The organism is Bacillus sp. T17B1 (assembly GCF_026796395.1).
GTDB classification, from domain to species: domain Bacteria; phylum Bacillota; class Bacilli; order Bacillales; family Bacillaceae; genus Bacillus; species Bacillus spizizenii_A.
In genome coordinates this window covers 170,890-261,066 of record NZ_JALAYA010000019.1, presented here as the reverse complement: position 1 = coordinate 261,066, position 90,177 = coordinate 170,890, and the positions used below count along the sequence as shown (strand labels likewise).

Annotated in this window: 93 protein-coding genes and 10 pseudogenes (1 of these 103 only partly in view); 76 read left to right on the top strand and 27 right to left on the bottom strand. The window is 41.9% G+C overall.

Features of this window, described 5'->3' with window-relative positions; genetic code table 11:
* Positions 1-107 precede the first annotated feature (107 nt).
* From MOF34_RS11115 to MOF34_RS11055, 13 genes are all read left to right on the top strand, one after another.
* A complete protein-coding gene (locus tag MOF34_RS11115; protein ID WP_268400175.1) occupies positions 108-1,169 on the top strand; it encodes an AI-2E family transporter in 1,062 nt (353 codons plus the stop codon).
* Positions 1,170-1,501: 332 nt separating this feature from the next.
* Positions 1,502-4,138: an alanine--tRNA ligase gene (gene alaS / locus MOF34_RS11110; protein WP_268400174.1), complete on the top strand. Its 2,637-nt coding sequence runs from the start codon at positions 1,502-1,504 to the stop codon at positions 4,136-4,138.
* 84 nt (positions 4,139-4,222) lie between these two features.
* A complete protein-coding gene (locus MOF34_RS11105; protein ID WP_003225903.1) occupies positions 4,223-4,489 on the top strand; it encodes an IreB family regulatory phosphoprotein in 267 nt (88 codons plus the stop codon).
* Positions 4,490-4,496: 7 nt separating this feature from the next.
* Positions 4,497-4,913: a Holliday junction resolvase RuvX gene (ruvX, locus tag MOF34_RS11100; protein WP_003225905.1), complete on the top strand. Its 417-nt coding sequence runs from the start codon at positions 4,497-4,499 to the stop codon at positions 4,911-4,913.
* A 17-nt stretch (positions 4,914-4,930) separates the two neighbouring features.
* The gene (locus tag MOF34_RS11095; RefSeq protein ID WP_019715208.1) at positions 4,931-5,212 is read left to right on the top strand and encodes a DUF1292 domain-containing protein; all 282 of its coding nucleotides are present in this window, start codon (positions 4,931-4,933) and stop codon (positions 5,210-5,212) included.
* A gap of 134 nt (positions 5,213-5,346) precedes the next feature.
* Complete coding sequence (gene mltG / locus MOF34_RS11090; RefSeq protein ID WP_268400173.1) at positions 5,347-6,426, top strand: endolytic transglycosylase MltG; 1,080 nt, start codon at positions 5,347-5,349, stop codon at positions 6,424-6,426.
* Positions 6,427-6,578: 152 nt separating this feature from the next.
* The gene (locus tag MOF34_RS11085; RefSeq protein ID WP_003225911.1) at positions 6,579-7,232 is read left to right on the top strand and encodes an O-methyltransferase; all 654 of its coding nucleotides are present in this window, start codon (positions 6,579-6,581) and stop codon (positions 7,230-7,232) included.
* A gap of 5 nt (positions 7,233-7,237) precedes the next feature.
* Positions 7,238-8,167 carry a peptidase U32 family protein gene (locus MOF34_RS11080; RefSeq protein WP_268400172.1) on the top strand — a complete coding sequence of 310 codons (930 nt, stop codon included), beginning with the start codon at positions 7,238-7,240 and terminating at the stop codon, positions 8,165-8,167.
* An 18-nt stretch (positions 8,168-8,185) separates the two neighbouring features.
* Complete coding sequence (locus MOF34_RS11075) at positions 8,186-9,454, top strand: peptidase U32 family protein (RefSeq protein ID WP_268400171.1); 1,269 nt, start codon at positions 8,186-8,188, stop codon at positions 9,452-9,454.
* Positions 9,455-9,459: 5 nt separating this feature from the next.
* Positions 9,460-10,095: a uridine kinase gene (udk, locus tag MOF34_RS11070; protein ID WP_003225916.1), complete on the top strand. Its 636-nt coding sequence runs from the start codon at positions 9,460-9,462 to the stop codon at positions 10,093-10,095.
* A 250-nt stretch (positions 10,096-10,345) separates the two neighbouring features.
* Complete coding sequence (gene greA / locus MOF34_RS11065; RefSeq protein ID WP_019715204.1) at positions 10,346-10,819, top strand: transcription elongation factor GreA; 474 nt, start codon at positions 10,346-10,348, stop codon at positions 10,817-10,819.
* A gap of 54 nt (positions 10,820-10,873) precedes the next feature.
* Entirely contained in the window at positions 10,874-12,628 is a 1,755-nt protein-coding gene (locus MOF34_RS11060; RefSeq protein ID WP_268400170.1) for a peptidoglycan D,D-transpeptidase FtsI family protein, read from the top strand.
* Positions 12,629-12,692: 64 nt separating this feature from the next.
* Positions 12,693-13,376 carry a YrrS family protein gene (locus MOF34_RS11055; protein WP_268400169.1) on the top strand — a complete coding sequence of 228 codons (684 nt, stop codon included), beginning with the start codon at positions 12,693-12,695 and terminating at the stop codon, positions 13,374-13,376.
* Between the two features lie 36 nt (positions 13,377-13,412).
* Here MOF34_RS11055 and MOF34_RS11050 read toward each other — a convergent pair whose 3' ends face one another.
* On the bottom strand, positions 13,413-13,616 hold the full coding sequence (locus tag MOF34_RS11050; protein WP_003225924.1) for a YrzA family protein: 204 nt from the start codon (positions 13,614-13,616) through the stop codon (positions 13,413-13,415).
* Between the two features lie 191 nt (positions 13,617-13,807).
* Here MOF34_RS11050 and MOF34_RS11045 point away from each other — a divergent pair, with 191 nt between their 5' ends.
* The 5 genes from MOF34_RS11045 (at position 13,808) to MOF34_RS11025 (ending at position 17,606) form a co-directional block, all read left to right on the top strand.
* Positions 13,808-14,449 carry a class I SAM-dependent methyltransferase gene (locus MOF34_RS11045; protein ID WP_268400168.1) on the top strand — a complete coding sequence of 214 codons (642 nt, stop codon included), beginning with the start codon at positions 13,808-13,810 and terminating at the stop codon, positions 14,447-14,449.
* Positions 14,450-14,469: 20 nt separating this feature from the next.
* Positions 14,470-15,165 carry a 5'-methylthioadenosine/S-adenosylhomocysteine nucleosidase gene (mtnN, locus tag MOF34_RS11040; protein WP_268400167.1) on the top strand — a complete coding sequence of 232 codons (696 nt, stop codon included), beginning with the start codon at positions 14,470-14,472 and terminating at the stop codon, positions 15,163-15,165.
* A 63-nt stretch (positions 15,166-15,228) separates the two neighbouring features.
* Positions 15,229-16,152 (top strand): O-acetylserine dependent cystathionine beta-synthase, encoded by a 924-nt coding sequence (locus MOF34_RS11035; RefSeq protein WP_268400166.1) that lies wholly within the window; start codon positions 15,229-15,231, stop codon positions 16,150-16,152.
* Between the two features lies 1 nt (position 16,153).
* Positions 16,154-17,293: a bifunctional cystathionine gamma-lyase/homocysteine desulfhydrase gene (locus MOF34_RS11030; protein WP_268400165.1), complete on the top strand. Its 1,140-nt coding sequence runs from the start codon at positions 16,154-16,156 to the stop codon at positions 17,291-17,293.
* Positions 17,294-17,375: 82 nt separating this feature from the next.
* Positions 17,376-17,606, top strand: a complete 231-nt coding sequence (locus MOF34_RS11025; protein ID WP_268400164.1) for a YrhC family protein — start codon at positions 17,376-17,378, stop codon at positions 17,604-17,606.
* A gap of 36 nt (positions 17,607-17,642) precedes the next feature.
* Here the strand turns inward: MOF34_RS11025 and MOF34_RS11020 are convergent, their stop codons facing one another.
* Positions 17,643-18,125 (bottom strand): DUF1641 domain-containing protein, encoded by a 483-nt coding sequence (locus MOF34_RS11020; RefSeq protein ID WP_268400163.1) that lies wholly within the window; start codon positions 18,123-18,125, stop codon positions 17,643-17,645.
* 18 nt (positions 18,126-18,143) lie between these two features.
* Positions 18,144-21,086, bottom strand: coding sequence for a formate dehydrogenase subunit alpha (gene fdhF, locus MOF34_RS11015; protein WP_268400183.1), 2,943 nt, complete (start codon positions 21,084-21,086; stop codon positions 18,144-18,146).
* 314 nt (positions 21,087-21,400) lie between these two features.
* On the opposite strand from fdhF, the gene MOF34_RS11010 reads away from it, so the two are divergent.
* The 7 genes from MOF34_RS11010 to cypB all read left to right on the top strand — a co-directional run bounded on the left by MOF34_RS11010 (position 21,401) and on the right by cypB (position 28,392).
* Positions 21,401-21,769: a DUF2294 domain-containing protein gene (locus MOF34_RS11010; protein ID WP_268400162.1), complete on the top strand. Its 369-nt coding sequence runs from the start codon at positions 21,401-21,403 to the stop codon at positions 21,767-21,769.
* A 262-nt stretch (positions 21,770-22,031) separates the two neighbouring features.
* On the top strand, positions 22,032-22,832 hold the full coding sequence (locus tag MOF34_RS11005) for a formate/nitrite transporter family protein (protein WP_268400161.1): 801 nt from the start codon (positions 22,032-22,034) through the stop codon (positions 22,830-22,832).
* A 389-nt stretch (positions 22,833-23,221) separates the two neighbouring features.
* Positions 23,222-23,371, top strand: a complete 150-nt coding sequence (locus MOF34_RS11000; RefSeq protein ID WP_003237348.1) for a YrzI family small protein — start codon at positions 23,222-23,224, stop codon at positions 23,369-23,371.
* A gap of 156 nt (positions 23,372-23,527) precedes the next feature.
* Positions 23,528-23,686, top strand: coding sequence for a hypothetical protein (locus MOF34_RS10995; protein ID WP_138921988.1), 159 nt, complete (start codon positions 23,528-23,530; stop codon positions 23,684-23,686).
* Between the two features lie 186 nt (positions 23,687-23,872).
* Complete coding sequence (locus MOF34_RS10990) at positions 23,873-24,412, top strand: class I SAM-dependent methyltransferase (protein ID WP_268400160.1); 540 nt, start codon at positions 23,873-23,875, stop codon at positions 24,410-24,412.
* Positions 24,413-24,626: 214 nt separating this feature from the next.
* Positions 24,627-25,208, top strand: a complete 582-nt coding sequence (gene fatR / locus MOF34_RS10985) for a transcriptional regulator FatR (RefSeq protein WP_268400159.1) — start codon at positions 24,627-24,629, stop codon at positions 25,206-25,208.
* A gap of 19 nt (positions 25,209-25,227) precedes the next feature.
* Positions 25,228-28,392 carry a bifunctional cytochrome P450/NADPH--P450 reductase CypB gene (cypB, locus tag MOF34_RS10980; RefSeq protein ID WP_268400158.1) on the top strand — a complete coding sequence of 1,055 codons (3,165 nt, stop codon included), beginning with the start codon at positions 25,228-25,230 and terminating at the stop codon, positions 28,390-28,392.
* A 238-nt stretch (positions 28,393-28,630) separates the two neighbouring features.
* On the opposite strand, the gene MOF34_RS10975 is transcribed toward cypB, so the two are convergent.
* The 5 genes and pseudogenes from MOF34_RS10975 to MOF34_RS10955 all read right to left on the bottom strand — a co-directional run bounded on the left by MOF34_RS10975 (position 28,631) and on the right by MOF34_RS10955 (position 32,448).
* On the bottom strand, positions 28,631-28,927 hold the full coding sequence (locus MOF34_RS10975) for a YrhK family protein (RefSeq protein ID WP_019715191.1): 297 nt from the start codon (positions 28,925-28,927) through the stop codon (positions 28,631-28,633).
* 122 nt (positions 28,928-29,049) lie between these two features.
* Positions 29,050-30,195, bottom strand: a pseudogene (locus MOF34_RS10970) (acyltransferase family protein); the annotation flags it as partial.
* Positions 30,184-30,951: pseudogene (gene rsiV, locus MOF34_RS10965) on the bottom strand (anti-sigma-V factor RsiV); the annotation flags it as partial. The pseudogenes rsiV and MOF34_RS10970, both read right to left, overlap by 12 nt.
* On the bottom strand, positions 30,951-31,475 hold the full coding sequence (locus tag MOF34_RS10960) for an RNA polymerase sigma factor (protein WP_268400182.1): 525 nt from the start codon (positions 31,473-31,475) through the stop codon (positions 30,951-30,953). The pseudogene rsiV and the gene MOF34_RS10960, both read right to left, overlap by 1 nt.
* A gap of 145 nt (positions 31,476-31,620) precedes the next feature.
* The gene (locus MOF34_RS10955) at positions 31,621-32,448 is read right to left on the bottom strand and encodes a TrmB family transcriptional regulator (RefSeq protein WP_019715187.1); all 828 of its coding nucleotides are present in this window, start codon (positions 32,446-32,448) and stop codon (positions 31,621-31,623) included.
* A 149-nt stretch (positions 32,449-32,597) separates the two neighbouring features.
* On the opposite strand from MOF34_RS10955, the gene MOF34_RS10950 reads away from it, so the two are divergent.
* Positions 32,598-33,230: a LysE family transporter gene (locus tag MOF34_RS10950; protein ID WP_268400157.1), complete on the top strand. Its 633-nt coding sequence runs from the start codon at positions 32,598-32,600 to the stop codon at positions 33,228-33,230.
* A 155-nt stretch (positions 33,231-33,385) separates the two neighbouring features.
* Here the strand turns inward: MOF34_RS10950 and MOF34_RS10945 are convergent, their stop codons facing one another.
* Complete coding sequence (locus MOF34_RS10945; RefSeq protein ID WP_268400156.1) at positions 33,386-34,774, bottom strand: amino acid permease; 1,389 nt, start codon at positions 34,772-34,774, stop codon at positions 33,386-33,388.
* 577 nt (positions 34,775-35,351) lie between these two features.
* On the opposite strand from MOF34_RS10945, the gene MOF34_RS10940 reads away from it, so the two are divergent.
* Positions 35,352-37,385: a GH32 C-terminal domain-containing protein gene (locus tag MOF34_RS10940; protein WP_268400155.1), complete on the top strand. Its 2,034-nt coding sequence runs from the start codon at positions 35,352-35,354 to the stop codon at positions 37,383-37,385.
* A 41-nt stretch (positions 37,386-37,426) separates the two neighbouring features.
* Here the strand turns inward: MOF34_RS10940 and yraA are convergent, their stop codons facing one another.
* Entirely contained in the window at positions 37,427-37,936 is a 510-nt protein-coding gene (yraA, locus tag MOF34_RS10935; RefSeq protein WP_268400154.1) for a cysteine protease YraA, read from the bottom strand.
* Positions 37,937-38,179: 243 nt separating this feature from the next.
* Here yraA and MOF34_RS10930 point away from each other — a divergent pair, with 243 nt between their 5' ends.
* Positions 38,180-38,452: an HPr family phosphocarrier protein gene (locus MOF34_RS10930; RefSeq protein WP_268400153.1), complete on the top strand. Its 273-nt coding sequence runs from the start codon at positions 38,180-38,182 to the stop codon at positions 38,450-38,452.
* A 48-nt stretch (positions 38,453-38,500) separates the two neighbouring features.
* Here the strand turns inward: MOF34_RS10930 and MOF34_RS10925 are convergent, their stop codons facing one another.
* Genes MOF34_RS10925 through MOF34_RS10905 form a run of 5 tightly spaced genes read right to left on the bottom strand, consistent with a single transcriptional unit; the run spans position 38,501 to position 40,817 of the window.
* Positions 38,501-38,800 carry a spore coat protein gene (locus MOF34_RS10925; protein ID WP_019715180.1) on the bottom strand — a complete coding sequence of 100 codons (300 nt, stop codon included), beginning with the start codon at positions 38,798-38,800 and terminating at the stop codon, positions 38,501-38,503.
* Between the two features lie 15 nt (positions 38,801-38,815).
* Complete coding sequence (locus MOF34_RS10920) at positions 38,816-39,013, bottom strand: hypothetical protein (RefSeq protein WP_268400152.1); 198 nt, start codon at positions 39,011-39,013, stop codon at positions 38,816-38,818.
* A gap of 18 nt (positions 39,014-39,031) precedes the next feature.
* Positions 39,032-40,168, bottom strand: a complete 1,137-nt coding sequence (locus MOF34_RS10915) for a zinc-dependent alcohol dehydrogenase (protein WP_268400151.1) — start codon at positions 40,166-40,168, stop codon at positions 39,032-39,034.
* 17 nt (positions 40,169-40,185) lie between these two features.
* Positions 40,186-40,554 (bottom strand): spore coat protein, encoded by a 369-nt coding sequence (locus MOF34_RS10910; RefSeq protein WP_019715177.1) that lies wholly within the window; start codon positions 40,552-40,554, stop codon positions 40,186-40,188.
* A gap of 17 nt (positions 40,555-40,571) precedes the next feature.
* Positions 40,572-40,817: a hypothetical protein gene (locus MOF34_RS10905; protein ID WP_019715176.1), complete on the bottom strand. Its 246-nt coding sequence runs from the start codon at positions 40,815-40,817 to the stop codon at positions 40,572-40,574.
* A 274-nt stretch (positions 40,818-41,091) separates the two neighbouring features.
* Between MOF34_RS10905 and MOF34_RS10900 the strand changes: the two genes are divergently transcribed.
* From MOF34_RS10900 to MOF34_RS10855, 10 genes and pseudogenes are all read left to right on the top strand, one after another.
* Complete coding sequence (locus MOF34_RS10900) at positions 41,092-41,478, top strand: VOC family protein (protein WP_268400181.1); 387 nt, start codon at positions 41,092-41,094, stop codon at positions 41,476-41,478.
* Positions 41,479-41,847: 369 nt separating this feature from the next.
* Positions 41,848-42,207, top strand: coding sequence for an SH3 domain-containing protein (locus MOF34_RS10895; RefSeq protein WP_268400150.1), 360 nt, complete (start codon positions 41,848-41,850; stop codon positions 42,205-42,207).
* 51 nt (positions 42,208-42,258) lie between these two features.
* Entirely contained in the window at positions 42,259-42,615 is a 357-nt protein-coding gene (locus MOF34_RS10890) for an SH3 domain-containing protein (protein WP_268400149.1), read from the top strand.
* A gap of 307 nt (positions 42,616-42,922) precedes the next feature.
* A complete protein-coding gene (locus tag MOF34_RS10885) occupies positions 42,923-43,669 on the top strand; it encodes a metal-binding protein ZinT (protein WP_268400148.1) in 747 nt (248 codons plus the stop codon).
* A gap of 336 nt (positions 43,670-44,005) precedes the next feature.
* Complete coding sequence (locus MOF34_RS10880; protein WP_268400147.1) at positions 44,006-45,787, top strand: acid phosphatase; 1,782 nt, start codon at positions 44,006-44,008, stop codon at positions 45,785-45,787.
* A gap of 384 nt (positions 45,788-46,171) precedes the next feature.
* Positions 46,172-46,504, top strand: a complete 333-nt coding sequence (locus tag MOF34_RS10875; protein WP_268400146.1) for an MmcQ/YjbR family DNA-binding protein — start codon at positions 46,172-46,174, stop codon at positions 46,502-46,504.
* Positions 46,505-46,911: 407 nt separating this feature from the next.
* On the top strand, positions 46,912-47,226 hold the full coding sequence (locus MOF34_RS10870) for an ArsR/SmtB family transcription factor (RefSeq protein WP_019715157.1): 315 nt from the start codon (positions 46,912-46,914) through the stop codon (positions 47,224-47,226).
* Positions 47,227-47,307: 81 nt separating this feature from the next.
* Positions 47,308-47,736 (top strand): annotated as a pseudogene (locus tag MOF34_RS10865) (DMT family transporter).
* 13 nt (positions 47,737-47,749) lie between these two features.
* Positions 47,750-48,223 (top strand): DMT family transporter, encoded by a 474-nt coding sequence (locus tag MOF34_RS10860; RefSeq protein ID WP_019715155.1) that lies wholly within the window; start codon positions 47,750-47,752, stop codon positions 48,221-48,223.
* Positions 48,224-48,647: 424 nt separating this feature from the next.
* Complete coding sequence (locus tag MOF34_RS10855) at positions 48,648-48,776, top strand: GapA-binding peptide SR1P (RefSeq protein WP_268400145.1); 129 nt, start codon at positions 48,648-48,650, stop codon at positions 48,774-48,776.
* 109 nt (positions 48,777-48,885) lie between these two features.
* Here MOF34_RS10855 and MOF34_RS10850 read toward each other — a convergent pair.
* A pseudogene (locus MOF34_RS10850) lies at positions 48,886-49,002 on the bottom strand (transcriptional regulator); the annotation flags it as partial.
* A 454-nt stretch (positions 49,003-49,456) separates the two neighbouring features.
* Between MOF34_RS10850 and MOF34_RS10845 the strand changes: the two are divergent.
* The 3 genes and pseudogenes from MOF34_RS10845 to MOF34_RS10835 all read left to right on the top strand — a co-directional run.
* The gene (locus MOF34_RS10845; RefSeq protein ID WP_268400144.1) at positions 49,457-50,221 is read left to right on the top strand and encodes an MBL fold metallo-hydrolase; all 765 of its coding nucleotides are present in this window, start codon (positions 49,457-49,459) and stop codon (positions 50,219-50,221) included.
* 259 nt (positions 50,222-50,480) lie between these two features.
* A complete protein-coding gene (locus tag MOF34_RS10840; protein ID WP_268400143.1) occupies positions 50,481-51,797 on the top strand; it encodes an MFS transporter in 1,317 nt (438 codons plus the stop codon).
* A 316-nt stretch (positions 51,798-52,113) separates the two neighbouring features.
* Positions 52,114-52,401: pseudogene (locus tag MOF34_RS10835) on the top strand (hypothetical protein); the annotation flags it as partial.
* A 22-nt stretch (positions 52,402-52,423) separates the two neighbouring features.
* Here the strand turns inward: MOF34_RS10835 and MOF34_RS10830 are convergent.
* From MOF34_RS10830 to MOF34_RS10815, 4 genes and pseudogenes are all read right to left on the bottom strand, one after another.
* Positions 52,424-53,467 (bottom strand): nitronate monooxygenase, encoded by a 1,044-nt coding sequence (locus MOF34_RS10830; RefSeq protein ID WP_268400142.1) that lies wholly within the window; start codon positions 53,465-53,467, stop codon positions 52,424-52,426.
* 98 nt (positions 53,468-53,565) lie between these two features.
* Positions 53,566-53,898 (bottom strand): annotated as a pseudogene (locus MOF34_RS10825) (LysR substrate-binding domain-containing protein); the annotation flags it as partial.
* Positions 53,899-54,078: 180 nt separating this feature from the next.
* Positions 54,079-54,867, bottom strand: a complete 789-nt coding sequence (locus tag MOF34_RS10820) for an SDR family oxidoreductase (RefSeq protein WP_268400141.1) — start codon at positions 54,865-54,867, stop codon at positions 54,079-54,081.
* A complete protein-coding gene (locus MOF34_RS10815; protein ID WP_268400140.1) occupies positions 54,854-55,102 on the bottom strand; it encodes an Atu4866 domain-containing protein in 249 nt (82 codons plus the stop codon). The genes MOF34_RS10820 and MOF34_RS10815 overlap by 14 nt, the downstream gene beginning before the upstream one ends.
* A 124-nt stretch (positions 55,103-55,226) precedes the next feature.
* Between MOF34_RS10815 and MOF34_RS10810 the strand changes: the two genes are divergently transcribed.
* The 10 genes and pseudogenes from MOF34_RS10810 to MOF34_RS10765 form a co-directional block, all read left to right on the top strand.
* Complete coding sequence (locus MOF34_RS10810; RefSeq protein ID WP_268400139.1) at positions 55,227-56,138, top strand: AraC family transcriptional regulator; 912 nt, start codon at positions 55,227-55,229, stop codon at positions 56,136-56,138.
* A 231-nt stretch (positions 56,139-56,369) separates the two neighbouring features.
* On the top strand, positions 56,370-57,029 hold the full coding sequence (locus tag MOF34_RS10805) for a PAS domain-containing protein (RefSeq protein WP_268400138.1): 660 nt from the start codon (positions 56,370-56,372) through the stop codon (positions 57,027-57,029).
* An 11-nt stretch (positions 57,030-57,040) separates the two neighbouring features.
* Positions 57,041-57,415, top strand: a complete 375-nt coding sequence (locus MOF34_RS10800; RefSeq protein WP_268400137.1) for a RidA family protein — start codon at positions 57,041-57,043, stop codon at positions 57,413-57,415.
* Positions 57,416-57,489: 74 nt separating this feature from the next.
* Positions 57,490-58,593, top strand: a complete 1,104-nt coding sequence (locus MOF34_RS10795) for a threonine synthase (protein WP_268400136.1) — start codon at positions 57,490-57,492, stop codon at positions 58,591-58,593.
* Between the two features lie 30 nt (positions 58,594-58,623).
* On the top strand, positions 58,624-59,598 hold the full coding sequence (locus MOF34_RS10790; protein WP_014114490.1) for an asparaginase: 975 nt from the start codon (positions 58,624-58,626) through the stop codon (positions 59,596-59,598).
* Between the two features lie 18 nt (positions 59,599-59,616).
* Positions 59,617-60,006: a RidA family protein gene (locus MOF34_RS10785; RefSeq protein WP_011198139.1), complete on the top strand. Its 390-nt coding sequence runs from the start codon at positions 59,617-59,619 to the stop codon at positions 60,004-60,006.
* Positions 60,003-61,109 carry a D-TA family PLP-dependent enzyme gene (locus MOF34_RS10780; protein WP_268400135.1) on the top strand — a complete coding sequence of 369 codons (1,107 nt, stop codon included), beginning with the start codon at positions 60,003-60,005 and terminating at the stop codon, positions 61,107-61,109. Before MOF34_RS10785 ends, MOF34_RS10780 begins: the two co-directional genes overlap by 4 nt.
* A 71-nt stretch (positions 61,110-61,180) precedes the next feature.
* Complete coding sequence (locus tag MOF34_RS10775) at positions 61,181-62,410, top strand: alanyl-tRNA editing protein (protein WP_268400134.1); 1,230 nt, start codon at positions 61,181-61,183, stop codon at positions 62,408-62,410.
* A 572-nt stretch (positions 62,411-62,982) separates the two neighbouring features.
* Positions 62,983-63,149 (top strand): annotated as a pseudogene (locus MOF34_RS20870) (hypothetical protein).
* A pseudogene (locus tag MOF34_RS10765) lies at positions 63,119-63,316 on the top strand (recombinase family protein); the annotation flags it as partial. The pseudogenes MOF34_RS20870 and MOF34_RS10765, both read left to right, overlap by 31 nt.
* 168 nt (positions 63,317-63,484) lie before the next feature.
* Here MOF34_RS10765 and sigK read toward each other — a convergent pair.
* Together sigK and MOF34_RS10755 are read right to left on the bottom strand one after the other, a co-directional pair.
* A complete protein-coding gene (sigK, locus tag MOF34_RS10760) occupies positions 63,485-64,213 on the bottom strand; it encodes an RNA polymerase sporulation sigma factor SigK (RefSeq protein ID WP_013308023.1) in 729 nt (242 codons plus the stop codon).
* A 99-nt stretch (positions 64,214-64,312) separates the two neighbouring features.
* Positions 64,313-64,546 (bottom strand): annotated as a pseudogene (locus MOF34_RS10755) (YqeB family protein); the annotation flags it as partial.
* 102 nt (positions 64,547-64,648) lie between these two features.
* Here MOF34_RS10755 and gnd point away from each other — a divergent pair.
* On the top strand, positions 64,649-65,542 hold the full coding sequence (gene gnd / locus MOF34_RS10750) for a phosphogluconate dehydrogenase (NAD(+)-dependent, decarboxylating) (RefSeq protein ID WP_019715051.1): 894 nt from the start codon (positions 64,649-64,651) through the stop codon (positions 65,540-65,542).
* A gap of 18 nt (positions 65,543-65,560) precedes the next feature.
* Here the strand turns inward: gnd and MOF34_RS10745 are convergent, their stop codons facing one another.
* On the bottom strand, positions 65,561-66,187 hold the full coding sequence (locus tag MOF34_RS10745) for a TVP38/TMEM64 family protein (RefSeq protein WP_268400133.1): 627 nt from the start codon (positions 66,185-66,187) through the stop codon (positions 65,561-65,563).
* A 191-nt stretch (positions 66,188-66,378) separates the two neighbouring features.
* On the opposite strand from MOF34_RS10745, the pseudogene MOF34_RS10740 reads away from it, so the two are divergent.
* Together MOF34_RS10740 and MOF34_RS10735 are read left to right on the top strand one after the other, a co-directional pair.
* Positions 66,379-67,129, top strand: a pseudogene (locus MOF34_RS10740) (N-acetylmuramoyl-L-alanine amidase).
* Positions 67,130-67,378: 249 nt separating this feature from the next.
* Entirely contained in the window at positions 67,379-68,110 is a 732-nt protein-coding gene (locus tag MOF34_RS10735) for an SGNH/GDSL hydrolase family protein (protein ID WP_268400132.1), read from the top strand.
* 304 nt (positions 68,111-68,414) lie between these two features.
* Here the strand turns inward: MOF34_RS10735 and MOF34_RS10730 are convergent, their stop codons facing one another.
* Positions 68,415-68,555: a sporulation histidine kinase inhibitor Sda gene (locus MOF34_RS10730; protein ID WP_003226124.1), complete on the bottom strand. Its 141-nt coding sequence runs from the start codon at positions 68,553-68,555 to the stop codon at positions 68,415-68,417.
* A gap of 360 nt (positions 68,556-68,915) precedes the next feature.
* On the opposite strand from MOF34_RS10730, the gene MOF34_RS10725 reads away from it, so the two are divergent.
* Genes MOF34_RS10725 through MOF34_RS10690 form a run of 8 tightly spaced genes read left to right on the top strand, consistent with a single transcriptional unit; the run spans position 68,916 to position 73,928 of the window.
* Positions 68,916-69,434, top strand: coding sequence for a YqeG family HAD IIIA-type phosphatase (locus tag MOF34_RS10725; RefSeq protein ID WP_019715046.1), 519 nt, complete (start codon positions 68,916-68,918; stop codon positions 69,432-69,434).
* A 3-nt stretch (positions 69,435-69,437) separates the two neighbouring features.
* Positions 69,438-70,538 (top strand): ribosome biogenesis GTPase YqeH, encoded by a 1,101-nt coding sequence (yqeH, locus tag MOF34_RS10720; RefSeq protein WP_268400131.1) that lies wholly within the window; start codon positions 69,438-69,440, stop codon positions 70,536-70,538.
* A gap of 18 nt (positions 70,539-70,556) precedes the next feature.
* A complete protein-coding gene (gene aroE, locus MOF34_RS10715) occupies positions 70,557-71,399 on the top strand; it encodes a shikimate dehydrogenase (protein WP_268400130.1) in 843 nt (280 codons plus the stop codon).
* A complete protein-coding gene (gene yhbY / locus MOF34_RS10710) occupies positions 71,393-71,683 on the top strand; it encodes a ribosome assembly RNA-binding protein YhbY (RefSeq protein ID WP_003226133.1) in 291 nt (96 codons plus the stop codon). The genes aroE and yhbY overlap by 7 nt, the downstream gene beginning before the upstream one ends.
* Before the next feature lie 11 nt (positions 71,684-71,694).
* On the top strand, positions 71,695-72,264 hold the full coding sequence (locus tag MOF34_RS10705; protein ID WP_003226135.1) for a nicotinate-nucleotide adenylyltransferase: 570 nt from the start codon (positions 71,695-71,697) through the stop codon (positions 72,262-72,264).
* Positions 72,254-72,814, top strand: coding sequence for a bis(5'-nucleosyl)-tetraphosphatase (symmetrical) YqeK (gene yqeK, locus MOF34_RS10700; protein ID WP_019715042.1), 561 nt, complete (start codon positions 72,254-72,256; stop codon positions 72,812-72,814). Before MOF34_RS10705 ends, yqeK begins: the two co-directional genes overlap by 11 nt.
* Before the next feature lie 17 nt (positions 72,815-72,831).
* Positions 72,832-73,188 (top strand): ribosome silencing factor, encoded by a 357-nt coding sequence (gene rsfS, locus MOF34_RS10695; RefSeq protein ID WP_019715041.1) that lies wholly within the window; start codon positions 72,832-72,834, stop codon positions 73,186-73,188.
* Positions 73,185-73,928 carry a class I SAM-dependent DNA methyltransferase gene (locus MOF34_RS10690; protein WP_019715040.1) on the top strand — a complete coding sequence of 248 codons (744 nt, stop codon included), beginning with the start codon at positions 73,185-73,187 and terminating at the stop codon, positions 73,926-73,928. Before rsfS ends, MOF34_RS10690 begins: the two co-directional genes overlap by 4 nt.
* 65 nt (positions 73,929-73,993) lie before the next feature.
* Here MOF34_RS10690 and comER read toward each other — a convergent pair whose 3' ends face one another.
* Positions 73,994-74,815 carry a late competence protein ComER gene (comER, locus tag MOF34_RS10685; protein WP_019715039.1) on the bottom strand — a complete coding sequence of 274 codons (822 nt, stop codon included), beginning with the start codon at positions 74,813-74,815 and terminating at the stop codon, positions 73,994-73,996.
* Positions 74,816-74,898: 83 nt separating this feature from the next.
* On the opposite strand from comER, the gene MOF34_RS10680 reads away from it, so the two are divergent.
* The 3 genes from MOF34_RS10680 to MOF34_RS10670 all read left to right on the top strand — a co-directional run bounded on the left by MOF34_RS10680 (position 74,899) and on the right by MOF34_RS10670 (position 78,492).
* Positions 74,899-75,522, top strand: a complete 624-nt coding sequence (locus tag MOF34_RS10680) for a helix-hairpin-helix domain-containing protein (RefSeq protein ID WP_268400129.1) — start codon at positions 74,899-74,901, stop codon at positions 75,520-75,522.
* A gap of 66 nt (positions 75,523-75,588) precedes the next feature.
* The gene (locus MOF34_RS10675) at positions 75,589-76,158 is read left to right on the top strand and encodes a ComE operon protein 2 (protein ID WP_268400128.1); all 570 of its coding nucleotides are present in this window, start codon (positions 75,589-75,591) and stop codon (positions 76,156-76,158) included.
* Between the two features lie 3 nt (positions 76,159-76,161).
* Positions 76,162-78,492, top strand: coding sequence for a DNA internalization-related competence protein ComEC/Rec2 (locus MOF34_RS10670; protein WP_268400127.1), 2,331 nt, complete (start codon positions 76,162-76,164; stop codon positions 78,490-78,492).
* Between the two features lie 40 nt (positions 78,493-78,532).
* On the opposite strand, the gene MOF34_RS10665 is transcribed toward MOF34_RS10670, so the two are convergent.
* Positions 78,533-78,667 carry a YqzM family protein gene (locus tag MOF34_RS10665; protein ID WP_003229983.1) on the bottom strand — a complete coding sequence of 45 codons (135 nt, stop codon included), beginning with the start codon at positions 78,665-78,667 and terminating at the stop codon, positions 78,533-78,535.
* Between the two features lie 40 nt (positions 78,668-78,707).
* Between MOF34_RS10665 and MOF34_RS10660 the strand changes: the two genes are divergently transcribed.
* Both MOF34_RS10660 and holA read left to right on the top strand, forming a co-directional pair.
* Positions 78,708-78,857 (top strand): hypothetical protein, encoded by a 150-nt coding sequence (locus MOF34_RS10660; protein WP_268400126.1) that lies wholly within the window; start codon positions 78,708-78,710, stop codon positions 78,855-78,857.
* Positions 78,858-78,896: 39 nt separating this feature from the next.
* Positions 78,897-79,940 (top strand): DNA polymerase III subunit delta, encoded by a 1,044-nt coding sequence (gene holA, locus MOF34_RS10655; protein ID WP_019715035.1) that lies wholly within the window; start codon positions 78,897-78,899, stop codon positions 79,938-79,940.
* Between the two features lie 14 nt (positions 79,941-79,954).
* On the opposite strand, the gene rpsT is transcribed toward holA, so the two are convergent.
* A complete protein-coding gene (gene rpsT / locus MOF34_RS10650) occupies positions 79,955-80,221 on the bottom strand; it encodes a 30S ribosomal protein S20 (protein ID WP_003229989.1) in 267 nt (88 codons plus the stop codon).
* Between the two features lie 203 nt (positions 80,222-80,424).
* Between rpsT and gpr the strand changes: the two genes are divergently transcribed.
* The 9 genes from gpr to dnaJ form a co-directional block, all read left to right on the top strand.
* Positions 80,425-81,531, top strand: coding sequence for a GPR endopeptidase (gene gpr, locus MOF34_RS10645; protein WP_019715034.1), 1,107 nt, complete (start codon positions 80,425-80,427; stop codon positions 81,529-81,531).
* A gap of 62 nt (positions 81,532-81,593) precedes the next feature.
* Positions 81,594-82,799 (top strand): spore autolysin SpoIIP, encoded by a 1,206-nt coding sequence (spoIIP, locus tag MOF34_RS10640; protein ID WP_268400125.1) that lies wholly within the window; start codon positions 81,594-81,596, stop codon positions 82,797-82,799.
* A gap of 16 nt (positions 82,800-82,815) precedes the next feature.
* Positions 82,816-83,154, top strand: a complete 339-nt coding sequence (locus MOF34_RS10635; RefSeq protein WP_019715032.1) for a YqxA family protein — start codon at positions 82,816-82,818, stop codon at positions 83,152-83,154.
* Between the two features lie 133 nt (positions 83,155-83,287).
* Entirely contained in the window at positions 83,288-85,123 is a 1,836-nt protein-coding gene (gene lepA / locus MOF34_RS10630; RefSeq protein WP_114150366.1) for a translation elongation factor 4, read from the top strand.
* Positions 85,124-85,178: 55 nt separating this feature from the next.
* Positions 85,179-86,318: a radical SAM family heme chaperone HemW gene (gene hemW / locus MOF34_RS10625; RefSeq protein WP_268400124.1), complete on the top strand. Its 1,140-nt coding sequence runs from the start codon at positions 85,179-85,181 to the stop codon at positions 86,316-86,318.
* Positions 86,319-86,398: 80 nt separating this feature from the next.
* On the top strand, positions 86,399-87,430 hold the full coding sequence (gene hrcA, locus MOF34_RS10620) for a heat-inducible transcriptional repressor HrcA (RefSeq protein ID WP_268400123.1): 1,032 nt from the start codon (positions 86,399-86,401) through the stop codon (positions 87,428-87,430).
* 71 nt (positions 87,431-87,501) lie between these two features.
* Positions 87,502-88,065 carry a nucleotide exchange factor GrpE gene (gene grpE / locus MOF34_RS10615; protein WP_019715028.1) on the top strand — a complete coding sequence of 188 codons (564 nt, stop codon included), beginning with the start codon at positions 87,502-87,504 and terminating at the stop codon, positions 88,063-88,065.
* A 23-nt stretch (positions 88,066-88,088) separates the two neighbouring features.
* Positions 88,089-89,924: a molecular chaperone DnaK gene (dnaK, locus tag MOF34_RS10610; protein WP_268400122.1), complete on the top strand. Its 1,836-nt coding sequence runs from the start codon at positions 88,089-88,091 to the stop codon at positions 89,922-89,924.
* A gap of 198 nt (positions 89,925-90,122) precedes the next feature.
* Positions 90,123-90,177 carry the 5' portion of a molecular chaperone DnaJ gene (dnaJ, locus tag MOF34_RS10605; RefSeq protein WP_268400121.1) on the top strand. 1,073 nt of this gene lie beyond the right edge of the window, so 55 of the gene's 1,128 nt are visible here — the first part of the coding sequence; the start codon lies at positions 90,123-90,125; the stop codon falls past the right edge of the window.

The window sequence follows — 90,177 nt, the reverse complement described above, 5'->3', positions numbered from 1 at the left end:
CGTTTTCTCTACAAGCTGAGGATACTCTTCGAAGAGTATCCTTTTTGTTATGAGGAGAGAGAATAATTCCCACCGTTCCTCAAATGATATAGAAGAGGTGAAAGCAGATGCTTCAAAAACCGGTGCAGCTTTTATTGTGGGTGGCAATTTGTTTGCTGGTCCTGTTAACAGTGTACGTCTTTTTTATGCTTGATATGTTATGGTCGCCCTTTTGGCTCGTCATAAAAACGATCTTTATTCCTTTAATCATTTCCATTTTTATTTCTTATTTATTGATCCCGGTCACGGAGTGGCTGCACGGCAAAGGATTGCCGAGGACTTTGAGCATCCTTGTGATTTATGTTCTTTTTTTTGGCGGAATTGGCTGGGCGCTGTATAAAGGGGTGCCTGTTTTAATTGTGCAGCTGACGGATTTATCAGAAAATATACCTATGTTTGCCGAAACATATAATGGGCTCCTTCTTCACGTGCATAACCATACTGATGACTGGCCTGACGGCATGCACCATCGTATAGATAAATTGATCCGCCAGACGGAGGCGTTTTTTGCGGGAACGATAGAAGGTGCAATCAGCGGGATCCGAAACGTGCTTGATTATTTCTTAATTGCGGCAACAATTCCTTTTCTCGTGTTCTATATGGTAAAGGATATTGAGTTGATGAAAAAGACAGTATGGTACTTGACTCCGAAGTCGTGGAGAAAGCGGGGAAGCGCCTTTTTACGGGATGTGGATGACTCCCTTGGCGATTACATCCGCGGCCAGCTTCTGGTCTGCTTGATTCTCGGCGTGATGGCGGGCCTTTCGTTCTGGATATTCGGACTTCCGTATCCGTTGATCTTGGGTCTTATTTCTGGGATAACAAATGTCATACCGTATTTTGGTCCGTTTATTGGAGCGATTCCTGCGCTTTTAATTGCGATGACGATCTCAGTCAAAGCGATTCTTGTTGTGGTGATTACAGTGTTTATTCTGCAGTTTATGGAAGGGAATATCCTCAGTCCGTTCATTGTCGGCCGAAGCCTTAAAATGCATCCTGTCGTTATCATGCTCGCGCTGCTTGCCGGAGGAGAGCTTGCGGGAATCGTCGGAATGATTCTGGCTGTTCCTGCGACGGCTGTTTTAAAAGTGATGATGATCCATTTTTTACGGATGAGGACGGAGCATTGACATTGGCGTGCAGCTTGTCTATAATTTCTCGTAGAATACATACGAATCTCGAGTGACGGATCTGAGTACGCCGAAGCCCTGTTAAAGAGAGAAGCTCCGTAAGCTGAAAGGAGCTTTATCAGAAGATCGGAGGAAGCTAATCCTGAGTGCAGTTAATCACTGCCGCATATCCTGCGTTACAGGGTAAAAGGTGACGGGCGAATGTAAGGCCCGTAATCAGGGTGGTACCGCGAGACAGCTCTCGTCCCTGTGTAAACGCGTGGTTTGCATAGGGGGAGGGCTTTTTTGCTGTCACTGAAGAGAATTTCGATTTTTATAGAGGAGGAAATACAATGAAACACTTAACTTCTGCGGAAGTGCGTCAAATGTTTTTGGATTTCTTTAAAGAAAAAGGACATGCGGTAGAGCCAAGCGCGTCATTAGTGCCTCATGAGGATCCTTCACTGCTTTGGATCAACAGCGGTGTTGCGACGCTGAAAAAATATTTTGACGGCCGTGTCGTTCCGGAAAATCCAAGAATCGTAAACGCTCAAAAAGCGATCAGAACTAACGATATAGAAAATGTAGGGAAAACTGCGCGTCATCACACATTCTTTGAAATGCTTGGAAACTTTTCCATCGGCGATTATTTCAAAGAAGAAGCCATTACATGGGCGTGGGAGTTTTTAACGAGTGACAAGTGGATCGGTTTCGACAAAGAGCTTCTCTCTGTTACGGTTCATCCTGAAGATGAAGAGGCTTATGAGTTTTGGGCGAAAAAAATCGGTATTCCTGAGGAAAGAATTATTCGCCTGGAAGGGAACTTCTGGGACATCGGTGAAGGACCGAGCGGACCGAACACGGAGATCTTCTACGACCGCGGTGAGGCATATGGAAATGATCCAGAAGATCCGGAGCTTTACCCAGGCGGAGAAAACGACCGTTACCTGGAAGTATGGAATCTTGTGTTTTCTGAGTTCAACCATAACCCTGACGGCACGTACACGCCGCTTCCGAAGAAAAACATTGATACGGGCATGGGGCTTGAAAGAATGGTATCTGTCATCCAGAATGTCCCGACAAACTTTGATACCGATTTATTTGTTCCAATCATCAAAGCAACAGAAACCATATCTGGTGAAACATATGGCACAGACAATGTGAAAGACACTGCGTTTAAAGTGATTGCCGACCACATCAGAACGGTTGCGTTTGCTGTCAGTGACGGAGCGCTTCCGTCAAATGAAGGACGCGGCTATGTATTAAGACGTTTATTGCGCCGGGCTGTGCGTTATGCCAAAACGATCAACATCCACCGTCCGTTCATGTACGATTTAGTGCCAGTTGTCGCTGAAATCATGGCTGATTTCTATCCTGAAGTGAATGAGAAATCGGATTTCATCGCAAAAGTCATCAAAAATGAGGAAGAGCGCTTCCACGAAACACTTAATGAAGGGCTTGCCATCCTGTCAGAAATGATCAAAAAAGAAAAAGACAAGGGCAGCAGCGTTATTTCAGGTGCTGATGTGTTTAAACTGTACGATACGTACGGATTCCCGGTTGAGCTGACTGAAGAATACGCGGAAGACGAGAACATGACGGTTGACCATAAAGGCTTTGAAGAAGAAATGAATCAGCAGCGTGAACGGGCAAGAAATGCTCGCCAGGATGTCGGCAGCATGCAGGTTCAAGGCGGCGCATTACGCGACGTGACCGATGAAAGCACATTTGTCGGCTACTCTCAAATAAAAACTGATGCTAATGTCATTGTGCTTCTTCAGGGCGGCCAATTTATTGATGAGGCCCATGAAGGAGAAAGCGTACAAATTATTCTTGATGAAACACCGTTCTATGCAGAAAGCGGCGGCCAAATCGGGGATAAAGGCTATCTCCGCAGCGAACAGGCAATAGTGAGAATTAAAGACGTGCAAAAAGCGCCGAACGGCCAGCATGTGCATGAAGGTGTTGTTGAGAGCGGTACTGTTCAAAAAGGTCTGCATGTTACTGCTGAAGTTGAAGACCATATGAGAAGCAGCGTCATTAAAAACCATACGGCAACGCATTTATTGCATCAGGCACTAAAAGACGTTCTTGGAACTCATGTTAATCAGGCGGGATCTCTTGTGACTGAAAACCGTCTTCGTTTTGACTTCTCGCACTTTGGCCAAGTGACAAAAGAAGAGCTTGAGCAAATTGAAAGAATCGTCAACGAAAAGATCTGGGCGAGCATCCCGGTCAATATCGACTTGAAGCCGATCGCTGAAGCAAAAGAAATGGGAGCGATGGCTCTATTCGGCGAAAAATACGGGGACATTGTCCGGGTCGTTCAAGTCGGAGATTACAGTTTAGAGCTGTGCGGCGGCTGCCATGTCAGAAATACAGCAGAAATCGGCCTGTTTAAAATCGTTTCTGAATCTGGAATCGGAGCAGGCACAAGACGGATTGAAGCTGTAACGGGACAAGGCGCTTACATCGAAATGAACAGCCAGATTTCAGTATTAAAGCAAGCTGCTGACGAGCTGAAAACAAATATCAAAGAAGTGCCGAAACGAGTAGCGGCTCTGCAGGCTGAACTGAAGGAAGCACAAAGAGAAAATGAATCTCTTCTTGCGAAACTCGGCAACGTGGAAGCAGGAGCGATCCTGTCAAAAGTAAAAGAAGTTGACGGCGTGAGTGTCCTTGCGGAAAAAGTAAATGCAAAAGACATGAACCATCTCCGCACAATGGTTGATGAACTAAAAGCAAAGCTTGGCTCTGCGGTGATCGTGCTTGGTGCGGTACAAAACGATAAAGTCAATATCTCTGCCGGAGTCACAAAGGATCTCATTGAGAAAGGCCTGCATGCCGGCAAGCTGGTCAAACAAGCTGCGGAAGTTTGCGGCGGAGGCGGCGGAGGCCGTCCGGATATGGCGCAGGCAGGCGGCAAACAGCCGGAAAAATTAGAAGAAGCTTTGGCTTCTGTAGAAGATTGGGTGAAATCCGTTTTATAATTTGCTTATGTAGTGTAGAATGATGGTAAGATTAGGACCCCAGGCTGAACTTTGCCTGCGAATTTGGGAAAGAGGTGCAAAACGGTGAGCTCGTTTGATAAAACGATGAAATTTAATTTCTCCGATGATTCTGCTGAGACTAACGTAAATGAGGTGCTGATTACAGTGTATGACGCGCTTCAGGAAAAGGGCTACAATCCAATCAATCAGATTGTCGGATACTTGCTGTCAGGTGATCCCGCTTATATTCCTAGGCATCGTGACGCTCGCAATTTAATTCGCAAACTTGAAAGAGACGAATTAATCGAGGAATTGGTGAAGTCTTATTTAGAACAGCATAAAGAGGCGTAAATTAAAAATGAGAATATTAGGACTCGATTTAGGAACCAAAACACTCGGTGTTGCTCTGAGCGATGAAATGGGCTGGACTGCTCAAGGCATTGAGACCATAAAGATTAATGAAGCGGAAGGCGATTATGGTTTATCCCGTTTATCTGAACTGATAAAAGAGTATACTATAGATAAAATCGTGCTGGGCTTTCCTAAGAACATGAACGGAACAGTCGGCCCGAGAGGCGAAGCTAGCCAAACATTTGCGAAAGTGCTTGAAACAACGTACAATGTACCTGTTGTGCTGTGGGACGAGCGTCTTACCACAATGGCGGCAGAAAAAATGCTGATTGCAGCTGATGTCAGCAGGCAAAAACGAAAAAAAGTCATTGATAAAATGGCGGCTGTCATGATTTTGCAAGGATATCTCGACAGCTTAAATTAAAGCCAGAGGTGAAGAAAATGGAACACGGCGAAAAAAATATTACAATTGTTGACGATCAAGGAAATGAACAGCTTTGTGAAGTGCTATTTACATTTGAAAACGAAGAGTTTGGCAAGTCTTATGTGCTGTACTATCCAATGGAAGCAAAAGAAGACGAAGAAGTAGAAATTCTCGCTTCCAGCTTCACGCCAAACGAAGACGGTGAAAACGGTGAGCTATTCCCGATCGAAACTGACGAGGAATGGGATATGATCGAAGAAACACTAAACACGTTCTTAGCGGACGAAGACGAAGAATAAAACACCGCAACAAAGCCGGAGCCATACTGCTCCGGCTTTTTTTCTGCTGTATCAAGGCCCTTTCAGCTTTTTTTGTAATAAATTGCCGAAATACAATGAATCATGTAGTATAAGAGCTGATGGGAGGAGACCTAATGTATATCAATCAGCAAAAAAAATACTTCAATAAAAAAAGAATCATACTGTCTTCCATTATTGTGCTGCTTCTCATCATTGGCGGGGCATTTTTATATGGGAAATCATTGCTTGAACCTGTAGAAAAAGACAGTAAAACGACAGTTAACATTAACATTCCGAGCGGCTCATCTGTTTCGGCCATCGCATCGATATTAAAGAAAAACGATGTCATAAATAGCGAGAAAGCATTTCAGTATTATGTGAAATATAAGGGTGCTTCCGGGTTTCAGGCGGGATTTTACCATCTGAATAAAGGAATGGATTTGGATGCCATTATTCATAAGCTGACAAGCGGGGCTACAAGCTATGCCTTTCAAATTACAGTAACTGAGGGAGCACAGCTGACACAAATCGCAGCCGCTGTTGCTGATGAAACGAAATACTCCAAAAAACAAATTATAGCGAAGCTGGACGATGATACATTTATTCATCAGCTGAAGAAAGAATTCCCGGACACTGTGACAAACGATGTTTTCAATAAAAACATTAAGCATCCGCTGGAAGGGTATCTGTTCCCGGCTACTTACCCTTTTCACGATCCGGACACGTCACTTGAAGACATTATCACGGCAATGGTCAAACAGACAAATTCTTACGTGGAAACGTACAAATCTGAAATGAAGAAAAATAAACTATCTGTGCATAAGCTGCTGACGATGGCTTCTTTGATTGAAGAAGAAGCGAGTGAAAAAGCCGACCGCCATAAAATTGCGAGCGTCTTTTATAACCGCTTAAAAGAGAAAATGCCGCTCCAAACAGATCCGACCGTGCTGTACGCGGCAGGCAAGCATAAAGATCGGGTACTATATAAGGATCTGGAGATCGATTCTCCGTACAATACGTACAAAAACACAGGACTGACGCCAGGGCCGATAGCCAATGCCGGCAAGTCGTCATGGGAAGCGGCGCTGCATCCAGATCAAACGGACTATCTGTACTTCTTGGCCAAATCAAATGGTGAGGTCGTATTTACAAAAACACTAAAAGAGCATAATAAAGCAAAAGAAAAATACATCACCTCAAAAAATGAGAAATAAAAGGAGAGCAAAAAGCTCTCCTTTTATTCGCTTTCCTCAAGGTTTTATGATAAAATATATCGGGTTGTTTACCGATGTATCATGAGGTATTCAGAGAGTGTCCTGTGTAAAAAGACTGGGGCACTCCTTTTTAGAACGGGAGGCTGTTTGTTGTGACTGACCGGTATGAACAAATAAATGACTATATAGAAGCATTATTGAAGCCTCGGCCGGAAAACGTGAAGAAGCTTGAAGCATATGCAGAAGAACATCATGTCCCGATCATGGAAAAAGCGGGCATGGAGGTGCTGCTTCAAATCTTGTCTGTGAAACAGCCGAAAAAAATACTAGAAATCGGAACGGCCATTGGTTATTCAGCCATTCGAATGGCGCTGGAGCTGCCGTCTGCTGAAATATATACAATTGAACGCAATGAGAAACGGCATGAAGAAGCGGTAAACAATATCAAGGAATTTCAGCTTGATGACCGAATTCATGTTTTTTACGGAGACGCGCTTGAATTAGCCGACGCTGTTCATGTAACCGCGCCTTACGATGTCATTTTTATTGACGCTGCAAAAGGTCAGTATCAAAACTTTTTTCATTTATATGAACCGATGCTTTCACCGGACGGGGTGATTTTAACAGACAACGTGCTGTTTAAAGGTCTGGTGGCGGAGGATTACAGCAAAATAGAACCGAAAAGAAGGCGCAGGCTGATAACAAAAATTGATGAATATAATCATTGGCTGATGAATCATCCAGATTATCAAACTGCGATCATTCCTGTCGGGGACGGACTTGCGATTAGTAAAAAGAAGAGGTGAACGTCATGAAAAAACCAGAGCTCTTAGTGACGCCGACGAGTACGGCGGATATTTTGCCACTGATACAGGCGGGAGCAACTGCGTTTTTAGTAGGGGAACAGAGATACGGCTTGAGATTAGCCGGAGAATTTTCTCGTGAAGATATAACAAAAGCCGTAGAAATTGCTCACAAAGAAGGGGCAAACGTATACGTTGCTGTAAATGCAATTTTCCATAACGATAAAGTAGGGGAGCTTGGAGAATATCTGGCTTTCTTAGCGGAAACCGGTGTCGATGCAGCGGTATTCGGCGATCCTGCCGTGCTTATGGCTGCTCGTGAATCTGCGCCTGACCTGAAGCTTCATTGGAACACAGAGACGACAGGCACCAACTACTATACATGCAACTACTGGGGGCGAAAAGGCGCGGCGCGTTCTGTGCTTGCCAGAGAGTTAAACATGGACAGCATTGTGGAGATTAAAGAAAACGCTGAAGTCGAAATTGAAATCCACGTGCATGGAATGACGTGCATGTTCCAATCCAAGCGTTCTTTGATTGGAAACTATTTTGAATACCAAGGCAAAGTCATGGACATTGAAGGAAAGAAAAAAGAATCAGGCATGTTCTTGCATGATAAAGAACGTGATAATAAATATCCGATTTTCGAAGATGAAAACGGCACGCACATCATGAGCCCGAACGATGTGTGCATCATTGATGAGCTTGAGGAATTGATAGATGCAGGCATTGATTCTTTCAAAATTGATGGTGTCCTGAAAACGCCTGAATACCTAATAGAAGTCACCAAAATGTACAGAGAAGCGATTGATCTGTGTGTTGAAAACCGTGATGAATACGAAGCGAAAAAAGAAAACTGGATCGAACGCATAGAAAGCATACAGCCAGTTAACAGAAAGATTGATACCGGGTTCTTCTTCAAAGAAACGGTTTATTAATCAGAAGGAGGTTAAGCTATGACTGCCGTAAATGATAAAATATCCACAATTGTCAATGGGAAGCATGTGATTACAAAAAAGCCGGAGCTTCTCGCACCTGCGGGTAATCTTGAAAAGCTGAAAATTGCTGTTCATTACGGAGCGGACGCGGTCTTTATCGGAGGACAGGAATACGGGTTGCGCTCAAATGCTGACAACTTTACGATCGAAGAAATTGCAGAAGGCGTTGAATTCGCGAAACAATATGGCGCGAAGATCTACGTAACGACAAATATTTTCGCCCATAATGAAAACATGGACGGGCTTGAAGAATACTTGAAAGCACTTGGAGACGCCAACGTTGCCGGCATCATTGTGGCAGATCCGCTTATTATCGAAACATGCCGAAGAGTGGCGCCGAATGTTGAGGTTCACTTGAGCACACAGCAGTCTCTTTCAAACTGGAAGGCTGTCCAGTTCTGGAAGGAAGAAGGCCTTGACCGCGTTGTGCTGGCACGTGAAACAAGCGCTCTCGAAATCCGAGAAATGAAAGAAAAAGTAGATATCGAAATTGAATCGTTTATTCACGGAGCGATGTGTATCGCGTATTCCGGCCGCTGTGTCCTGAGCAATCACATGACAGCGCGGGATTCCAACCGCGGAGGCTGCTGCCAGTCATGCCGCTGGGATTATGACCTGTATCAAACAGACGGTGCTAACGCCGTTGCTTTGTATGGTGAAGAAGATGCGCCATTTGCCATGAGCCCGAAAGATTTGAAGCTGATAGAATCTATTCCGAAAATGATCGAAATGGGCATCGACAGCTTAAAAATTGAAGGCCGCATGAAATCAATTCACTATGTAGCAACAGTTGTCAGCGTATACCGCAAAGTCATTGATGCTTATTGCGCTGATCCGGATAACTTTGTGATTCAAAAAGAATGGCTTGAAGAGCTTGATAAGTGCGCCAACCGGGACACTGCGACAGCTTTCTTTGAAGGAACGCCAGGCTATGAAGAGCAAATGTTCGGTGAGCACGCCAAAAAAACGACGTTTGATTTTGTCGGCTTAGTGCTGAATTATGATGAAGACACACAAATGGTCACACTTCAGCAGCGTAATTTCTTCAAAAAAGGCGACGAAGTGGAATTTTTCGGTCCGGAAATTGAAAACTTTACACATACGATTGAAACCATTTGGGACGAAGACGGTAATGAGCTAGATGCTGCCCGCCATCCCCTGCAAATTGTCAAATTCAAACTAGACAAAAAGATATATCCGAGCAACATGATGAGAAAGGGGAAGTAACACCCATGGGTAAGAATCCAGTAGTCATTGGAATCGCAGGAGGTTCCGGTTCAGGAAAAACGAGTGTCACACGGTCGATTTATGAACAATTTAAAGGACACTCGATTTTAATGATCCAGCAAGACCTTTATTATAAAGACCAAAGCCATCTTCCGTTTGAAGAAAGGCTGAACACAAACTATGATCATCCGCTTGCGTTTGATAATGACTATTTAATCGAGCATATTCAGGATCTATTGAATTACCGCCCGATTGAAAAGCCGATTTACGACTATAAGCTTCACACACGTTCAGAGGAAACGGTTCACGTAGAGCCCAAGGACGTTATTATCCTTGAAGGCATTCTAGTTCTTGAAGACAAAAGGCTCCGTGATCTGATGGATATCAAGCTTTACGTTGATACAGACGCTGACTTGCGTATCATCAGACGGATTATGAGAGATATTAATGAGCGCGGCCGCTCTATTGACTCTGTCATTGAACAATATGTGTCAGTTGTCCGTCCGATGCATAACCAATTTGTCGAGCCAACGAAACGATACGCTGATATTATTATCCCGGAAGGCGGACAGAATCACGTCGCAATTGATCTAATGGTCACAAAAATCCAAACCATTCTTGAACAAAACGCGATTTTGTAATACCATAGCATAGACATAAATAACTCTGACCATATTATGTATAGGCAGGAAGGGGATGTGCAAATTCCCTTCTTTCCCTGTTTATAAACGCGAAATATTTGCAGAACGACAAGATTCAGTTTAAGATAAACAGTACCTATATGGGAGAGAAGAACGAGGACTGCCCTGTGTTCTCATTCTTGTATTTTTTAGTTTATGCTCTCATACATAATCGAAGATGTTGAGGGACAACCAGAAGGAGTGAAGGGACATGGCACAAGAGAAAGTTTTTCCTATGACTGTAGAAGGAAAACAAAAACTTGAACAAGAATTAGAATATTTGAAAACGGTTAAACGAAAAGAAGTAGTAGAACGCATCAAAATTGCGAGAAGTTTCGGAGACCTTTCCGAGAACTCTGAATACGATTCAGCGAAAGAAGAGCAGGCATTCGTAGAGGGTCGTGTAACGACTCTTGAAAATATGATCCGCAACGCCAAAATCATTGAAGATGACGGCGGCTCTAACGTTGTCGGTTTGGGAAAAACCGTCACTTTCGTCGAACTGCCTGACGGTGACGAAGAATCATATACAATCGTTGGAAGCGCTGAAGCTGATCCGTTTGAAGGAAAAATCTCAAACGATTCACCGATCGCAAAAAGCCTGCTGGGCAAAAAAGTAGATGAAGAAGTCACAGTTCAAACACCGGGCGGAGAAATGCTCGTGAAAATTGTGAAAATTTCATAATATCCGTTTAGCAAAGAAATACCTCGTCCACAATGTGGGTGAGGTGTTTTTTTTATGAAGATATCGAAACGAATGAAGCTGGCAGTGATTGCATTTTTGATCGTGTTTTTTCTGCTTCTGCTGAGGCTGGCGGAGATCCAGCTGTTTTTCACAGAATCATTTTCAAAAAAGAAAATCAATCTGATCCAGGAAAGCGTGAAACAGCGGACGGAGGAAGTGCTCATTTCTGACGGAAGAGGCTCCTTTTTGGATCGAAACGGGCAGGCGCTGACCGGTAAAAGCGAGCCTGCGGTTGTTTTGTTCCCTTTTTTGCTGACGCAGGATTGGCCGATCAAAAAGGTTGCGGACATAATCGGCATGTCTGAAGATGAACTGCACCAGACACTCGCAAAGGCGAAAAAACCGGTCATTTTGCAACAAAAGAAAATCAAAACACTTTCGAAACAATCCATCACAAAAATCAATTCTTTGAAATATCCCGGCATTTACGGCGTATATATGGAGAATGAAGACAAGCCCAGCCTTGCTTCACATACGATAGGGAGCACAAATCAAGATCCGGCGCTTCTCCGCAAGAAATATCCTGATAAGGAGAACCTTCCAATTACAACAGAAATCGGTACAACAGGTTTAGAACGGACATTTGATGAGTTTTTGCTTCCGGAACAAGACACAAAGCTTTTATATCATGTGGATGGAAAAGGAAACCCTTTGTTCGGCATGGACGTCAAATATACAGCTGAAGCCAATACATTTTATCCGCTCCAGATCAAAACAACGATCGATCAAAGCATACAAAAAGCGATGGAGGAGATATTGGATGAACAGGGGCTGAAAAAAGGAGGAGCTGTGCTGCTGGACATCGAAAATAGCAGCGTTCTGGGAATTGTAAGCAAACCGGATGCCGATGTTTCACGGCAAAACACGCTTCAAAATTATATGCTGACGCCAATCTATCCCGGTTCTGTTTTTAAAACAGTCATTGCCGCAGCTGCGATCGAAAATGATACGGTGAAGCCGAGCCAAACCTTTAATTGTAATTTAAACCTGTACGGGGAACCGGGTGACGACAAAGGAACCTTGTCTTTTGATGAAAGTTTTGCCCAAAGCTGCAACTACACATTTACGAGCCTTGCAGAACAATTAATGAAAAAAGACAGCTCGGTTATTGAAGACATGTCCGAAAAGCTGGCTCTCACTGATCGGGCAGGCTGGGAAGGAAAACTATATCACGAAACAGATTTCCGCCAGTTCTATAACGAAAAAAGCGGTGTGATTTGGGGGGATGATAAAGACAAAACAGTCAAAAAAGCCATTGCACAAACAGCGATCGGGCAGAAAAATGTAAAGGTAACGCCGCTCGAGGTAGCCAATATGATGGCGACAATCGCCCGTGGCGGAGATAAGCGGCAGGTGAAAATCGCTGAGCAAATTGAATATAAAAACGGCACAACACTCGTTACGTTTAAAGATCAGAAGCTTAAAGGAGAAACGATAGATAAATATACGGCACAGCAGCTTCAAAAAATGCTGCGGCGGGTGGTGGAATCTCCTTCCGGAACGGGCAGAAGGTTTCAGGATCTTCCGTATACTGTAGCAGGGAAGTCAGGAACAGCCCAGACAGGCAAGCTTTCAAAAGAGAAAGAAACGCTCTATGAAAAATGGTTTGCAGGATATTTTCCTGCGGATAAGCCGAAATACGCTCTTGTCGTTTTACACATGGATACGCCGGGGGATAAGGCTCTGACAAATTCGGTGTTTTATGATATTGTTAAAAACGTACACAAAATTGAAATCAATAAGAAATAGAACAACTTCTCAGCACATGGTAAAATATATGCTGAGCCAAGAGGGATAAAGGAGTGCAGAATTATTGAGCAATAATCAATCTCGTTATGAAAACCGTGATAAGCGCAGGAAAGCTAATTTAGTGCTTAACATTTTAATCGCAATCGTATCCATATTAATTGTCGTAGTAGCAGCTAATCTCTTCATTAACAGTCCTTCTAGCAAAGATGTCAGCAAGGATTCTGAAACAGCGCAATCTCCGGCTTCAGGAAAGACGGAAAAGAAATCGGACGAAGATATAAAAGACAGCAAGAAAGATACTTCTGACAGCGAAAAGGATTCTGAGAAATCTTCTGATTCCAAAGAGGATGATTCTTCTTCTAAAAGTGATGATTCTGATTCAGGCTCAAGCTCAGATTCAGATGACCCGCTTAAAGACGCAAAAGTTACTGAAGGCGGCTCATCAAGCGACGTGGAAAAAACGTATGAAAATCCTGACTGGAAAGCAGTCGGAACTGAGCAGACGGGCGAGCACGCCGCAACTTATGACTCAAGTTCACAAGACTGGGCTGAAATGCTAAATGCCATTTCATATGCAACCGGTGTTTCAACAGATAACATGACGGTGCTATGGCTCGGTAACAACGGCAGCCCTCAGGATGCCAAAGGCAAGATTTTAGACAAGACGACTGGGGATAAATATCAAGTCACGATTACATGGGTTGATAAAAAAGGCTGGAAGCCGACAAAAGTAGAGAAACTAAAATAAACAAAAGCAGCCGGTTTAGAGCCGGCTGCTTTTGTTTTAGGCCTCAGCTGCGAAGTGAACAACCGCGCTGTACAATATTCTGCCGTCTGCCACAGCAGTTTGGTGTGAAACAGATTTCACCCGGAGCATGATGGCTTTATTGTTTTCAATTTGGGTATTGATTTTCTTTTCAAGCTCTTGCAATGAAGCCGCTTCAAAAAATTCCACTTTGTCTTTTATCAAATCTAATTGAAAATTCATGTCTAGACCCTCCAGCTTTCACAAGTCATATGAAGTATAAGCTTTTTTGCGGTAAGCGCGCAATATAGATGGCATAAAATACACGGAGTGTTTTAGTACCTGCTTTCCAGAAGATGTGGTAAGATAGGAACTGTTCCATCATTAATTCATAGTATGCTTATAGGAATTATAAAATATGGAGTGTGACAAATATGGGACGTGAATTTATTCCTCTCTTTGAAGATTGGGCAGCAACTTATGACCAAACAGTACAAGGTTTTGATATTCAGTATAAAGAAGCGTTCAGAGGCTACGATGATATCCTTGAGTCCATCGTCAGCAGATCTGGAACGCATGTGTTAGAATTTGGCCCGGGGACGGGGAATTTGACAGCCAAGCTGCTGGAAGCGGGCAAATCTGTATTTGGAATTGAACCGTCTCCCGCAATGCGTAAATTAGCTTCTGACAAGCTTTCAGGCAGGGCGGAAATCGTTGACGGAGACTTCCTGACATTTCCTGAACCTCCATTTCATGCTGACACAATTGTCAGTTCATATGCTTTTCATCATTTGACCGACGAAGAAAAGCGGGCTGCCATAAAGCATTATGGCAAATACCTTCACTGGCATGATAGAATAGTGTTTGCCGATACCGTCTTTGAAGATATGCAAGCATATCAACAGGCTATTGATAAAGCCCGTTCTCAAAGCTTCAATCAGCTGGCACATGATTTAGAGACGGAGCATTATCCTACATTGGATGCGTTGAAAGCGATGTTTACGGCTGAAGGTTTTGCAGTCCAATTCACTCAGCAAAACGACTTCGTGTGGATAATGGAGGCGATCAAACGGTAAAGTGAAGGGAATGTGAATAGATGAAACTAGCAGTCATCGGAGCAATGGAAGAGGAAGTTACCATCCTAAGAAGCAAACTTGAAAATGCAAAAACAGAAACAATCGCACACTGTGAATTTACAACAGGCGAATTTGAAGGAACTGAAGTGATTCTTTTAAAATCAGGAATTGGAAAAGTAAATGCTGCCATCAGCACAACGCTTCTGCTTGACCGTTACAAGCCTGATTATGTCATTAACACAGGCTCAGCGGGCGGATTTCATCATACACTGAATGTAGGAGATGTCGTGATTTCTACCGACGTTCGCCACCATGATGTTGATGTAACAGCCTTTGATTATGAGTACGGTCAGGTTCCGGGTCTTCCGGCTGCTTATGCGGCAGATGAAAAACTAATCAACATCACTGAAGAAGCGATTTCTGAATTAGACGGCATTCAGGTTGCAAAAGGAACAATCGCAACAGGCGATTCTTTCATGAACGATCCAAAGCGGGTTGAAGAGGTGCGTGCGAGATTTTCTGATCTGTACGCGGTTGAAATGGAGGCTGCGGCAGTGGCTCAAGTATGCCATCAATTTAAAACGCCGTTTGTCGTCATCAGAGCGTTATCTGATATCGCAGGAAAAGAATCACATGTATCATTTGACCAATTTTTAGAGCAGGCGGCTGTCAATTCAACAGAGCTTGTGTTAAAAGTGATCAAACGAATTCATTAAAAACGGGGGAGAATTCTCCTCCGTTTTCCCTAAAAACAACCTCTATCAAGGAGGAGGACATATATGACTGTTATTACGGACATTACCGAGCTGATTGGGAACACACCGCTTCTCCGCCTGAAGAACTTTGATGTTCCTGAGGGAGTCGCAGTGTATGCCAAGCTTGAAATGATGAATCCCGGCGGAAGCATCAAAGACAGACTGGGAGATATGCTGATCCGTGACGCGCTGGAGTCGGGAAAGGTGAAGCCTGGCGGAGTGATTATAGAAGCCACGGCAGGCAATACAGGGATCGGCCTTGCGCTGAGTGCCAGAAAATATGGATTACAAGCGATTTTCTGTGTTCCCGAACATTTCAGCACAGAGAAACAGCAAATTATGCAAGCGCTTGGCGCATCGATCATTCATACACCGCGTCAAGACGGAATGCAGGGAGCCATTCAAAAAGCCATTCAGCTGGAGACAGAAATTGAAAATTCTTATTGTGTTTTGCAATTTAAAAACCAAGTAAATCCATCGACTTACTATAAGACACTTGGGCCTGAAATATGGGAAGCGCTTGACGGCAATATTCATACGTTCGTCGCAGGGGCAGGATCAGGGGGCACATTCGCAGGAACTGCATCCTTCTTAAAAGAAAAAAATCCAGCAGTCAAAACAGTGATTGTTGAACCAGAGGGCTCCATCTTAAATGGAGGAGAGCCGCATGCTCATAAAACAGAAGGCATCGGCATGGAATTCATCCCCGATTATATGAATGAGAGCCATTTTGATGAGATCTACACCGTAACAGATGAGAATGCGTTTAGACTTGTGAAAGAAGCGGCGGAAAAAGAAGGTCTGCTGATCGGAAGCTCTTCAGGTGCAGCACTTTATGCAGCATTGAAGGAAGCAAAAAAAGCATCCGCAGGTACAAACATTGTCACTGTATTTCCTGACAGCAGTGATCGTTATATCAGCAAACAAATATACGAAGGAGGCATCTGATATGAAGAAAAAAACATTGATGATACATGGCGGGATTACAGGCGATGAAAAAACAGGCGCGGTTTCCGTGCCCATTTATCAAGTAAGCACGTACAAGCAACCGAAAGCAGGGCAGCATACCGGCTATGAGTATTCAAGAACGGCCAATCCGACAAGGTCCGCTCTCGAAGCACTTGTGACAGAGCTGGAAGGCGGGGAAGCAGGCTATGCGTTCAGTTCTGGAATGGCTGCTATTACAGCGGTTATGATGCTGTTTAACAGCGGAGATCATGTCGTGTTGACTGATGATGTGTACGGCGGAACATACCGCGTAATGACAAAGGTGCTTAATCGTCTTGGTATTGAATCAACATTTGTCGATACAAGCAACAGAGAAGAAGTCGAAAAAGCGATTCGTCCAAACACAAAAGCCATTTATATTGAGACACCGACAAACCCGCTGCTCAAAATCACTGACTTGGCGTTAATGGCTGATACCGCAAAAAAAGCGGGTGTTCTTCTTATTGTCGACAATACCTTTAACACTCCTTATTTTCAGCAGCCGCTCACTTTAGGAGCTGATATTGTGCTTCACAGTGCGACAAAATATCTTGGCGGACACAGTGACGTCGTCGGCGGTTTAGTTGTGACAGCTTCGAAAGAGCTTGGAGAAGAGCTGCATTTTGTTCAAAACTCCACAGGCGGCGTCCTTGGCCCTCAAGATTCCTGGCTGTTAATGAGAGGAATCAAAACGTTGGGACTCAGAATGGAAGCGATCGACCAAAATGCGCGAAGTATTGCAAGTTTTCTGGAGAATCATCCTGGTGTCCAAACGTTATATTATCCTGGTTCTTCAAATCATCCCGGACATGAGCTTGCAAAAACACAAGGGTCTGGCTTCGGTGGCATGATCTCGTTTGATATCGGCAGTGAAGAGCGGGTTGATGCATTTTTAGGGAATCTGAAACTGTTTACCATTGCTGAAAGCCTGGGAGCGGTGGAAAGCTTAATTTCTGTTCCGGCAAGAATGACACATGCCTCTATTCCGAGAGAGCGCCGGCTTGAACTAGGCATTACGGACGGATTAATCAGAATTTCTGTAGGAATAGAAGATGCGGAAGATTTGCTGGAAGATATCAAGGAAGCGCTTGAAAATATATAACAAATGGATAGAATTACTTTCCCTGTAAGCTGCCAGATTATATTATAATAGTCGTATACTCTGAATCTGGCAGGTGATTCTTTTGAATAAAAATAGAATGAAATCTTTAAAAGAAGACTACAAGCATTTTGCTTTTACATTGCTTGCAGTCAGCACTTTTTTATATATAGGCGCAGTTCTTCCCGATCAAGGCTTAACGCTAGGCCAGAAATCGATGATGTTTTTAGCGGATTGCGTGTTTTTAGCAGGAGCCTTCTTTTGCGTTGATCGTTCATTGATTTACAAGAAGCGTTTGGAAGAAGTCGACGAATAAAAAAACAGCCATCAACTCAGGGATGGCTGTTTTTTATTATTTTTCCTGCAGTTCTTTTCCCATGCCTTTTAAAAACTGAAGGCCGAAGCCGACGGCTCTGTTGATATCAGGATCGTTCATTGCTTTTAAAAGGTCAAGAATTCCTACTTTTTTATCTTCTTTTAAAAAGCTTTGCGCCTGTTCAGTTCCAGCCATCACGCTTTCTAAAAGCCTTCCTGTGAACACAGGATCTGCTTTTGTTAATGCGCCTCCTGCGGCCATCATCGTGTTAATGAGATTGGTGACAGGCTCACGCGAAACTTGGCCAAGCGCAATCTTGGCGATGTCTTCCTTCGCTCTCAACATGCTTGTTGCCGCATCAAAAATGCCAAGTTCATTGAGTTCATTCATTAACGTCATCGTTTTAGAGACGGCATCCTCATTTTCCGCCAGCAGCTCTTTCAGCTCTTCTATTTTTTCAAGCTTAATTTGTTCTGCTGTTTTTGTTTCTTTTTTAATTGTCGTAATTGGAGTGGCCATTCGTTTTCCTCCTTTCGTTTAATCAGTCAGATGGACATAGCCCGGACGGTTCCATTTTCTTTCTGCTTCGACCCCGTTTTGCGGATGCCGTTTTTTGTTGCGCGGATTTGTTTTCGGAAGCGGCGCTGTTTCGCAGCCCCCAAGCACCTCCATGCGGACCATCGTCTGTTTATATGCAGGCGTGTTCGTCCGTTTATCAGCTGCAGGCCCCGTCAGGAAATTAATCGCTGACTCTTTGTCTGTTGAGTTCATTGGCAGATAAAGTTCATTTTTCCGCACACGGTCTGTGACCAGCGCGTTTAATTTGACTGCTCCGAACGGTGAAACGAGCCGTACAAGCGAACCGTCACAAACCCCCCGCTCCTGTGCTAGTTCAGGCGAGATTTCAACAAATATATTCGGCACTTTTGATTGAATGCCTTTCGATTTATTTGTCATGTTTCCTTCGTGGAAATGCTCCAGCATCCGGCCGTTATTGATATGAAGATCATATTCTTCCGGAAATGCCGCTGGCTCAGTCCAATCAGAAAGGGCAAAGCGGGCTTTTTTGTCAGGGAAATTAAATCCGTCTTCATACAGAAGCGGTGTGCTTTCACCTGAGTAGCTGCCCCATAGGAAGCTGTTCCAGCCTTCAAGCACCTCATAACTTGCTTTGGCAAACAGAGGAGAAAGGCTCGCCATTTCTGAGAAAATGTCACTTGGATGGCTGTAATTCCAGTTTGCTCCTAAGCGGTTTGCCACCTCTTGAATGATCCACCAATCCGGTTTCGCGTCACCAAGTGTCGGCAGCGCCTGATATAATCGCTGCACGCGGCGTTCTGTATTGGTAAATGTTCCGTCTTTCTCAAGTGAAGGAGTAGCCGGTAAAACGACATCCGCATATTGAGCTGTTCTTGACAAGAAAATATCCTGAACCACAAAGAAATCGAGGCTTGATAAAATATCATGCACATGGTTGGCATTTGAATCAACAAGTGCCATATCCTCACCGACAAGGTACATAGCTTTCATTTTTCCTTCTTCAATGGAATGAAGCATTTGAATATTATCTAAACCAGGCTTTCCATCAATCGTGACACCATAAGCCTCTTCAAATTTAGCGCGGGCTTTGTCATCTGTAATATGCTGATATCCCGGCAGCCAGCCAGGCAGTGTCCCCATATCGCAAGCGCCTTGTACATTATTGTGTCCGCGCAGAGGATAAGCGCCGGCACCCGGACGGCGATAGTTACCTGTAGCGAGAAGCAGGTTTGAAATCGCTGCTGACGTATCAGAACCGCCTGTATTTTGTGTGACACCCATTCCCCAAAGGACACAAGTGCCGTCAGCGTCACGAATCATTTCTGCAATTCGAATGATGTTTTCTTTAGAAAGGCCTGTGATGCGTTCCGCATAATCAAGCGTATAGGTTTTTAGCGTTTCTTTATAATCTTCAAAGTAATTCACGTTCTCATCAATAAACGCCTGGTCGTGCCAGCCTTGATCGATCATATATTTCGTAACAGCCATCAGCCAAACTTGGTCTGTACCTTGTTTAGGGCTGATGAATAGATCAGACCTCTCAGCCATTTCATTCTTGCGCAAGTCGGCAACAATCAGTTTTTGACCGTGGAGCTTGTGCGCCCGTTTGACACGTGTAGCAAGCACAGGGTGTCCTTCTGCCGGATTGGCGCCGACAATGATGACGAGACCGGCTTTGGCAATATCTTTAATCGTGCCGGCGTCACCGCCCATGCCGACAGTGCGGAACAATCCGTCTGTAGCAGGAGACTGGCAGTAGCGTGAGCAGTTATCGACATTGTTTGTTTCAAATACCTGACGCGCTAATTTTTGAATGACATAGTTTTCTTCATTCGTAATTTTAGAAGAAGAAATAAACCCGACAGATCCATTGCCGTACTGCTCTTTAATTGATCCTAATCTGCTAGCGACAAGATCGAGGGCTTCTTCCCAAGAAGATTCCACAAAAGCCCCGTTTTTACGGATTAAAGGCTTTGTGATCCGCTCTTCAGAATTGACGAAATCCCAGCCGAATTTCCCTTTGACACATGTAGAAATCGCGTTAACCGGAGCGTCAGAAACAGGCTGAATCTTTAAAATATCCCGTCCTTTTGTCCATACTTCAAAAGAACATCCGACACCGCAGAATGTACATACAGTTTTGGTTTTTTTCGTTCTCGTTTCACGCATTGCCGCTTCGACTTCAGAAATGGCAAAAATGCTGCCATACCCAGGTTCAACGTTTTTCACGAGGTCAATCATCGGCTCCATGACATCCTCCTTGATGCCTGTCATAAAGCCAGCCTGCCCGAGCATTGATTTTTCCATCAGCGCATTACATGGGCATACTGTGACACATTGGCCGCAGCTGACACAAGAAGATTCATTGATCGGAACTCCCTCATCCCATATCACGCGAGGACGTTCGCGTTCCCAGTCGATTGAAAGTGTTTCATTTACCTGAAGGTTTTGACACACCTCAACACACTGGCCGCAAGCAATACATTGGTTTGGATCATAGCGGTAAAACGGGTGAGACATATCAACCGCGCAAGACGGGTCTTCTTTTGGCGTGTATGGGTATTTTTGATGCTCGATCCCCATCATTTCCGCTGTATTATGCAGTGTACAGTTCCCATTGTTATTATCGCAAACTGTACAATACAGCAAGTGATTTTCAAGAAGGCGGTCCATCGCTTCGGTTTGTGCTTCTTTCACACGACTTCCCGAAAGATCAATTGACATTCCATTTTCTGCGGCCGTAGAGCATGAACGAACCAGCTTGCCGTTTGCCTCTACAATGCAAGTATCACAAGTTTGAATCGGGTCAACCTCTGGAACGTGGCAAATCTGCGGATACTCAATCCCGTTTTCATTTAAAATGTCTAATATTGTGGCCCCTGCTCGTGCTTGAATTTCTGTTCCGTCAACACGGACTTTGATCGACTTAACGTCCATCATATTCATATTCCCCTCCATCTTTCTTTCAAGAAGTCAAAAAAAGCCATGTATAGATACACCTGTCCTTAATGCTAAGAAGGTGTAAACACACATGGCGGAATAGTTCACTAGCAAGTCTTACTAACAGACCAATCCTTGATTTTTATAAACCGATAGACTCATAACAAGATCCTATTACAAATCCATCAACACTGCTTTTATTATAAAGTGATATTTATTATAATACAATATATCAGGAAAATTTTAACCTAGTGAAATGTCCTGAGGGGAACCGGGAAAAGCCTTATGAGGCAGTATCGGAAGGGGTAATCAGCATGTCTAAAAAAATTCATGAGTTCAATGATATTATTCGAAAACTTCGCAAAGAATTGTTCGGCAAAGGGCCTGAACGGATTCATACTGTATTTGTAGAAAATATGGCAGTCTCAACACTGTACGGAAATCTGAGTGCAAGCGAGCAGTTTATCGCCCGCACACCTGAAGGCAGGGAAATGGTACATGCGGCCCGGACAAGCCTGATTCAAGATCTTTATTCCAAACAAACGCCGGAAGGAATGGAGGAACTGATGGGGGCTAAGCTTGTCCATTTGTTTTCTGATATTAAAATTGAGGAAAATATCGCTGTATCTGTGTTTGTCTTTGACAAAAAAATAGATGATCAAAAAGAAACTCTGCAAATCTAGCATATTTGCCATTGACACAAATTTGTCACATTTGATATGATGTTGCTACAGTTATAGAAGGCAAAAAGCGATGGGATTGTATGCACGAATTGTATATATTCTCTTTCAATATCTTAATTCTGCTTGATATTGTTGTATGGGTATGCACACAAGTTAGGCAGCATTCAAACGCCTGTTTTACACAGGTTATTTGAGTGCTGCCTTTTTTAGTGCCTTTCTGCCATAACTGTGAGAAAAGAAGAAATAATGGAGGCGTTTTAGTATGGCTTTTCGGAAACCGGATGAAATAGCGGATGCAGCAATTGAAGCAGGGGTGAAAAAAGTAAAGCTGCCGCTGCCGTCTCTGCTTGTGCTGGGGTTTTTAGGAGGCGCATTTATCGCGCTTGGGTACTTGCTTGATATCAGGGTAATCGGGGACCTTCCGAAAGAATGGGGAAGCCTGTCCAGCTTGATCGGGGCTGCAGTATTTCCCGTCGGTCTGATCCTTGTGGTTCTTGCTGGCGCTGAACTGATCACAGGAAATATGATGTCCGTTGCGATGGCTTTATTTTCGAGAAAAATATCAGTAAAAGAATTGGCGGTTAACTGGGGAATTGTCACGATTATGAACTTAATCGGCGCATTATTTGTTGCTTATTTTTTCGGGCATATGGTTGGATTAACTGAAACAGGCCCTTATTTAGACAAAACAATCGCCGTTGCACAAGGAAAGCTCGATATGAGCTTCGGCAAGGTTCTCATTTCCGGCATCGGCTGTAACTGGCTTGTATGTCTTGCCGTTTGGCTTTCTTTCAGCGCTCAAGACGGAGCAGGAAAAATTCTTGGCATCTGGTTCCCAATTATGGCTTTTGTGGCAATCGGATTTCAGCACGTTGTCGCCAACATGTTTGTGATACCCGCTGCCATATTTGCTGGCTCGTTCACGTGGGGGCAGTTTATCGGAAACATCATTCCGGCTTTTATCGGCAATGTCATCGGCGGAGCGGTATTTGTCGGTCTCATTTACTTTATCGCATATCATAAGAAAGACCGCTCCAGAAAAGAAATGAAGCAGGTATCATGATCAAAGGACAAATCTATTCCATGATTTGCACAATTTTCCTCCATTTTTAGAAAAAGATGTTTACAAAATGGAATTTAGTGGATATACTTACAAAGTAAGAAAAAGCAAAGGAGGCTGAACAAAATGACAATGAGACAACGACGTCAACCAGTACGTGATACACAAGTAAAAGTTCATGGTTCATTCAGCCTGTGGAAGAGTTCGTGTCCTTCCTTAACCGATGCTTATCGCACGCATTAAATTCGGAATTAGTCGGACATACGCAACTCCCCGCAGGCAGTAGAGGCATTGGTGTCTTCTTTTGTCTGCGGTTTTTATTTACCCGCGGCAGAAGGACTGATGCCGCGGGTTATTTCGCTTGAAGCGGACTTTGAAAGGGGGTGAGCGATATGACGATTAACCTTTTCTTTTTAACGTTAACGATTAACAAACGGTTTAAAAGCCCGGAAGAATTCGAACGAGAACAGCAGATTGAGCAGATTTATGATGAAATGAAAGAGTCTCAGTTAAAGCATCTTTATTTAACAAACTGGCGCTAAAAGCAATGAAAAAGCTGAAGGGGGAGATGACATATGCTTAGAATGGAATTATTGATGCATTATACAATGGAGAAGGACCAAGTTTAGCGAAACAGCTGTCAAGAAAATGCCGGCCTGCATATCATAAATCAATGTTACAGCAAGGCAGGTGATGGCATGATGAACGATTATCAAAAAAGGCTGCCGTCGATAGGCCATGGTTATGCGTCCATGCCGCATTCCTTCAAACATGGTTATGGAAATCCATTCCGCCAGCAGAGGCTGATGGCCGTACAGCAGCAGAGGCTGTATGTATTCCCTTATCATTGGCATTAGAAAGAGGGCAGAAAACATTTTGTTTTCTGCTTTTTTGGCGAAAAAATGAAAAAGTTCAGTTTCATTGAAACATTTTTAAACACATTGCCGTCTAGTTGATATCTTCATATCTATTTAGAAATGAAGGTGATGTTTATTTTTCGAATATAATAAATAAACATAGGAAACCAAAAGCAGGTGTTTAAAATGCTAGAAAGTAGACTCTATAAACGATCGAATCTTTTGAAATTATTTTCTCGGAAATATAAGCAAACCCAAACAATTGAGCATATGATGATGGACTCTTTAGACATACAAAAAAATGACAGAATTTTAGAAATTGGAGTCGGAAAGGGCACTGCCTTTAAGTGCATAACAGAGAAACTGGAAAAGGGAAGCTTAAAAAGCATTGACCCTTCAAAGCGAAAGGTGAGGCAAATATCACGCGCGAATCGAAACATGGGAAAAGGGGAGATTTTTCATGGCTATCCTGAGAACATTCCTTTTGATGACCGTACCTTTAATAAAGTGTTTTCCTTACATACGGTTCAGAGCTGCACTGATATGAGGCTTGCACTAAGAGAAATTTACCGGGTGCTTCAAATTGACGGCCGGTTCTACATCAGTATTGATGGAAATACTGATGTGAAAGAGAAAATGTATATTCAACTGCTGAAAGACCAGCATTTCAGGGATCTTTCTGCCATTAGGCGTGATTCTTGTCTTTGCATTGTGGCTGTTAAATAAAATCATTTCTCGGGAAATATATTCAGTGACGCCTCTTGGGTATATTTTCTTAATTTATAATTTTTTGCATATATTTTATATTAAAATAAGTTTTTTTCATATAAACTGATTACATAAGAAAGGGTAAAGAGGTGATATCAGACAGATTGGAGATTCATTATGAACTAGCGGAATGAATATTCATTCCGTAATGAATTGGAGGTTGTAACAACATATGTTATCCGCATCCAGCAGTAAATACGACATGATTATGAAAGCGTCGGTCTCACTTTTTACGGAAAGGGGATTTAATGCTACCACTATCCCGATGATAGCTGAACGAGCTCATGTGGGAACAGGGACGATCTATCGTTATTTTGACAGCAAAGAAACACTCGTCAACGTATTGTTTCAGGAAAGCATCCAGCGCTTTACGGAAAAGTTGAAGCGAGATTTTTCGGAATTGCCTGTCAGAGAAGGCTTCCACCACGTATTTTGCTGTCTCGTTCAATTTACGAAAGAGAGTGACTATGCGCTATTTTTTCTTGATACGAAAAAAGACGCTCATTACTTAAATGACACTAGCAGAAAAATGATAGAACATCTGACTCATATGCTTGATGACTATTTTAACAAGGGAAAAGCAGAAGGTGTAATTCGCAGCTTGCCCTCTAATGTGTTAATTGCGATTGTGCTAGGGGCATTTCTCAAGATATATCAACTCGTCCAAACGGGTGATATAGAGATGGACATAAATTTAATTACTGAATTGGAACAATGCTGCTGGGACGCCATCAAGCTTCATTCATCACAATAATAGGAGAGGAAGATGTATTATGAAACAGGCAAGTGCAATACCTCAGCCCAAAACATACGGACCTTTAAAAAATCTTCCGCATCTGGAAAAAGAGCAGCTTTCTCAATCCTTATGGCGGATTGCCGATGAATTGGGTCCGATTTTCCGTTTCGATTTTCCAGGGATGTCCAGTGTTTTTGTATCCGGCCACAACCTCGTGGCAGAAGTGTGTGATGAAAGCCGCTTTGACAAAAACCTTGGCAAAGGCTTGCTAAAGGTGCGCGAATTCGGCGGAGACGGCTTATTTACAAGCTGGACGCACGAACCGATTTGGCAAAAAGCCCACCGCATTTTGCTTCCGAGTTTCAGTCAAAAAGCGATGAAAGGCTATCATTCTATGATGCTGGATATCGCAACCCAGCTGATTCAAAAATGGAGCCGGCTTAATCCTGATGAAGAAATTGAAGTAGCGGACGACATGACCCGTTTGACGCTTGATACAATCGGGCTATGCGGGTTTAACTATCGCTTCAACAGCTTTTACCGTGATTCTCAGCATCCGTTTATCACCAGTATGCTCCGTGCCTTAAAAGAGGCGATGAATCAATCGAAAAGACTGGGCCTGCAAGATAAGATGATGGTGAAAACGAAGCTGCAGTTCCAAAAGGATATAGAAGTCATGAACTCCCTGGTCGATAGAATGATAGCGGAGCGAAAAGCGAATCCAGATGAAGACATTAAGGACCTTTTATCACTCATGCTTTATGCCAAAGATCCTGTAACTGGTGAAACGCTCGATGATGAAAACATCAGACACCAAATTATAACATTTTTAATTGCAGGGCATGAAACAACAAGCGGTTTGCTTTCCTTTGCGATTTACTGTCTGCTTACACATCCGGAAAAACTGAAGAAAGCTCAGGAGGAAGCAGATCGCGTGTTGACGGATGACACGCCGGAATATACACAAATCCAGCAGCTGAAATACATTCGGATGGTTTTAAATGAAACACTGAGGCTGTATCCAACAGCTCCTGCCTTTTCTCTCTATGCCAAGGAAGACACTGTTCTAGGCGGGGAATACCCGATCAGCAAAGGGCAGCCTGTCACCGTTTTAATTCCGAAACTGCACCGGGATCAAAACGCTTGGGGAGAGGATGCAGAAGATTTTCGTCCGGAACGGTTTGAAGACCCTTCGCGTATTCCTCACCATGCGTATAAGCCGTTTGGAAATGGGCAGAGAGCTTGTATTGGCATGCAGTTTGCTCTCCAAGAAGCGACAATGGTTCTCGGTCTTGTATTAAAGCATTTTGATTTGATAAACCATACTGGCTACAAACTACAAATCAAAGAAGCATTAACGATCAAGCCGGATGATTTTAAAATTACTGTGAAACCTCGGAAAACAGCAGCAATCAATGTACAGAGAAAAGAACAGGCTGACACCAAAACAGAAACGAAGCCAAGAGAAACAAAACCTAAACACGGAACACCTTTACTCGTTCTTTACGGTTCAAATCTTGGGACAGCGGAAGGGATAGCCGGTGAACTGTCTGCTTACGGCCGCCAGATGGGCTTTACAGCCGAAACGGCTCCGCTTGATGATTATATCGGCAAGCTTCCTGAGCAAGGCGCAGTCGTCATCGTTACGGCTTCTTATAATGGGGCACCGCCTGATAATGCTGCCGGCTTTGTAAAGTGGCTGGAAGGGCTTGAGGAAGGCAGATTGAATGGTGTTTCCTATGCGGTATTCGGCTGTGGAAACCGGAGCTGGGCCAGCACGTATCAGCGGATTCCCCGCCTGATAGATGACATGTTGAAAGCAAAAGGGGCATCACGTTTAACAGCGATTGGGGAAGGCGATGCCGCCGATGATTTTGAAAGCCATCGCGAGTCGTGGGAAAACCGCTTCTGGAAGGAAACGATGGAAGCATTTGATATAAACGAAATATCTCAGAAAGAAGACAGACCTTCATTATCCATTACTTTTCTCAGTGAAGCGACGGAAACGCCGCTTGCCAAAGCATATGGCGCGTTTGAAGGGAAGGTTTTGGAGAACCGGGAGCTCCAGATGGCTGATAGCCCGCGTTCCACCCGGCATATTGAATTGCAGATTCCTGACGCCAAAACATATAAAGAAGGCGATCATATCGGCATACTGCCAAAAAACAGCCAGAAGCTTGTTCAGCGGGTCCTCAGCCGATTCGATTTGCAGTCCAATCATGTGATAAAAATGAGCGGCGGCCCTCATATGGCTCACCTTCCGATGGATCGGCCAATCAAAGTGACGGATTTATTGGCGTCCTATGTGGAGCTGCAGGACCCGGCTTCAAGGCTTCAGCTGCGGGAGCTGGCTTCTTATACAGTCTGTCCGCCGCATAAAAAAGAGCTGGAACAGCTCGTTTCAGACGATGGCATTTATAAAGAGCAGGTACTGGCAAAACGTCTCACCATGCTTGATCTTTTAGAGGATTACCCTGCCTGCGAAATGCCGTTTGAGCGGTTTTTAGCACTTTTGCCATCACTAAAACCGAGATATTATTCCATTTCAAGCTCACCGAAAGTCAATGCCAATATCGTGAGCATGACAGTAGGCGTTGTTAAAGACTCAGCCTGGAGCGGGCGAGGCGAATACCGGGGCGTCGCCTCTAATTATTTAGCAGAGCTGAATACAGGTGATGCAGCAGCCTGCTTCATCCGAACGCCGCAATCCGGATTCCAGATGCCAGATGACCCTGAAACCCCTATGATTATGGTCGGACCGGGTACAGGAATTGCGCCATTCAGGGGCTTTATTCAGGCAAGATCTGTTTTGAAGAAGGAAGGAAGCGCGCTTGGTGAAGCTCTTTTATACTTCGGCTGCCGACGCCCCGATCATGATGATCTTTACAGAGAAGAGCTGGATCAAGCGGAACAGGATGGTTTGGTGACAATCGGCCGATGCTACTCACGCGTTGAAAACGAACCAAAAGAATATGTCCAGCACTTGCTCAAACAAGATACGCAGAAATTGATGTCATTCATTGAAAAAGGGGCTCACATTTATGTATGCGGTGATGGATCGCAAATGGCTCCTGATGTAGAGAATACTTTGCGTCAGGCATATGAAGCTGAAAAAGGAGCAAGTCAGGAAGAATCAGCCGATTGGCTGCAAAAGCTGCAAGATCAAAAACGTTATGTAAAAGACGTTTGGACAGGAATGTAATAAAAATAAAATCCCGCCATCAATCAGGTTGGCGGGATTGCTTTGCATGTGAGAAAAACCGGCACGATAATGAAATCTACTGAAAAGGATGTTATAGGGAGTATCGCGCCGGCCTTATTGTTAATATCGTCTTACGGGGACAAAAGTTTAGGTTTTTTCCTTTTTTTAAAACGAATAGTCTAAAAGTCTCGTTTGAGATTTAAGGGCTGGTTTTTTGGCTTTTGTTCTCGCCTATTTCTCAAGAAGAGGCATCTGTTGAAGATCGATGTTTAAATTGGCGCTCCACATGTTTTCGGTAATGAAAGTCATGAATCAGCCGAATCGTGGGCCTGATTAACAGCAGCAAGCTCCCAATCACAAACAGCCATATCCCTGCCGACATTAGTTGATCATAAAAAAAGAAAAAGCTCCCGACGAGAAACAAAGCACCAATGATAAAATCGTTTACTGTATAAAGAATCTTATATCGTTTTTTGAAGAAAAGTTCATAGCGGTTCAGTTCTTTGTTGATGTTATGCTCTTCATTAGCTGCCACTATCATCCCTCCATTCTATTTTGGCTTACCCTCACGTAAACGACATGTAAACATAAGAATGGCCTCGGAAAATAGAGTGGTCAGATAATGATCAGCAACGTTTTTAAATAGGACTTCTTTTCTTACAAAAACGATTCCATTGCCTCAACAATGAGACCTGTCAAAGCTTTAGCCCCTTGTGGAACCAAGTGTACGCCATCAGGTGTAAAGTATTCTGGATGCTGAAGAGCTTCTGTATGCCAGTCAACTAACGTAACATTTTTGTGAGCGCTTGCCTGGTGCTTCAAAGATTCATTTACCTTGCTTTCCCATTGGCGGGGGACCCTTGTATTAACAAGGTAGATATGAGCTTTTGAGAATGATTGAAGCAATTGTTCAATTTGGCTGTTTGTAAAGTAACCATTGGTTCCCAGCTCAATGATGACAGCTTTGTCCGGCTGATTAAAAGACTTGTATTCTCTTGTGAGCTCCAAAGCTTGAGACATTTGTCTCCCTACCTTTCCATCAATCGTAACATGTGAAAGTGATTGATGAAGATGCGAGGCAATATCAAGCATGACGGAATCTCCTATAGCTAACACTTCTTTATCAGAGTCTATAGGTTCTCTCCCCTGCCGAGATTGCGTGTCTTTATTTTTGCTAATCTCTTGTCCATTCTTTTTGTTTTCCTTTTGCTCTTGATTGGAGTCTCTTGTTTTTTGTTCGACATCGTTTTCCTTGTCTTCGACTATAGCACTTTTTCTGTCCTCAGGAGCCTGGTTGTTGATATCAGCGTTTGTTTCTTGTGAGTTATACGTCCATTTGGTGGGGTGCTTTTGATCACCGGCCAGTCCAGACAGCCCTCCCGCAAAAATAAGTAAAGAGAGAATGACGAAACCAATTGACATTTTACTCAGGAGAGTTGTCGTTTTCCATTCTCTGATTCTATGTATAAAAACACGGCGGAAAAAGGGTCTAAATCCTTGTGTCCGTACCGGCTTCTCTATTAAATGATAAGAAAGCTCGGCAAGTATAAAGGTAACAGTAACCTTTAGCGTGATATGCCAAAAAACAGGGTTTCCGATTTCTTGAACTGGCGTGCTTAACACAATAACAGGGTAGTGCCAAAGATAAATACCGTAAGACCTTGTTCCAAGCCAACGGAGCGGCCTCCATGAAAGCAGATTGCCTAAAAAGCTGCACGGATGGCAAATACATGCAATAAGGATTGCGGCGATTATGCTAATCAAAAGCATTCCGCCTCTGTAAAGAAAAGGCTCGTATTCATCAAATGAGATCACAAGTTTATGGTCTTCATTAATATAAAACGATTGATCAGGAAGAATTTTTTTGAACGGTTCTGCATCTTCGTCAGTGAGCCAATATATTTTATTCGGATCTTCCTTCATTTGCTGTTTCATTTGTTCTTTGATGTTTTGGCTGATGACGTTGATATGGCGTTCATCTTTGAATAAGCTTTTTAATGTCAGTAAGATATCATTCTTTTTGTCAATTGTGATATAACGGCTTTGGTTGTAAGATGATGCTTGTGTTTTTTCAATATTTCGCCGGATAGAGAGTAAATCTGGTGTGTCTGTCACTGTCTCGTAATCACTATAGATACTGAGATGCTCTTTTTTGTTTTTAGATGTGGACTGTATAAATTCCTTGTACAGCTGCTTGCTTTCTTTCAAGTATTTCTGGTTGATGCTGTTTTCAAGCTCTTTATTAGAAAGTCCGGACAGGGCAGGTGTTTTGACATCGATGCTCGATTGATCTTTCTCTTCTTTGATCTCTATAAAAGTAATGGCTTTGACAATCTTCCCGATGACAGGAATTCTCGACATCGCTTGAGCTGCGTCAGGGTTGATGTTGACAAGTGCAGTGAATAAAATAGCCGCCGCGACAGCTGCCGATGTCGGCCACATGACGATTCTTTTCTTTTTTGGTTCTTGCTGAAGGGCTTTTTCAACAATGATATCAAGTTCTTTAGGAATCTGGACATTTTTATATTCTTCTCTTAATTGCTGCAATCTCTTATCCATTAAGAAAGATCCTCCTTCGTCAACTGAATGCGCATCAGCTTCAATGCTCTGTAGAGGCGCGTTTTGACGGTATTCGTGTTTTCTCCTGTAATTTCCGCAATATCTTCCAATTTGAGGTCTTCAAAAAAACGCAAAATAATAATGGTTTTATAGCGGTACGGCAATTCGTCAAGCGCTTCATGAAGATCGGTATCCTTGTAATGGTCTTCCTTTCCTTTGCTTAAAAACTCTAGCGTTTCGTCATCCATCACTTTTACCTTTTTTTGTTTGCGCAAAAAATCAATAGCTGTCCGTACTAAAATTTTATAAAACCAGCTTTTTATCATCTCAGGGTTTCTAACCGTTTCAACTGAGTTCAGTGCTTTTTTTATAGATTCCTGAATAATATCTAAAGCGTCATCTTGATTTTTCACATAACTGAAAGCCAACCTGTAGAAATCTTGCTTATGATCAGTTATGCATGTGACAAGCGACGCTTTTGTTGTTTGTTTTTCTTCATTGCAATAAAGGGCTCCTTTTTGAATATACGTATATCATAGGCTGTTACCTAGGATAGACGCGGAAGGCTAAAAAATAGTTTGCGCAGAATCGCATTTTTTTAAAGAAGTAAATCAGAGCGGGGGAGTCATGCATAAAAAAACATGGCTTGTTTGTACAAGCCATGTTTTGCTATTCCAAATAATGTTTTTTGAAATCCGAGTGGATAGAAAATTTGCGTCGTAACCGAATGAGATTTTCTCCAAAACTTTCTTCTAAAAGCCCTCTATGCTTTTTTAGAATTTCCATGAGGTACAGATCATGAATGATCACTTCAGTTATAGGCATGACTAAACCTACATGCATTGTCCATGCAGCACGGCTGTCGTTTCCGAGAGAGACGATACCTGCTACTACTTCTGAATCATCCCCGCTATAGACAAGCCACCGTCCGTCATACTCTTCTGTAATTTCACTGCTCATATCATGAAGGTAAACAGTAGCAAAATCAGATACGATGTCTCCGTACGCAATAATGGTAACAATGACACCTTGATTTGCCGCCTGTTTTAACTCTGATTCTATCTCTTCAAAATCCTCTTTCCATATTTCTAAGAGGATTCTTGTTTTGGCGGATAAGATACAAGCTTTCACCTTTTCAAGAATTTCATTGCGTCCGGTGATATTCCAGATATTTTCCCGATCATTTGCAGTCTGCTCGAATTTCTCAAAGTATTTCTCAGCCTGATCAAAATGCTCTTCCGCCTTGAGCCGGCGGTTTTTAATCAGTTCTTTAGCGGGTACAGGGACATATTGAGGCGTATTTCCATGACTTACAAAAACATCTCCCCTGATGACAAGGCTTTCTAAAACTTCATAAATTTTAGAACGGGGCACTCCGGATTTTTTTGCGACGGCATATCCAGTTAAAGGTGATTCTTGCAATAAAGCCAGATAAGCTTTTGATTCATATTCGGTAAAATTGAGGTTTTTTAAAATGTCTAACATATTTTCCTTCATACATCCTCCATATAAAAAGCAGTCGTTGCCTTTGTAATCGCTATTTTAACAAACCATATTGATTTATTCCAAACCCATTGATACACTTTTATAAGTGGTTACTTTTGTAGTCACTATATGTCATGTGGATTTTTTAAGGGGGAGAAGAAATGCACAGCTTACTCACTTACATACCGATCGCTGCCATGATGGTTATTTTACCGGGGGCAGATACAATGCTTGTGATGAAAAATACCCTTAGATACGGCGCAAAGGCTGGCCGTTATAATATTCTTGGATTGGCTACAGGACTTTCCTTTTGGACGGTTATCGCCATTTTAGGTTTATCAGTAGTTATTGCAAAGTCGGTGTTTCTTTTTACAACGATCAAATATTTGGGAGCAGCGTACTTAATTTATTTAGGAATCAAAAGTTTTTTTGCCAAAAGCATGTTTTCTATAGATGACATGCAAACCCAAGCAACAACTACAGAAAATTCTCCGAAACGTTATTATAAAACTTCCTTTATGCAAGGATCACTTAGTAACATTCTCAATCCTAAAACTGTTTTGGTTTATGTTACAATCATGCCCCAATTTATCAATCTGAAGGGGAATATAAACCAGCAGCTCATCATCTTAGCTTCAATCCTAACCCTATTAGCGGTGTTATGGTTCCTGTTTCTCGTTTATGTTATTGATTTCGCAAAAAAATGGATGAAAAACTCGAAGTTCCAAAAAGCGTTCCAAAAAGTAACCGGCATGTTATTAGTGGGTTTTGGCATCAAAACTGGTTTGAATTAAGGTTCGGCTCCGTTGGCTGGTCGCCTAAATGAGAATACAATTGCATAAATGCAGAATCTAATAGCAGCCTCAGTGAAGTTTCGGCAGATTAATTGTTTTTGAGTGTCCGAGCATACAAAAAAGACAAGGGAGTGTGTACCCTTGTCTTTTTTTTGTTATTTTATTTTACTTCCTTTGGTGGTCTGTACCTTATACATAATAATCAATAAAATAAACCAGACCGGAGTGACAAACAAAGCAACACGTGTATCATTCGCCAATGCCAATATGACAAGAATGAACGCGAGAAATGCGAGTGTTAAGTAGTTGGATAATGGGTAAAAAGGCATTTTAAATTTGTTTGCTTTCGCTTCATCCTGCCTTGTTTTTCGATATTTTAAATGGCAAATCACCGTGATGCCCCAAATAAAAATGAAACATATTGTAGAAACACTTGTAATCAGTGTAAAGACTTGCTCGGGCATTATATAATTCAGGCTAACGCCAATGAGAATGGCGATGGTTGAAAAGAACAGCGCATTACTTGGAACTTTAGAAGAAGTCAGTTTCTTCAATAATCCAGGTGCGTGATGATCCTTGGCAAGAGAATAGACCATTCGGCTTGTGCTGAATAAAGCGCTATTGGCCGCTGATGCAGCTGATGTTAATACAACAAAATTGATCATACTGGCAGCGGCAACAATGCCTACAACAGAAAAGACTTGAACAAATGGGCTTTCATTTGGGTCCAAAACATTCCAAGGATAGATACACATAATGACAAAAAGTGCGCCGACATAAAACAGTAAAATCCGGACAGGGATTTGATTGATGGCTTTAGGTATCACTTTTCGTGGATTTTCTGTTTCACCTGCTGTCAGTCCAACAAGTTCAATTCCCACAAAAGCGAAGACAACCATTTGGAATGAAAGGATAAATCCATGCCATCCATTTGGAAACAAGCCGCCGTGCTTCCAAAGATTTGTGAGGCTGGCTGACCCGGAAGCTGCGGAAAAACCTTTCGCAATCAAAAAAATACCAGTTACGATAAGAGCCAGTATGGCAATGACTTTGATCAATGCAAACCAGAATTCTAATTCTCCGAAAAGTTTAACGGTGGCAAGATTCATCATAAGCAGGATAATAAGCGCTAGAAGACCCGGCAGCCATTGAGGTACATCGGGAAGCCAATATTGCGTATAAATCCCGACCGCTGTTAAATCAGCCATCGCGAGAGAAATCCAGCAGAACCAGTAGGTCCAGCCAGTGATAAACGCTGCCATGTTGCCTAAATAGTCCCTTATCAAATCAACGAAAGAGTGATACCCCGTATTTGATAGGAGCAGTTCTCCGAGCGAACGCATAATGAAAAAGCAAAAGACTCCGGTGATCAAGTAAGCAAATAAAATAGATGGTCCCGCAAAGTGAATGGACTTTCCAGATCCTAAGAATAAACCAGTCCCGATTGCACCCCCAATCGCCATTAATTGTATATGCCTGTTTTTAAGGCCTCTAGACAATTTTTGTTGTTGTCCCAAATTGCCTTTGTTAGAATTGCCTATCAATTTTATTTTCCTCCAATAATAAAGTGAATAAAGTTTTATCGGATATTATATCATCTAAGAGAATATAATGTTTAATTTTTAAATTTTTAAAATAAAGTTTTCCCTTGTTTGTAAAGCTGGTGAATGTCTTTTCCTTTCCTTTATGACTTTCCGGTTCTATCAAATAGTAGAAAAAACAGGAAGATTATCTGTATTGTTTATATTGAAAAAAATGTAAAATATTCTTAACCAAAAAAGGAGGAACCAATATGTATTCGTTTAAGAAAGTAATGTTGATCAGCATTTCCACACTTGCGCTATTAATGTTATGTACAACAGCGATGTTTCCAAAAAGCTCACAAGCAGCTGTAAGAGCCTAACTCGTTATTTGCGCAATCTTGATTATCGGAATTCTTGGATATTGGGCTGGATTTTTAGCATAAGCTCTGTGATGTAAGAAAGAAGAGGGAAACTGCAGCAGTCTATCATATATCAATCTTTTGGATATCAGTCAAACTGAGGAGAATTGCCAGAAACGAATCAACTCACGCAGCAGTCTCTCTTGAAAGTGTCAAACATGAAGAGAGGAGCGAAAAAAATGAAAAAGAGACTTATCCAAGTCATCATCATGTTTACCTTGCTGGTGACTATCCCATTTTCGATTGAGGCAGCCGATTCAAGCTACTATGATGAGGATTATCGTCCACAATATCATTTCACCCCGGAGGCAAACTGGATGAATGATCCAAACGGGATGGTATATTATGCTGGAGAATACCATTTGTTCTATCAATACCATCCATACGGGCTTCAGTGGGGGCCCATGCATTGGGGGCACGCTGTGAGTAAAGATTTGGTGACATGGGAGCACCTTCCTGTTGCGCTGGCTCCGGATGACAAAGGCACGATCTTTTCCGGAAGCGCAGTTGTAGATAGGAATAACACAAGCGGTTTTCAAACAGGCAAAGAGAAGCCTCTTGTGGCCATATATACACAGGATCGGGAAGGCCATCAAGTGCAGAGCATCGCCTATAGCAATGACAAAGGAAGAACGTGGACGAAATACGCTGGCAACCCTGTCATTCCAAACCCGGGAAAAAAAGATTTTCGCGATCCAAAAGTCTTTTGGTATGAAAAGGAAAACAAGTGGGTAATGGTGCTGGCGGCAGGAGACCGAATCCTCATTTATACGTCTAAAAATCTAAAGCAGTGGACGTATGCAAGTGAATTTGGACAGGGAGAAGGAAGTCATGGAGGAGTATGGGAATGCCCGGATTTGTTTGAGCTCCCGGTAGACGGCAATCCAAATCAAAAAAAATGGGTGATGCAGGTCAGTGTTGGAAACGGGGCGGTTTCGGGGGGATCAGGTATGCAATATTTCGTAGGAGACTTTGATGGAACTCATTTTAAAAATGAAAATCCGTCAAATAAAGTTCTCTGGACAGATTACGGCAAAGACTTTTATGCGGCTGTATCCTGGTCTGATATTCCATCCTCAGACGGCCGGCGGCTTTGGTTAGGCTGGATGAGCAATTGGCAATATGCGAATGATGTTCCTACATCCCCATGGAGAAGTGCAGCCTCCATTCCAAGAGAGTTAAAGTTAAAAACGCTTACTGAAGGAGTGAGGGTCGTCCAAACACCGGTAAAAGAGCTGCAAACCATTCGAGGAACCTCAAAGAGCTGGAAGAATCAGACCATATCGCCCACAAGCCAAAATGTGTTAGCAGGCCTATCTGGAGATACGTATGAATTACATGCAGAATTTCAAGTGACCCCAAGTTCAGCAGCAGAATTTGGTTTTAAAGTTCGAACAGGCAGAAATCAATTTACAAAAGTCGGCTATGATCGAAAGAACAAAAAACTGTTCGTTGACCGGAGCGAGTCGGGGAACATCACTTTTAATCCGACCTTTAACACCGGAAAACAAACCGCTCCGCTGAAACCGGTAAATGGAAAGGTAAAGATGCGCATTTTTGTCGACCGCTCTTCAGTTGAAGTATTTGGGAATGACGGACAGCAGGTCATAACCGATATCATTCTCCCGGATAGATCAAGTAAAGGTCTTGAATTATATGCTGCAAATGGCAGTGTAAAGCTAAAATCTTTGACGATATATCCTTTAAAAAAGGTGTGGGGAACGTCACCTTTTATCTCGAATTTGACTGGCTGGACGACTGTAAATGGCACGTGGGCCGACACAATTGAGGGGAAACAAGGGAGATCGGACGGCGATTCCTTTATCATGTCTTCAGCATCCGGATCTGACTTCACCTATGAATCTGATATCACCATTAAGGATGGAAACGGAAGAGGGGCAGGAGCGCTTCTATTCCGCTCTGACAAAGATGCCAAAAACGGTTATCTTGCCAACGTGGATGCGAAGCATGATCTAGTGAAATTCTTTAAATTTGAGAACGGTGTCGCTTCTGTCATTGCCGAATACAAAACGCCGATAGACGTAAATAAAAAGTATCATCTGAAAACTGAAGCTCAAGGTGATCACTTTAAAATCTATTTAGATGACCGTCTTGTGATCGATGCAAATGATTCCGCATTCTTAGAAGGTCAATTTGGCTTAAATGTGTGGGAAGCGACTGCTGTCTTTCAGAATGTAAACAAGGGGTTTTAACTTTAAAAAAGGCACAGACCTAAACAGTCTGTGCCTTCTCGTTATTTCAACAAATTTAATGATTCGCGGTTAAATGCTTCCAAATCATCCGGTGTTCTGCTTGTAACAATATTGTGGCTGACGACTACTTCTGCATCTTTGTAGTTTGCGCCGGCATTGATTAAATCTTTGCGGATGCTGCGGTAACCTGTGATATCTTTGCCTTTCAATAGATCCGTATCAATCAATACTTGCGGGCCGTGGCAAATAGCAAATACAGGCTTTTCATTTTCGACAAACGCTTTCGCGAATTCTCCCGGACGGTCATCTGCACGAAGTAGATCTGGAGAGAATCCCCCAGGGATTAAAAGTGCATCAAATTCACTAGCATCCACATCTGAGATTGCTTTTTCGATCTTTACTTTCTCGCCATGCTTACCGGTAACTTCTTTGCCGGCTTCCAAATCGATAGCTACGACACTGTAGCCAGCTTCTTCGTATGCTTCTACCGGGCTTGTATATTCGATATCTTCGAATTGGTCTGTAACGAGAACAGCAATTTTTTTGCTCATATCAAAAACCTCCTATAACCTCTTTATGCTCATAGAATAACAGGAAGATTGACCGGCCTTCAAACCATTTGCTTAAGGAGATCGTTTTTCATGCATTTCCAGTAAATAAAAGCGGTCACCTCATTTAAGGACTAACCTATTTTTTAGACTTGCAATGTGGAAATATAAATCATAATAACGAGACTTGATTTTGCTGTTGAGCATGACATCGCACTCAAAATCGAGGTAATCCGCGCGGACCAGGTGGATGAAGTTTCGCGCTCACATCTTTCTTTTAGCCTGAAAAATCCGACCAAGTCTCTTATTGTTGTGATGTCATTAAGCATTACTGGTACTCACATTCAAATCAGAGCTGAAGGGATTGACGAGGAACAGGCTTTGCAAGCGATTGAAGACCATATGGGAAAAAGCGGATTCATGAAGAGCTCATCGGGAGAGAAGGAGAAGCGGATGAAAGCCAAATTTATTGTCGCTCTCATTTCAATTCAGCTTCTACTTTTAACATACAGAAGCTGAGGAACAGCTATAATCAATCAAAACTGTTCCTCAGCAAATCAAAAAAGGTTAAAGGGTTGGCAACTGAATTGCGGTTTCGATATTTTGTAAATTCAGCTTGACTTGTTCGTCTGTATTCCAAGGATGGTACCAGCCCTTTTCCATCATGTAGCTTGAAATTTGTTCATGCATATCGAGGGCTTCCTCTAAATGGCGGACAAGGACCTCTTTTACTTCAGGCGTTCCGGCTTCCGTTGCGGCCATCGCATAATTTCTGACTCCGTTTTTTGCGGCAATCAATAAATCCATGGCGATGATTTGGTCTGTCAGTACATTCATGCCGGTCAGATATTCAATGATAGGATTCATTATTCATTCATCTCCTCATTCATGCTTTGCTTTAGATAAAATCGAGGCAAATTCGTGTAGCTGCCGTGTGGTGGTGTCAACGTCTTGCTGCATGATTTCTTTTAGCTTCGGATCAGATACCAGCGCCTTCATTGTTTTGGATTTTGTTAAACAAAGTGTCTTAAATGCAGTCATTTCTTGAACCTCAAGCACTTCATGTAAGGCATATTCCATTCCAGTCACCTCCGTTTTTTAAGGTTTTAACACAACTTTAATACAATCATCCATTTTGGTATCAAAAATGTCATAGCCATGCTTGGCTTCACTAAGCGGCAGGACATGGCTTACAACATCTCCCGGATCAATTTTACCCGTCGACACTAATTCAAACATGTATGGCATGTAGTGGATCACCGGGGCCTGTCCAGAGCGTATATTGATGTTTCGCTGCATGATATCACCTAACGGAAAACCGTTATATCGCCCTCCATACACTCCTGTAATTTGTATGGTTCCTCCTTTGCGAACGGCCTGTGAGGCAATGACCAATGCACTCATCGATCCGCCATGAAGCTTTAATCCGCTGGCAAGGAACTCGAGGTCGCTCATTTTCCCATCCATCCCAACAGCGTCAATGACAACATCCGCTCCGCCTTTGGTGATTTCCTTCAAGTAACTCCCTGTATTCTCATGGTCTTCAAAATTAACGATTTCGACTTTGTTGGTTCGTTTGGCGTGCTGTAAGCGATAGTTTACATAGTCAACTGCTATGACGCGTTTTGCGCCTTTTAGCCAACAAAACTTTTGAGCAAACAGGCCGACTGGTCCGCAGCCGAGAACGATAACTGTATCACCGTCTTTTACCCCGGCATTGTCAACACTCCAAAAGCCGGTGGTCATGGCATCAGCAATCACGCTTAATTTTTCATCTGGTTCCTCACAAGTTTCAGGTATTTTAAAATGGGTAAAATTCGCAAATGGCACTCTTAAATATTCAGCCTGCCCGCCTGGATAACCGCCGGTATGACCTGAATAGCCGAAATAGGCACCCATCTCTCCATTGTCATTTGATTGATCACATTGGCTTTCCAGTTGGTTTTTACAAAAGAAGCATTCACCGCAGGCGATCGTAAAAGGAATAATGACGCGGTCACCTTTTTTCACCTTTGTAACTCCCGGCCCAACTTCTTCAACGATCCCCATTGGTTCATGGCCGATGACATAGTCTTCATGAAGATTAGGAATCAATCCATGGATTAAATGTAAATCTGATCCGCAAATGGCTGTACTGGTGACCTTTATAATCATGTCATCGGACTTTTCAATCTTTGGATCTGGCACATCTTTGACAACAACATTTTTAATGCCTTGATACGTTACTGCTTTCATGCTGTAAACCTCCAGTGTTAGTGTTCATCAGGTGTCCGGTCAAACATCCCTTTTCGATTTGTTTCATCAGGAAAAAGGTTCATGTTGCCGACCATGATCGTGTTATTTGCAGAGAGCTGATCCAGCTTATACTGTTCGCTCAGCTCATACGGATGGAACCATTTTTTGCTTATCATCAGTTCCGTAATCTCTTGGTGCATCGCGATTCCTTGCATCAGCTGTTTCCGCAACAGGGCTCTTACATCTGGTGAAGCGGTTTCAGTCAAGGCTACGGCAGTATTTCTCACGCCTTCTTTCGCTCGAATAAGAAAATCCATTGCAAATGTAGTATCTGCAAGTTCAGGCACATGTAGCGAATTAATAGGGTCTAAGTGATCATGGTTCAAAGGTGCTTACCTTCCTTTCAATTGATGATTGGCGTTGGGCGGCTTTGAGGGACAGGGGCCTGAAACGGCGCCCGCTCATAAACCGCTTGTAAATCAGTAAGGTCTTGAATGGATTGCTGTACATCTTTTTGCATCAAGTCCTTCAGTTCTTGGTCAAACACAAGTCCTTGCATTAACTTTGATTTCGCTATACAAAGTGTTTTAAAGTTCACGATTTCATGTAAATCAACAGCCTCGTGAGCTGCTAATGTTTGATGATCCATATTAATGTAACCTCCTTTTATCAACGTTACATTTCCCGAAATGAAGTTGATGCATACAGAAAATACACTCGGATTTATTATTTGTTTTAAGAATCGCTGTTTTTGCTCGTTCTTATGACTTGGACTAAACTGCACTTAAATCTAAAATAAGGGTAAAGTATGGAAATTTATTTATGGAAACTTGACACAGTGCTGTCAGGTTTCTTTGGTATCATTAAATTGGATGACCAGTAAAAGTATGGTTTTATAGGAGGCACTCAATATGAAGCTTAATATGAAACTGTTACAAATTAGACTGTTGGTGAATGATTTTAAGAAAAGCGTCGAGTTTTACAAAGATTCATTAGGACTTCCAATAAGTTGGTTAGAGAATGAAATGGAATATGCACTCTTTGATAATGGGGAAACGAAAATAGAGCTTTTATCTCGAGAAACGATGGCAGAAATCGTTGGAGAGGGAAAAAAATCGTTGGAAGGAGAAGCTCAATCAAAATTTTTGCTTCAGTTTAAGGTAGAAGATGTTGATAAAACGTATGACGATTTATACAAAAAAGGAGTTAAATGTGTGAATAAACCGCATGATCGCAAGGAATGGAGTGCCCGAGTTGCTCACTTCAGAGATCCAGATCATAACCTGATTGAAATATATAAAATGTTATGATTTTTCGACTCGCAAAATCATAGAATAACGTTTAATAACGTACCTTATCATTTTTTTATACGCCCTGATAAAAGAAAGCAAAGTCATAATAGGTTTCGGACACTGAACTTGCAGCATTTACGCTGATTTGTATGGTGTCCGTTTTTGAACTAAACAAATGATTAAGAGCCAAATGTAACATACCATCAATATAAGCCTGACTACCATTTATTTTATATCCTTAACATAGGAACAATTCCACTTTTGAAAGATCTAGTTTATGGTACATTGATAAATATATGGGAGGGGAGGGGCATGGTATCTGAAAGTAAATCCTTAACTGGATGTAAGAAAGTCAAACGTACGGCATTTATAAGGGGAGGGTATAAGGTGAATAAGCTAAAAATGCTAAGTACGCTAACGGTGATGATTGCATCATTGCTCATTTTTTCTAGCCATGCACTTGCCGCTCAGTATTATACGGTATCAACAAGCAGCGGTGCACCTGTAAATATGCGCGGCGGCCCAGGTACAAGTTGGGCGATTATAACGACTATTCCGAGCGGCAGCCGTATCCCGATCTTTTGCTACAAAACCGGTACAACTGTAACTGGAAAGTATGGAACGAGTAATATTTGGAATTACACAGAGCGGACGCTTGCCAGCGGAGAGGTCGTTTATGGGTTTGTCTCTGATACATATGTCTACACGGGTTCAGACGGCCCGGTTGTTCCTAAATGCAGCTGGTAGCATATGTTTTATCGTTCTTAAAATGAAGGAATTGAAGAAAGAGGGATGACATTGGCTAAACTGAAAATGCTGAGTATGTTAACCGTTATGATTGCATCAATATTCATTTTTTCCAGTCAAGCGCTTGCCGTTCTGTACTTTACTGTTTCAACAAGCAGCGGTGCGCCTGTAAATATGCGCAGCGGTCCAGGTACAAATTATCCTATTATGCTTTCCATTCCAAGCGGCTCGCGTGTTCCTTACTATTGTTATGCTTACGGAACAACTGTTACAGGAAAATATGGAACGAGTAATATTTGGGATCAAATCCAGTGGAAAGATTCTCGGGGCGTCGTAAATATTGGATATGTTTCTGACACATATGTCTATACAGGCTCAGACGGCCCGGTCGGTTACCGATGCAACTAGCTGTATCCTCCGTACAATAGAGTTTCTTCTTTAGGGCCTATCTGAATGAACCATACCAACTTTGTTGGTGTAGTTTTTCCGTTTTATAAATAACTCAATCGATAGGATAGCCCATTTATTAATAATAACTTTAAGTACATAAATGAAAGACCGAGGAAACTGTGTTTGTATATGTATGAACAGTCAAGAGGGCAGAAAGTAAGATCATGAAATCATGAAAACATCTCATTTTCCCTTTGATCTTTGCATAAGATAAATGTATAATACAAATCGTAATCATTTCGGTTTGAGGAGAAGGAGTGTCGTAATGGGATTTTTATTTGCAAAGAGGTTAGGGATACTAGCGATTGGTTCATTACTAGTAATGGCAGGATGTCAGACTTCAGATTCACCTAAAGGCGAGTCTAATCAAACAGCATCCTCAGCAGTTGAAGAAGACTCTTCTAAAGCGCAGGAGCAAACATCAGAATCTCATAATCATGATCACGATCATAGTCATGTACATGATGAAAAAACAGAAAAAATTTCTGAAGGCTATTTTAAAGACAGTCAAGTAAAGGATCGGTCACTTTCTGATTGGGAAGGAGACTGGCAATCTGTATATCCATACCTGCAAGATGGTACTCTTGACGAAGTATTTTCATATAAATCAGAACATGAAGGTGACAAGACAGCTGAAGAATATAAAGAGTATTATAAAAAAGGGTATAAAACAGATGTTGACCGTATCTTCATCAAACAAGATACTGTAACCTTTCTCAAAAATGGAAAAGAATATTCTGGTAAGTATACGTATGATGGGTACGAAATTTTAACTTATGATGCGGGCAATAGAGGAGTAAGATACATATTCAAATTAGCTAAAAAAGCTGAAGGACTTCCTCAGTATATTCAGTTTAGTGATCATAGTATCTATCCGACTAAATCTAGTCATTACCATCTGTATTGGGGTGACGACCGCAAAGCTTTATTTGATGAAGTCAATAATTGGCCAACTTACTACCCGTCAGAAATGGACGGACATGATATTGCCCATGAGATGATGGCGCATTAATTGAGAAGTGACATGGCCATGAAGTATGGTAATTCTTTTATACAAACGGTCATTTTGGGAAACACCCCTAGTCCTTTAAGGAGATTGAATACTGAGATACCCTGTGTTAGCTGCTGACAAAGAGTCAGCAGCTTTTTTACCCTCTTTATTTTTCTTTCCTTTCTCTCCGCCCGAGGGCAACTTCTATTTCATGAACGCCTAGATAAAATAAACAAAACATTAATAAAACAGCGCTATTTCATTAACAAAGTTAAGATACGATCAATAATAGCTTGACGGGTGAGAATAAGTGTTTTGGCGAGATCGATTAAGAGTAAGGGAGAGTATGGTGAAAAGATGAAATTACTAAGGATGAAGAAGCATTTAGTAGTGGCTTTATTTTCTCTGATATTATTTCAAAGTTCTATGGGTGTATGTTATGCGAGCACAACAGCGAAAGCAAAAACAATAACGCCGCCGCGACCCCCTGCTTCCGGTTACTTCGTAGATCATTACAAAAATAACAGCTCTGCTAATACTACAGTGAATTCCAATCCATCGATCGGGGTACTTTCCGAATTTAATAAGCTTTGGACTCCCGGAAGTACTTGGGATAGTGGCGTAAAATTGAACAGCAGCGTGTTGGATGCCAACATTCAAAAAGTTGTTGACGTTGCTGAACGGCGTACTTTCAGCGAGGAAAATGCTGCATATTTTGATGATCGGAGGAATCAGAGCTACAGTGTGATTGAGGGTCTCGGTCCGCTTACCGACGTATATCGAATGAATGCGGGTGCGACGACAACGATCAACAGTATCCCGGCAGATGCCACAACAAAAAAATATCATGATGAAGGAACCCATTCTGGCAGCACGAGTTCCAGTCTCGGCAGCATCGTGGGTTTGGTCAATACGTTACGCGGCCCCTATTCTTCAACGAATCCGGCTAAGGGATACTTTCAATATCCCCGCCCGTTTCGCTGGGAAAGCAATTCGATTCTTGTTCCGACCCTTGTTCCTGCTATCAATCCTGATCCGAGCAAAGACGGAGGTTTTCCCAGCGGACATACGAATGCCGCATATCTCAGCGCTTTTGCTATGGCTTATGCCGTACCGGAGCGTTATCAGGAACTCCTTACCCGGGCTTCGGAGCTCGGCAATAACCGCATTGTTGCCGGTATGCATTCCCCGCTTGATGTAATGGGAGGACGTGTCATGGCAACTGGCTTGGCCGCTGCTATTTTATCTGATCCAGCCAATAATCGTTTGAAAAAGGCTGCTTATGATGAAGCTCACAGTAAGTTGTTAACACAAACTGGTACAGCGGAAGATCGATTCAGCGATTATGACATGAATAAAAAACAATATATTCAACGATTGACATACGGATTTGGACAAATCAATCCAACTGCTAAACCAATGGTGGTTCCTAAAGGAGCTGAAGTTCTGCTGGAAACCCGTTTTCCTTATCTTGATAAAACGCAGCGCCGCTGGATTTTAGCTACTACCGGTCTTCCTTCCGGCTATCCTGTTCTTGATGACGCTGAAGGATGGGGACGGCTTAATCTCTTTTCGGCCACCGATGGATATGGCGCTTTTACCAAAAACGTTACCGTGAATATGGATTCTTCAAAAGGCGGCTTCCATGCAATGGATCGCTGGCGCAACGATATCTCCGGCACCGGAAAGCTGACTAAAAAGGGGACAGGCACGTTAAAGCTGGAGGGGAACAATACATATTCCGGCGGTACACGGATTGATCAAGGAACACTTGAGGGCGACTCGAAGACAGCCTTTGGGAGAGGTGATGTGTCAAACAACGGAGGCACCCTGAAAGAAGATGTGTCAGGAAAACTGATCATCGGAGGAGACTATAAACAATCTGCAAAGGGGATACTTGAGCTGAATCTCAGCGGGAAAAACGATCTGCTTCACATTAAGGGCAAGGCAAAAATGAAAGGAACTTTACGCCTCCATTTTTCAGACAATTATGTACCGGAAGACGGATCCACGATCATTACCTATCATAAGCGTCATGGATCATTTTCTTCAATTGAGACCGTAGGATTGCCAAGCAAGTACAAAGTAAAGATCGTCTATAAGTCCAACAGTATCCAATTAAAAGTCAAGGCAAATTAGGTTGGATCCTTAGTTTTTCTAGTTTAAAATAGGAGTAATGGTCATATTGGAGGAAGTTTACTCCATAGAGAATATGTTTTCAAGCTGGTGCTAAGTTGGCACCAGCTATTTATTTATCGGTGCTCGTTATGATTGAGGAGACCGGTGAACAGGCTAATGGATCACTGGAAAAACAGAGGAAGGAGTATCCATGAGAGCTTCTATTTGTTCAATGCTCTATTTGAGTAGGAGCATAACAAAACAATGAAAGCAACTAACAGTCGCGGGAAATCGTATAGAGGTATGATTTGGATAGTGCACACTTATCAATTTTGGTTAAATAAAGTAGAGGAAATCAGTAGTTAAAGAAATGCTCAGGTAGCTATATGTTGAAGGAGGCAACCAATGAAAACTAGAGAGGAAGCAATTGATTATTGTTTGAGTTTTAAAGATGCATATGAAGATTATCCGTTTCGAGATAAGAATTGGACATTAATGCGACACGTTAAAAACAGGAAAGTGTTTGCGTGGATATTTGAAAAAAATGATCGTATTTGGATCAATGTGAAGGGCGAATCCGGTTTTCTTGATTTCTGGAGACACAAATACACTTCAGTAGTTCCAGCATTTCATCTCAATAAAGACCATTGGAATTCTATCATTCTTGACGGAACTGTTCCAGAGGAAGACATATACGATATGATAAAACAAAGCTACCTGTTAACTAAAACCAAGTAAGCGACAGCATAACATCACCTCCCTTAAAGGAGGATAGTATATGATATGCTTTTCGAGCTCATGCCTAAGTAGAATAACAAAATATATATTGGGAAGTACTGATTCAACATTAATCACATTATGAGTATTGGAAGTCGGAGAATACATATAAGGGTTCAAAGATTCTCTTAGATTAGCCAAGGAGTGGGGAAGCCTTTTTGAGGACTTGCTGCACCCTTGACCTAGCATCAAATACAAATGGCTTTGAAATGTTTAGGGCATAGTGCAAAGTGAAAAGCTTATTCTTTACGATTTGTGTCTTGAGCAAAACCTAAAACAACGCTGCTTTTCCGGATTCTTTTCGCCATGATATATCTTTTTTTGTTCTAACTTGACATATCGGGAAATCTAGATATAGAATTACACGCATGGAACCTATTGACGTATTCAAAGCGTTATCTAACGAAACAAGACTCAATATTCTGAAGTGGCTGAAGGAACCCGAGAAGAATTTTCCAAAACAAGGCGCTCATTTGCCGAAGGAGGTAAGTTACAAAGGCGGAGTATGTGTTGGGGATATTCAAGAAAAAGCCAACGTTTCTCAATCTACCGTTTCCAGCTACCTAAACATGATGCAAAAAGCTGGTCTGCTTGAGTCGATTCGTCATGGACAATGGACTTACTACAGGCGTAATGAAGAATTTATTCAACAGTTAGCTAGATATTTTAAAACAGAAATCTAATTTGTGTTGATTTCTGTTTTTTTACCAGTATATATATCTGTTTTTCTAGATATACAAATATATGAAAAAGGAGATCTTATCATGCGCTTTATATCTTATTTACTTGCCCTATTGGCTGGAGCAGCACTGAGCTTTGAAGGAGCTATCTATGCCGAGCTAGGAAAAACAATTGGACAAATAGAAACAAGTTTTTATAACTTTTTTATGGGCTAAATTATTATGGGACTATTGTGGCTCTTTTTTGGAAAAGGAGAGCTTTCCTATACATTGAAAGCACCTAAATGGTCATTACTTGGGGGTGTCATGGGTGTTATTTATTTAACCTCTATTGTTATAAGTGTTCCATTCGTTGGTGTGGGTATCACCATGGTTGCGGTCATTATCGGGCAATTGGTAATGAGTATGGTGATTGAACATTTTGGATGGCTTGGAAGTAAGCAAACAAGGGTTAATCGAGAAAAGATTTTCGCCGTAATTTCAATGATTATTGCACTTATCTTAATAAACTAGGAGGTCATTCATAATGGGGCTATTTATGATTTTATTCACATTGATTGGCGGTATCACATTAAGCGCACAATCATCAATTAATGGTACATTAAGTCGAAAAGCTGGAACAATTGAAACAACATTTTTCACCTTTCTCACTGGAACAATGTTTCTTACTATTTTCATTTTATTTTTTGGCAGAGGAAATGTGCTTGGACTTCTAGAAGCGCCTAAATGGCAATTAAGTGCAGCATTTTTGGGTACGGCATATTTGCTGCTAACTGTCATAGCCGTTCCAAGAATAGGGGTTATTGCAACTAATATTGCTGGTATAGCTGGCCAGCTTGTCATTGGGGTAATGATTGATCATTTTGGATGGTTCAATAGTTTGGTCATAGAATTAGATATTAAACGTGTCTTCGCATTGCTATTTATGATCATGTCCCTTTATTTTATCTATAAGGGGAATAAGCGTTCCAACAAGGAAGCCAAAGCACAGAGAGTTTAAATAAAATAACATGATGCAAATAAAAAGCTTGATTTTAAAAATGACACACAGGAAAAAACAAGCTATCTCCTGTGTGTTATGCATCTTTAATAGAAAGTTAGTTATTCTTAAAAAAAATAGTAATGAATGACTTCATATGCTTGAAATGCCGGGGTATTGTAAATGATGATAGGCTTTCACTCTATTGAGTCCAAGGGGGCACAATACATGAACATCGATGGTTTCAAATTATCGATGGTTTTTTAATTTGTTTTCATACTTATTGAAAATCACCTCTTTTAGACAAACAGCTATAACATCAAAGGTAATGCATGTTGAAGGTGTAAATTAACTAGGGACCATGAGCTGAGATAAAAATTGTCTTGATGCAGGTATTCATAAAATAAAACCCTGGAGGCAAAAAATCATTGAAAAAGAGTTAAAAGTGCAACAAGATAAGATTGTATGCCAGGTATGTGAAGAAGTAATCGATACAGTTCATCGTTCAGAAGGTGTTAAAGTGTTATACGGAATTTGTCAAAGGTGCTTGGTATCAAAAAACCATAGAAAATAGATAGCAAAGGCGTATAACAACGGGAGTCAGCCTGTTGCTATACGCCTATTTTTTTCAACCCTATCTTAATAAAAGAAGCTTCTTCATAGGGACGTTTTCAAAATAGGGCTCAGCTTTTCCAATATCGGTCATATAAGTTCTGCATGTGGGCTGATATACGTTCCACAGCTTCCTTTTCATTACGGTCTTCAATTGCTTCGATAATCAGTTTATGGACGTGAAAATTCTACTAATTGTTATACAAGTATATTTTTTATATGCCTTTCAGTTTTAAAGGGCAAAATAATTATGCCACAAAACGCCCTGTTATCAGGATCTAAAAAACCCCGTGCTTTACGAATACAGGGGAAATGAAAGCGAAAAAAGTATGTAAAAGAGATTCCCGTTTTAGAAACGAAACATAATTAAATAATTCCAATAACCCTTTTTATGATAATGGAAGTGAAGCACCAAAAAATACACCGATACACGCAAATAAAAGATATGTTTTTACATTCATTTTACTGATCCTATAAAAATTAATGAATTCTCATTCAAATTGATACTACACTCTTTTGCACATAAGAGGCACATAGTTTCAAAAATCAAGTCAAACGGTGAAAAGACTTGATTTGATCCATGTATTTCTATGTGTCCTGTAGGTAAACTAAACATACACCTAAAGAAAGGGAGTTTTACACATGGAAATTCAACAAATTCGTAATGCAACTATCATTGTCGAATACGCAGGGAAAAGGTTCTTAATAGATCCAATGTTAGCGGAGAAAGGGACTTACCCTCCTTTTCCTAATACTATAAGACAAGATCAATATAATCCTTTAGCTAGCTTACCAACATCAATTGACAATATTATTAATAATGTGGATGCTGTCATTGTCACTCATCTACATTTAGACCACTTTGATGAGGCGGCCCAAAAATTATTGTCAAAGGATATCAAGATGTTTGTACAAAATGAAGAAGATGCTAAAGAAGTAAGAAACGCTGGTTTTCAACATGTAGAAGTACTGCAAGAAGATACAGTCTTTGAAGATATCAAATTGGTGAAAACTAAAGGTGAACATGGTAGAGGAGAAGAATTGTTAAAACTTGCCGGTCTCGTTTGCGGTATTGTTTTCAAACACCAAAATGAAAAAACATTGTATGTAGCCGGAGATACAGTATGGTATGAAGCAATTCAGGAAGTGATTGATACACACAATCCAGACATCATTGTGGTAAATGGCGGGGATAATCAAATACTAGAACTCGGTTCTTTGATAATGGGGAAAGATGACATCTATGAAGTGCACAAGGCTGCCCCCAATGCCAAAATCATTTCTGTCCATATGGAAGCTGTTAACCATTGGACATTATCTAGAGAAGAATTAAAAAGCTTTATAGAGGAAAAAGGAATCTCTTCTCACGTTCTAGTGCCAGATGACGGCGAATCATATAAATTTTAAGCTGAAAATGGCAAACAATTGTAGTTTTAATTTTTATGATTGTGAATAGAGACTTCAGGTTAATTGTAAATTTCAATCTTATTTTGCGCAGTTTTTACTCTGTAGAAATACAAGGGTCTCAGGATTATGCCGTTTATATTCCTGAGACCCGTCTTAATTATTTAATGATTGGTCAAAAGTTGACTGAAACCTCCTAAAAGAGGAGGAGCAAGAGAAAGATGGAAAAGCTAAAAAATTATTTTGTTAGGAAGTGCAGCTTATGATAACCAAAACAAGTCAGTTAAAACAGCAGCCTGTTTGGTTACAAAGTTATATTGATTCACCAGAAAAACAAAACCAACTTTATAAAAAAACATTAAAAATCTTGATTTTTTCACAAATCTTTGGGGGAGCTGGACTTGGTGCTGGGATAACAGTTGGGGCGCTTCTTGCCCAAGATATGATAGGATCGGAAAATGTAGCAGGAATTCCAACTGCCCTCTTTACTTTAGGATCTGCCGTAGCTGCCTTACTTATAGGAGCATCCTCACAACGTTTTGGTCGTAGAGCCGGACTTGCAGGTGGTTTCCTTATAGGTGGATTAGGTGCTATAGGTGTAATAATTGCGGCTTTAATCAACAGCGTTGCCCTATTATTTATTTCCCTTCTTATTTATGGAGCAGGTATGGCTTCTAATCTTCAAGTTCGGTATGCTGGGACAGACCTTGCAAATGAGAAACAACGGGGAACTGCTGCAAGTATGGCTTTAGTTTCTACTACTTTAGGAGCTGTAGTAGGTCCTAACTTAGTTCATACAATGGGAGAATTTGCAGATTCAATTGGTGTTCCCAATTTAGCTGGTCCGTTTATCATGTCAGGAGCAGCTTTTATAATTGCTGGATTTATTCTCTTCATATTTCTTCGTCCAGATCCACTATTTGTATCTACAGCTATTGCGAATGCTGTGAAAAAAAACGATAAAGTACAGATAGGAGGAAGTCTAAAAAATCCTGCCATAAACAAAAATGGAATAATGGTAGGAGCTGTCATTATGATTTTAGCTCAATTAATCATGACAGCTATTATGACAATGACACCAGTTCACATGGGTCATCACGGTCATGGTTTGAGCGAAGTGGGATTAGTTATAGGGCTCCATATTGCAGCTATGTATCTTCCTTCACCACTGACTGGTTTACTAGTAGATAAGTTTGGTCGAACTACTATGGCCATTGCTTCAGGTGCTACACTTCTTGCCGCTGGATTGGTGGCAGCTATTGCATCGGCAGACTCATTATCATTGCTTATCGTAGCACTAGTATTACTAGGAGTAGGTTGGAACTTTGGTTTACTAACGGGAACTGCCCTCATTATAGATTCAACACACCCATCTGTTCGTGCAAAAACACAAGGAACATTTGATGTCTTGGTAGCACTATCAGGAGCAGCGGGTGGAGCCTTGTCAGGAATGGTTGTTGCACAATTTAGTTATACAATACTATCAATTTCTGGAGCCGTTTTATCATTGTTACTTATTCCAGTAGTTATTTGGTATTTTAAAAGGAAGGAAAAAGCAAAGCTTAAGTATCTTTCCTAAACCTTTGAAGAACCTAACCAGACTTTACTTTTAAGGTGTCTTGGGTATGATGTAACTTCAAGGTATAAGCGGCGATGTAGCAAAAACTCCGACTCTCGCCTTCTTAGGTGTAGTCGATTCCATTATGCTGAGCTTGTATACGGTAATGAAGAAAAACGCCTGAGTAATAAAATTAGAAGTCTCTAGGATATTATTTAGGAGGGACATTGTACAAAAAGATTATACAGGCAACAGAGGTAATAATATATCGGGAAACAAGTCGAGCGGAAGGGTGCTATAGTCGTGATTACGAGCAGGCGGAAGTATTTATGTCTTAAAATTACAGGGTTATTTAAAAGCTCTTTAGGACGATGCGGTGGATCAACATGGAGTTAATCAAACTATAGAATACTTAGAGAAGAATAAGAACTATCCTTATGTTGAAGACATTGCCTGTGAGACCGCAGCTGCTTTTGCAAACTCAAAAGAATTTGAAACATCCAATGTATATCATCAGAAAATGGTTGAAACTCAAACACAAATCAAAGGGGAGATGATAGTGAGAAATAACGAGGAAAAAAGCAAACTACATATCGAAGTTTGCTTTTTTGCTATACTTTATTAATTGATATCAATAATGAGATGCCCTATATTTTTATATCCTCATGGCAAAGCTTTTGTAAAAGCTGCTTAACTGAAATTTCCTCAGTCAATGATCGTATTCCTTGCCCTGCCCACAAAGACATCTGATCATGGTTGTTTTGGACTGAAGCCTGCTGTCTCATTGCCTTCGTTAGTGTATTTTGATAAGGATACGGAAGGGCTTGTGTCTCAAGCGGTGCTTTTTCTTCCATCCATTTATTTGCGATTCCTCTGGCCTCTTTACCTGAAAATAATGTCGTAAGCTTTGTATCTGCTTCGTTTGCTTCTAGTATTTTCTGTTTATGCACTGGATGGGCGTTGCTTTCGTGACAAATTAAAAAGGCAGATCCGATTTGTACTCCTTGGGCTCCAAGGGTTAAAGCTGCTTTTACTCCTCTATGGTCTATTATTCCCCCAGCTGCTATGACTGGTACGCTCAGTGCATCTGCTGCTTGTGGAATCAAAGCCATTAAACCCACGGCAGACTCACCTTTGGAAGGCAAAAAAGCTCCGCGATGTCCACCGGCTTCACTTCCTTGAAGGACTACTAAATCCATTCCCCGTTCTTCCATTAACAAAGCTTCTTCTACTGTTGAAGCGGTTCCAATTAAACAGCAACCAGAAGTTTTTAGCTCCTTTACAGCGTCTTCCGGCGGCAGATCAAAAGTGAAGGAGCAAGCCTTTACCTTGTATCTTAAAATCATATCAATTTTTTGATAGAAGTCATCCCACTCTTCTTGCACAGATGTAAATTGATTTACTTGGTTAGCTAACGGTATGTTTTCTTTCCACTTTTTAACTAGATCTTCTGGCGGCATTTCTAGACCTAGCGGAACAAACACATTAATTTGAAAAGGAGCATCTGTCAGCTCAAACATCTCTTTAATTTGTTGTTCTAGTCGTTCTGGTGTAAGATACCCCGATGCTAAGCTACCGAGAGCACCCTCACTCGAAACAGCAGAAGCCAGTCGCGGCTTTGTAATACCGCCAGCCATTGGAGCTTGAATAATCGGTTTTGTTAAGGAAAACATCTTCATAAATTCATTCATACCGAATCCCCCTTGTTAAGACATGACTGTTGAAAAAAGTGTCATTAACTATTTTATTCAAAGACTCGTATTCGCTTAGATATACAGTTTTCCTTTTTTTAACTAATGTTCTTCTGAAAATGATCCCTCATAGTCGTTAGAACTACAGATAAATCGAGTGTAATTAAAATGTCTTTTCGCCTTATAAACAAGGTTGTAGCTAAAGAATTGGTCATGGTTAGTATGGCTGCGGATGCGGCCTTGTTTTTCATGCACAGCAATAATTGAACGAGGCAGCAATGAAATACCTAAACTGGCGGTAACACAACCAATAATGGCTTCAAGTATGCCAAATTCCTTCAATTTTACGGGTAATAAATCTTCTTCCTGCAGGATATGATTGAGCGCTCTCTATAAGGTCACCCCTCACGGTATACCAGCATGGTTTGTGTTGGATGGAAGAAAGGGCTGGTATCAGATTACAGACTTAATCTGTAAAGACCCTCTCATACCTGAGAGAGTCAGGTATAAGAGGTTTTCTGTACACCCTGAAGATCCATATACGGCATCTATTTTGTATGGAATACTTTTTCCTTCTTATGATTCTACATGTGATACAACATAGACTTTTTTTATAGTGATAGAGTAGGTCTTACAATTAATTCACTTACATCGATCTCTAGTGGCTGCGAGATTGCATAAAGAATTGCATGTGCAATTGCAGAAGCAGGAAGCGCTTGTCTTCGGTATTCGATCATAGCTTCACTCGCCTGTTTATCGGTAATATGGTCGGCTAGTTCTGATACCGTTACGCCCGGTGCAATTACAGTTGCTCGAATATTATTCGTTGCTTCCTGTCGTAAGCCTTCTGTGATGGCACGGACAGCATACTTGGTTGCGCAATAAACTGCTGCAGTGGGGGTAACCTCATATGCGCCTATGGAAGCTATATTGACGATATGTCCGCTATTCTGTTCTTTCATTACAGGCAAAACTGCACCAATACCATGCAGGACTCCACGGATATTTACATCAATCATACGATTCCATTCAGCGATTTTCAGAGATTCCAATTTAGATAATGGCATTACACCCGCATTATTTACGATGACATCGATTTTTCCGTATGCTTCTATAATTTCTTGGACGGTATGCTGCATTTGTTCAAAGTCTGTGACATCCAGTTGTTTGTAATCTGCATGATATCCTTTTTGGAGAAGAGTGGATACGAGTGTTTCTAACTTATTTGTTCGTCGCGCTGCTGCTATTACCGTAGCTCCATTCTCAGCTAATAAATCAGCAGTTGCTGCTCCAATACCGCTGCTTCCGCCGGTGACAAGAACAACTTTATTCTTTATACTCATCTTTGTATCATCCTCTTTTAAGTCATTTTTCTTTAAGGAATCTTTACCTTCTTTCACGATGCAGTACCATCCCTGCGTGATATAAAATTCCATTGATAAAATCTCCATCAGCTTTGAATCCTGTATCATCTTGATATTCAATGTGGTCACCTGTTATTTGGTAATTGCCTGTATATGCACATTCGACATTGCCGCGAGCTTCAACATAGCGTCCATCGGACAGCAGTTCATGCATGATATACCGATCTTTGGTAACCCAAAGCCCATCATAAGAATGATTGTCTTTATCCATATCATCAGCTCCTTTTCTGTTCTACTATTAGTATCAGGGAAAGATAACATGGAGTGCTAGCCGATATCTCTTTCATTCTTGCCCTATCCTCCAAATCGATAAGAATAATAAAAGGAGGGAGTTCATGTTTCTAGAAGAGCAGTTGCAACCGAAAGAAGAGCAGCTTACAAAGCTTGTGTCATCCTTTGCTACCAAGGAGGGTACGAACGTAACGTCAATCTATGGGTTGGAATTTATTCGATCTGCCAAGCCCCTGGTGCCTGTACATACTATGCATGAACCTGCTTTGTGTTTTGTTCTGCAAGGGAGAAAAGTGATCTCTATGATTGGAGAAGACTTCTTTTACGGAAAAGGGGAATACTTATTCGTGGCAGTCGATCTGCCTGTTATCGGGGAAATTTTAAAAGCGAGTGAGATGGAACCTTATTTATGTCTTCGATTGAATGTTAACTTAATGCAAATTGCAGAGTTCTCAAAAGAGTATAAACAACATAGCACTAATCATCATGCTACAGGGCGAGGAATATTTGTAGATCAGACAGATGAGGTCATTCTGGATGCGCTTATCCGCCTCGTGAAACTACTTCATACCCCTGAAGATACAGAAATACTTGCACCTTTAATCATTAAGGAAATTCTATACCGCATTATGCAGGGGAAGCACGGTCACACAGTAAAAAGCCTTGTTGCCAAGGGGAGTAAATTATCTGAAGTGGCTGCTGCTCTGGATTATTTAAGAAATCATTTTTCTGATGAAATAAAGATAGAGGGACTAGCTAAAAAAGTAAACCTTAGCCCATCAGCTTTATATCACCATTTTAAACAAGTTACAACCATGACTCCGATCCAATACCAGAGAGCTTTACGTCTTCATGAAGCAAGGCGGTTGATTATTGGCAAAGGTATGAGGGTTGCTGACGCTGCCTTTCAAGTTGGCTATGAAAGCCCTTCTTATTTTAATAGAGAGTATAGAAAGATGTTCGGAAAGCCTCCAGGGAAAGATCGTAAAGAGAACCTGAATTTATATAATGTGTAGTAAAATCTAGAAGTCGCATACAGATGCGACTTCTATCCATTTAACGAATGAGCTAACTGTTGATTTTATTTCCCATATTGGAATTTAAGATGGGAATTGATAAAAATCAAAATTAAGGATATGTTTTTTTGTATAAAAAAATATATTTTTGTTCCATTTTCATATAAAAAATTATATAATCATTTCAAGAATTGAATTTCTTGAGGTTAATGAAAGTTAGGTGTTTAAGCTTTGGCTGAAGCAAAACAGATTTTAGAAAATTATATCCCTTTTGCAAAAACGATAGGAGAAATGTTTGGGCCAAATTGTGAAGTCGTCATTCATGATTTGACAACACCGCAGTCTTCCGTCATTTTTACAATGAACAACCATGTGACGGGAAGAGAGGTTGGCCAATCCTTTGATCACTTAGTGAGAAAGGTTCTTTTATCCAACGAATTTAAAGGTGATTACTTAGCAGGATATGAAATCCAAACAGATGATCGGAGAACAATAAAATCATCGACTACCCTCATTAGAGATGGCCACCAGCAGGTGATTGGGGCATTTTGCATCAACTATGATATGAATGTCATGATTCAAATGAAAGAAGTACTAGATGCATTTATACCTGGCATTGAAAAGAACAATCAAATACAAGCTCCAAATACGGTGGAACAGGAAGCTTCCATTCAGAATGTAGAAGAGATCACGAATCAGTTAATTGAACAAATTGTAGCGAACCGCAAACATTCTCTGATGAAACGCCCGGAAAAAATCGAGCTGATTAGATTTATGGATGAAAAGGGGATATTCCTCATGAAAGGTGCGGTTGATAAAGTGGCAGAACAATTAGGCATTTCAAAGGTAACTGTCTATAGCTATTTGGATGAAGTGAAAAAAGGACATTAGGAGTGAGTAGAGTGGAGAGTATTTTTGAGGCAGGGAATTTAAAATCGAACGGTCATTATGCCTTAGCTGTGATTCATCAAAACACGGTCTATGTATCAGGGCAATTTGCCATTGATCCAATCACGCAGGAAAAGAAATTTGGCACCATTGAAGAAGAGACTTTGCAGGTACTGTCAAATATAGAGTATATCTTAAAAAAAGCCGGCAGTCATAAAGGAAAAATTTTGAAGTTAACCTTATATCTTCACGATATCCATTTGTTAGACCGTGTTGACAATGTCTGTCAGGGTTTTTTTCACGATTATCGCCCAGCACGGTCAGTTGTTTCGACGAACGAGCTGCATTACGGTTTTCAGGTTGAAATTGAAGCAATCGCCAGTCTGTAATATATTTTTTGTCTAAAACATATAAAAAAATATATAAAATATAAAAAAATATATAATAGGAGGGTCTAAAAATAATGGAACAGTATCAATGTCAATCTTGCCGTACGAAATACAATGTGTCTGAACAGGTGTGGAAATGCCAGTGTGGCGGAGTGTTAGACCTTGTAAAAGAAAAAGTAGAATGGTCCGATTCAAAAGTGATCAAAGATATTCCTTCTATGTGGAGATATATTGATGCTATGCCATTTGATCGCGACTCCACCATGTGGAGCGGCATCACTATGGGGGAGGGATACACACCTTTAATTGTGTTAGACAGCGGGGAGCCGAACACTCTAGTGAAAGTGGACTATATGATGCCTACTTTGTCTTTTAAAGATCGCGGTGCTGCTGTATTAATAGCTAAGGCAAAGGAGCTGGGAGTGAAGCATGTGATAGCTGACAGCAGTGGAAATGCAGGGACATCTATTGCAGCTTACGCCAAGCGGGCTAACATCGCATGTGACATATTTCTTGGGAAGGGTACATCACCTAAGAAAATCGCGCAGGTGAAAGCGCATGGGGCCAACGTTCGCGAAATTGAAGGCACAAGAGAAGATGTGGCCGAAGCAGCGCAAAAGGCTGTGAATATAGAGAAAAAATTCTATGCCAGTCACGTTTTTAATCCATATTTCTATGAAGGAACAAAAACGTATGCCTTTGAGATTTGGGAACAAATGAATGGAGCGCCGGATACGCTTATTATTCCAGTTGGCAATGGTACGTTATTACTTGGGGTTTACTATGGATTTAAAGAATTACTAGAGAACAAATGTATAGACAAAATGCCAAGACTGGTTGCGATACAGGCAGAGAATTGTGCGCCGTTAGCAAAGGCATTTATCAACAATCAACAAGTTGCTCAACCCGTCGAAAACAGGGGAACACTTGCAGAGGGCATCTCGATTGCCAAACCGGCAAGATCTGCTCAAATATTAGAAGCCATCCGTGCCACAAAAGGTCAAATCATTACAACCAATGAGGAAGAGATTCTAAAAGCTCGTACAGCATTAGCAAGTAAAGGCTTTTATGTTGAGCCAACAACAGCAGCTAACTATGCAGGATATTTAAAATACGATCATTCTTCTGATGAAAAAATCGTGATTCCATTATGCGGGGCTGGGATTAAATCTAATTAGGAACGAAGAGAGAAACATGGGGGAGTTATCATGGAAAACAAGAAAATCATTTTACTGAGTACCGGCGGTACAATTGCAAGTAAGCCTGATCCTGAAACAGGTCTATTAGAAGCAGGTGCTATGACAGGTGAAGAGCTTTCTGAAATGTGTCGACTGCCTTCTCATATAGAGATTGAAATCAAGTCAGTCTTTCAAATGTCAAGCAGTCATATGACTTTTCATCACCTTGACATTCTGAAGCAAAATATAGAGAGTTTCTTCCGGAATGAGGATGTTGCCGGAATTGTGATATCGCATGGAACAGATACCCTTGAAGAGACTTCGTATTTCCTTGATCTGGTTATTTCTGATGAAAGGCCGGTCGTGTTAACGGGGTCACAAAGAGGACCGACACTTGAAGGTACAGATGCATTTGTGAACCTAAGACAAGCTTTCTTATTAGCGGCACATCCTGATGCGCGAGGCTTAGGTGTAACAGTGTTGTTTAATGAGAGGGTCTTTGCTGCTCGATATGTGAAAAAACAGCATGCGTCAAATGTTGATGGTTTTTTCTCTCCGGGATTCGGTTATTTGGGAACGGCTGATCAAGATGAGATCGCAATTCATCAAAGATTAATTAAGCGTGAGACGTATCAACTAATTCAACCATTGCCAAATGTAGAACTTATTAAGTGTTCACTTGGATCAGACGGAAAGTTTATAGATTATGCAGTTAAGTGCGGAAGTGCAGGAATCATTATTGAGGCGCCGGGAAGAGGGCATACGGCTCCAGCAATATTAGAAAGTGCAAAGAAAGCCGTAGAGAAAGGGATTCCTGTCGTTCTGACAACAAGTGCTGACGAAGGTGAAGTCAAGGGAGTATATGGATTCAAAGGAAGTGCTTCAACATATGCAGATGCCGGAATTATACTAGGCGGCAGCTATGACAGTAAGAAAGCAAGGATCAAACTCGCTGTTTTGCTGGCTGCTGGACAGAAGATTGATGAGGCTAGCTTTAAATATTAAGAATAGGGGGAGATTATATTGAAGCCTGTACACACTAAGTATTCAACACGGGATGGAGGCCATTACGTGCCAGCTATGGAACACAATGATGTTCTCTATATTTCAGGGCAGTTGTCGATGAATCCGGAAACGGGGAAAATTCCAGCTGGGGGCATAAAAGAAGAAGCAAAACAGGCATTGGCAAATATGGAGCTTGTCCTCAAGGAACGGGGATTAGCCAAGGAAGATGTGATATTATGCAGACTTTATACCCCAGATGTAAAGTATTGGCCGGATATCAATGAGGTTTATGCTCATTTCTTCGGCAATCATAAACCGGCAAGAGTAGTTGTTCCATCAAATCATTTATATGCCGGATGTCTGGTTGAAGTTGAAGCCATTGCAGCGATAAAGGAGGAGGCACAATGAATGATATAGAATTAGATACACCAGCTCTTTTAATTGATAAAGACGTGATGCAAGGCAATATGAAGTATATGCAAAATTACGCTAATGAACAGAAAGTAAACTTACGACCTCATACAAAAACACATAAAATGCCTAAATTAGCTAAACTACAAGAGGAAATGGGAGCTATAGGAATCGCTGTGGCGAAAGTAGGAGAAGCTGAAATAATGGCCAGAAATGGTTTGAAGGATATTTTTATTGCAAATGAGATTGTTGGGAAATCAAAGATTGAACGTATTAAAAAACTATCTGAAACAATTGATATCTCCTTTGGTATTGACAGTGTGTATCAAGTGCATGAGATTGAAGAAGTATTTGAAGGAGCCACAAAGAAAGCCCAGGTGTTAGTGGAAATTGAAGTAGGAGAACAACGCTCTGGGATTATTGAAGAACATGATTTTCGTACTTTATTAGAATTAATCAAAACGTGTAAAAATGTCGAGCTTAAAGGAATCTTCTCACATGACGGGCATTCTTATAAAGCGAAAAGTATAGAACATTGTAAAGAGCTTTATAGAGAGAGTGTAGAACGAACATTACATTTTGCTCGAATAGCGGAAGAAATGAACCTTAAGCCGAAAGTAATAAGTATTGGCTCTACCCCTCCCTTCATGTTTAAGTTTGATATTCCAGAAGGAGTTACAGAAATTAGACCTGGTACTTACATTTTTATGGATGCCTCACAGGCAAATGTAATTGGTACGTATGATCGCTGTGCAGCTTCTGTACTCACAACCGTGATTAGTAAACCAACAAAAGAACGAGTCATTACAGATGTAGGGGCAAAGGGAATTACCGCCCAAACACGAAGTGAAGGGCTTACAGCAACCAAAGGGCTTGGTCGTATCAAAGAATACGAGGGCGTTTACATTCATGGAGTATTCGACGAACATGCTATTATTTACAATGCAGACTTTAGAAACCAAGTGAATATAGGAGATAAGGTTCAAATTATTCCTAATCACATTTGTCCGGTTGTTAATTTACATGAAAAAGCCTATCTAGTCTCTAATGGAGAAGTTGTAGACGAAGTAGACATTGAGGCTAGAGGCAGACTTCAATAATTATAGCATGAAGAGTCTTTTTAAAAATATCCATAGCGTATTTGGAAAACTTCATATATAAGGGGATAGGCATGAGCATACGTAATCAGAAACTATTTTACAAAGATCCCTATCTAAAAACGTTTGAAACGAAAATTTTGAAACAACAACAGGACAAAAAAGGTGTTTACATTACCTTAGAGAAAACAGCCTTTTATCCAACCGGCGGTGGCCAGCCACATGATATAGGGACATTGAATGGAGTCAAAGTTTTAAACGTTGAAGAGGTAGATGGAGAAATTCGTCATTATATAGAAAGGGCTTTACCACATTCAGATGATAAGGTCGTTGGGATTATTGACTGGGAACGACGCTTTGATCACATGCAACAGCACACGGGTCAGCATATTTTGTCAGCGGCATTTGCACAGTTGTATGATATTCATACAGTTGGATTTCATCTTGGAAAAGACATAGTTACCATTGACCTTGACATATCAGAATTAACAGAGGAAATAGTAGGAAAAGCAGAGAAGCTTGCAAACGACATGATAATGGAAAATAGACCAATAGTTACAAAGTGGATAGAATATGATGACTTAGTAAATTATCCAATTCGTAAAACCCCATCTGTAAAAGAAAATATTCGTCTTGTCATTATCGATGAATTTGATTATAACGGATGCGGTGGAACACATCCTAGTGCTACAGGGGAAGTCGGAGCAATTAAAGTATTGAATTGGGAAAGACAAAGAAAAAAAATTCGTTTGTATTTTGTATGTGGTAATCGGGTTATAGCCCAATTCGATCAAAAACAAAAGGTATTGGTTGAATTGACTGGATTGCTTAATCGTCCTGAAGGGGAATTAAGTGAAGCTGTAAAACGTTCACTTGAAAATATAAAGAAGCTAGAGAAAGAGCTTCTAGAATCTAATGAAAAAATACTTCAGTATGAAGCCAATGATTTATTAGCCAACAGCACAATTCAAAATGATACTGTAGTTATTATAGAAACCTTTTCAGATCGATCTATCCAAGAACTTCAAAAGCTAGCAAAAATGATTGCCGAGCAAGAAAAACGATCCCTTATTTTTCTCTTATCAGAGAACGATAATCGCTACCAACTGGTTTGTGGGCGAGGATCAACAAATAAAATGGACATGAGAACCCTTATGCAAGAAAGCCTTTCTCTTATTAATGGAAAAGGGGGAGGAAATAAAACGTTAGCTCAAGGTGGAGGAACTGCGTCATTAACAAAAAAGGAATTTCTGAGGAACGTTATTAACATTATAGCTAAACAAATAAAGTCAGAGGAAATATGACAATCGATTAAAAAGTAAATTCTTTAACTTTATGTAAGGACTCAAAATAAAGAATATGAAAAGTGTCGAAATCTATGAATGACTATCATGTAAGAGAAAGAAATTTCTGGGGAAGTCGAGATAGAGAAACATTAATTAGCTGCAGTAACTATTTGATAACTATACCAATTATTCAGAATAACCAATGATATGGATTTACTATGTTGAGGGACTCAAGATTTAGATGAGATACCAAATCATATTGGTATCTTTTTTTGCTTTATATTTATTATAGGAATTCATGACTTGTCACCAATGACATGTCATGTAACTTTCTGGTGATGAAAAAAACTACTCCATTTTTACTTCACAATATAATAAATCATTGCAAAACAACATAACCAAAATAAATAAACACTGATATATAAAGATTTTGTAACAGAAAACACGGTTTCGCTTTATTGAGGGCCTAGTGGGTGTTGGAAAACGATGGTTTTAACTATCGGTTTTTTTACTGCTTTTTTATACACATTGAAAATCACCTCATTAGGACAAACAGTTTACATAGCATTACCCAAGGGGTGATGCATTTAATGAAGGTAATAATCATCGAGGGACCACAAGCTGACAAATGCATTAACGATTGCTATCATTATTTAATAAAACTTTATAGGAAGGAGATCCAGGGTGATAGCAATATATGTAAGAGTATCAACCGAGGAACAAGCGATCAAGGGATCAAGCATCGACAGCCAGATAGAGGCCTGTATAAAGAAAGCAGGGACTAAGGATGTGCTGAAGTATGCCGATGAAGGATTTACAGGAGAGCTTTTAGAACGTCCGGCTTTCAATCGCTTGAGGGAGGATGCAAGCAAAGGACTTATAAGTCAAGTCATCCGCTACGATCCTGACTGTCTTTCTCGGAAATGACAATTGAGCTTATCGTGCTGACGAGTTGAGATAGTGAGACAAGCGGTTAGCTAGAAACATTTTTATACCTCTTTCATATATTCTGTCTCCATTAGGTTCGAAAAGTTTTAATAGAAGCATGTAAATGAATGAGAGAAAGCCGGAATGTCACCGGCCTCTTCCACATCATTTTCCCTTCGCTTTCTTCCGCTTTTCCTTTTCCGCCCGGTAGAACTCATGGAACATTTTCATCAGCGCCCGTTTCTCAATCCGCGATACATAGCTGCGCGAGATACCAAGCTCTTTGGCAATCTCACGCTGTGTTTTTTCCTTCTTCAAATCAAGCCCAAACCGCCCGACGATCACTTCTTTCTCACGGTCATCTAAGATATCAATGTATTGCTTCACTTTTTCAAGCTCCATATTGAGCTGGATTGTGTCAATCACGTCTTCATTTTCTGATTTCAGTACATCAATCAGGCTTATTTCATTCCCTTCTTTATCCTGCCCGATCGGATCATGAAGGGAGACGTCTTTTTTTGTTTTTTTCAGTGCGCGCAAATGCATGAGGATTTCATTTTCAATACACCGCGCGGCATACGTCGCCAGCTTTGTCCCTTTTCCGGCGGAATAGCTCTCAATTCCTTTGATCAGCCCAATTGTTCCGATGGAGATTAAGTCCTCTGCATCCTCACCTGTATTTTCGAACTTTTTCACAATATGGGCGACCAAGCGAAGATTATGCTCAATCAGCATGTTTCTGGCATGTTCATCCCCTTTAGCCATGAGCTCTAAGTATTTTTTTTCCTCGCTGCTTGAGAGCGGTTGTGGAAAGGCATTGTTTTTCACGTAAGATACTAAAAAGACAAGCTCTTTAACAACAAAGCCGAGCGCTGCGAAAACACCTGTCACCATCGTCACCTCCACAAAAGTATGTAGGCAAAAGCCTATATGTAAATGTATGTGAGTGGGAGGCTGTCTGTGTCTGTACCGGGAAATTTCTCGCAAGAGAGCCTGCTCTTTCAATGCATTGTGACGAGCTTTCAATAAAGCATGAGCGCCTGGCGAGAGGTCTGGTGCATCAGGTATCCACCTGCGAAATTGATCTTTAAACGGATCACCATCTGTTGACCATTCGTAATGATGCTGTATAAAGGCTTTCTCGACGTTTACTGGTCTTTCATCAATTTCTTCCCGTGCTAATTCAAATCCGGCTGTTCCTAAGAGGACAAGCCGTTTGTGATCGACGCGGTGAAATCCTGTAAGCCTTATTTGTTGTTTTCGTATCACAATACATTTCAAAGGGAACATAAAGAGTAAAGGTCTTTTAGACAACCAGGAGGAACAGACATGAAAATCGGATTAATCGGCTTAGGCAAAATGGGCATAAACATAGGAAAGCAATTCATTGACCGCAATCATCAAGCGGTCGGGTATGATGTAAATCAAGCGGCTGTTGATGAACTGAAAGCATATGGGGCTGAGGGGACAACGAATCTAAAAGAGTTGATTTCTTCATTAGATACGCCGCGTATACTATGGGTTATGGTGCCGCATGGCGTTGTCGATGCTGTTTTGCGTGATGTGACATCTTTATTAAGCAAAGGCGATATTGTCATTGAAGCCGGAAACTCTCATTATAAAGAATCGATTCGCCGCTACAATCAAATGAAAGAAGCGGGTATTCATTATCTCGATGCCGGCACGTCGGGCGGAATGGAAGGTGCGCGCCATGGAGCCTGTTTTATGGTGGGAGGTGACCCCGAAGCATGGGAGATTGTAGAGCCGCTGTTTCGGGATACTGCTGTCGAAAATGGGTATCTATACGCAGGTGAAGCGGGAAGCGGACATTTCTTGAAGATGATCCATAATGGCATTGAGTACGGAATAATGGCGGCGATCGGTGAAGGATTCGAAGTACTTGAAAACAGCCAATTTGATTTTGACTACGAAAAGGTTGCGAGAGTGTGGAATCATGGCTCTGTCATTCGCTCTTGGCTCATGGGGCTGACTGAGCGAGCATTTTCTAAAGATGCGAAGCTGGATCAGATCAAAGGCATTATGCATTCCTCAGGTGAAGGAAAATGGACGGTGGAAACCGCGCTTGATCTGCAGACGGCAACTCCGGTGATCACTATGTCGCTGCTGATGAGGTACCGTTCTTTAACAAATGATACGTTTACAGGAAAGGTTGTCGCTGCACTTCGAAATGAATTCGGAGGCCATGCGACAGAGAAAAAGTAAGGGGGCGGACAGGCCTCCTTACTTTTTTTGCACTTTCAGCAGATGAGGGAACTTTTTATAAATGATCAGCATCAAGATCAGAATGTAGGCTCCGTAAATACTGAAAGACAGCAATTTATTGCTGGTAAAATGAGCGCCTGCAATAGTGACAACGATAATATTCGGGATTTTCCCTATGAAAGACGCGAAGAAAAAAACATGCCAGCGAACCTGGCTCAGCCCGCATATCACGTTCATGACAAGAGAAGGAATGACCGGGATGAGCCTTCCTAGTAAAACAGCGGCAAAAGCATTTTTGTGGAAGGAAGCCTCGTAGCTTTGGATGGCAGGATAGGACTGAACTTTTTTTCGGGCCCAGTCTCTAAAGCTGTACCTGGCGAGAGAAAACAGCATCATTGTACCAAGCATTGAGCCGGTTAATGTAATCGAAATCCCATTGGCTATTCCAAACACAGCGCCATTTAAAGCGGCAACCAAAGCAAACGGCACAATTGGGAAAAAGGAATCGGCGGCAATCAGCAGCATACTGAATAAAACAGAAAACAGCCCTCCTGCTTTGATCGCATCAAGCCATGCTTCTTTCTGAAAAAAACCGACTGCAATGATAGTAATCATCACGATGATACCTAGTATCTTTTTTAACATGTCTATGGTCACTCCCAACGAAGGTGATGTCAGGAGCCAAAACCTCCGTCATCTAGGATTAGTATAACTGGTGTCATTTCAGCGGTTCAACTGAAAACCGTGTTCGATTGGGACACAATTTTTTTTATTTTGTAAAATAGGCTGTCCAACTTTCTGTTTTCTGCATTCCTTAATAGTAGGGAGGGATAGAAATGATTACGATAAAAAAGGATTTTATACCGGCATCAAACGACAATCGTCCTGGCTATGCGATGACTCCTGCTTACATTACGGTGCATAATACAGCGAATACCGCAAAAGGCGCGGATGCGAAAATGCATGCCAATTATGTCAAAAATCCAAGCACATCTGTCAGCTGGCATTTTACAGTTGATGATTCAGTCATATATCAGCATCTTCCGCTAGATGAAAACGGCTGGCATGCGGGTGACGGTACAAATGGGACAGGGAACCGCAAATCAATTGGAATTGAAATCTGCGAAAATGCAGACGGCGATTTTGAAAAAGCAACAGCAAATGCCCAATGGCTGATCCGAAAACTAATGAAGGAAAACAATATTCCTCTGAAACATGTCGTTCCTCATAAAAAATGGTCCGGGAAAGAATGTCCGCGAAAACTCTTGAATCAGTGGAGTTCTTTTATAAACGGAATTTCTTCCTCCAATACACCTCCAAAAGAGTCATCTCCAACATATCCGCTGCCGTCAGGGGTTATCAAGCTCACTTCGCCTTATCGAAAGGGCACGAACGTCCTGCAACTGCAAAAGGCTTTAGTGACGCTTCATTTTTATCCTGATAAGGGCGCCAAAAATAATGGAATAGACGGGGTTTATGAACCGAAAACAGCGAATGCCGTCAAGCGTTTTCAGCTCATGAACGGATTGACTGCAGACGGTCTATGGACCTAAAACGAAGGCCAAGCTTAAAACGAAGTTAAAGTGAATGTGGGATTTAAGGAATAGCCTGTTCCCAGTGTGGATTCAGGTTATTTTCTATCCTATTCATTGCGTGTTTTTCCGATTGAGAAGAAGGGAATTTGAAAAGAATCACCTGATATGCCGCATTGAAAGAATGATTTTCATTGAGGGGGACACGTTAACAATAGGAAAAACAGAGATAACGAAGAAACTCTTCGTTGAATGAAGGGAAACAGAGGTATAACATTAAGGTGAGGCTTTTGGGGGTGTAAAAATGAAGCATTTTTTCATCCTTTTCCTTCTGCTGTTTGTTACAGCAGGGTGCGAAGGAAGGGGATATGAAGACGTTGTAGCATTTGGTGACAGCAATACGCGAGGCTCTAATTGGGATTATCGCGATTATCCAAAAGCACAACAGTGGGTCAATCTATTAAAAACGGCTGAACGCGGAAAGCTTGATATACTCAATGCGGGGATCGGTGGACAGACGACAGAGGATGCCCGTCTGCGGTTTCAGACAGATGTTTTGGATCAGAAACCGAAGCATTTGTTTATTATGTTCGGCACGAATGATGCCGCGATACTGACTGGAGGTAAACCAAGAGTGTCGAAGCAGCGTTTTAGAGAAAATCTGGTTTACTTTATTAAAGAAAGCAGAAAACAAGGGATCAAGCCAATCCTAATGACATGTATCCCAATTATTGAAGGAGACGGGAAGCATCAACTGTTTTACTATTCGAGATATAAAGCAGCTGCTTTTGAACCGAAAGGCGGGGCGAGAAAATGGCACAATTCATACAACGATATTACAAGAGATGTGTCGAAGCGCCTGAATGTCCCTCTTGTAGACAACTGGAAGCATTTTATAGAAGCAGACGGCGGAAAAGCAACTGATGAAGCGCTTATCCAATCCGGTCTGATAGATCCTTCAGGCAATCATATGACTCCTAAAGGGGCAAGGATTGTATATGAAGGAATACAAGATGGGCAGGTTTTGAAGTACTGAGCCGGACAACGGCCTAGGCCGTTTTATTTTTCCTACATAGGCTGTTATAAAGCTTACTTAAGGAGGCGCTTCACATGTATGGCGCAAGCAGAGCATATGGATACACTTTTATCGTTGTTTTAGTTGTTGTTCTCCTGGTTGTGGGCGGCATATATTGGTTAGCATAGTTACCGTCCCTTGAAAACACCTCTTTTTAGGGGTGTTTTTTGCTGAAAACAGTAGTAAAGCCCGTAACCGAAGTGATATAATATCAGTCATCTGAGTAAAAAAAGGAAATACGCCCGGAAAAAATAGACAAATTCTATTAAGAAGATACGGAAATAATATGTCCGAGCGATCTTCTTTTAATTTCGTTTTCAATTAATTCGATAAAGTCACGGTTTAAATTCATTTCGGTGGCTTTGAAATAAGATTCTATTAATAATTCATCAGACAGTTTTCTCATGCTAGGAACCCAATTAATGGGAGAGACACCTCCTTAAAAGTTGGAATCATTCATGATTTTAACGCATACATTGATAAGTTGCGTTCATCTGTGGCTAAAGTTATCTTTAATCTACCATGAATTGCATATAAGAACAATCGTTCTGTTATCCACACCAAAAAGTGGATAACTTGTGAGTATCGTGTTTATAATTTGTCTAAAGAGTGATGTAATAAGAGTGGATAGTGTGTGTAATTTTATCCACAACTGGTGAAGAAACCCAATTTTTGTCGAAATTTTTTTGCTCAGTTTTTCTTCAGGCGCAAGTTCGATTGTTTTCGACAATCATGTTGAGAGAAAGAAAAGGGAAGGGTGCGGGTTTTGTTAAAAAAGTTTTTTCTACCTGACGAGTTTGTAAAAAATATTTTTCATATTACACCTGAGAAATTAAAGGAACGAAATGTAAAAGGAATTATTACCGACCTGGATAATACGCTGGTTGAGTGGGACAGACCGAACGCGACGCCGCGTTTGATCGAGTGGTTTGAAGAAATGAAGGAGCACGGCATTAAAGTGACGATTGTCTCAAATAATAATGAGAGAAGAGTGAAACTTTTCTCAGAACCGCTTGGAATCCCATTCATCTATAAAGCAAGAAAACCGATGGGCAAAGCCTTTAACAGAGCGGTGGCCAATATGGAGCTGAAAAAAGAGGACTGCGTTGTCATCGGAGACCAGCTGCTGACCGACGTACTCGGAGGAAATCGAAACGGCTATCATACAATTTTGGTTGTGCCTGTGGCTTCTTCTGACGGATTCATTACGCGCTTTAACCGCCAGGTCGAACGCAGAATACTGAGTGCTCTCAAACGAAAAGGGCACATTCAGTGGGAGGAGTAAGAAATGGAAAAGGTTGTTTGTATCGGCTGCGGAGTTACAATCCAAACCGAGGACAAAACAGGTCTGGGATACGCGCCGCCTGCATCGCTTACGAAAGAAAATGTGATTTGCCAGCGCTGCTTCAGACTGAAAAACTATAATGAAATACAAGATGTTTCCTTAACGGATGATGATTTCTTAAACATTCTTCACGGTATTGGGGAAACGGATTCTCTCGTTGTTAAAATTGTTGATATTTTTGATTTTAACGGCAGCTGGATCAATGGGCTGCAACGCTTAGTGGGAGGAAACCCTATCTTATTGGTTGGCAATAAAGCGGATATCTTGCCTAAGTCTTTGAAAAGAGAGCGTCTGATCCAGTGGATGAAGCGTGAAGCGAAAGAGCTTGGCTTAAAACCGGTTGACGTGTTTTTGGTTAGTGCGGGACGCGGCCAAGGGATTAGAGAAGTAATTGATGCGATTGAGCATTATCGCAACGGCAAAGACGTCTATGTTGTCGGATGTACCAATGTAGGGAAGTCAACCTTTATTAACCGGGTTATTAAAGAAGTGTCAGGTGAAGAAGATATTATAACGACATCCCAATTTCCTGGCACAACCCTTGATGCGATTGAAATTCCGCTGGACGACGGCTCAGCGCTTTATGACACACCGGGAATTATCAACCACCATCAAATGGCGCATTATGTCAATAAAAAGGACCTGAAGATACTATCTCCTAAAAAGGAGCTGAAACCTCGCACATTCCAGCTTAACGATAAGCAAACACTGTATTTCGGCGGACTTGCAAGGTTTGATTATGTGTCAGGAGAAAGGTCTCCTTTTATTTGCTATATGCCGAATGAGCTGATGATTCATAGAACAAAACTGGAAAATGCAGATGCGCTTTATGAAAAGCATGCAGGGGAATTGCTCACACCTCCAGGAAAAGATGAAATGGATGAGTTTCCGGAATTGGTCGCCCATACGTTTACGATAAAAGACACAAAGACAGATATCGTTTTCTCAGGGCTAGGCTGGGTTACAGTGCATGACGCCGATAAAAAAGTAACTGCTTATGCGCCAAAAGGCGTTCACGTATTTGTTCGGCGCTCATTAATTTAATGAAAAGGGGAGAGGAGTATGAAAAAGCTGTACGGGGTTATCGGAAATCCGATTGGCCATTCCATGTCACCTGATATTCATAACGCATCATTGAAAGATCTCAGTCTAGACGGACATTACCATGCCTTCAAAGTAGAAGCGGATGATCTGGAAGATGCGGTAAAAGGAATAAAAGCACTCGGCGTACATGGAATCAATGTCACTGTTCCGCATAAGGTTTCCATTATGGATTATCTAGATCATATTGATGATAGTGCAAAAGTGATTGGTGCCGTAAACACGGTCAGAAGAGAGGGAGACAAGCTTGTCGGATACAATACCGACGGGGAAGGCTTTGTGAAGTCGTTAATGAAGGTATTGGACAAGCCCATCTCTGAACTGTCATTCTTAATGATCGGCGCAGGCGGAGCGGCAAGAGCCATCTTTACAACAATTGCCCGCAATGTCCCGAAAAAGTTTGACATTTGCAATCGGACGTTGGAAAATGCAAAGCAGCTTACAGAATCCACTCCCTCGTTTCACAATAAAGAAGTGTTAAGCATAAAAGAAGCAGAAGACCGGCTTAAGCAGTATGATGTCATTATCCATACAACGTCTGTGGGGATGTATCCGAACGTGAACGATGTGCCGATTTCATTACAGCGTGCCGCAAGCAGTGCTGTCATTTGTGATATCGTGTATAATCCAATTCAGACGGCCCTTTTAAAAGAAGCAAACCAAAAAGGCCTCAAAACACTCGATGGAGTGGGCATGTTTGTTGAACAGGCAGCATTGTCTTTCCAGCTATGGACTGGACAAGAGCCTGATATTGAAAAAATGAGATCAATTGTCATAGGAAAATTAGGAGGAACAGAATGTTAACAGGTAAACAAAAACGTTTTTTGCGTTCAAAAGCGCATCATTTAACGCCAATTTTTCAAGTAGGTAAAGGCGGAGTAAACGATAACATGATTAAGCAAATTGCTGAGGCGCTTGAAGCAAGAGAGCTGATTAAAGTCAGTGTTCTTCAGAATTGCGAAGAAGATAAAAACGATGTAGCGGAAGCTCTAGTAAAAGGAAGCCGCTCTCAATTGGTCCAGACAATCGGCAATACGATTGTATTATATAAAGAATCAAAGGAAAATAAACAAATCGAGCTTCCTTAAAGGTGGTTGAAATGAAGAAAATCGGAATTTTCGGAGGCACGTTTGATCCTCCGCATAACGGCCACCTCTTAATGGCCAATGAGGTGCTGTATCAAGCGGGGCTTGATGAAATTTGGTTTATGCCTAATCAAATTCCGCCGCATAAACAGGACGAAGACTATACGGACAGCTTTCATCGCGTGGAAATGCTGAAGCTTGCGATTCAGTCTAATCCGTCCTTTAAGCTGGAGCTTGCTGAAATGGAAAGAGAAGGGCCTTCATATACCTTTGACACCGTTTCTTTACTGAAGCAGCGTTATCCGAATGATCAGCTGTTCTTTATTATCGGTGCTGATATGATTGAATATTTGCCGAAATGGTATAAGCTGGACGAGCTGCTGAATCTCATTCAATTTATTGGAGTAAAGCGCCCCGGTTTTCATATTGAAACCCCTTATCCGCTTCTCTTTGCAGACGTTCCGGAATTTGAGGTATCATCAACTATGATAAGGGAACGGTTTAAAAGCAAGAAGCCCACTGACTACTTAATCCCTGATAAAGTGAAGAAGTATGTAGAGGAGAATGGTTTATATGAATCGTGAGGAGGCACTTGCATGCGTTAAGCAGCAATTGACCGAACACCGATATATCCACACGATTGGCGTGATGAACACGGCGATCGAACTTGCGGAGCGTTTTGGAGCTGATCCTAAAAAAGCGGAAACAGCGGCTATTTTTCATGATTACGCCAAATTCCGGCCGAAAGAAGAAATGAAACAAATTATTGCCCGTGAAAAAATGCCTTCGCATTTACTGGATCATAACCCGGAGCTGTGGCACGCTCCGGTAGGCGCTTATTTGGTCCAAAGAGAGGCGGGGGTTCAAGATGAAGGCATTCTTGACGCCATCAGGTATCATACCTCTGGGCGGCCTGGCATGACACTTTTAGAAAAAGTCATTTACGTTGCCGATTACATTGAGCCTAATCGGGCATTTCCCGGGGTCGAAGAGGTGCGTAAGCTTGCTGAGACAGATTTGAACCAAGCGCTGATTCAATCCATCAAAAATACAATGATATTTCTTATGAAAAAAAATCAACCGGTTTTTCCAGACACTTTTTCAACGTATAACTGGCTTGTGTCTGGCAACTGAACAGGAGGAATTTGTGAATGAACCAAAAGTCCATTTTAAAGATCGCAGCTGCGGCTTGTGATGATAAACGGGCAGAGGATATTTTAGCACTGGATATGGAAGGCATTTCTCTGGTTGCTGATTATTTTCTGATCTGCCACGGGAATTCAGATAAACAGGTGCAGGCGATCGCCCGTGAAATCAAGGATCAGGCTGAAGAAAACGGCATTCAAGTCAAAAAGATGGAAGGCTTCGATGAAGCAAGATGGGTGCTCGTTGACCTTGGCGATGTGATTGTCCATGTCTTCCACAAGGAAGAAAGAAGCTATTACAATCTTGAAAAGCTGTGGGGAGACGCTCCGCTCGCAGATCTAGAGCCTGGAATGAACCAATGATTTACCAAGGCTTTGCAAGCGTGTATGACGAGTTAATGTCACACGCTCCTTACGATCAATGGACAAAGTGGATTGAAGCATCTCTCCCGGAAAAAGGTCGTATCCTCGATTTAGCATGCGGCACGGGAGAAATCTCAATCCGGCTCGCCGAAAAAGGCTTCGAGGTCACGGGGATCGACCTCAGTGAAGAAATGCTTTCCTATGCCCAGCAAAAGATCTCTAGTAACGAGCCTATTCTTTTTCTTCAGCAGGATATGAGAGAGATTACCGGCTTTGACGGCCAGTTTGACGCTGTTGCGATATGCTGTGACTCATTAAATTATCTAAAAACGAAAAATGATGTAATCGAAACCTTTAAAAGTGTATTTCGGGTATTGAAGCCCGAAGGCATTTTGCTGTTTGATGTTCATTCATCTTATAAAATTGCCGAAGTCTTTCCAGATAGCACATTTGCTGACCAGGACGAAGATATCAGCTATATTTGGCAGAGCTTTGCAGGAAGTGAAGAGCTTTCTGTCATTCATGACATGTCGTTTTTTGTGTGGAACGGTGAAGCATATGACCGCTTTGATGAGACGCACGAGCAAAGAACGTTCCCAGTGGATGAATACCAAGAAATGCTGAATAGCTGCGGTTTTCAGCTTCATCGCGTGACAGCTGATTTTACGGATTCAGAGCCATCAGCACAATCAGAACGCCTATTTTTCAAGGCGCAGAAATCAAAAACCATCGTTTCATAAGACGATGGTTTTTTAAAATGCTTTTTTATGTTTTTGCAGTACAGACAAACGTATGACATACTCGTCTACACATCAAACTGCTTCTTCACTGCGGATATATCCTCTTCGTACTTCAAATGAGTATTTTGAAATACCCGGTGAAACATATCCTGCACACCGCTTTCCAGTGCTTTAATGCCTTCTCCTGTCACACCGCCTTTAACGCAAACCTTTTCCTGTAATGCAGGCAGGGTATACAATTCGGTTTCTAACAGTTTCCCCATTCCGACAAGCATTTCCTTACACATCAGAATGGCGTCCTGTTTGGACACTGACGTTTCCGAAACAGCTGCATCTATAAACCGCTGAATCAGATAGCTCATAAAAGCGGGACCGCAGCTTACAATATCTGATGCCACCCTCGTGATGTCACTTTCAATTTGCAGCGGATGAGAGATATGCTTCATCAGCTCATTGATTTTCGTTTTTGCAGATTCTCCGCAGCTTGTGCCAAAAGTGACGAGAGAAACGCCTGCCAGCGCACGGTTCGTAATACTAGGGATCACTCGCGCCACTTGACACGGCACATACTGTTCGAGCTGTTCGGTTTGAACTGGGCTTGTTATTGAAATGAGAATATGATCCTTTCTTAAATAAGGTAACGCTCTTGCAAGTAAAGGATATATATCAAGCGGCTTAACACAAATAAAAATCATCTCGTTCTCAGAAACAAGCTTTTCCAGACTTTCTGTTACGTTTATGCAGTTGTAGCGGTTTTTTATGTGCAACGCTTTTTCAATTGTGCGGTTTGTGATTGTCATGTTTGAGGGATCGGCTGCTCTTGATTCAATAAATGATTCTATAAGGATCGTACCCATATTTCCTGTGCCGATAAAGCCTATCTTCAATGGTTTCCCCTCCTTTTAGCTATTATCCTCTAAACCATATGTGTTATTAAAATAAAATATGACGAAAGCGGGGAACATGCACGATGAATTGGTTGAATCAGCATAAGAAAGCAATTATGTTAGTGGCCTCTGCCGCTGTTTTCATAGCGATTATTTTCTTCCTGGCCAGCGGGAGCGGGAAAAACAAAGAGCAGATAAAGCAGACTGTATTAGCTGAGACAGAAAATACGGAGGTAAAGCAGGAAGCAGTCAAAGATGAGTCAAACGAAACGATTGTGATTGACATCAAAGGAGCTGTTAAGCACCCTGGTGTTTATGAAATGCAAACAGGGGACAGAGTATCTCAGGCAATTGAAAAAGCCGGCGGGACCAGTGAACAAGCAGACGACATGCAAGTGAATTTGGCGGAGCTGCTGCAGGACGGGGTAGTGGTGTATATTCCGAAAAAGGGAGAGGAGTCACCAGTGTCGCAAGGAACCGGAGGCGCAGTCAAAACCAATGGAGAGAAGGGATCACTTGTAAATATCAATACAGCAACCTTAGAGGAGTTACAAGGCATCTCAGGGGTGGGGCCATCCAAAGCTGAAGCTATTATTGCATACAGGGAAGAAAATGGGCGGTTCCAGACAATTGAAGATATCACGGAGGTTTCAGGAATCGGTGAAAAGTCGTTTGAGAAAATAAAGTCTTCCATTACAGTAAAGTAATTTGACGGTCATGCATATTGATAGGTAAACTATAGGTCAGGCAACACAACATTTGGAGGGAACAACGTGGAAAGAATTTCATGGAATCAATACTTTATGGCTCAAAGCCATTTACTGGCGATGCGCAGCACCTGCCCGAGATTGTCTGTCGGCGCTACTATAGTCAGAGACAAACGCATGATTGCAGGAGGCTATAACGGGTCAATCGCGGGCGGCGTGCATTGTGCAGACGAAGGATGCCTGATGATAGATGATCATTGCGCAAGAACGATTCATGCGGAAATGAATGCAATTCTTCAATGCTCTAAGTTTGGAGTGCCGACAGATGGAGCGGAGATTTATGTGACGCATTATCCATGCATTCAATGCTGTAAATCTATCATTCAAGCTGGTATCAAAACGGTTTATTATGCTGAGGATTACAAAACAAATCCGCATGCACAGGAATTATTTGAACAGGCGGGTGTAACTGTTGAACAGGTTGAACTCGATGAAATGATCGTTGATCTGAAAAACAGAGAAAAGCTTTCATTTGTAGCAGGACTATTAGAGAAACTAGCGGATGCCGGTCTAGCAGAGGAAGATTTGAAAAAGATACATGAACAGGCTAATACACTTTTCACGAGCTACGTGTGATTCATGCGTAATTCGCGTTTGTTATTGCCTTTGGCGGCAGTTTCGGCAACTGCTGGAATTACTGCCGCCGCTTATTTCTCCGCTGTTTTTCTCTTCTTCCTCTTTCTCCTTATCGTTTTAATCAAAACGAGACATGCTTTTCTCATTTTAGTTTGTTTCTTCTCATTTATATTGTTTTTTTCACTGTATACAGTCACAGACTCCCAGAATGTCTCTTTATATCAGCGGGGCACCTATCAATTCAAGGCAGTGATTGACAGCATTCCTAAAATTGATGGTGACCGTATGTCTATGGTAGTTAAGACGCCTGATAGTGAAAAATGGGCCGCATCATATCGCATTCAGTCTGCTGATGAAAAAGATCGGATTTCACACATAGAACCAGGAATGGCATGTGAATTAACAGGTTCATTAGAAGAACCGAAACATTCAACTGTGCCGGGTACATTTGATTATAACGAATATCTTTACCGGCAGCATATTCACTGGAACTACTCTGTCACATCGATCCAGAATTGCAGCGAACCTGCAAATTTTAGGTATAAGCTGCTCAGTTTGAGAAAATACATAATATCATTCACAAACGCCCTGCTGCCCCCTAATACGGCAGGGATCGTACAAGCACTTACAGTCGGTGACAGATTTTATGTGGAGGACGAAGTGCTTCACGCGTATCAAAAGCTTGGTGTCGTCCATCTCTTGGCGATTTCAGGACTTCACATTGGCATTTTGACAGCCGGCTTGTTTTATATCATGATTCGTATTGGCATAACAAGAGAAAAGGCGTCAATCATGTTGCTGTTATTTCTGCCGCTCTATGTGGTGTTGACAGGCGCTGCTCCTTCAGTGCTTCGCGCCGCTCTGATGTCGGGGATTTACTTAGCTGGAAGTCTCGTGAAATGGCGTGTGCATTCAGCCGGTGCTGTCTGCCTTTCATATATCGTTCTCTTGCTCTTCAATCCTTACTATCTCTTCGAGGCCGGTTTTCAGCTGTCGTTCGCCGTCAGTTTTTCTTTAATCCTTTCCTCTCTTATTTTTCAGCAAGTCAAAACCTTCCTAGGTCAGCTGGCAATGGTATCGATGATTGCTCAGTTGGGCTCACTTCCTGTTCTCCTATATCATTTCCAGCAGTTTTCTATAATCAGCATACCGATGAACATGTTGCTGGTTCCTTTTTATACATTCTGTGTTTTGCCGGGAGCTGTAGCAGGTGTTTTTCTATTAAGCCTTTCCGTTTCTGCCGGTCGATTGGTTTTCAGCTGGTTTGATTTCTTGATGGGCTGGACCAACAAGCTCATCACAAAAATTGCAGAGATTGATGTATTCACGATCATCATTGCACGCCCCGCACCCGCTCTGCTCTTTTTGTTCACGGTCACGATTATCCTATTGCTTATGGCGATTGAAAAACACTCCTTTTCACAGCTGATGGTAACTGGCGGCATGTGTTGCGCTGTGCTCAGTCTTCTCATTGTTTATCCTCGTCTTAGTTCTGAAGGAGAGGTCGATATGATTGATATTGGGCAGGGTGATAGCATGTATGTAGGTGCTCCGCATCAGCGAGGCCATGTCTTAATTGATACTGGCGGCACTTTGTCTTATTTGTCAGAGCCTTGGCGGGAAAAACAGCACCCGTTTTCACTGGGAGAAAAGGTGCTGATTCCGTTTTTAACTGCTAAGGGAATTAAACAGCTTGATGCTTTAATTCTGACGCACGCTGACCAAGATCATATTGGAGAGGCGGAGACTCTGCTAAAGCATCATAAAGTGAAGCGCCTTGTGATTCCGAAAGGGTTCGTTTCTGAACCTAAAGACGAAAAAGTGCTGCAGGCTGCCAAAGAGGAGGGAGTGCCAATTGAAGAGGTGAAGCGAGGCGATGTATTGCAAATAAAGGACCTGAGGTTCCATGTACTGTCACCGGAAACACCTGATCCGGCTAGCAAAAATAATTCTTCTCTCGTTCTGTGGATGAAAACGGGCGGTATGAGCTGGATATTGACGGGGGATCTGGAGAAAGAAGGAGAACAGGAGGTAATGAATGTGTTTCAAAACATAAAAGCGGATGTATTAAAGGTGGGTCACCATGGAAGCAAAGGCTCTACTGGTGAAGAATTCATTAAACAGCTTCAGCCGAAAACGGCCATTATCTCGGCGGGGGCAAACAATAGATACCATCATCCCCATGAAGAAGTTCTGCAAATATTACAGAGACATTCCATCCGTGTGCTCCGCACCGATCAAAACGGAACAATCCAATATAGATATAAAAACAGAGTTGGAACCTTTTCTGTCTATTCTCCATATGATACATCAGATATAACAGAGACGAACTAAAAAAAGACTGCTGAGAAATCAGCAGCCCGGGCAGTCGCTGTTATGAACCAACCAGGTGAATAACCGTTGCCATGACAAACAAGAAGGCGAAAAATCCGAAGGACACTACAAAACCAACAGCTGAATCTACAGCATCATTTCGTTTGCTTTGAACGTTTTTTTCAAAATCATTCAACTTTATCCCTCCTGACTGATTTAAGTATAATGGAATCGTTTTGAAAAATCTAGAAGCGAAGGTAACGTTTTCTGTTCTGGTGATTATCGCCTTTTTAAAAGCTGTCCCGGGGGCTTGCGAACAGGCGTTTAATATAAATGGGGAAGCAGCAGTCAGGCTTCCTCTTTACTATTTTGCGAACTCAATTTAGGATAGAAGGGGATGATGAAAGAGAGGAAGTCGTACAATAATGGTATTTGATGTGTGGAAAAGCCTGAAAAAGGGAGATGTTCATCCGGTTTATTGTTTATACGGAAAAGAGACGTATCTTCTGCAAGAGACCGTCAGCAGGATCAGACAGACGGTCATTGATCAGGAGACAAAGGATTTTAACCTATCCGTTTTTGATCTGGAAGAAGACCCGCTGGATCAAGCAATTGCAGATGCTGAAACGTTCCCGTTTATGGGGGAGCGGCGTCTTGTTATTGTGAAAAATCCATATTTTTTAACAGGTGAAAAGAAAAAAGAAAAAATTGAGCACAACGTCAGTGCGCTTGAAACATATATACAATCGCCTGCGCCTTATACGGTCTTTGTCCTGCTTGCCCCGTATGAAAAGCTGGATGAGCGGAAAAAACTAACGAAAGCATTAAAGAAGCACGCGTTTATGATGGAGGCGAAGGAATTAAACGCAAAGGAAACGACAGATTTTACTGTCAACCTTGCAAAGACCGAACAGAAAACAATCGGCATTGAAGCGGCAGAGCATTTGGTTCTGCTTGTGAATGGACATCTGTCATCGATTTTTCAGGAGATTCAAAAGCTCTGCACGTTTATTGGAGATCGTGAAGAAATTACCTTAGATGATGTAAAAATGCTTGTTGCGAGAAGCCTTGAACAAAATATTTTTGAGCTGATTAATAAAATCGTCAACAGGAAACGAACGGAGAGTCTGCAAATTTTTTATGATTTGCTCAAACAAAATGAAGAACCAATTAAAATCATGGCGCTTATTTCGAACCAGTTCCGGCTGATCCTGCAAACAAAATACTTTGCGGAACAAGGGTACGGACAAAAGCAAATCGCTTCTAATTTAAAAGTTCACCCATTTCGAGTAAAACTGGCGATGGATCAAGCAAGGCTTTTTTCAGAGGCGGAGCTGCGGTCAATTATTGAACAGCTTGCCGTGATGGACTATGAGATGAAAACCGGGAAAAAGGACAAGCAACTCCTGCTCGAACTGTTCCTATTACAGCTGTTAAAAAGAAATGAAAAAAACGATCCTCATTATTGAGGATCGTTTTTATATTATGCAGAAAGTCCGTTCACTTTTTTCGCTAGTCTTGATTTGTATCGAGCTGCGGTATTTTTGTGTACAAGACCTGTTTTCACTGCTTTATCAATACGTTTAGCTGCTTCAGTAAGAGCAGTTTTCGCTTTGTCAGCTTCGTTGTTGGCAACAGAAGCTTCAACTTGTTTGATTGCAGTACGCATAGCAGATTTGATTGTCGCGTTATGAACGCGGCGTTCGTTGTTTGTTTTTGTACGTTTAATCGCTGATTTAATGTTTGGCATGTGTTTCACCTCCTAAGATACAACCTGTAGCACAGTGTCTTAAGGTTAAATCTTCTTCACAATAGAACAAATTGTATTCTATCAAACACATCTTTAGATTGCAATATAAATGTAAAGTATTTTTCATTGAAGGGTCTCTTTTTAGCATGATTCATTCAGCAAATGGCAACAATATAGGTACTTAATGTGAAGGAGGCCCCCTGATGAAAAAGAGTGAGCTGGATGTTAATCAGTATTTGATACGTACCGATTTAGCAGTTGAAACGAAGGAAGCGATGGCCAATCAGCAGGCTGTGCCGACAAAAGAAATTAAAGGTTTTATTGAAAAAGAACGAGATCGCGGAGGCATTAAAATCCGCACTGTTGATATTACAAAGGAAGGCGCGGAGCTCTCGGGAAAAAAAGAAGGGCGCTATTTAACGCTTGAGGCGCAAGGAATCAGAGAAAATGATTCGGAAATGCAGGAAAAGGTCTCTGCTGTCTTTGCGGAGGAATTCTCGGCTTTTCTAGAAAGCCTTGATATCTCAAAAGATGCGAGCTGTTTAATCGTCGGGCTCGGCAATTGGAACGTAACACCTGACGCACTGGGACCGATGGCTGTAGAAAATCTATTGGTAACAAGACACTTGTTTAAGCTTCAGCCGGAAAATGTGCAGGAAGGCTACAGGCCTGTCAGTGCGTTTGCACCTGGTGTGATGGGGATTACGGGAATCGAAACAAGCGACATTATTAAAGGGGTGATTGAGCAATCGAAGCCTGATTTTGTCATTGCTATTGATGCATTGGCGGCGCGGGCGGTGGAAAGGGTCAACACTACCATTCAAATATCGGATACAGGCATTCATCCGGGATCAGGGGTGGGGAATAAACGAAAAGATTTAAGCAAAGACACGCTTGGCGTACCGGTGATTGCCATCGGAGTTCCCACGGTCGTGGATGCTGTGACGATTGCCAGCGATACAGTGGACTACATATTAAAACATTTTGGCAGAGAAATGAAGGATAACAGGCCGTCAAGATCGCTTGTTCCGGCCGGCATGACGTTTGGGAAAAAGAAAGTGCTCACTGAAGGGGATCTTCCCGATCAAAAGCAGCGTCAATCGTTCCTTGGCATTGTCGGAACCCTTCAAGAAGATGAAAAACGACAGCTCATTCACGAGGTGCTTTCGCCTTTAGGCCACAACTTAATGGTTACGCCAAAGGAAGTGGATTCTTTTATCGACGATATGGCAAATGTGCTGGCAAATGGGTTAAACACAGCGCTTCACGAAAAAGTGTCACAAGAAAACAAAGGCTCCTACAATCACTAAAAAGTTCTACTTCCTCTAGCTTGTTCATAGAGTAATTACTAGACAAGCGCTGGAGGGATTCAATGAGAAATAAACGCAGAAACAGACAAATTGTTGTTGCGGTAAATGGCGGGAAAGCGGTAAAAGCCATCTTTCTATTTATCGTAAGCCTAATCGTGCTTTTTGTTCTATCCGGTGTGCTGACGTCTCTCCGGCCGGAACTCAGGCCTTCGTCTGACTCTTTTTATGGGATTGCTGAAGAATTGCCGGGTGACGTGTTTGCACACTTGCTGCGGATGGAAAACCATTATTTCGCTTCTGATCTTTCTCAAACCGATAGCTCATTTCATCTTTCACGTCTTTCTTTGAAGCTGGCGACAAGTATTAATCTCGAAGATCCGCGGAGCTTTCTCGGCCGGGAGCTTCCGGGGTTTGCGCAATTTGATACCGAGATTCTGTTGGCTGGACAAGGCACGGACTATACGAATATGCCGGCGGAATCTCCGCCGCCATCTAAGGTGATGGAGGAAGAAAGAGAAGCGAATTTGGCGGAAATTGAAAAACAGCAAACACAATCAGACAATGCGCAAAAAGATCCGCCGAAACAAACAACTGGTGATAAAAAGGTTGTCTTTATCTATCACACGCATAATACGGAATCATATCTCCCGCTATTAAAAGGCGAGACCGATCCTGATATGGCGCGCCATTCTAAAGCTAACGTCACGCTCGTAGGAGATATGTTCGGAAAAGCGCTAGAATCCCAAGGCATCGGTTCCACAGTAAACAAAACCGATATACAGGCAAAGCTGAGCAAAAAAGGTTTAAACTATGCCAGATCCTATGATGAATCAAGACCGGTCGTCAAAGATGCGCTCGCCTCAAACAAAAATCTGCAATATATCATTGATATCCATAGAGATTCAAGGCGCAAAAAAGATACGACGGCAACGATTAGAGGGAAAAGCTATGCCCGCGTAGCCTTTGTCGTCGGCAAAAAAAGCAAAAACTTTGAAGAAAACTATAAAATTGCGAGCGAGCTTCATAAGCTGATGGAGAAAAAATACCCCGGACTCAGTACAGGTGTCTTTTCAAAAGGCTCGCCAGGCGATAATGGTGTATACAATCAGGATTTAACCGACAGAGCGCTTTTGCTCGAATTTGGCGGAGTAGATAATAATCTTGAAGAGCTGCAGCATGCGGCTGACGCAGCCGCGGACGTATTCAGCGAAATGTACTGGGATGCTGAAAAGGTCAACGCGGAGAGCGGAGAGACGAAAAAACAATAAGAAATAGGTGGTTGATTTGATTGCTTACTTTGGCAAATGCTTGCTGCTTGTCACGATCATGTTTTTAGGCGTTCTGTTCGGCATGCAGCAGGCGAATAACGGGATGCTCAGTATGAAGGGTTATCATGACCCGTCACTTAAGGGGGCGTTTACGCTCACCGACGGAAAAAATAATGAAAAAGAAGCGTCGATCTTAGGAGAAACAGTCACAGCGAAAGATTTAGAAGAAAAACAAAAACAGCTGGAACAGGTTGAAACGTTCAATTTGTTTTCTAAAGCCGGAAAAGCGCTTTCTGATACCGTAACCAACACTGCCCAGTCAATGTATGAATGGATACGCGATATGAATCAATAGGTGCGTGAAAGAGAAAAGCAGCCCAGGTATGACAGGGAACTTTTCTCTTTCTTGTTTTACATTGAATCTTTACAATCCTATTGATATAATCTAAGCTAGTGTATTTTGCGTTTAATAGTAGGAGTGATAGATTGTGACAGATAAAGAAAAGCGTTTAGAGAGGCAGTCGAGAATACGGAACTTCTCTATCATTGCCCATATTGACCACGGAAAATCGACCTTAGCGGATCGTATTTTAGAAAAAACGTCGGCAATCACTCAACGAGAAATGAAAGAACAATTGCTCGATTCTATGGATCTTGAACGTGAACGGGGCATAACGATTAAGTTAAACTCTGTTCAGCTTAAATACAAAGCAAAAGATGGAGAGGAATACATTTTTCACTTGATTGATACGCCGGGACACGTCGACTTCACGTACGAAGTATCCCGAAGCCTAGCTGCCTGCGAAGGAGCGATTCTTGTCGTGGATGCAGCACAGGGAATCGAAGCGCAGACGCTCGCCAATGTCTACTTAGCGCTTGACAACGATCTTGAAATACTTCCAGTCATCAATAAAATCGATCTGCCGAGCGCCGAGCCGGAACGCGTGCGCCAAGAGGTAGAGGATGTTATTGGACTTGACGCATCAGAAGCCGTGCTTGCTTCAGCAAAAGCCGGTATCGGGATTGAGGAGATTTTAGAACAGATCGTAGAAAAGGTGCCCGCTCCGACCGGAGATCCGGAGGCGCCGCTCAAAGCCCTGATCTTCGACTCACTTTATGACGCTTACCGCGGTGTCGTGGCGTATATCAGAGTTGTTGAAGGAACGGTAAAGCCGGGGCAAAAAATCAAAATGATGGCAACCGGCAAAGAGTTTGAAGTGACAGAAGTCGGTGTGTTCACGCCGAAAGCAACTCCGACAGATGAACTGACCGTCGGCGATGTAGGCTTTTTAACTGCTGCGATCAAAAATGTCGGTGACACACGCGTCGGTGACACGATAACAAGCGCGGCTGATCAGGCTGCCGAAGCATTGCCTGGATATCGTAAGCTGAACCCGATGGTGTATTGCGGTTTATATCCAATCGATACGGCCAAATACAACGATTTAAGGGAGGCTCTTGAGAAGCTTGAGCTGAATGACTCATCGCTTCAATATGAAGCAGAGACATCCCAAGCGCTCGGATTCGGTTTCCGCTGCGGATTTTTAGGTATGCTTCACATGGAAATCATTCAGGAGCGGATTGAGCGTGAGTTTAAAATCGACCTCATCACAACAGCACCTAGTGTTATATATGATGTGTATATGACAGACGGGGAAAAAGTGGTGGTTGATAATCCGTCAAATATGCCTGATCCTCAAAAGATTGAACGGATAGAAGAGCCTTATGTAAAAGCGACAATGATGGTGCCGAACGATTATGTCGGTGCAGTGATGGAGCTTTGCCAAGGGAAACGCGGCAATTTTATCGACATGCAATATTTAGACGCTAATCGCGTCAGCATTGTTTATGACATGCCATTAGCGGAAATCGTCTATGAGTTTTTTGATCAGCTGAAATCAAGCACAAAAGGCTACGCGTCCTTTGATTACGAACTGATTGGCTACAAACCGTCTAAACTTGTCAAGATGGACATTATGCTGAACGGAGAAAAAATTGACGCCCTTTCATTTATCGTGCATCGCGATTACGCGTACGAACGCGGAAAAGTAATTGTAGAAAAACTGAAAGAGCTCATTCCGCGCCAGCACTTTGAAGTACCGATTCAAGCGGCGATCGGCCAGAAAATTGTGGCCCGCTCGACCATTAAAGCGATGCGTAAAAACGTATTGGCTAAATGTTACGGCGGAGACATCTCGCGGAAACGGAAGCTTCTTGAAAAACAAAAAGAAGGAAAACGCCGAATGAAGCAGGTCGGCTCTGTTGAAGTGCCGCAAGAAGCATTTATGGCAGTCCTGAAAATGGACGACAGTCAGAAAAAATAATAGAAGCCGCCGCAGTCCTGTACTGCGGCTTCTTTCTGTAAAGAAGGTGAATACATTGAAATCAGCTTATATCCATATTCCATTTTGTGAGCATATTTGCCACTACTGCGATTTCAATAAATATTTTATTCAAAGCCAGCCTGTTGACGAGTATTTAAACGCGCTCGAACAGGAAATGATAAATACAATAGGAAAAACAGGGGAGCCTGACCTCAAAACGATCTTTATCGGAGGAGGCACGCCGACCTCTCTCTCTGAGGAACAGCTCAAAAAGCTGATGGACATGATCATACGAGTGCTGAAGCCCTCAAGCGCCTTATCGGAATTTGCGGTTGAAGCGAATCCGGACGACTTGTCCGCAGAGAAATTAAACATTTTAAAAGAATCCGGTGTAAATCGCCTCAGCTTTGGTGTCCAAACGTTCGAAGACGATCTGTTAGAAAAAATCGGCCGGGTGCACAAACAAAAAGATGTGTTTGCATCTTTTGAAAGGGCGCGGGAAATCGGTTTTGACAATATCAGTCTTGATTTAATGTTCGGGCTCCCGGGACAAACCCTTAAGCATCTGGATTATTCTTTAAATACTGCTTTAGCGCTGGATGCCGAGCATTATTCTGTATACTCCCTCATTGTAGAGCCGAAAACGGTATTTTATAATTTGATGCAAAAAGGGCGGCTTCATCTTCCGCCGCAGGAGCAGGAAGCCGAAATGTATGAAATGGTGATGAGGCGCATGGAAGCTCACGGCATTCATCAATATGAAATCAGCAACTTTGCTAAGGCGGGTTTGGAATCAAAACACAATTTGACGTATTGGAGCAACGAGGAATATTTCGGCTTCGGAGCAGGGGCCCACGGATATATCAGAGGCTCACGGACAGTCAACGTAGGACCTGTCAAACATTACATTGACCTGATAGCCGAAAAAGGATTTCCGTACAGAGATACACATGAAGTGACAACAGAAGAACAAATTGAAGAAGAAATGTTTTTAGGCTTGAGAAAAACAGCCGGTGTCAGCAAAAAACGATTTGCAGATAAATATGGTCGTTCACTGGATGAACTTTTTCCACATGTATTAAAAGACCTCACTGAAAAAGGGCTGATTCACAATTCGGAGTCTGCTGTTTGTTTGACACATCAGGGGAAATTATTAGGCAATGAAGTTTTTGGCGCTTTTTTAGGTGAGTTATAATTGACATTTTTCTTGTGGTTTGATACTTTTGTTATAGAATTAGCACTCGCTTATCGAGAGTGCTAACAGAGGTGATGATGATGTTAACAAATCGTCAGCTGCTGATCCTTCAGGTCATAATCAACGATTTTATTAAATCGGCACAGCCGGTAGGATCAAGAACTCTTTCGAAAAAAGATGAAATCACATTTAGCTCTGCAACAATTAGAAACGAGATGGCTGACTTGGAAGAACTGGGCTTCATTGAAAAAACCCATTCATCCTCAGGACGTGTTCCGTCAGAAAAAGGGTACCGGTATTATGTTGACCATTTGCTTTCACCCGTCAAACTGACAAAGAGCGACCTGGACCAAATCCACTCGCTCTTCAAAGAGAAAATTTTCGAGCTGGAGAAGACAGTTCAAAAATCAGCGCAAATTTTGTCCGATCTGACGAACTACACATCCATCGTACTCGGGCCGAAGCTGAGTGAGAATTATCTTAAACAGATTCAAATCATACCGATTCAGCCCGATATGGCGGTAGCAATTCTCGTTACCAATACAGGGCATGTGGAAAACAAAACGATTAATTTTCCAGCCAAAATGGATCTGTCTGATATTGAAAAACTGGTAAATATATTGAACGACCGTTTAAACGGCGTTCCAATGGATGAATTGAATGAGCGCATATTTAAAGAAGTCGTCATGTACCTAAGACAGCACATTAAGAACTATGACAATATGCTTGACGCGCTTCGTTCAACCTTTCATTCCACGAATCACGTTGAAAAATTGTTTTTCGGCGGAAAAATCAATATGCTGAACCAGCCGGAGTTCCATGATATCACCAGAGTTCGGTCGCTGCTCTCTTTAATTGAAAAAGAACAGGATGTTTTAAAGCTCGTTCAATCCCCACACACGGGGATTTCAATTAAAATCGGGAAAGAAAACGACTATGAAGAGATGGAAAACTGCAGTCTGATTACGGCTTCTTATTCCGTTGATCAGAAGCAAATCGGCTCAATTGCGATCATCGGTCCGACGCGCATGAATTATTCCAGGGTTGTCAGCCTGCTTCAGCATGTGACTTCGGACTTGTCAAAAGCATTAACAAATTTGTATGATGAATAAGGGAATTTTGGCAAATTTTATCGAAGGGCAGCACCCGCCCTTCTCCTTACACTTTGAGGGAGGTGAACACAATGTCAGAAGAAAAACAAACCGTAGAACAAAACGAAACAGAAGAGCAAGAAGTCATTGAAGAACAAGCTGCTGCTGAAGAACAGCAGGAAGAAACAAATGAAAGCGAACTTCTTCAAAATCAAATTAACGAATTGCAAGGTTTGCTTGAGGAAAAGGAAAACAAACTTTTGCGTGTTCAAGCAGACTTTGAAAACTATAAACGACGCAGCCGTTTAGAGATGGAAGCGTCCCAGAAATACCGTTCTCAAAACATCGTTAGTGAATTGCTGCCGGCTATAGACAGCTTTGAAAGAGCGCTTCAGGTCGAGGCCGACAATGAACAGACGAAAAGTTTGCTCCAGGGAATGGAAATGGTCCACCGCCAGCTCGTAGAAGCCTTGAAAAAAGAAGGCGTCGAAGCCATCGAAGCTGTAGGGCAGGAATTTGATCCGAACCTTCACCAGGCCGTTATGCAGGCTGAAGATGAAAACTATGGCTCCAACATTGTTGTTGAGGAAATGCAAAAAGGCTACAAGCTGAAGGATCGCGTCATTCGTCCTTCCATGGTTAAAGTGAATCAATAATTACATAGCAGGAGGTTATTCAAGTGAGTAAAGTTATCGGAATCGACTTAGGTACAACAAACTCATGTGTGGCAGTACTTGAAGGCGGCGAGCCTAAAGTTATTGCTAACGCTGAAGGAAACCGCACAACGCCATCAGTTGTCGCATTCAAAAACGGCGAACGCCAAGTAGGGGAAGTGGCAAAACGCCAATCTATCACAAACCCTAACACAATCATGTCTGTTAAACGCCATATGGGTACTGATTACAAAGTAGAAATTGAAGGAAAAGATTACACTCCTCAAGAAGTGTCTGCAATCATCCTTCAACACCTTAAATCATACGCTGAAAGCTATCTTGGCGAAACAGTATCAAAAGCAGTTATCACAGTTCCTGCTTACTTTAACGATGCTGAGCGTCAAGCGACAAAAGACGCTGGTAAAATTGCAGGTCTTGAAGTAGAACGTATCATCAACGAGCCGACTGCAGCAGCGTTAGCATACGGACTTGATAAAACAGATGAAGATCAAACGATCCTAGTATACGACCTTGGCGGCGGTACATTCGACGTTTCCATCCTTGAACTTGGCGACGGTGTATTCGAAGTTCGTTCAACTGCTGGTGACAACCGTCTGGGCGGTGACGATTTTGACCAAGTGATCATCGATCACCTTGTGTCTGAATTCAAAAAAGAAAACGGCATCGACCTGTCAAAAGACAAAATGGCGCTTCAACGTTTGAAAGACGCAGCTGAAAAAGCGAAAAAAGATCTTTCCGGCGTATCTTCTACGCAAATTTCTTTACCGTTTATCACAGCTGGAGAAGCAGGGCCGCTTCACCTTGAACTTACATTAACTCGCGCTAAATTCGAAGAGCTTTCTTCTCATTTAGTAGAGCGCACAATGGGTCCTGTCCGTCAAGCGCTTCAAGATGCAGGACTTTCTGCAAGCGAAATCGACAAAGTCATTCTTGTCGGCGGATCAACTCGTATTCCTGCCGTGCAAGAAGCAATCAAAAAAGAAACTGGAAAAGAAGCGCATAAAGGCGTAAACCCGGATGAAGTTGTAGCGCTTGGTGCTGCGATTCAGGGCGGCGTTATCACTGGTGACGTAAAAGACGTAGTTCTTCTTGACGTTACACCGCTTTCTCTCGGTATTGAAACAATGGGCGGCGTGTTCACAAAACTGATCGACCGCAACACAACAATTCCGACAAGCAAATCACAAGTGTTCTCAACTGCTGCTGATAACCAAACAGCTGTTGATATCCATGTTCTTCAAGGTGAGCGCCCAATGTCTGCCGACAACAAAACACTCGGCCGCTTCCAGCTTACTGATATCCCGCCAGCACCGCGCGGCGTGCCTCAAATCGAAGTTTCTTTCGATATTGACAAAAACGGTATCGTAAACGTAAGAGCAAAAGACTTAGGCACAGGAAAAGAACAAAACATCACAATCAAATCTTCTTCAGGTCTTTCTGATGATGAGATCGAACGCATGGTAAAAGAAGCGGAAGAAAATGCTGACGCTGATGCGAAGAAAAAAGAAGAAATCGAAGTCCGCAACGAAGCAGATCAGCTTGTTTTCCAAACTGAGAAAACATTAAAAGATCTTGAAGGCAAAGTGGACGAAGAACAAGTGAAAAAAGCCAACGATGCCAAAGACGCTTTGAAAGCAGCGCTTGAGAAAAACGAATTTGAAGAGATCAAGGCGAAAAAAGATGAGCTTCAAGCAATCGTTCAAGAGCTTTCTATGAAGCTTTACGAAGAAGCTGCTAAAGCACAGCAAGCTCAAGGCGGAGCAAATGCTGAAGGCAAAGCTGATGACAATGTTGTCGACGCTGAGTACGAAGAAGTAAACGACGACCAAAACAAAAAATAAGTTTCTTTCTGAGTCAGCCCGCTTTTGGGCTGGCTGACAAAAAACATATTTCATAATCTGATTCAATGGTTAGAAAGTCAAAGTCAGGCATCTCTTGGCTTTGACTTTTTTTCTTGCCCGGGATAAAAGGAATTGAAAAATCATAATTCAAAATGATACAATCTAATTTATGTGAGAAATTCGGGAGAGTGAAGCGAGATGAGTAAGCGTGATTACTATGAAGTGCTGGGAGTAAGTAAGAGCGCTTCAAAGG

What these genes read in the sequence shown, in the direction of transcription:
- MOF34_RS11115 (WP_268400175.1), top strand. Translation starts at nt 108, where the DNA reads ATGCTTCAAAAACCGGTGCAGCTTTTATTGTGGGTGGCAATTTGTTTG.
- alaS (WP_268400174.1), top strand. Translation starts at nt 1,502, where the DNA reads ATGAAACACTTAACTTCTGCGGAAGTGCGTCAAATGTTTTTGGATTTC.
- ruvX (WP_003225905.1), top strand. Translation starts at nt 4,497, where the DNA reads ATGAGAATATTAGGACTCGATTTAGGAACCAAAACACTCGGTGTTGCT.
- MOF34_RS11095 (WP_019715208.1), top strand. Translation starts at nt 4,931, where the DNA reads ATGGAACACGGCGAAAAAAATATTACAATTGTTGACGATCAAGGAAAT.
- mltG (WP_268400173.1), top strand. Translation starts at nt 5,347, where the DNA reads ATGTATATCAATCAGCAAAAAAAATACTTCAATAAAAAAAGAATCATA.
- MOF34_RS11080 (WP_268400172.1), top strand. Translation starts at nt 7,238, where the DNA reads ATGAAAAAACCAGAGCTCTTAGTGACGCCGACGAGTACGGCGGATATT.
- MOF34_RS11075 (WP_268400171.1), top strand. Translation starts at nt 8,186, where the DNA reads ATGACTGCCGTAAATGATAAAATATCCACAATTGTCAATGGGAAGCAT.
- udk (WP_003225916.1), top strand. Translation starts at nt 9,460, where the DNA reads ATGGGTAAGAATCCAGTAGTCATTGGAATCGCAGGAGGTTCCGGTTCA.
- greA (WP_019715204.1), top strand. Translation starts at nt 10,346, where the DNA reads ATGGCACAAGAGAAAGTTTTTCCTATGACTGTAGAAGGAAAACAAAAA.
- MOF34_RS11060 (WP_268400170.1), top strand. Translation starts at nt 10,874, where the DNA reads ATGAAGATATCGAAACGAATGAAGCTGGCAGTGATTGCATTTTTGATC.
- MOF34_RS11050 (WP_003225924.1), bottom strand. Translation starts at nt 13,616, where the DNA reads ATGAATTTTCAATTAGATTTGATAAAAGACAAAGTGGAATTTTTTGAA.
- MOF34_RS11045 (WP_268400168.1), top strand. Translation starts at nt 13,808, where the DNA reads ATGGGACGTGAATTTATTCCTCTCTTTGAAGATTGGGCAGCAACTTAT.
- mtnN (WP_268400167.1), top strand. Translation starts at nt 14,470, where the DNA reads ATGAAACTAGCAGTCATCGGAGCAATGGAAGAGGAAGTTACCATCCTA.
- MOF34_RS11035 (WP_268400166.1), top strand. Translation starts at nt 15,229, where the DNA reads ATGACTGTTATTACGGACATTACCGAGCTGATTGGGAACACACCGCTT.
- MOF34_RS11030 (WP_268400165.1), top strand. Translation starts at nt 16,154, where the DNA reads ATGAAGAAAAAAACATTGATGATACATGGCGGGATTACAGGCGATGAA.
- MOF34_RS11020 (WP_268400163.1), bottom strand. Translation starts at nt 18,125, where the DNA reads ATGGCCACTCCAATTACGACAATTAAAAAAGAAACAAAAACAGCAGAA.
- fdhF (WP_268400183.1), bottom strand. Translation starts at nt 21,086, where the DNA reads ATGATGGACGTTAAGTCGATCAAAGTCCGTGTTGACGGAACAGAAATT.
- MOF34_RS11010 (WP_268400162.1), top strand. Translation starts at nt 21,401, where the DNA reads ATGTCTAAAAAAATTCATGAGTTCAATGATATTATTCGAAAACTTCGC.
- MOF34_RS11005 (WP_268400161.1), top strand. Translation starts at nt 22,032, where the DNA reads ATGGCTTTTCGGAAACCGGATGAAATAGCGGATGCAGCAATTGAAGCA.
- MOF34_RS11000 (WP_003237348.1), top strand. Translation starts at nt 23,222, where the DNA reads ATGACGATTAACCTTTTCTTTTTAACGTTAACGATTAACAAACGGTTT.
- MOF34_RS10995 (WP_138921988.1), top strand. Translation starts at nt 23,528, where the DNA reads ATGATGAACGATTATCAAAAAAGGCTGCCGTCGATAGGCCATGGTTAT.
- MOF34_RS10990 (WP_268400160.1), top strand. Translation starts at nt 23,873, where the DNA reads ATGCTAGAAAGTAGACTCTATAAACGATCGAATCTTTTGAAATTATTT.
- fatR (WP_268400159.1), top strand. Translation starts at nt 24,627, where the DNA reads ATGTTATCCGCATCCAGCAGTAAATACGACATGATTATGAAAGCGTCG.
- cypB (WP_268400158.1), top strand. Translation starts at nt 25,228, where the DNA reads ATGAAACAGGCAAGTGCAATACCTCAGCCCAAAACATACGGACCTTTA.
- MOF34_RS10955 (WP_019715187.1), bottom strand. Translation starts at nt 32,448, where the DNA reads ATGAAGGAAAATATGTTAGACATTTTAAAAAACCTCAATTTTACCGAA.
- MOF34_RS10950 (WP_268400157.1), top strand. Translation starts at nt 32,598, where the DNA reads ATGCACAGCTTACTCACTTACATACCGATCGCTGCCATGATGGTTATT.
- MOF34_RS10940 (WP_268400155.1), top strand. Translation starts at nt 35,352, where the DNA reads ATGAAAAAGAGACTTATCCAAGTCATCATCATGTTTACCTTGCTGGTG.
- yraA (WP_268400154.1), bottom strand. Translation starts at nt 37,936, where the DNA reads ATGAGCAAAAAAATTGCTGTTCTCGTTACAGACCAATTCGAAGATATC.
- MOF34_RS10925 (WP_019715180.1), bottom strand. Translation starts at nt 38,800, where the DNA reads ATGAATCCTATCATTGAATATCTGACCGGCATGAATGTACTGACAGAC.
- MOF34_RS10920 (WP_268400152.1), bottom strand. Translation starts at nt 39,013, where the DNA reads ATGGAATATGCCTTACATGAAGTGCTTGAGGTTCAAGAAATGACTGCA.
- MOF34_RS10915 (WP_268400151.1), bottom strand. Translation starts at nt 40,168, where the DNA reads ATGAAAGCAGTAACGTATCAAGGCATTAAAAATGTTGTTGTCAAAGAT.
- MOF34_RS10905 (WP_019715176.1), bottom strand. Translation starts at nt 40,817, where the DNA reads ATGGATCATCAAACATTAGCAGCTCACGAGGCTGTTGATTTACATGAA.
- MOF34_RS10900 (WP_268400181.1), top strand. Translation starts at nt 41,092, where the DNA reads ATGAAACTGTTACAAATTAGACTGTTGGTGAATGATTTTAAGAAAAGC.
- MOF34_RS10885 (WP_268400148.1), top strand. Translation starts at nt 42,923, where the DNA reads ATGGGATTTTTATTTGCAAAGAGGTTAGGGATACTAGCGATTGGTTCA.
- MOF34_RS10880 (WP_268400147.1), top strand. Translation starts at nt 44,006, where the DNA reads ATGAAATTACTAAGGATGAAGAAGCATTTAGTAGTGGCTTTATTTTCT.
- MOF34_RS10875 (WP_268400146.1), top strand. Translation starts at nt 46,172, where the DNA reads ATGAAAACTAGAGAGGAAGCAATTGATTATTGTTTGAGTTTTAAAGAT.
- MOF34_RS10870 (WP_019715157.1), top strand. Translation starts at nt 46,912, where the DNA reads ATGGAACCTATTGACGTATTCAAAGCGTTATCTAACGAAACAAGACTC.
- MOF34_RS10860 (WP_019715155.1), top strand. Translation starts at nt 47,750, where the DNA reads ATGGGGCTATTTATGATTTTATTCACATTGATTGGCGGTATCACATTA.
- MOF34_RS10845 (WP_268400144.1), top strand. Translation starts at nt 49,457, where the DNA reads ATGGAAATTCAACAAATTCGTAATGCAACTATCATTGTCGAATACGCA.
- MOF34_RS10840 (WP_268400143.1), top strand. Translation starts at nt 50,481, where the DNA reads ATGATAACCAAAACAAGTCAGTTAAAACAGCAGCCTGTTTGGTTACAA.
- MOF34_RS10830 (WP_268400142.1), bottom strand. Translation starts at nt 53,467, where the DNA reads ATGAATGAATTTATGAAGATGTTTTCCTTAACAAAACCGATTATTCAA.
- MOF34_RS10815 (WP_268400140.1), bottom strand. Translation starts at nt 55,102, where the DNA reads ATGGATAAAGACAATCATTCTTATGATGGGCTTTGGGTTACCAAAGAT.
- MOF34_RS10810 (WP_268400139.1), top strand. Translation starts at nt 55,227, where the DNA reads ATGTTTCTAGAAGAGCAGTTGCAACCGAAAGAAGAGCAGCTTACAAAG.
- MOF34_RS10795 (WP_268400136.1), top strand. Translation starts at nt 57,490, where the DNA reads ATGGAACAGTATCAATGTCAATCTTGCCGTACGAAATACAATGTGTCT.
- MOF34_RS10790 (WP_014114490.1), top strand. Translation starts at nt 58,624, where the DNA reads ATGGAAAACAAGAAAATCATTTTACTGAGTACCGGCGGTACAATTGCA.
- MOF34_RS10780 (WP_268400135.1), top strand. Translation starts at nt 60,003, where the DNA reads ATGAATGATATAGAATTAGATACACCAGCTCTTTTAATTGATAAAGAC.
- MOF34_RS10775 (WP_268400134.1), top strand. Translation starts at nt 61,181, where the DNA reads ATGAGCATACGTAATCAGAAACTATTTTACAAAGATCCCTATCTAAAA.
- sigK (WP_013308023.1), bottom strand. Translation starts at nt 64,213, where the DNA reads ATGGTGACAGGTGTTTTCGCAGCGCTCGGCTTTGTTGTTAAAGAGCTT.
- gnd (WP_019715051.1), top strand. Translation starts at nt 64,649, where the DNA reads ATGAAAATCGGATTAATCGGCTTAGGCAAAATGGGCATAAACATAGGA.
- MOF34_RS10745 (WP_268400133.1), bottom strand. Translation starts at nt 66,187, where the DNA reads ATGTTAAAAAAGATACTAGGTATCATCGTGATGATTACTATCATTGCA.
- MOF34_RS10735 (WP_268400132.1), top strand. Translation starts at nt 67,379, where the DNA reads ATGAAGCATTTTTTCATCCTTTTCCTTCTGCTGTTTGTTACAGCAGGG.
- MOF34_RS10730 (WP_003226124.1), bottom strand. Translation starts at nt 68,555, where the DNA reads ATGAGAAAACTGTCTGATGAATTATTAATAGAATCTTATTTCAAAGCC.
- yqeH (WP_268400131.1), top strand. Translation starts at nt 69,438, where the DNA reads ATGGAAAAGGTTGTTTGTATCGGCTGCGGAGTTACAATCCAAACCGAG.
- aroE (WP_268400130.1), top strand. Translation starts at nt 70,557, where the DNA reads ATGAAAAAGCTGTACGGGGTTATCGGAAATCCGATTGGCCATTCCATG.
- yhbY (WP_003226133.1), top strand. Translation starts at nt 71,393, where the DNA reads ATGTTAACAGGTAAACAAAAACGTTTTTTGCGTTCAAAAGCGCATCAT.
- MOF34_RS10705 (WP_003226135.1), top strand. Translation starts at nt 71,695, where the DNA reads ATGAAGAAAATCGGAATTTTCGGAGGCACGTTTGATCCTCCGCATAAC.
- yqeK (WP_019715042.1), top strand. Translation starts at nt 72,254, where the DNA reads ATGAATCGTGAGGAGGCACTTGCATGCGTTAAGCAGCAATTGACCGAA.
- rsfS (WP_019715041.1), top strand. Translation starts at nt 72,832, where the DNA reads ATGAACCAAAAGTCCATTTTAAAGATCGCAGCTGCGGCTTGTGATGAT.
- MOF34_RS10690 (WP_019715040.1), top strand. Translation starts at nt 73,185, where the DNA reads ATGATTTACCAAGGCTTTGCAAGCGTGTATGACGAGTTAATGTCACAC.
- MOF34_RS10680 (WP_268400129.1), top strand. Translation starts at nt 74,899, where the DNA reads ATGAATTGGTTGAATCAGCATAAGAAAGCAATTATGTTAGTGGCCTCT.
- MOF34_RS10670 (WP_268400127.1), top strand. Translation starts at nt 76,162, where the DNA reads ATGCGTAATTCGCGTTTGTTATTGCCTTTGGCGGCAGTTTCGGCAACT.
- holA (WP_019715035.1), top strand. Translation starts at nt 78,897, where the DNA reads ATGGTATTTGATGTGTGGAAAAGCCTGAAAAAGGGAGATGTTCATCCG.
- rpsT (WP_003229989.1), bottom strand. Translation starts at nt 80,221, where the DNA reads ATGCCAAACATTAAATCAGCGATTAAACGTACAAAAACAAACAACGAA.
- gpr (WP_019715034.1), top strand. Translation starts at nt 80,425, where the DNA reads ATGAAAAAGAGTGAGCTGGATGTTAATCAGTATTTGATACGTACCGAT.
- spoIIP (WP_268400125.1), top strand. Translation starts at nt 81,594, where the DNA reads ATGAGAAATAAACGCAGAAACAGACAAATTGTTGTTGCGGTAAATGGC.
- hrcA (WP_268400123.1), top strand. Translation starts at nt 86,399, where the DNA reads ATGTTAACAAATCGTCAGCTGCTGATCCTTCAGGTCATAATCAACGAT.
- grpE (WP_019715028.1), top strand. Translation starts at nt 87,502, where the DNA reads ATGTCAGAAGAAAAACAAACCGTAGAACAAAACGAAACAGAAGAGCAA.